General features: G+C 71.6%; 102 protein-coding genes and 1 riboswitch (1 of these 103 cut by a window edge). Of the genes, 45 read left to right on the top strand and 57 right to left on the bottom strand.

The genetic code is table 11. The annotated features are described in order from the left end of the window. Together ACFYW9_RS25385 and ACFYW9_RS25380 are read right to left on the bottom strand one after the other, a co-directional pair. On the bottom strand, positions 1-901 hold the 5' portion of the coding sequence (locus tag ACFYW9_RS25385) for a cation acetate symporter (RefSeq protein WP_389154582.1). The gene continues 737 nt to the left of window position 1, outside the view; 901 of the gene's 1,638 nt are visible here — the first part of the coding sequence; it begins with the start codon at positions 899-901; its stop codon lies off the left edge, out of view. After that, positions 898-1,254: a DUF485 domain-containing protein gene (locus ACFYW9_RS25380; protein WP_351872545.1), complete on the bottom strand. Its 357-nt coding sequence runs from the start codon at positions 1,252-1,254 to the stop codon at positions 898-900. The genes ACFYW9_RS25385 and ACFYW9_RS25380 overlap by 4 nt, the downstream gene beginning before the upstream one ends. Before the next feature lie 375 nt (positions 1,255-1,629). Here ACFYW9_RS25380 and ACFYW9_RS25375 point away from each other — a divergent pair, with 375 nt between their 5' ends. Both ACFYW9_RS25375 and ACFYW9_RS25370 read left to right on the top strand, forming a co-directional pair. After that, a complete protein-coding gene (locus ACFYW9_RS25375; RefSeq protein ID WP_389154579.1) occupies positions 1,630-3,156 on the top strand; it encodes a S8 family serine peptidase in 1,527 nt (508 codons plus the stop codon). A gap of 108 nt (positions 3,157-3,264) precedes the next feature. Then, the gene (locus ACFYW9_RS25370) at positions 3,265-4,686 is read left to right on the top strand and encodes a CoA transferase (RefSeq protein ID WP_389154576.1); all 1,422 of its coding nucleotides are present in this window, start codon (positions 3,265-3,267) and stop codon (positions 4,684-4,686) included. Positions 4,687-4,737: 51 nt separating this feature from the next. Here the strand turns inward: ACFYW9_RS25370 and ACFYW9_RS25365 are convergent, their stop codons facing one another. The 7 genes from ACFYW9_RS25365 to ACFYW9_RS25335 form a co-directional block, all read right to left on the bottom strand. Beyond that, positions 4,738-5,781 carry a zinc-dependent alcohol dehydrogenase family protein gene (locus ACFYW9_RS25365; RefSeq protein WP_329298906.1) on the bottom strand — a complete coding sequence of 348 codons (1,044 nt, stop codon included), beginning with the start codon at positions 5,779-5,781 and terminating at the stop codon, positions 4,738-4,740. Positions 5,782-5,822: 41 nt separating this feature from the next. Continuing rightward, positions 5,823-6,494, bottom strand: a complete 672-nt coding sequence (locus tag ACFYW9_RS25360; protein WP_389154572.1) for a lysoplasmalogenase — start codon at positions 6,492-6,494, stop codon at positions 5,823-5,825. Continuing rightward, on the bottom strand, positions 6,491-7,381 hold the full coding sequence (locus ACFYW9_RS25355; protein WP_389154569.1) for a sterol desaturase family protein: 891 nt from the start codon (positions 7,379-7,381) through the stop codon (positions 6,491-6,493). The genes ACFYW9_RS25360 and ACFYW9_RS25355 overlap by 4 nt, the downstream gene beginning before the upstream one ends. Before the next feature lie 107 nt (positions 7,382-7,488). Further along, a complete protein-coding gene (locus ACFYW9_RS25350; protein ID WP_389154656.1) occupies positions 7,489-8,748 on the bottom strand; it encodes an amidohydrolase family protein in 1,260 nt (419 codons plus the stop codon). A gap of 23 nt (positions 8,749-8,771) precedes the next feature. Continuing rightward, positions 8,772-10,055 carry an amidohydrolase family protein gene (locus tag ACFYW9_RS25345; RefSeq protein ID WP_389154566.1) on the bottom strand — a complete coding sequence of 428 codons (1,284 nt, stop codon included), beginning with the start codon at positions 10,053-10,055 and terminating at the stop codon, positions 8,772-8,774. Positions 10,056-10,064: 9 nt separating this feature from the next. Beyond that, complete coding sequence (locus tag ACFYW9_RS25340; protein ID WP_389154563.1) at positions 10,065-10,949, bottom strand: SDR family NAD(P)-dependent oxidoreductase; 885 nt, start codon at positions 10,947-10,949, stop codon at positions 10,065-10,067. Next, positions 10,949-11,746, bottom strand: coding sequence for an acetoacetate decarboxylase family protein (locus ACFYW9_RS25335; protein WP_389154560.1), 798 nt, complete (start codon positions 11,744-11,746; stop codon positions 10,949-10,951). The genes ACFYW9_RS25340 and ACFYW9_RS25335 overlap by 1 nt, the downstream gene beginning before the upstream one ends. Positions 11,747-12,204: 458 nt before the next feature. Between ACFYW9_RS25335 and ACFYW9_RS25330 the strand changes: the two genes are divergently transcribed. Together ACFYW9_RS25330 and ACFYW9_RS25325 are read left to right on the top strand one after the other, a co-directional pair. After that, positions 12,205-13,203, top strand: coding sequence for a DEDDh family exonuclease (locus ACFYW9_RS25330; RefSeq protein WP_389154557.1), 999 nt, complete (start codon positions 12,205-12,207; stop codon positions 13,201-13,203). A gap of 237 nt (positions 13,204-13,440) precedes the next feature. Further along, positions 13,441-14,919, top strand: a complete 1,479-nt coding sequence (locus ACFYW9_RS25325) for a recombinase family protein (protein ID WP_389154554.1) — start codon at positions 13,441-13,443, stop codon at positions 14,917-14,919. 60 nt (positions 14,920-14,979) lie between these two features. Here ACFYW9_RS25325 and ACFYW9_RS25320 read toward each other — a convergent pair whose 3' ends face one another. The 5 genes from ACFYW9_RS25320 to ACFYW9_RS25300 all read right to left on the bottom strand — a co-directional run bounded on the left by ACFYW9_RS25320 (position 14,980) and on the right by ACFYW9_RS25300 (position 19,734). Then, positions 14,980-15,237, bottom strand: a complete 258-nt coding sequence (locus ACFYW9_RS25320; protein ID WP_389154547.1) for a hypothetical protein — start codon at positions 15,235-15,237, stop codon at positions 14,980-14,982. A gap of 495 nt (positions 15,238-15,732) precedes the next feature. After that, a complete protein-coding gene (locus ACFYW9_RS25315) occupies positions 15,733-16,077 on the bottom strand; it encodes a hypothetical protein (protein WP_389154544.1) in 345 nt (114 codons plus the stop codon). Between the two features lie 328 nt (positions 16,078-16,405). Then, a complete protein-coding gene (locus ACFYW9_RS25310; RefSeq protein ID WP_389154541.1) occupies positions 16,406-17,188 on the bottom strand; it encodes a hypothetical protein in 783 nt (260 codons plus the stop codon). Between the two features lie 702 nt (positions 17,189-17,890). Beyond that, the gene (locus tag ACFYW9_RS25305) at positions 17,891-19,294 is read right to left on the bottom strand and encodes a phage/plasmid primase, P4 family (protein WP_389154538.1); all 1,404 of its coding nucleotides are present in this window, start codon (positions 19,292-19,294) and stop codon (positions 17,891-17,893) included. 5 nt (positions 19,295-19,299) lie between these two features. Then, a complete protein-coding gene (locus ACFYW9_RS25300; protein WP_389154534.1) occupies positions 19,300-19,734 on the bottom strand; it encodes a hypothetical protein in 435 nt (144 codons plus the stop codon). A 1,190-nt stretch (positions 19,735-20,924) separates the two neighbouring features. Here ACFYW9_RS25300 and ACFYW9_RS25295 point away from each other — a divergent pair. Beyond that, positions 20,925-21,134 (top strand): hypothetical protein, encoded by a 210-nt coding sequence (locus tag ACFYW9_RS25295; protein ID WP_389154660.1) that lies wholly within the window; start codon positions 20,925-20,927, stop codon positions 21,132-21,134. A gap of 112 nt (positions 21,135-21,246) precedes the next feature. On the opposite strand, the gene ACFYW9_RS25290 is transcribed toward ACFYW9_RS25295, so the two are convergent. After that, positions 21,247-22,029, bottom strand: a complete 783-nt coding sequence (locus ACFYW9_RS25290) for a hypothetical protein (RefSeq protein ID WP_389154531.1) — start codon at positions 22,027-22,029, stop codon at positions 21,247-21,249. Positions 22,030-23,115: 1,086 nt separating this feature from the next. Here ACFYW9_RS25290 and ACFYW9_RS25285 point away from each other — a divergent pair. From ACFYW9_RS25285 to ACFYW9_RS25275, 3 genes are all read left to right on the top strand, one after another. Continuing rightward, positions 23,116-23,307, top strand: a complete 192-nt coding sequence (locus tag ACFYW9_RS25285; RefSeq protein WP_389154528.1) for a hypothetical protein — start codon at positions 23,116-23,118, stop codon at positions 23,305-23,307. 89 nt (positions 23,308-23,396) lie between these two features. Continuing rightward, on the top strand, positions 23,397-24,188 hold the full coding sequence (locus tag ACFYW9_RS25280) for an SURF1 family protein (protein ID WP_351872589.1): 792 nt from the start codon (positions 23,397-23,399) through the stop codon (positions 24,186-24,188). Positions 24,189-24,371: 183 nt separating this feature from the next. Continuing rightward, positions 24,372-25,127, top strand: coding sequence for an SDR family oxidoreductase (locus ACFYW9_RS25275; RefSeq protein ID WP_389154524.1), 756 nt, complete (start codon positions 24,372-24,374; stop codon positions 25,125-25,127). Positions 25,128-25,383: 256 nt separating this feature from the next. Here ACFYW9_RS25275 and amaP read toward each other — a convergent pair whose 3' ends face one another. From amaP to ACFYW9_RS25250, 5 genes are all read right to left on the bottom strand, one after another. Continuing rightward, entirely contained in the window at positions 25,384-25,962 is a 579-nt protein-coding gene (amaP, locus tag ACFYW9_RS25270) for an alkaline shock response membrane anchor protein AmaP (protein WP_389154521.1), read from the bottom strand. A 5-nt stretch (positions 25,963-25,967) separates the two neighbouring features. Then, positions 25,968-26,663 (bottom strand): DUF6286 domain-containing protein, encoded by a 696-nt coding sequence (locus tag ACFYW9_RS25265; protein WP_389154518.1) that lies wholly within the window; start codon positions 26,661-26,663, stop codon positions 25,968-25,970. After that, on the bottom strand, positions 26,660-27,082 hold the full coding sequence (locus tag ACFYW9_RS25260) for an Asp23/Gls24 family envelope stress response protein (RefSeq protein WP_389154515.1): 423 nt from the start codon (positions 27,080-27,082) through the stop codon (positions 26,660-26,662). The genes ACFYW9_RS25265 and ACFYW9_RS25260 overlap by 4 nt, the downstream gene beginning before the upstream one ends. A 3-nt stretch (positions 27,083-27,085) precedes the next feature. Then, entirely contained in the window at positions 27,086-27,268 is a 183-nt protein-coding gene (locus ACFYW9_RS25255; protein WP_389154512.1) for a hypothetical protein, read from the bottom strand. An 86-nt stretch (positions 27,269-27,354) separates the two neighbouring features. Further along, entirely contained in the window at positions 27,355-27,840 is a 486-nt protein-coding gene (locus ACFYW9_RS25250; RefSeq protein WP_389154509.1) for an Asp23/Gls24 family envelope stress response protein, read from the bottom strand. A gap of 87 nt (positions 27,841-27,927) precedes the next feature. Between ACFYW9_RS25250 and ACFYW9_RS25245 the strand changes: the two genes are divergently transcribed. After that, on the top strand, positions 27,928-28,848 hold the full coding sequence (locus tag ACFYW9_RS25245; RefSeq protein ID WP_389154506.1) for a nucleopolyhedrovirus P10 family protein: 921 nt from the start codon (positions 27,928-27,930) through the stop codon (positions 28,846-28,848). Between the two features lie 323 nt (positions 28,849-29,171). On the opposite strand, the gene ACFYW9_RS25240 is transcribed toward ACFYW9_RS25245, so the two are convergent. From ACFYW9_RS25240 to ACFYW9_RS25230, 3 genes are all read right to left on the bottom strand, one after another. Then, positions 29,172-29,975: an enoyl-CoA hydratase/isomerase family protein gene (locus ACFYW9_RS25240; RefSeq protein ID WP_389154503.1), complete on the bottom strand. Its 804-nt coding sequence runs from the start codon at positions 29,973-29,975 to the stop codon at positions 29,172-29,174. A gap of 145 nt (positions 29,976-30,120) precedes the next feature. Then, complete coding sequence (locus tag ACFYW9_RS25235; RefSeq protein WP_006123601.1) at positions 30,121-30,342, bottom strand: helix-turn-helix domain-containing protein; 222 nt, start codon at positions 30,340-30,342, stop codon at positions 30,121-30,123. A 373-nt stretch (positions 30,343-30,715) separates the two neighbouring features. Next, positions 30,716-32,314 carry an ABC-F family ATP-binding cassette domain-containing protein gene (locus tag ACFYW9_RS25230; RefSeq protein WP_351872507.1) on the bottom strand — a complete coding sequence of 533 codons (1,599 nt, stop codon included), beginning with the start codon at positions 32,312-32,314 and terminating at the stop codon, positions 30,716-30,718. A gap of 268 nt (positions 32,315-32,582) precedes the next feature. On the opposite strand from ACFYW9_RS25230, the gene ACFYW9_RS25225 reads away from it, so the two are divergent. Together ACFYW9_RS25225 and ACFYW9_RS25220 are read left to right on the top strand one after the other, a co-directional pair. Next, entirely contained in the window at positions 32,583-33,473 is an 891-nt protein-coding gene (locus ACFYW9_RS25225; RefSeq protein WP_389154499.1) for a neutral zinc metallopeptidase, read from the top strand. A gap of 131 nt (positions 33,474-33,604) precedes the next feature. Then, entirely contained in the window at positions 33,605-34,018 is a 414-nt protein-coding gene (locus tag ACFYW9_RS25220) for a VOC family protein (protein ID WP_351872501.1), read from the top strand. Positions 34,019-34,075: 57 nt separating this feature from the next. Here ACFYW9_RS25220 and ACFYW9_RS25215 read toward each other — a convergent pair whose 3' ends face one another. The 3 genes from ACFYW9_RS25215 to ACFYW9_RS25205 form a co-directional block, all read right to left on the bottom strand. Further along, on the bottom strand, positions 34,076-35,485 hold the full coding sequence (locus tag ACFYW9_RS25215; protein WP_351872499.1) for a hypothetical protein: 1,410 nt from the start codon (positions 35,483-35,485) through the stop codon (positions 34,076-34,078). A 400-nt stretch (positions 35,486-35,885) separates the two neighbouring features. Further along, positions 35,886-37,013, bottom strand: a complete 1,128-nt coding sequence (locus tag ACFYW9_RS25210; protein ID WP_351872496.1) for an alpha/beta fold hydrolase — start codon at positions 37,011-37,013, stop codon at positions 35,886-35,888. Positions 37,014-37,141: 128 nt separating this feature from the next. Further along, the gene (locus ACFYW9_RS25205; RefSeq protein WP_389154494.1) at positions 37,142-37,882 is read right to left on the bottom strand and encodes a class II aldolase/adducin family protein; all 741 of its coding nucleotides are present in this window, start codon (positions 37,880-37,882) and stop codon (positions 37,142-37,144) included. 494 nt (positions 37,883-38,376) lie between these two features. Here ACFYW9_RS25205 and ACFYW9_RS25200 point away from each other — a divergent pair, with 494 nt between their 5' ends. From ACFYW9_RS25200 to cobI, 9 genes are all read left to right on the top strand, one after another. Further along, positions 38,377-39,618, top strand: a complete 1,242-nt coding sequence (locus ACFYW9_RS25200; RefSeq protein WP_389154491.1) for an anion permease — start codon at positions 38,377-38,379, stop codon at positions 39,616-39,618. Between the two features lie 20 nt (positions 39,619-39,638). After that, complete coding sequence (locus tag ACFYW9_RS25195; protein WP_326788553.1) at positions 39,639-39,857, top strand: hypothetical protein; 219 nt, start codon at positions 39,639-39,641, stop codon at positions 39,855-39,857. Positions 39,858-40,015: 158 nt separating this feature from the next. Then, positions 40,016-40,159: riboswitch (cobalamin riboswitch) on the top strand. Between the two features lie 105 nt (positions 40,160-40,264). Further along, complete coding sequence (locus ACFYW9_RS25190) at positions 40,265-41,236, top strand: cobalamin biosynthesis protein (RefSeq protein WP_389154486.1); 972 nt, start codon at positions 40,265-40,267, stop codon at positions 41,234-41,236. Next, positions 41,233-42,846: a cobyric acid synthase gene (locus ACFYW9_RS25185; protein ID WP_389154483.1), complete on the top strand. Its 1,614-nt coding sequence runs from the start codon at positions 41,233-41,235 to the stop codon at positions 42,844-42,846. Before ACFYW9_RS25190 ends, ACFYW9_RS25185 begins: the two co-directional genes overlap by 4 nt. Then, the gene (cobN, locus tag ACFYW9_RS25180) at positions 42,843-46,496 is read left to right on the top strand and encodes a cobaltochelatase subunit CobN (RefSeq protein WP_389154480.1); all 3,654 of its coding nucleotides are present in this window, start codon (positions 42,843-42,845) and stop codon (positions 46,494-46,496) included. Before ACFYW9_RS25185 ends, cobN begins: the two co-directional genes overlap by 4 nt. After that, positions 46,493-48,523: a putative cobaltochelatase gene (locus ACFYW9_RS25175; RefSeq protein WP_389154477.1), complete on the top strand. Its 2,031-nt coding sequence runs from the start codon at positions 46,493-46,495 to the stop codon at positions 48,521-48,523. The genes cobN and ACFYW9_RS25175 overlap by 4 nt, the downstream gene beginning before the upstream one ends. Continuing rightward, on the top strand, positions 48,523-49,122 hold the full coding sequence (gene cobO, locus ACFYW9_RS25170) for a cob(I)yrinic acid a,c-diamide adenosyltransferase (RefSeq protein ID WP_351872477.1): 600 nt from the start codon (positions 48,523-48,525) through the stop codon (positions 49,120-49,122). The genes ACFYW9_RS25175 and cobO overlap by 1 nt, the downstream gene beginning before the upstream one ends. Then, entirely contained in the window at positions 49,122-50,507 is a 1,386-nt protein-coding gene (locus tag ACFYW9_RS25165) for a cobyrinate a,c-diamide synthase (protein WP_389154472.1), read from the top strand. Before cobO ends, ACFYW9_RS25165 begins: the two co-directional genes overlap by 1 nt. Next, positions 50,504-51,253, top strand: coding sequence for a precorrin-2 C(20)-methyltransferase (gene cobI / locus ACFYW9_RS25160; protein ID WP_389154469.1), 750 nt, complete (start codon positions 50,504-50,506; stop codon positions 51,251-51,253). The genes ACFYW9_RS25165 and cobI overlap by 4 nt, the downstream gene beginning before the upstream one ends. A gap of 89 nt (positions 51,254-51,342) precedes the next feature. Here cobI and ACFYW9_RS25155 read toward each other — a convergent pair whose 3' ends face one another. Then, the gene (locus ACFYW9_RS25155; RefSeq protein ID WP_328668366.1) at positions 51,343-52,071 is read right to left on the bottom strand and encodes a ZIP family metal transporter; all 729 of its coding nucleotides are present in this window, start codon (positions 52,069-52,071) and stop codon (positions 51,343-51,345) included. Between the two features lie 109 nt (positions 52,072-52,180). On the opposite strand from ACFYW9_RS25155, the gene cobM reads away from it, so the two are divergent. From cobM to cobC, 6 genes are all read left to right on the top strand, one after another. Next, the gene (cobM, locus tag ACFYW9_RS25150) at positions 52,181-53,026 is read left to right on the top strand and encodes a precorrin-4 C(11)-methyltransferase (protein ID WP_328453888.1); all 846 of its coding nucleotides are present in this window, start codon (positions 52,181-52,183) and stop codon (positions 53,024-53,026) included. Positions 53,027-53,103: 77 nt separating this feature from the next. Then, the gene (gene cbiE, locus ACFYW9_RS25145; protein WP_389154653.1) at positions 53,104-54,372 is read left to right on the top strand and encodes a precorrin-6y C5,15-methyltransferase (decarboxylating) subunit CbiE; all 1,269 of its coding nucleotides are present in this window, start codon (positions 53,104-53,106) and stop codon (positions 54,370-54,372) included. Further along, positions 54,369-56,075, top strand: a complete 1,707-nt coding sequence (gene cobJ, locus ACFYW9_RS25140) for a precorrin-3B C(17)-methyltransferase (RefSeq protein WP_389154464.1) — start codon at positions 54,369-54,371, stop codon at positions 56,073-56,075. Before cbiE ends, cobJ begins: the two co-directional genes overlap by 4 nt. Next, positions 56,072-56,311 carry a hypothetical protein gene (locus tag ACFYW9_RS25135; protein ID WP_389154461.1) on the top strand — a complete coding sequence of 80 codons (240 nt, stop codon included), beginning with the start codon at positions 56,072-56,074 and terminating at the stop codon, positions 56,309-56,311. The genes cobJ and ACFYW9_RS25135 overlap by 4 nt, the downstream gene beginning before the upstream one ends. After that, the gene (locus ACFYW9_RS25130; protein WP_389154458.1) at positions 56,308-57,243 is read left to right on the top strand and encodes a sirohydrochlorin chelatase; all 936 of its coding nucleotides are present in this window, start codon (positions 56,308-56,310) and stop codon (positions 57,241-57,243) included. The genes ACFYW9_RS25135 and ACFYW9_RS25130 overlap by 4 nt, the downstream gene beginning before the upstream one ends. Further along, positions 57,233-58,417 carry an Rv2231c family pyridoxal phosphate-dependent protein CobC gene (gene cobC, locus ACFYW9_RS25125; RefSeq protein ID WP_389154455.1) on the top strand — a complete coding sequence of 395 codons (1,185 nt, stop codon included), beginning with the start codon at positions 57,233-57,235 and terminating at the stop codon, positions 58,415-58,417. The genes ACFYW9_RS25130 and cobC overlap by 11 nt, the downstream gene beginning before the upstream one ends. Positions 58,418-58,665: 248 nt before the next feature. Here the strand turns inward: cobC and ACFYW9_RS25120 are convergent, their stop codons facing one another. From ACFYW9_RS25120 to ACFYW9_RS25100, 5 genes are all read right to left on the bottom strand, one after another. Continuing rightward, positions 58,666-59,589, bottom strand: a complete 924-nt coding sequence (locus ACFYW9_RS25120; RefSeq protein WP_389154452.1) for an SCO1860 family LAETG-anchored protein — start codon at positions 59,587-59,589, stop codon at positions 58,666-58,668. Positions 59,590-59,866: 277 nt separating this feature from the next. Next, positions 59,867-60,958 (bottom strand): amidohydrolase family protein, encoded by a 1,092-nt coding sequence (locus ACFYW9_RS25115; RefSeq protein ID WP_389154449.1) that lies wholly within the window; start codon positions 60,956-60,958, stop codon positions 59,867-59,869. A gap of 96 nt (positions 60,959-61,054) precedes the next feature. Then, the gene (locus ACFYW9_RS25110) at positions 61,055-61,843 is read right to left on the bottom strand and encodes an amino acid ABC transporter ATP-binding protein (protein WP_389154445.1); all 789 of its coding nucleotides are present in this window, start codon (positions 61,841-61,843) and stop codon (positions 61,055-61,057) included. Further along, the gene (locus ACFYW9_RS25105) at positions 61,840-62,673 is read right to left on the bottom strand and encodes an amino acid ABC transporter permease (protein ID WP_351872450.1); all 834 of its coding nucleotides are present in this window, start codon (positions 62,671-62,673) and stop codon (positions 61,840-61,842) included. Before ACFYW9_RS25105 ends, ACFYW9_RS25110 begins: the two co-directional genes overlap by 4 nt. After that, complete coding sequence (locus ACFYW9_RS25100) at positions 62,670-63,521, bottom strand: transporter substrate-binding domain-containing protein (protein WP_351872448.1); 852 nt, start codon at positions 63,519-63,521, stop codon at positions 62,670-62,672. Before ACFYW9_RS25100 ends, ACFYW9_RS25105 begins: the two co-directional genes overlap by 4 nt. 176 nt (positions 63,522-63,697) lie before the next feature. Between ACFYW9_RS25100 and ACFYW9_RS25095 the strand changes: the two genes are divergently transcribed. From ACFYW9_RS25095 to thpD, 5 genes are all read left to right on the top strand, one after another. Further along, a complete protein-coding gene (locus ACFYW9_RS25095; protein WP_351872583.1) occupies positions 63,698-64,798 on the top strand; it encodes an aminotransferase class V-fold PLP-dependent enzyme in 1,101 nt (366 codons plus the stop codon). Positions 64,799-65,217: 419 nt separating this feature from the next. Beyond that, positions 65,218-65,769, top strand: coding sequence for a diaminobutyrate acetyltransferase (ectA, locus tag ACFYW9_RS25090; protein WP_389154440.1), 552 nt, complete (start codon positions 65,218-65,220; stop codon positions 65,767-65,769). 47 nt (positions 65,770-65,816) lie between these two features. Beyond that, on the top strand, positions 65,817-67,088 hold the full coding sequence (ectB, locus tag ACFYW9_RS25085) for a diaminobutyrate--2-oxoglutarate transaminase (RefSeq protein ID WP_351872445.1): 1,272 nt from the start codon (positions 65,817-65,819) through the stop codon (positions 67,086-67,088). Between the two features lie 66 nt (positions 67,089-67,154). Next, positions 67,155-67,559: an ectoine synthase gene (locus ACFYW9_RS25080; RefSeq protein WP_351872443.1), complete on the top strand. Its 405-nt coding sequence runs from the start codon at positions 67,155-67,157 to the stop codon at positions 67,557-67,559. Between the two features lie 7 nt (positions 67,560-67,566). Then, complete coding sequence (thpD, locus tag ACFYW9_RS25075) at positions 67,567-68,454, top strand: ectoine hydroxylase (RefSeq protein WP_389154435.1); 888 nt, start codon at positions 67,567-67,569, stop codon at positions 68,452-68,454. 71 nt (positions 68,455-68,525) lie between these two features. On the opposite strand, the gene ACFYW9_RS25070 is transcribed toward thpD, so the two are convergent. The 4 genes from ACFYW9_RS25070 to ACFYW9_RS25055 form a co-directional block, all read right to left on the bottom strand. Beyond that, positions 68,526-69,578: an aminotransferase class V-fold PLP-dependent enzyme gene (locus tag ACFYW9_RS25070; protein ID WP_351874412.1), complete on the bottom strand. Its 1,053-nt coding sequence runs from the start codon at positions 69,576-69,578 to the stop codon at positions 68,526-68,528. A 124-nt stretch (positions 69,579-69,702) separates the two neighbouring features. Continuing rightward, positions 69,703-70,422, bottom strand: coding sequence for a DsbA family oxidoreductase (locus ACFYW9_RS25065; protein ID WP_389154432.1), 720 nt, complete (start codon positions 70,420-70,422; stop codon positions 69,703-69,705). A 79-nt stretch (positions 70,423-70,501) separates the two neighbouring features. Then, the gene (locus ACFYW9_RS25060; RefSeq protein WP_389154429.1) at positions 70,502-71,041 is read right to left on the bottom strand and encodes a GNAT family N-acetyltransferase; all 540 of its coding nucleotides are present in this window, start codon (positions 71,039-71,041) and stop codon (positions 70,502-70,504) included. Continuing rightward, complete coding sequence (locus ACFYW9_RS25055; protein ID WP_351874421.1) at positions 71,038-72,054, bottom strand: helix-turn-helix domain-containing protein; 1,017 nt, start codon at positions 72,052-72,054, stop codon at positions 71,038-71,040. The genes ACFYW9_RS25060 and ACFYW9_RS25055 overlap by 4 nt, the downstream gene beginning before the upstream one ends. 49 nt (positions 72,055-72,103) lie before the next feature. On the opposite strand from ACFYW9_RS25055, the gene ACFYW9_RS25050 reads away from it, so the two are divergent. Further along, positions 72,104-73,504: an MFS transporter gene (locus ACFYW9_RS25050; protein WP_389154424.1), complete on the top strand. Its 1,401-nt coding sequence runs from the start codon at positions 72,104-72,106 to the stop codon at positions 73,502-73,504. On the opposite strand, the gene ACFYW9_RS25045 is transcribed toward ACFYW9_RS25050, so the two are convergent. Together ACFYW9_RS25045 and ACFYW9_RS25040 are read right to left on the bottom strand one after the other, a co-directional pair. Continuing rightward, positions 73,464-74,072: a DUF1349 domain-containing protein gene (locus tag ACFYW9_RS25045; protein ID WP_329298955.1), complete on the bottom strand. Its 609-nt coding sequence runs from the start codon at positions 74,070-74,072 to the stop codon at positions 73,464-73,466. The two genes, ACFYW9_RS25050 and ACFYW9_RS25045, sit on opposite strands and share 41 nt — an antisense overlap. A gap of 62 nt (positions 74,073-74,134) precedes the next feature. Further along, positions 74,135-75,664, bottom strand: a complete 1,530-nt coding sequence (locus ACFYW9_RS25040) for an aldehyde dehydrogenase (NADP(+)) (protein WP_389154420.1) — start codon at positions 75,662-75,664, stop codon at positions 74,135-74,137. Positions 75,665-75,796: 132 nt separating this feature from the next. Here ACFYW9_RS25040 and ACFYW9_RS25035 point away from each other — a divergent pair, with 132 nt between their 5' ends. Together ACFYW9_RS25035 and ACFYW9_RS25030 are read left to right on the top strand one after the other, a co-directional pair. Then, entirely contained in the window at positions 75,797-76,570 is a 774-nt protein-coding gene (locus ACFYW9_RS25035) for an IclR family transcriptional regulator (RefSeq protein WP_151470389.1), read from the top strand. 96 nt (positions 76,571-76,666) lie between these two features. Then, positions 76,667-78,118: a peptidoglycan D,D-transpeptidase FtsI family protein gene (locus ACFYW9_RS25030; RefSeq protein ID WP_389154416.1), complete on the top strand. Its 1,452-nt coding sequence runs from the start codon at positions 76,667-76,669 to the stop codon at positions 78,116-78,118. 320 nt (positions 78,119-78,438) lie between these two features. Here the strand turns inward: ACFYW9_RS25030 and ACFYW9_RS25025 are convergent, their stop codons facing one another. Further along, complete coding sequence (locus tag ACFYW9_RS25025) at positions 78,439-79,890, bottom strand: NCS2 family permease (protein ID WP_351874435.1); 1,452 nt, start codon at positions 79,888-79,890, stop codon at positions 78,439-78,441. Between the two features lie 255 nt (positions 79,891-80,145). Between ACFYW9_RS25025 and ACFYW9_RS25020 the strand changes: the two genes are divergently transcribed. Together ACFYW9_RS25020 and ACFYW9_RS25015 are read left to right on the top strand one after the other, a co-directional pair. Beyond that, positions 80,146-80,712 (top strand): SigE family RNA polymerase sigma factor, encoded by a 567-nt coding sequence (locus tag ACFYW9_RS25020; RefSeq protein WP_389154412.1) that lies wholly within the window; start codon positions 80,146-80,148, stop codon positions 80,710-80,712. Between the two features lie 14 nt (positions 80,713-80,726). Continuing rightward, positions 80,727-81,575: a hypothetical protein gene (locus tag ACFYW9_RS25015; protein ID WP_389154409.1), complete on the top strand. Its 849-nt coding sequence runs from the start codon at positions 80,727-80,729 to the stop codon at positions 81,573-81,575. A 110-nt stretch (positions 81,576-81,685) separates the two neighbouring features. On the opposite strand, the gene ACFYW9_RS25010 is transcribed toward ACFYW9_RS25015, so the two are convergent. The 16 genes from ACFYW9_RS25010 to ACFYW9_RS24935 all read right to left on the bottom strand — a co-directional run bounded on the left by ACFYW9_RS25010 (position 81,686) and on the right by ACFYW9_RS24935 (position 99,869). Continuing rightward, positions 81,686-82,480 carry an HAD family acid phosphatase gene (locus ACFYW9_RS25010; protein WP_351874442.1) on the bottom strand — a complete coding sequence of 265 codons (795 nt, stop codon included), beginning with the start codon at positions 82,478-82,480 and terminating at the stop codon, positions 81,686-81,688. Between the two features lie 123 nt (positions 82,481-82,603). Continuing rightward, positions 82,604-83,713: a right-handed parallel beta-helix repeat-containing protein gene (locus tag ACFYW9_RS25005; protein ID WP_389154406.1), complete on the bottom strand. Its 1,110-nt coding sequence runs from the start codon at positions 83,711-83,713 to the stop codon at positions 82,604-82,606. Positions 83,714-83,757: 44 nt separating this feature from the next. Then, positions 83,758-84,777, bottom strand: coding sequence for a pectinesterase family protein (locus tag ACFYW9_RS25000; protein ID WP_389154403.1), 1,020 nt, complete (start codon positions 84,775-84,777; stop codon positions 83,758-83,760). Between the two features lies 1 nt (position 84,778). Then, positions 84,779-85,921 (bottom strand): pectinesterase family protein, encoded by a 1,143-nt coding sequence (locus tag ACFYW9_RS24995; protein ID WP_389154400.1) that lies wholly within the window; start codon positions 85,919-85,921, stop codon positions 84,779-84,781. A 2-nt stretch (positions 85,922-85,923) separates the two neighbouring features. After that, complete coding sequence (locus tag ACFYW9_RS24990; RefSeq protein ID WP_389154397.1) at positions 85,924-87,258, bottom strand: polysaccharide lyase family 1 protein; 1,335 nt, start codon at positions 87,256-87,258, stop codon at positions 85,924-85,926. A gap of 63 nt (positions 87,259-87,321) precedes the next feature. Beyond that, on the bottom strand, positions 87,322-88,116 hold the full coding sequence (locus ACFYW9_RS24985; protein WP_389154394.1) for a rhamnogalacturonan acetylesterase: 795 nt from the start codon (positions 88,114-88,116) through the stop codon (positions 87,322-87,324). 257 nt (positions 88,117-88,373) lie between these two features. Further along, positions 88,374-89,771, bottom strand: a complete 1,398-nt coding sequence (locus ACFYW9_RS24980) for a sugar ABC transporter substrate-binding protein (protein WP_351874459.1) — start codon at positions 89,769-89,771, stop codon at positions 88,374-88,376. Positions 89,772-89,957: 186 nt separating this feature from the next. After that, positions 89,958-91,523 carry a family 43 glycosylhydrolase gene (locus ACFYW9_RS24975; RefSeq protein ID WP_389154389.1) on the bottom strand — a complete coding sequence of 522 codons (1,566 nt, stop codon included), beginning with the start codon at positions 91,521-91,523 and terminating at the stop codon, positions 89,958-89,960. Further along, entirely contained in the window at positions 91,523-92,365 is an 843-nt protein-coding gene (locus ACFYW9_RS24970) for a PmoA family protein (protein ID WP_389154386.1), read from the bottom strand. The genes ACFYW9_RS24975 and ACFYW9_RS24970 overlap by 1 nt, the downstream gene beginning before the upstream one ends. Continuing rightward, complete coding sequence (locus tag ACFYW9_RS24965) at positions 92,362-93,630, bottom strand: Gfo/Idh/MocA family protein (protein WP_389154383.1); 1,269 nt, start codon at positions 93,628-93,630, stop codon at positions 92,362-92,364. Before ACFYW9_RS24965 ends, ACFYW9_RS24970 begins: the two co-directional genes overlap by 4 nt. Continuing rightward, entirely contained in the window at positions 93,627-94,529 is a 903-nt protein-coding gene (locus ACFYW9_RS24960) for a carbohydrate ABC transporter permease (RefSeq protein ID WP_389154380.1), read from the bottom strand. Before ACFYW9_RS24960 ends, ACFYW9_RS24965 begins: the two co-directional genes overlap by 4 nt. After that, positions 94,526-95,461 (bottom strand): carbohydrate ABC transporter permease, encoded by a 936-nt coding sequence (locus tag ACFYW9_RS24955; RefSeq protein ID WP_389154377.1) that lies wholly within the window; start codon positions 95,459-95,461, stop codon positions 94,526-94,528. The genes ACFYW9_RS24960 and ACFYW9_RS24955 overlap by 4 nt, the downstream gene beginning before the upstream one ends. A 97-nt stretch (positions 95,462-95,558) precedes the next feature. Beyond that, positions 95,559-97,289, bottom strand: coding sequence for an L-arabinonate dehydratase (gene araD, locus ACFYW9_RS24950; RefSeq protein WP_389154374.1), 1,731 nt, complete (start codon positions 97,287-97,289; stop codon positions 95,559-95,561). Then, positions 97,277-98,185 carry a dihydrodipicolinate synthase family protein gene (locus ACFYW9_RS24945; protein ID WP_389154371.1) on the bottom strand — a complete coding sequence of 303 codons (909 nt, stop codon included), beginning with the start codon at positions 98,183-98,185 and terminating at the stop codon, positions 97,277-97,279. Before ACFYW9_RS24945 ends, araD begins: the two co-directional genes overlap by 13 nt. Then, on the bottom strand, positions 98,182-98,838 hold the full coding sequence (locus tag ACFYW9_RS24940; RefSeq protein WP_351874479.1) for a GntR family transcriptional regulator: 657 nt from the start codon (positions 98,836-98,838) through the stop codon (positions 98,182-98,184). The genes ACFYW9_RS24945 and ACFYW9_RS24940 overlap by 4 nt, the downstream gene beginning before the upstream one ends. Positions 98,839-99,281: 443 nt before the next feature. Next, entirely contained in the window at positions 99,282-99,869 is a 588-nt protein-coding gene (locus ACFYW9_RS24935) for a TIGR03086 family metal-binding protein (RefSeq protein ID WP_389154366.1), read from the bottom strand. 581 nt (positions 99,870-100,450) lie between these two features. On the opposite strand from ACFYW9_RS24935, the gene ACFYW9_RS24930 reads away from it, so the two are divergent. Next, entirely contained in the window at positions 100,451-101,626 is a 1,176-nt protein-coding gene (locus ACFYW9_RS24930) for a serine hydrolase domain-containing protein (RefSeq protein ID WP_389154363.1), read from the top strand. Positions 101,627-101,906: 280 nt separating this feature from the next. After that, on the top strand, positions 101,907-102,581 hold the full coding sequence (locus tag ACFYW9_RS24925; RefSeq protein WP_351874488.1) for a DUF4097 family beta strand repeat-containing protein: 675 nt from the start codon (positions 101,907-101,909) through the stop codon (positions 102,579-102,581). Positions 102,582-102,682: 101 nt separating this feature from the next. On the opposite strand, the gene ACFYW9_RS24920 is transcribed toward ACFYW9_RS24925, so the two are convergent. Together ACFYW9_RS24920 and ACFYW9_RS24915 are read right to left on the bottom strand one after the other, a co-directional pair. Beyond that, positions 102,683-103,864, bottom strand: a complete 1,182-nt coding sequence (locus ACFYW9_RS24920) for a hypothetical protein (protein ID WP_389154359.1) — start codon at positions 103,862-103,864, stop codon at positions 102,683-102,685. Then, a complete protein-coding gene (locus ACFYW9_RS24915; RefSeq protein ID WP_389154356.1) occupies positions 103,861-104,802 on the bottom strand; it encodes a 5-dehydro-4-deoxyglucarate dehydratase in 942 nt (313 codons plus the stop codon). Before ACFYW9_RS24915 ends, ACFYW9_RS24920 begins: the two co-directional genes overlap by 4 nt. Before the next feature lie 285 nt (positions 104,803-105,087). Between ACFYW9_RS24915 and ACFYW9_RS24910 the strand changes: the two genes are divergently transcribed. The 7 genes from ACFYW9_RS24910 to ACFYW9_RS24880 all read left to right on the top strand — a co-directional run bounded on the left by ACFYW9_RS24910 (position 105,088) and on the right by ACFYW9_RS24880 (position 112,859). Further along, positions 105,088-105,897 carry an NAD-dependent epimerase/dehydratase family protein gene (locus tag ACFYW9_RS24910; RefSeq protein WP_389154353.1) on the top strand — a complete coding sequence of 270 codons (810 nt, stop codon included), beginning with the start codon at positions 105,088-105,090 and terminating at the stop codon, positions 105,895-105,897. 333 nt (positions 105,898-106,230) lie between these two features. Continuing rightward, a complete protein-coding gene (locus ACFYW9_RS24905; RefSeq protein WP_389154349.1) occupies positions 106,231-107,001 on the top strand; it encodes a DeoR/GlpR family DNA-binding transcription regulator in 771 nt (256 codons plus the stop codon). Between the two features lie 109 nt (positions 107,002-107,110). Continuing rightward, on the top strand, positions 107,111-108,481 hold the full coding sequence (locus tag ACFYW9_RS24900) for an ABC transporter substrate-binding protein (protein ID WP_389154346.1): 1,371 nt from the start codon (positions 107,111-107,113) through the stop codon (positions 108,479-108,481). Beyond that, on the top strand, positions 108,478-109,413 hold the full coding sequence (locus tag ACFYW9_RS24895; RefSeq protein WP_389154343.1) for a carbohydrate ABC transporter permease: 936 nt from the start codon (positions 108,478-108,480) through the stop codon (positions 109,411-109,413). Before ACFYW9_RS24900 ends, ACFYW9_RS24895 begins: the two co-directional genes overlap by 4 nt. Continuing rightward, a complete protein-coding gene (locus tag ACFYW9_RS24890; protein ID WP_389154340.1) occupies positions 109,413-110,264 on the top strand; it encodes a carbohydrate ABC transporter permease in 852 nt (283 codons plus the stop codon). The genes ACFYW9_RS24895 and ACFYW9_RS24890 overlap by 1 nt, the downstream gene beginning before the upstream one ends. After that, positions 110,261-111,271 carry a zinc-dependent alcohol dehydrogenase family protein gene (locus tag ACFYW9_RS24885; protein WP_389154337.1) on the top strand — a complete coding sequence of 337 codons (1,011 nt, stop codon included), beginning with the start codon at positions 110,261-110,263 and terminating at the stop codon, positions 111,269-111,271. The genes ACFYW9_RS24890 and ACFYW9_RS24885 overlap by 4 nt, the downstream gene beginning before the upstream one ends. A 388-nt stretch (positions 111,272-111,659) precedes the next feature. Then, entirely contained in the window at positions 111,660-112,859 is a 1,200-nt protein-coding gene (locus ACFYW9_RS24880; protein ID WP_389154648.1) for a TerD family protein, read from the top strand. The last annotated feature ends 212 nt before the right edge of the window (positions 112,860-113,071 follow it).

Raw genomic sequence — 113,071 nt, 5'->3', positions numbered from 1 at the left:
CGATCGCCCAGTTGACCGACTTCCGCGCGGTCTTGGCGGTGGGCACGGTGTAGAAACGGATCAGGATGTGCGGCAGGCCCGCGGTGCCGAGGACCAGCGCCATGCCCAGCGAGATGAAGTCCAGCTTCGTGGTGGAGGTGGCGCCGTACTTGAGCCCCGGTTCCAGGAAGGGTGTGCCCTTGCCGCTGTTCTCGGCGGCGCTGCCGAGCAGGTCGGAGATGTTGAAGTGGAACTTCAGCAGGACCAGGAAGGTGAGCAGGAGGGCGCCTGCGATGAGCAGGACCGCCTTGACCATCTGCACCCAGGTGGTGCCCTTCATGCCGCCGATGGTGACGTACACGATCATCAGGACGCCGACGAGCGCGACGATGCCGATCTTGCCGCCGTCGCTGGTGATGCCGAGGAGCAGGGAGACGAGGACGCCCGCGCCCGCCATCTGGGCCAGCAGGTAGAAGATCGACACGACGATGGTGGAGGTGCCGGCGGCGGTGCGGACCGGGCGCTGGCGCATGCGGTAGGCGAGGACGTCGCCCATCGTGTAGCGGCCGGAGTTGCGCAGGGGTTCGGCGACCAGGAGCAGGGCGACGAGCCAGGCGACCAGGAAGCCGATGGAGTAGAGGAAGCCGTCGTAGCCGAAGAGGGCGATCGCGCCGGCGATGCCGAGGAAGGACGCGGCGGACATGTAGTCGCCGGAGACGGCGAGTCCGTTCTGGAAACCGGTGAACTGGCGTCCGCCCGCGTAGAAGTCGGCGGCGTCCTTGGTCTGGCGGCCGGCCCAGACGGTGATGACGAGGGTCGCGGCGACGAACACCGCGAACAGGGTGATGATCAGCGGGCGGTGCTCGCTCGCCTCGCCCGCGGCCAGCACGGTCGTGTGCGCGGTGGTCTGTACGGGGCTCATGCGCCGCCCTCCATCCGGGACTTGATGGCGTCGGCCTTGGGGTCCAGTTGAGCGGCCGCGTGCCGGGAGTACCACCAGGCGATCAGGAACGTGGTGAGGAACTGGGCGAGTCCGAGCACCAGGGCGACGTTGACGTTGCCGAACAGCTTGGTGCCCATGAAGTCGCCCGCGTAGTTCGAGAGCAGCACGTACAGCAGGTACCAGAGGATGAATCCGACGGTCAGCGGGAAGGCGAAGGAGCGGTGGGAGCTGCGGAGTTCACCGAATTCGGCGCTCTCCTGCATCTCGACGAACTGTTCTGTGGACGGGAGCTGGGCTCCGGCCCGCGCGGGTGGTGGTGCGTCGGTGGCCACGGTGTCTCCTCGCGTTGCGGGTGCGGTTACGACGGTGGGCGGGGGCAGGTCGGGGCCCTCGGACGGGGACCGTTCGGGCAGGGACATGGGACTTCGACCTCACATCGGCATGCGTCACGTGACGGACCGCTGTCGGACTCGTCCTTTCCGTGATCGGAGCGGGGGGCTCGATCGTCCACGGGCTCCCTGCCCAAGGTCACGGCGCCACGCGTGGACCGGTTCAACTCGCCCCGCTTCTTTCCGAAGTCGTCGCCGCAAGTCATTGCTGGCCCGGTCGGCGGGGGGATAGCTTCGGCCTGCACTGTTCCGTCATGTACCTGCCCGAGCACCATCCGTGTTCGGGCAGCTCCGTTCTCCGGATGATGTGGAGATCCCATGGCTCATCTGCGTTCCCGACACCGTCTCGCACTCGCCGTGCCGGTCGTCCTGTCGCTCACCGCCTCGCTCGGCTTCCTGCCGGGCGTCGCGACGGCCACACCTCTCACCACGCCCGCCGTGACGACCGCGGACGGCCCGAACCTCTCGTACGTGGTCAACACGACGACGGACCACCGCACGATCGCGTCGGTGAAGAAGGCGATCGCGGCGGCCGGCGGCAGTGTCGTGATCGCGTACGAGCAGATCGGCGTGATCGTCGTCCACTCCGCGAACCCGGACTTCGGCACGCAGATCCGGACCGTGCGCGGAGTGCAGTCGGCCGGTGCCACCCGCACCTCGCCGCTGAAGGCCGCGGGCACGACGGACGAGGGCGCGGCGCAGGTGCTGTCCGCCGCCGAGGCCGCCAAGGTCACGAAGAGCGCCGACGCGGGCCAGGAGCCCCTCGAGGCCGACCAGTGGGACCTGCGCGCGATAGGCGCCGACAAGGCCGCCGCGATCAACCCGGGCAGCAAGAAGGTGACCGTCGCGGTGATCGACGTCGGCGTCGACGACACGCACCCCGACATCGCGCCGAACTTCTCCGCCTCGCAGTCCGCGAACTGCGTGGGCGGCAAGCCGGACACGACGTACGGTTCCTGGCGCCCGGCGGACGCCGACCACTATCACGGCACGCATGTCGCGGGAGAGATCGCGGCGGCCCGCAACGGCGTGGGCGTCGCGGGTGTCGCGCCGGGCGTGAAGGTCTCCGGCATCACCGTCGCCGAGCCCGACTCCACCCAGCTGTTCTTCCCGGAGAGCGTCGTGTGCGCCTTCGTGTTCGCCGCCGACCACGGCGTCGAGATCACCAACAACAGCTACTACGTGGACCCGTGGCTGTACAACTGCCTCGACGACCCCGACCAGAAGGCCATCGTCGACGCCGTCAACCGCGCCCAGCTGTACGCGCAGAGGAAGGGCACGCTGAACGTCGCCGCGGCGGGCAACTCCAACGACGACCTCGACTCGGACGCGCTCACCGACGCGTCCAGCCCCGACGACTCGACCGCCACGACACGCACGGTCGACCCGCACAAGTGCTTCGACATCCCGACCCAGTTGCCCGGTGTCGTCACCGTCGCCTCGACCGGCTTCAAGGGCGCCAAGTCGTACTTCTCCAGCTACGGCGACGGCGTCATCGACGTCGCGGCACCCGGCGGCGACCGCTACCAGATCCCGGACACGCCGTCGCAGAACGGCCGCATCCTGTCCACGATGCCGAACAACCAGTACGCCTACCTCCAGGGCACCTCGATGGCGACTCCGCACGTCGCCGGCGTGGCCGCGCTCCTGAAGTCCAAGTACCCCTGGGCCACGCCCGCTCAGCTCCAGCTCCTCCTCAAGGTCCAGGCGGACAACCCGGGTTGCCCGGCCGAGCCGTACGACGGGAACGGCGACGGCGTCGTCGACGCGACCTGCGTGGGCGGCAAGCACGTGAACGGCTTCTACGGAGCCGGGATCGTCAACGCCCTGCGGGCCGTCAAGTAGCGCCCGCCGAAACCCTTCGTGGCCCCGGCGCCGCCCTGTGCGGCGGCCGGGGCCACGCCGTCGGGGCCGCCTCCCGTGTTGATCGCGTCCACACCGCATAGTGCCGGTATGACGCATGCACCGATGGCCGCTGTGTGGGAAGAGCTGGGCGGAGATCCGGCACTGCTCCCCGGGGTTTCGACCGTGGTGCGGGCGGGGGCGCTGGAAGCCGCCCTGCCCGTACGTGAGTTGGCGCGCGCCTGCGTGGGCGCCTGCGCGCTGGCGGCCGCCGAGCTGGGGGCCCGGCGGGCCGGGCTCGCGCGGGTGCCGCGGGTGAGCGTGGACGACGGCGCCGTCGCCACGGCCTTCGTCAGCGAGCGGCATCTGCGGATCGACGGGCGCGTTCCCGTGAACTTCGCCCCGCTGTCCCGGTTCTGGCGGACGGCGGACGGCTGGGTGCGGACGCACGCGAACTATCCGCATCACCGGGCCAGGCTGCTGGACGCGCTGGGCGCGCCGGACGACGCGAGCGCCGAGGACGTGGCCGCGCTGCTCGCCGAGCGGTCCGCGCGGGAGATCGAGGAGAGCGTGTACGACGCCGGCGGGCTCGCCGTCGCGCTGCGCACGCCCAAGGAGTGGGCGGCGCACGATCAGGGCCTCGCCCTGGCCCGGCGGCCGCTGATCGAGCGAGGCGGGACGGCCGGACGGGACGACGGGACGGCCGCACGGCAGCGTGTCCTCGCCCCGCTGTCCGGCGGCGGCCCGCTGCTGCCCGCCGCCGGGGTGCGCGTCCTGGATCTGACCCGGGTCATCGCGGGCCCGGTCGCCACCCGCACGCTGGCCCTGCTGGGCGCCGACGTGCTGCGGGTGGACGCGCCGCGGCTGCCCGAGGACCCGGACGCGCACGCGGACACGGGCTTCGGAAAGCGCTCGACGCTGCTGGACCTGGCGGCCGACCGCCGCGCCCTCGATGAGCTGCTGGCGTCGGCGGACGTGGTCGTCACCGGGTACCGGCCCGGCGCGCTGGACCGCTTCGGCCTCTCCCCCGAGGCGCTGGCCGAGCGCGACCCGGGCCTGGTGGTGGCTCAGGTGTCGGCGTGGGGGGCGTACGGGCCCTGGGGCGGCCGGCGGGGATTCGACAGCCTGGTGCAGGTGGCCACCGGGATCGCGGTGACCGAGGGGTCGCCGGAGCGGCCGGGCGCGCTGCCTGCGCAGGCCCTCGACCACGGCACCGGGTATCTGCTGGCGGCGGCCGTCCTGCGCGCGCTGACCGAGCGGGCGGAGCGGGGCCACGGGTGCGTCGTACGACTGGCGCTGGCGCGCACGGCGATGTGGCTGACGGACGGGATCGGGCGGGAGGAGGGGCCCGGCGCGCCGGCGGACCTCTCGGTGGCGGAACCGTACGACCGTCCCGACGCCTGGCTGTCGGAGCGGGCCGGCCCCGTCGGCCTCCTCGGACACGCCCTGCCCCCGGTCTCCTTCGCGGGCGGGCCCACCGACTGGTCACGTCCCCCGGGCCGCTGGGGGACGGACCCGGCCCGCTGGACCTGAGGGACCGCGGCGCCGGGCGGAGCATCCGCCCGGCGCACGTTCCCGTGCGGGTCAGGCCGTGACGAGAACCTTCAGGGCGGTCCGTTCGTCCATCGCCTTGTAGCCCTCGGGCACGCGGTCCAGGCCGACGGTCATGTCGAAGACCGGCGAGGGGTCGACGGTGCCGTCGAGGACGTCGGGCAGCAGTTCGGGGATGTACGCGCGCACCGGGGCGACCCCGCCGCGCAGGGCGATGTTCCGGTCGAACATGACGCCCAGGTCGAGGCCCGTACCGCTGCCGTGGGGCACTCCGACGAAGCCGATGGCGCCGCCGTCGCGGGTGATGTTCACCGCCGTGCTCATGGACTGCTCGGTGCCGACCGCCTCGACGACGCACATCGCGCCCTGGCCCCGGGTCAGCTCGCGGACGGCCGCGACGGCCGCTTCGCCGCGCTCGGCGACGACGTCCGTGGCGCCGAAGCGGCGCGCGATGTCGGTACGGACCTGGTGACGGCCGAGCGCGATGATCCGCTCCGCGCCGAGCCGCTTGGCGGCGAGGACGGCGCACAGTCCGACGGCCCCGTCACCCACGACGGCGACGGTCGAGCCCTTGCGGACACCGGCGCCGAGGGCCGCGTGGTGACCGGTGCCGAGGACGTCGGAGAGCGTCAGCAGCGCGGTCAGCAGGTGGTCGTCGGAGGCCGCTTCCTTGGGGAGCTGTACGAGGGTGCCGTCGGCGAAGGGGACGCGCACGGCCTCGCCCTGGCCGCCGTCGTAGCCGACGGAACCCCAGAAGCCGCCGTGCACGCACGAGGTGGTGAGTCCGTCCCGGCAGTAGTCGCACACGCCGTCGGACCACATGAACGGGGCGACGACGAGGTCGCCGCGCCGGACGCCGGTGACCTCGGAGCCCGTCTCCTCGACGACGCCGAGGAACTCGTGCCCGATCCGCTGGCCCGGCTGCCGGGCCGCCTCGCCGCGGTACGCCCACAGGTCGCTGCCGCAGATGCAGGAACGCAGCACCCGCACGATCGCGTCGGTGGGCAGCTGCACCATGGGCTCCGGCACCTCCTCCACACGCATGTCGTACGGGGCGTGGATGGTGGTGGCGCGCATGGCGAGGATCCTTCTCGTTGCGGAGCGTGGGTGAGATGCGCTCAGGGGGTGGTTGAGCGCATCTCACCGTACGCCGCCACGCGCGCGGGACGCGCGGCGAGGGGGCCCAGCACGCCTCGGACCAGCAGGAACTGGGCCGCGATGTACGTGAGCATGATCCAGAAGGCCGCCTTCGGAAGCTGCGGCCAGTCGGCGACACCGGTGGCGATCAGGGTGTCCGAGAGCATGAAGAGGGCGCCGCCGAGCGCCGCGGGCGGCCCGAGGCGCGTGGCCCCGTACGCCATCGCGGTCAGCAGCAGGCTGTACCCGGCGACGGGGACGCGCAGGCCGGCCGGCAGACCGGGCCACAGCAGGACGACGAGGGCGACGAGAACGGTGGCGTACGCGCCGACGAGCCGCAGGTCCCGCACGCGTGCCGTCCGGCGGAAGAGCACGAGGTAGCACACGTGCCCCGCCGCGAAGGAGGCCATGCCGGCCAGGAAGGCGGGGTCGGCGTCGGACATGAGCGCCAGGTCGCCGCACCAGCCGAGGAGCAGGGCCGCGAGGAGCAGCCGGGGCGCGCCGCGCACACCGGCGTACGCGGCGAGCAGCGGCATCAGGAGCGGCTTGGCGATCCGGTGCCCGGGGTCGAATCCGGCGAGCAGCGAGAGGAGGTCGACGGCCGCCGCCAGCGCGAAGCAGACGAGCAGGACGCGTGCGGTACGGGGGCTCACGCGACGGGTTCCGCAGCCGGGGCCTGGACGGGGGCCTGGGCCGGGGCGGTGGCCGGCGGCGCGGGCTGCCAGCCGGGGCCGCCGAGGAGCCGTCCGGCGCGCTCGCGCCAGTTCGCCGCCGCCCGCACGTCGCGGGCGATGGCGGTGTACTCGTGGGTGGCCACGCGCAGCGGGTTGTACGTGGAGATGTTCTTGGTGAGCCCGTAGACGGGCCGTTCGGTCTCCGCGACGAACGATCCGAAGAGCCGGTCCCAGACGATGAGGATGCCGCCGAAGTTGCGGTCCAGGTAGCCGCCCTGGGAGGCGTGGTGGACGCGGTGGTGGGAGGGCGTGTTGAGGGCGAACTCGAACCAGCGGGGCATCTTGTCGATGCGCTCGGTGTGGATCCAGAACTGGTAGACCAGACTCACCGACGAGCAGAACGCGAGCGCGGCCGGGTGCACCCCGAGCGCGATCATCGGGAGGTAGAAGGGCCACGACGTCCAGCCCGTCCAGGGCTGGCGCAGGGCGGTGGTGAGGTTGAACTTCCGGCTGGAGTGGTGCACGACGTGGCAGGCCCACAGGAGGCGGATCACGTGGTGGCCGCGGTGGGACCAGTAGTAGAAGAAGTCCTGCGCGAGCAGCATCAGCGGGATCGTCCACCACAGGACGGGCACCCGCAGCGGCGTCAGCGCGTAGACCGCGCTGTAGACGGCGACGATCGGGAACTTCCACAGGAAGTCGAAGAAGAGACTGCCGAGTCCCATGCCGAGGCTCGTCGCGGCGTCCTTCGTCTCGTACCCCGCGGCGTCCTCGTCCGGATGGATCCGGACGCTGATCATCTCGATCACGGCGAGGAGGACGAAGGCGGGTATCGACCAGAGCACGACATCGGGCAGGTTCGGCATGGGTGAACCGTAGATGCGCTGGTCGGCCGCGTACAGAGGCTGTTACCAACAAGTATTACCGGCGGTACGCGCTTACTTCTCGGCCATCTCCGCCAAGAGCCACGGGTTCACCACACGCGCACCGAGCCTCCTCTCGCGAACACCGGGCTCGTCGCGTCGGCGGGCGGGGTGTCCAGCGGTTCGGCGATCTCGGCCACCGTGGGACCGGCCTTGGCGGCGATCTCGTCGAGGTACGCCAGGTCGAAGCCGTAGACGCGGGCCGCGTTGCCGCCGACCATGGCGGCGATCTCGGTGCGCGGCAGGCCCGCGTAGGCGATGCGCAGGCCCTCGCGGGTGTAGGGATGGGTGCCTTCGTCGTGCGGGTAGTCGCTGCCCCACATGATCTTGTCGAGGCCGATGCGGTCGCGCAGCGGCACCTCGTGGGGGCGCATGAAGCTGGCGCCGACGAAGCAGTTCTCGCGCCAGACCTCGGAGGGGCGCTCGCCCATCGTCGCGGCCAGCCCCGCGCCGAACTTCGACTCGGCCGTCGACGCCCTGCCCGCCGCCGCGACCAGCCGCCCGTGGTAGTAGTCCAGCATGTCGAGCACTCCGGGGATCCAGCCCGATCCCTGCTCGGTCAGCACCAGTCTCAGGCCGGGGTGCCGGCGGAACGCGCCGCCGAACACCAGGTGCCACAGCGCCCGGTGCGAGAACCAGGTCGTCTCCACCATGAAGACCGCGCGGGCCGCCGGTTCGTCCCCGAGCGGCGGCGAGGCGGAGCCCGCGTGGTGGTTCACCGGGACACCCAGCTCGGCGCAGGCGGCCCAGATCGGGTCGTACGCCACCGAGTACAGCTCCGGCAGACCCGAACCCGGGGGTGTACCGGGCAGCAGCAGCCCGCCCCTCAGGCCCGCGCCCGCCGAGCGGTGGATCTCCTCGACCGCCGCGTCGACGTCGTTCAGGAGGATCTGGAAGACGCCCGCGCGCCGGCCGGGCGCCGCCGCGCAGAAGTCGGCGAGCCAGCGGTTGTGGGCCCGCAGCCCCGCCCAGCGCCGCTCGAACTCCGTCGCCGTCGGGGCCGGTGCCATGAGGGAGGCCGACGGGAAGAACGGCGGGATGGTGTTCGGGAAGACCACCTCCGCGACGATGCCGTCCTCCTCCAGCTCCGCGAGGCGCCGCCCGGAGTTCCAGTTCCGGTCGGCGGTGTCGGCGAGCAGGTCCTCGTACGGGTTGACGTAGTCGGCCGCCCAGGCGTCGAAGTCGTCGTGGTACCGGCGCTCCAGGTACGGCTTGTAGTCGAGGAGGTCGGCGCCCGCGTGGCAGTCGGCGGAGATGACCGTGTAGCGCTCCTCGGCACCGGCGCGGTCTCCGGCGCTCGCGCGGTCCACGGCGGTCACTCGCTCCCCGGCGCTCACGGGCTCACTCCCAGTACGGGGAAGTCGTGGTCCGTCAGCCAGTGGCGGCCCACCTCGCGCGAGCGCGCCCAGGACGCCTCGACCGCCGACTGGTCCTCGTCCTGGCCCAGTTCGGCCGGGGTCGGGCCGATCCGCCGGGCGATCGGGGCCAGTCCGGCGGTGTCGAAGCCGAACACCTCGGCCGCCGAGAGGCCGAGCATGCGGCGGGTCTCCGCCACGGGGATGTCGTGGAAGGTCCTGGCCAGCCACGCCCGGGTGTCGGGCCAGGTGCCCTCGGGGTGCGGGAAGTCGCTGCCCCACAGGATGTTGTCGACGCCGATCTCGTAGCGCTGGGCGAGTTCGCGGCGCTTGGTGTTGGTGGCGCAGACGAAGACCTGCCGGTCCAGGTACTCGTGCGGGGGCCGCTTCAGCTCCGCGAAGGGCGACAGCTTCTTGCCGCCGTGCGCGCCGAGGTAGAGACGGTCCATGAACCACAGCAGGTTGGGCAGCCACCAGCAGCCCGACTCGGCGACGCCGAACCGGAGCCCGGGGTGCCGCTCGAAGGCTCCCGACCAGAGCAGGAACCACAGGGGGCGGGCGGGCCACCAGGTCACCTCGGAGACGTAGATCCCCAGGTGGTCGCCGTACTCGTGGCGCGGCGCCGCGCCGGAGTGGGTGAGCACGGGCATCGCGCACTCGGCGGCCGCCGCCCACACGGGGTCGTAACGGCGGTCGTGGTAGGGCTCCTTGTCGACCCACATGGAGGGGATCATCAGGGCGCCGAGGCCCGACTCCTTGGCGCGGTACACCTCGGCGACGACTTCGCCCGTCTCCCCGGTGACCGGCAGCAGGGCGACCCCGCAGTGCCGTTCGGGGTGTTCGGAGACGAAGTCGGCGAGCCAGCGGTTGTGCGCCTGCGCGCCCGCCATGCCGAGTTCGGGGTCCTGGTCCCCGGAGAGGCCGAGGCCCACGCCGAAGGGGGCCGCGGTGCGGCTGTCCACGGCGTCCGCGTCGGGGAAGACGACCTCGGCCGCCACCCCGTCGCCGTCCAGTTCCTTCAGGCGCTGGGCGGTGTCCCAACCGCCGCGCAGGCCTTCCTCGTTGTCCTGGAACCACTTGTCGGCGAACGCCTCGTTGCGGATGCCGAGGCGGTTCATCTCCTCACGGCGCCGGCCCTGGCCCGCGAGGAACTCGTCGAAGTCCCGGTGGAACCGGGAGTCCAGATAGGGCCGGTACTCCTCGGTGGGGAGTCCGGCGTGGCAGTCGGAGGAGATGATCAGATACGGGTCCTGCTCGGTCACCGCGCCCCCTCAGTCGAGGATGAAACTTTCCAGGTACGACGGATTCGCCCGGTCGAGCATCGACCGCGACCGCGCCCGGATCTGCCGGTCGCTGTGCTCGCTCTCGGGCAGCAGCCAGAAGCGGCTCTCGCGGATCCCCTCCGCGACGAGGTCGGCGACCTCCTCGACAGGGGTGAACCGCACCTCGTGGCCCGCCTCGTTCATCGCGGCCTCCCACTGGGCGAGGCTGCGGTACGGGGTCCTGCGGGGCCGCTCCTTCGCGTACCGCGCGGGCCGGTTGCGGTGCGACTCCCACAGACCCGTACGGAGCATGTGCGGCCCGGGGAACAGCACGGAGGCGCCCACGCGCGCGTGCTCCGCCCTCAGATGCGCGTACAGCGACTCGGTCATCGTCACCACGGCCGCCTTGGTGACGGCGTACACGGAGGCGGTGGGCAGCGGGGCGATCCCGCCGTCGCCGGACGAGGTGTTGACGACGTGGCCGGGCTCGCCCCCGGCGAGCATCCGGGGCACGAACGCCTGGACGCCGTGGAAGACGCCCCACACGTTGACGGCGAAGGCCCACTTCCAGTCGTTCGGGTCGTGCTCCCACATCCGGCCCTCGGCGCCGGAGCCGACACCGGCGTTGTTGCACAGCACGTGCACCGCGCCGAACGTGGCGTACACGTCCTCGGCGAGCTCGAGGACCTCGGAGCGCTCCGCGACGTCCACCACCCGCGCCCGGACGTCGGCGCCGTCCTCGCGCAGCTCCCCGGCGGCCTTCTCCAGCGCGCCCTCCTCGACGTCGGCGAGGACCACCTTCAGTCCGTCCGCCGCGAACCGCCGGGCCATGGCGAGCCCGATGCCGCTCGCCGCGCCGGTGACCACGGCGACCTGCCCCGCGCGCAGTTCCATCAGACGCTCCCCTCGGGCGGCCCGTCGAGGATCTGCCGCGGATCGTCGTAGCGCTGGTGGATGTACGGCAACAGGGCCCGCGCGCTGACGCGTTCGGCGACCCTGCCCCTCTGGTCGGTGGTCTTCTCGCCGATGGTGATCTCCAGCAGCCTGCGTACGGGCAGATCGGCGACCGGGTCGTACATCGACTCGCGCAGGACGACGTCCCCGGTGACGCGCTCCAGCCTGCGGACCTTCTCGTTGCGCACGCAGTGCACGAGGACCGGGTCGGCGTCGAAGCCCGAACCGTCCACCGCGGGAAGGAACTTGAAGTAGAAGTCGGTCTTCTGGGAGGGCTCGGGCAGCGGCAGGGCCCCGCTGACCGCGCCGCGCACCTCGACGAAGGCGATGCCGTGCCGGGCGAGCACGCCGCGCACGACGAGACCGTCGCGCTCCACCGTCACCTCGCCGAGCTTCTTGGGCTCCCCGAAGACCTCACGGCCACCGGTCAGGGCCCGCTCGTGGGTCATCGGCATGACGAGCGGATACCAGCCCTCGACGTCGTCGTGCGCGGCCGCCACGGCGAACGAGCCCGCGCCCAGCGGATATCCGGGCAGATCGACCTTGCTGACGCCGACCCGCACCAGGGGCCTCGCGGTGGGCTTCAGCGGCGGGGGCAGGACCGCCGCGACCGCGTCCGGGTCGCTCTCCCAGACGGCCACCACACCGGTGGACCAGATGTCGGGGAGCTTGGAGCTCGCGGCGCGCGAGGCGGCGATCTCCGCCTCGGTCCGTGCGCCGTACCTCACTCGTGCCATGTCCGTACCGCCCTTCGTAGGCGCTACCTGCTGGGGCGCGCAGCACGCTTGCACCGCACGGACGAAAGGTCCATAGCCATGCGCGGACCGGCCGCGCGGGTACCGGACCCGACCGGACCGACCGGCTTCACGAGCCCCAGGAACATTCGGTGGCCCCGCGGACCGCCGGGCCGCTGGACCGGGGGTGCGCCCCGACGGCTCCGCCGCGCGCCGCGCTCGCCGTCCCCGAGAGGCATGCGCCGCTCGCCCTGGTGCACGGGGGTGTCGCCCCACCCGAGGTGAGCGGATCCGTGTGCCGGCTGCCGCCCGGCCCGGTCGACGGCCGCGGTCCGGCCGCCCTGACGGCGGGGGACCTGGTGGCCGCGCCGGGCCGAGCGCGTCAACGCCGGGCCCGCGGGGGCGCCGGTTCCGGGAAGACGGGACGGGACTGTCAGTCACGGCCCGTATCCTCATTGACCATGCTCGAAGACCTCACGACCGCAGCGTCCCCTGCCTCCTGGCCGGCCGCGTATCCGCAGGGATACGCGGTCGTCGACGTGGAAACCACAGGACTGGCCCGCGACGACCGGATAATCTCCGCCGCCGTCTACCGGCTGGACGCGCGCGGCGAGGTCGAGGACCACTGGTACACGATGGTCAATCCGGAGCGGGACCCGGGCCCGGTGTGGATCCACGGCCTGACGAGCGAGATGCTCGAAGGCGCGCCGCTCTTCAGGGACGTCGCCGAGGAGTTCGCCGCCCGGCTCGACGGCCGTGTGCTGGTCGCGCACAACGCGGTCTTCGACTGGTCGATGATCGCGCGGGAGTACGCGCGCGCGGACCGTGAGGCGCCGGTGCGCCAGCGCCTGTGCACCATCGCGCTCTCCAAGGAACTGGGCCTGCCGCTGCCCAACCACAAGCTGGAGTCGCTGGCCGCGCACTTCGGTGTCGTCCAGCAGCGGGCGCACCACGCGCTGGACGACGCGCGCGTGCTGGCCGAGGCGTTCCGGCCGAGCCTGCGGGCCGCCGCGCACGGCGGGGTACGGCTGCCGCTCCTCGAATGCCTGCCGCTCAAGGAGTGGTCCGACAGTGCCGCGACTCCGCGGACCGGACGGCAGTCCGGGGGCTACGCGTCCGGCGGTTACCCGTCGGGGAGCTGGCGCCCCTCCCGCAAGCGCCCCGCGTGCCCCCATCCGAACCCCGGACGCTACACGGCGGACAAACCGCTCAAGCAGGGCATGCGGATCGCGTTCTCCGGGGACACGTCCGTCGATCGCGAGCTGCTGGAGGACCGGGCCGTCGAGGCCGGACTGCATGTCGCGACGAGCCTGTCCCGGCTCACCAGCCTGCTGGTGACCAACGACCCGGACTCCGGCACCTCGAAAGTGGTCAAAGCGAGACAGTTCGGGACGCCGGTGGTCGACGAGGCCGCGTTCGGGCAGCTCCTGCGTGACGTCGAACCCGCGTCGGAAGGGTGACGGGCGTACGGGTGATTGACGGGCGACTCGCCCCGCGCCCGCTCGCCCGCGCCGCCCCGGCACCCCACCCTGTGGCGCATGGCGAGATGCGAAGTATGCGGCAATGACTACGGAATGACCTTCGAAGTGCACGCCCAGGGCGCTGTACCGCCCTTTGACTCAGTTGGCTACTCGCCCTAGGGTGCGCACCATCGGGAGATCTCTCCCTGCCAGCACACCAAGCAGGAGGGAGCCCCCGTGGAGGCCAAGCCAGTAGGTGGCTACAGCCGCATCTCCGATGTGGACCTAGCCGAGATCCGCCGGGCAGTGAAGAGCGGGGTGCTCAGCCCCGAGGAAGCGGCCGAGGAGGAGCGGAAGGGGGTCATCCGCCAACGTGAGGATATCTCCACCCTTGCCGGGAGTGCCCCGATCAAGTGGTACGAGGACAACAACCTCAGCGCCTTCAAGCGCAACGTAGTGCGCCCCGACTTTGAGAAGATGATCAAGGATCTGAAGGCAGGCCGGATCTCCGGCATCCTCGCCTACGACATCGACCGCGTGTATCGACAACCGCGCGACCTCGAACGAGTCATCGACATCTACCAGCAGTCAAAAGAGCCGCTCGTCTTCAAGACGCTGTCTGGGCAGAACTTCGACCTCACCACCTCGGACGGCCGCTTCTCCGCCCGCCTGTTCGTGAACATCGCCAACAAGTCTTCCGAGGACACGAAGCGCCGAGTCATACGCGCGAACATGGCCAAGGCCAAGAATGGCAAGACGCACGCCACAGGGCCCGTGTTCGGTTGGCTGGACGACGACACGAGCGTGATCAACCCTGAGACGGCGCCGATCCGCAGGAAAGCCGTAGAGAAGTACATCTCTGGGGACCGTGTCGCCACAGTCATGAAATGGCTTGCGGAAGACATGCAAGTGGTCAATCCCGCCACGGGCAAGCACTTCACTTGGGGCGGAACTAAGGCCATGATCCTTGCTCCCCGCAACTGGGGAATCCGCACCTACAACGAAGAGCTCATATACGACGATGACAACGAGATCGTTATGGGTGACTGGCAGCCTCTGTTCCCGACCCTTGACACTTGGCATCGACTGCAAGGCATCAAGGGCAGGGATGCCCGCTCCGTCGCTGGTGAGTCGAACGTCACCTACCTGCTGACTGCCATCGCAAGGTGCGGCCGGTGCGGCGCAGGCCTCAAGGGGCACCCCAAATGGGTAAAAGGCCAGAGGACAGCGGGATACAACTACAACTGCAACAAGCAGCGACCCGAACACTGCGGCGCGCTCTCCATCGACGGCCCCAAGCTGGAAGAGCTGATCCGGGACTACGTACACGCCCGCGTACTCAAGTCCAGCAAGGCAAAGAGCGTGCCCGAGGCTTCCGAGCCCTGGCAGGGCGAAGCACAGCTAGCGGACCTGAACGAGCAGCTAGCAGAGCTGCAAGCCCTGTGGGACGCCAAAGAGGTGCGTGCGGCCTCGTACGTCAAGACGCTTGACGATCTGAACGCACGAAGGAACGAACTCCTTGCAGACCGCGCCTTCCACACTGTGCCGGCGGGCGAGCGAGCCATCACGGAAGAGCTGCTGTCCAACGGTTGGAAGGGCCTGTCAATCGAGCGACAGCGGATCATCATCCGGATGGTGACTCCGGCCGTTGTCATCCACCCTGCCAAGAGCCGAGGTGGACGCTTCGACGCTGGACGCGTTGAGCCCGTTAGGTGAGGCGCACACGCAGAGAAGGCCCCTCCCGATCAGGAGGGGCCTTCTTGTTTCTAGCATTTCTCAAGCGGAGCTAGGGGCGCTGCCCACCCTGTCGATGATTCCAGCCTTCCCCTCGGCACGAGAGCAGTGCGCCCCGCAGTACCAATGTCCATCCACTTCTACACCCTGCCCAATGATCTGCACTCGACAGTGTTCACAGATCGGGGCCATGCGATGAATCGCGCAGGCGAACGAGTCGAATACGTGGCGTGCACCGTCCTTGGTCAGCACGGTGAACGCGAGAGCGTAGTCGTTTCCACATACTTCACAACGGGCCATACGCCGCATCGTCGGGCGCGGGCCAGCGTCTCGCAAGCTGACAGCACTTTCCCGACCGGGGCTGTACCTGGTCGGCGTAGCGGGTCACTTCAGCTCCATCAATTCCAAGATCTCGTCTGTCTCATCCTCGGTCAGAGGCGGAGCCTCGCTTACCCACTTCTCCAACCACTCTTCCTTCGTCAAGGCTTCCTCCCCCCAGTGGTCAGCGCCTGTGCCGTTCCGCTGGCTGCATGGACCAGCGCCGCCCCATGGCCTGTATGCGTTGCTCGACGTTGGCGAACGCAGTCAGGTGGGGGCAGTCGGGTGTACGGCAGGCTGCGTGCTCAGCGCGAATACGGTTCAGCGCTGCATCATCAGTGCCCGTGGTCATGTCCAGCAGGGCCGTGTGTGCCATGTCGTCGGCAAGCTCGCTCCCAAAGTCCCTGCGCTCCTGTGCAGGCTCCGGTGCATCTTCCTGCGCAACACGCTGGGCCATTGCTCGACGTCGCTCCTGGCTCACGCTGGCCAACTTTCCAGGGCGTAGCCGGCGGCACTCAGCGAGCCGGGAGTCAGTAGCAGCGTCTCGGAAATCCGGCGAACCTCGGTGAGCTGAGCGGCGTTCACATTTGTCCCCAGCGACTCAAGCTCGACCAGCAGGGCGACCATTCCGCGCGAGCCGTCATCCCACAGATTGGCACTCGGCCCGCGCCACAATTCGAGCCAGCGGCGTAGCTGATCATCGGTCCAGGATTCCGCGCGGGCAGGCGGTTGGGGCACGGGCAGACTGCACTCAGAGGGGAGGACGGTACGCTGTTGACCGGGGCGCGAGCGGCCACGGCGCAGGTTCTCGGAATCGGCCACGGTGAGTGACCTCCATTCGATTGCGTTGTGTTACGGAAAACGGGTTTTTGAACACGGCGCGAATTTTCGCCCGAGCGCACCAGACAGCGCCCTCCCCCGCGATCAGACCCCCCAGGGGGGTAAAGGTCCCATCCCCACCCCCACCTACCCGATTCGGACATCAAGGACTGTTCACTTGGTGTTACTGCCTTCGGCCGGCGCATGCGCATGCCTGTCATGGCTGCTGTGCACGTCGATGGGCGTGACCAGGCCAGCGGCTTAGCCACTGCTCAGCGCACTCGCCACGGGGGCCCTGAGGTAGCGCTCAGGACCCCCAACCGACTTGCCCCTACTTGCCGTTCAGCGTGTGCCGGGTATAGCTCGCCGCAGCCACACGGGCCCTACGCAGCTCCACCAGGGCCATGGACGTACGCCCGGCGGCGCTTCGCTTGGGGTCTCCACTCTCGGCCGCAGCCTTGACCACCTCCGCGCGAACGCTGGTCATGATCGCGTCCCGCAGCTCGCTCTCGACGCCGTTACCATCGAGCCAGTCACGCAGGTACGAGGAGTCGGCGACCAGGGCCCCTACGGCGTCACCGCGCTGCGCAATGCTCTTGAGCGTGTTCGCGAGCCCGCGAGGGTTGTCGAGAAAGCGCTGCGTGAGTAGGGCCAGATCAGCGCGAGCGGGCATGGCAGCATCCGGCGAGATGCGCGGGCGGGCAGCGTCGTACAGGTCAGCCTCGGCCACGGTCAGCCGCAGATCTGCACTGGAGAAAGCCTCAGCCACCTTCTCGGAAGCCTCGCGGATAGCTGCGCTGGCCATCTCCGAGCGACCCTCAGGGTAGATGGACCGGTCGGCCCGGATTCCCTCCGCCTTGGCGCGAGCATTGGCAGAAACGCCGATGGAGGACGTGATAGCGCTCGCCGCTTCACTGATGAGCCGGCGAACATCCTGCGGGACATCCGCGGAAAGGCCAGCGGCCGAATGGTAAGCGGCCTCATAGCGGCGGGCATCGTCCGCGAGCGAGGCAACGGCAACCTTCGCCGCATCGGGCGCAGGCGTACGGACAGTGAACGTGAGCGGGTCAGCCTCGGTACCGGTACCGGTGAACTGCGTGGTGTTCTCAGTCATGGTGTATCTCCTTCACGATGGTTTTGAGCATTTCGGACATGGCCCGGTAGTGCGCGCGATCACCAGCGTCACGGCGAAGGCGGCATTCGGCACCAGGCCGGTGCATGAAGTGGCTGCGCTTGTTACCGCTGACCCTCAGCGAGACAGGGCCGCTGCACTCCACGCAGGTGTAACCGGCGCGATCAGTCGCCGCATCCGCAGCAATTGACCCCTCGTTAGACAGAGCGAACAGCATTGGACCCCTGACGCTGGGCATGACGCACGTTTATTGCGCTGGCGAGATCTGCCTGCGCCTGCGTCAGTGAGGCAACGCTCCGAACCAGGTGCGTCAGGTGAATGACTGCCTCCATGTCGAGACCGTCGGTATCGGCCTCAATGGACTTAGCGAGTGCAGTTACAACTCCCTCCAGACTGACCCGGGTTCGGGCACTATTGGGAATCTGCGGGTGCCTCTGCGGCATGTCGGCAGGTGTCATGGCGTGGTCCTTATCGAGTGATGTGCTGGTTGCGAGGATGGGCGCAACACATCGCAACGCAAAGTGCGGTTGCATCTGAACTTCCCTATGCCACCTGGGTGGGAATTCAGAAGTTACTGATCTATCCGCACTATGTGTTGCTTGTGTTGTTTTCCCAGGTCAGAGGCAGTGCGTTTCCAGTGCGCATGGCAGTGCGGAAGTGCACTTCCCCCTCATCCGCTGTGACTCACGCGCCCCTGAACAGCTCTGGGGTGGCTGAGTCGTTACGGGAAGCACTCAGGCGGATCCCGTGGAAGCCACGCGCGCCGTTGGTGTTGAACGGCTGCATGCCCCTGCAACGCTCCTTGAGAGCAGCCGTCAGGGATCGTTGGGTGCGGAACGCGTCCATGCCCTCAGCCGTCGCCCACGTCTGGTAGGCGGACCACAGCTCAGCGCCCGTGATGCGCCCCTGGGGGTCCTCGGCGAGCACTCCGGGGAAGAACCCGGCGAGAGTGTCTGACTCGTCTCTGTACGCCTCCACAGCGGCGCTGACACTGGCCGGATCGGTGAGACCGTCCGCGTACCAGGTGACTGCGCCCCGGACCAACCAGGCGAGGATGCCGGGCAGTTCGGCGCTGAGTTTGTCGTCCAGGGCGAGATCCTTACGGGAGCCCTCGAATTTCTGCGTGAACGGGATGAGTTTCACCCTGCGCCATGTCCCGTGATCTTGCTCGCGGACGCTGGGTTTGTAGTTGGTGGCCAGCAGGATGAGCGCCTGAGGCTTGAACGCGTAGGGCTTCCGGTACTTGGGGTTGACCGTGATTTCCTCGCCGCCGGTCGCGTTCTTAATTGCGGCGCTGTCGAGTACGGCCGATCTGTTCGTCTCGCTGGCCAGTGCTAGCCGGGCGCCGACCAACATTTCTGCCTCAGGTCCACCGCGCGCCTTACCGGAAACCGTGAAGGTGTCGAACGGGACCGTTGCAGCGTGTTGCCCCATGATCTTGTGCATCGAGTTAAGGAAAACGCTTTTGCCGTTAGATCCGGAACCCCACAGCACAGCGAAACACTGCTCAGCGTTCGAGCCGGTGATGCCGTAGCCGAGCAGGCTTTGCAGATAGGTAGGCATGGTCGGGTCGTCGGCGAACACTTCGGCGAGGAACTGTTCCCAGCGTGGGCATGCCGCTTCAGGGTCGTAGGGCACGGTCACGGCGCGTGTGATCCGCTGGGCCGGCTCGCCCTCGAACAGCTCGCCCGTCCGCAGGTCGATGACCCCGTTGGGCGCCGCGAGTAGGTGTTCCTGGGAATCCCACGGTCCGCCGTAGCGCACCTCTGGCAGACCCTGGAGCATGGCAACGACGTTGTCCCGGCGCTGCTTTGAACCGAGGTACTGCGAACGGCGCTGATCTTTCTCTGCCTTGCGTAGCTCGCGGAGCATGGTTTGTACGCTCGCTATGACGCTGTCGCCCTCGCTGTCGTATGCCCAGTGATGTTCGCCGAACGTGGCCCATCCCAGCGAACGGCTGTAAGCGAGGTTCCCGCCGAAGCGGTTGTCCAGCGCGTGAACGGCCAGATCGTCGTCTGACATGGTGCCGAGGTTTTCGGCGCTGGACTCACCCTGTAGCGCTTGGATAGCGGCCAGTAGCTCGCTCACGTCCGTCACAGGGGCACACCGGCCTTTCGGAGCACCGTTGCGATGCCGTCAATCTCGTCTCTCAGGGTCTGCTTTACCTTCTTCTCGCGCGCCGTCCAGGGGCTCATGCGCTCCCACTCGGCCCGTAGTCGTCGGTGCTTGTTCCGCAGGACGTATAGCTGTCCGTAGACGCGCTCGCGGTCCCAGTCGATTCCTTCGGCCGGATCGCACAGCACGTAGCCGGGGGTGTCCTTGGCGTCCCGCGGATCGACCTTCCGGCGCCGTGGGCTCACGTAGTCCGTGCAGTGCGCTGCCCGGCTTCCCAGCGGTGCGCCGTGACTGTGTTCCATGAGGCAGTACGGGCAGGTGATCACGCGGGATTCGCCGGCCTTACGACCGTTGGGATAGAAGTCTTCAACCAGGTATGCCGCTACGCGCGGCTGGTGTGTGTCTAGGTCCATGCAGTCTTCCTCCTGGCGGGGAGTGGTCCTACCGTGCCGTGTACGACCGGATGGTCTGGATACTCAGGCCGGTTGCGCCTCGGATTTCCTCCTGAGTCATGCGCGCTTTTGCCGTGGGCATCATGCTGCGCAACTCACGGTCAACGGCGCCTAGTTCTTCGCGCAGGCGCTTACGTCGGGCACCAACGGCCCTTACCCGCTGTGGGATCTCATCCATGGGGGCTCACTTCCTATCGGTGATTGCGGCAGGTAAAAGGGCAAAGGAATGGCCCAGGTCGCGATGACCTGGGCCCTGCCCTTACCCCCCGCCAGGGGAAATCCGTGTGCCGCGCATCAGCGGCTGTACCTGTAGCCAGGGGGCTCCCGGTGGCCCGCTGAGAACGCTTGTCGCCTACTCGGTGATGTATCGGGTCACCGGTCTCAGCGCCGCTCGCTGCCCTCGTATGCAGCCTGAAGTTCGTCGGTCACCTGCCCGGTGTCCGGCCCCGGCGCTGCCCCGGCAAGGAATCTCTATGGAGTCGAGAGCCTTTGAAGGTTTCCGCAGCTCAACGGCGCTTTTGCTACACAGCGTGAACGTGATGGAGGCCACTCCATAGACGAACGTCGAAGCGACCTGGCCGCTCTGACGCTGTACGTAGGTGGCCGGCAACCTGCCCGGTGCGCCGTCCCTCGAAGTCATCGAGCGAGTCGAAGGCCCGGTACACGGACGCGAACCTCAAGCACGCCACACGGGCGGGTGTCTACGGGGGTCCGAGTATGGCCAGCCGGTATGCGGAATCGAACGCGCGTTTGGCGCAACCTTTCGGAAAGGCCACCGCTGTGCAGCAGGGAGACCATCGAGAGGGGCTGACGTGACCAGCGGCCCGTGAAGCTGAAGATCTAGCGCAGGTCACGGGCCGCGCCAGTCGGTTGCAGGACGTGTTGCCCGGCTTCCTTGTACCAGTCGAGGATCGACGCGCATGAAGGAGACAGCGGGGTGCCTGCAGAACGCGTGTGCTCGAAGATCCGGGCCGGTGCATGTACTCGCCGCGAAGCAGATGGAGATGTCCGCCGCAGTTCCGTGTGCCAGTGGTTGACGCCCGCGCATGAAGCAGACGGTGATGAACGAAGCCGCCCGAGCACAGCGGGCAGGTCGGGCTCGAGGCCACGGCCCAGGCTGCATGCCACGTTGTCCATCCCGGTGATGACCGTTGAACCAGACGATCCGGGAGGGTGTGAATGCGCTCGCCGCACAGCCCCATCCGCGCATGAAGGAGACAGCGGAAGTACTTGATGGTGACGATGTTGACCGCGCTCACCGACCAGAAGCCGGGGAACTCGACGCCGCGCCAGTTGGTCATGACGACGTCACGGCGCTCGATGCGCAGTCCCTTGCTGGCCATGCGACATGGTCTCGATGATCGAGGCCGCCGACGCCTACCCCTCGTTCAAGATCAAAACATCTGGCACACTCGCCCCTGTAAGGTCCCTGCACTTCCCAAGACGGTGCAGGGGCCTTACGTCGTTCCCTGGTCAGGCAGCGCCTACGTGGCGGTAGTACGTGGCTGAGGAGATCCCGAGAGACTCACAGATCATCGAGACGGTCACCCTCTCCCGGGTCCGGGAGAGATCCTCTCGCGCCTTCTCGATCATGCGCCTGTTCGCGGTGAGAGCCTTCCTGCGAGGGGCGCCCTCTTCGGCCTTCTCGGCTGCGTTCAGGTCCCTCTCCAGTTCGGTGACAGCCCTCTCAGCGTCAGAGGCCGCAGCCGCTGCACCATCCGTGAGCCGGGACAGTTCGACCGCCACCCGAGTGGAGTGAGAGAGCAGGTTGCCTGCCTCAGAGGCGACCAGGGCCGTTGTCAGGTAGTCAGCGAATCCGCGGGACTCCTCCAGCTCATCAGAGACGCTCTTGCCCTGAGAGGGACTCTCTGCCATGTGCACCAGGTGAGCGATCACCAGCGGCGGAACGCAGGAGACAGCCACCACCAGTTTCGCTGACGTCCCCATGTAGTCCTGCTCGATCAGGTGGGAGATCGATTGAGCAGACATGGCCAGAACCAGGGCGAAAGCTCCGCCGATGAGAGCTGTTCTCTCACCAGGGAGATGCATCTGCCGGCGGTACCAGGAGATCGCACCAGCAGCGAGGGCATACACGCTGAGACACACCGGCATGGCGGGTGCATAGCGCTCGGTCCACCCCGCAGTTCTCGCCAACGCCATCTCACCGGGGATCGAGAGGTACAGCGCTGCGACGACAGCCAGCGGGATAGCGACGTACAGGACGGCGGAGATATACCAGGGCACAGCTCTAGACATGGGTGTCCCTTCAAAGGGGTTGCGAGGGGTCAGCCGGCTAGCGGCAGGAACGGCAGATACCGCCGGGGTGGCCGAGAGGGAAGATCACTTCACACTCAGGGCACTTGGCCCTCTCAACGGCCCTGGTGGGCGCCCGGAAGGACTCAGGGGACGCCGCAGGCTCCGGCCGGTGATTGCGGAGGCGGTATGTCACCAGGGCCGCAGCGGAAGCCACCCCGCGCGCTGGGAGAGCGGCAGTCAGCACCTGAGTGAGTTGCTTCTCCTGGATGCCCTCTGCCAGCCACTCAGCGGCCAGAGGGGCCAGTCGTCGCGCTTCTCGCGACGTGAGCATGAGCCGGCGGTTGTGAATGATGAGCCTCTCCAAGAGCGTCACTGCTCGCTCTGTGAGCGGGTTCGTCTTCTGGAGAGTGGACTCATCCCCCTCCCCCTCAGATCCGGCGCGGCCTATCGGCTCCGCAGGCGAGGTAGGGAGGTCATTGCTACCAACGTCTTTTCCCTTGGGATGATCGCCGACAACCCGATCAGTCGGGACACCGACCGTCGGCATGTGGTCAGTCGGGGAGTCGCTGACAGAGGTGAGGGTGACCCAACGGCCGGTCTCAGGGTCCTGGACGCGAGCACGCTTGAGGTATCCCGCTGTCTCCAGCTCGGTCATGGCGTTCGAGACAGACCTGCGGCCGTTGGGAACCAACGCCGTGATGCGCTCGACCGTGGACCGGTTCGCGTCCGGAAGCGACAGCAGATAGGTAAGCAGTCCCCGAGCCTCAAGGGACAGACTGTGGTTCTGTGCGGCCCCGTTGGGGACCTGGACGTAGGCACGGGTGTGCCGGGTACGCTTGACGTGCACCTAGAGATAACCCCTCTAGTTGGGACCTCGGCTCGCACAGTGTTGGCGCACTGCGCATCTGGCCGGGGTCTCTTGCGTGTTGGGTAGGGTCGTGCTCAGTCGTTGTCGTCGTCGCCTGCGGTGGTGAGGGCGTCGTAGATGCCCTCTAGAACGTCGTCAGACAGCGTCGGGGCTTGTGACAGCCAGTGTTCGAGCCACTCACTACGTGTCATTTGTGCAGGTCACCGCCTCTTCAGAAGGTGTCAATTTCTTCGAAGAGGAGAGTGCACGTATTCGACTGCTTCTCCTGCGCCATCCACCGGATGGCCCCGATCTGCGAACACTGTCGCGTGCAGGTGATCGGCCAGGGGGTGGAGGTCGAGGGCCACTGGTACTGCGGCGCGCACTGTGCCCGCGCGGAGGGGAAGGCGGGGATCGTCGACAAGGTCTGAGCACAGGCCCGTCCCCGGGCGGGGCAGCGCACGGCCCTCGGCGGGACCCTCCCGTCGGGGGCCGAATCATGCCGAGTACCGTCAATGGGGTGTACCGCTTCCTGTTGACCCGCCAGTGGGTGATCCTCACTCTCGTGGCCCTCGTGCTCATCCCGACGATGATCAAGCTGGGCTTCTGGCAGCTCCACCGGCACGAGCACAAGGTCGCGCTGAACACGGTGATCTCCGACTCGCTCGCCGCGAAGCCGGTGCCCGTGGAGACCGTCACCGAGCCGGGCCGGCAGATCCGGGACGACGACCTGTACCGCCGGGTGACCGCGAAGGGGCACTTCGACACCGCGCACGAAGAGGTCGTCCGCCGCCGCACCAACGCCGACGGCGCGGTCGGCTACCACGTCCTGACCCCGTTCGTCCTGGCCGACGGCCGCGTCCTCATGGTCAACCGGGGCTGGGTCCCGGCGGACGGCGCGCAGACCGCCTTCCCGAAGATCCCGGCCCCCGCCCCGGGCGAGATCACCGTCACCGGCCGGCTGATGGCCGACCAGACGACCGCCGACAGCGGCATCAAGAACGTGCGGGGCCTGCCCGACCGTCAGGTCATGCTGATCAGCAGCGGGCAGGAAGCGCGGCGGCTCGGCAAGCAGGTCCTCGGCGGCTACGTCGAGCAGACCGCGCCGGCGCCCGAGGGCGGCTCCCCCGAGCTGATCCCGGACCCCGAGCACAGCGACATCGGCCCGCACATGGCGTACGCGATCCAGTGGTGGCTCTTCTCCGCGGGCGTCCCCTTCGGCTGGGTGGTCCTCGTCCGCCGTGAGCGCCGCGACCGGGCGGAGGCCGCCGCCGCGCGGACCGCTCCGGAGGCGGAACCGGCGGGCGTGTAGCGCGGCGACGGTAGCCCCCGGGCGACGAGGGCACCTTCGTCGTCTGCTCGTTCCGGCTCTCGGCAACTTCCCGCAGGCATTCAGCCACCTCGGTCCGGTGGTCTCCGCCCTCGGCCTGTTGGGCGTCGACGGGACGGGGGAAGCACCAGGGACCGGAGCACCGGGATAGGGAAGGATGAGGCCATGGATCTTGGACTGAAGGATCGTGTGTACGTCGTCACGGGAGCCACCCGGGGCCTGGGCAACGCCGCCGCGCGTGAACTCGTGGCCGACGGCGCCAGGGTGGTCGTCACCGGACGCGACGAGAAGAGCGCGGCCGACGCCGCCGCCGCGCTCGGCCCGAACGCGGCGGGCGTCGCGGCCGACAACGGGGCCGCCGAGACCCCGGCCCGGCTGATCGCCGGCGCCCGTGAGCACTTCGGCGGCTTCGACGGCATCCTGATCAGCGTCGGCGGACCGCCGCCCGGGTTCGCCGCGGACAACACCGACGAACAGTGGATGGTGGCGTTCGAGTCGGTCTTCCTCGGTGCGGTACGGCTGGCCCGCGCGGCGGCCGAGGAACTCGGCGAGGGCGGGGTCATCGGCTTCGTGCTCTCCGGCTCGGTGCACGAGCCCATCCCCGGGCTCACCATCTCCAACGGTCTGCGTCCGGGCCTGGCCGGTTTCGCCAAGTCCCTCGCGAACGAGCTGGGCCCGCGCGGCATCCGCGTCGTCGGGCTGCTGCCGTCCCGCATCGACACGGACCGCGTCCGCCAGCTCGACGGTCTGTCCGCCGACCCCGAGGCCACCCGCGCGGCCAACGAGTCCCGCATCCCGTTGCGCCGCTACGGCGCCCCGGAGGAGTTCGGCCGTACGGCCGCGTTCCTGCTCTCCCCCGCCGCGTCGTACCTCACGGGCATCATGCTTCCGGTGGACGGCGGGATGCGGGGCGGGTTCTAGGCCGGCACGGCGACCGGCGACCGACTACCGGCGACCGGTGGTCCCGTCGGCCGGTCCGTGCGGCAGCCCGTCGCCGGTCGACCGTCCGGTCGTCCGCCGGTCGACCGTCCGGTCGTCCGCCGGTCGACAGGTCTGCTCGTCCGCCGGTCACCCGGACGGCCCGGCCGCACGCCGGGCAGCCTGTCCCGCCCGTCGGGGTTCTGCCCCGACGGATGGCCGCCCGGGCCCTCGCCGAGCGGGCGGGGCCGGTGCCCGGTCAGGTCACGCGCTCGGCACGGTGCTTGACCCCGCGCAGCCGAACCTCCGCCGGAAGGGCGGCGAGACCGGCCGAGTCCCGTGCGTGCGCGAGCGCCTCCACGGTCAGCAGCCGCAGCGCGTGCCCCGGGTCCACATGCGGTTCCAGCAGGAGCCGCACACGCGCCTCGGGCAGGCTGCGCCGGCCGGTCAGGTGGACGTCGGCACGGTCGACGCCGCCCAGCCGGGCCGATTCGGCGGCCAGGACACCCTCCAGAGCCCGTCCGCGCAGCAGCGCGCCCGCGCCGTCGCCGGTGTCGACGAGCACGTCGGCCAGCCGCCGGCGCCGCACGACGGCGACCAGCCACCACAGGGCGAGCAGCAGGAGCACCGCGAGCGCGGCGATGACGACGGGCCACCACCAGCCCTGCTCCCGCCACCTGGTCCGTTCGGCGGTACTGAGCAGCACGTCGTGCCGCCCGTCGTGGATCCACCACGACGGCGGCCGTACGCCGAGTCCGACGGCGAGCACGGAGCCGCCGAGGACGATCAGCACGAGCCCGACGAAGCCGATCAGTACACGGTTGACGATCCGCAGCACGGATCTCACCCCTTCCGTCCGGGACGCGCGACATGCACCGCCAGGGCGGGCGAACGGGACAGTCCCAGACCCTTGATGCCGTCGGCGAGGGTGATGTCGAGGTCGGCGCGCACGTCGTCGAGCTCCCGGAAGTGCGACAGCGCGCGGACGTCGACCTTCCGGCGCTTCACCCGCACGCGCACCGACTGCACACCGGCGACCTCCATGGCCCGGTCGCGGAGCGCCGTCGCGGCGGCGCCCCGGTGCAGCCCGGCGCGGACGTCGGCGTGGGTGCGCCGCATCGGCAGCACGTCCCGCAGTCCCGGTGTGGCCGCGAGGACGATCAGCCAGAGTCCCAACGCGGCGGCGATTCCCGCGCCGACGAGGACAGCGGTGTCGTCGAGCGGCCGTTCGGCGAGCTGTTCGGCCAGCCAGGTCCGCCAGCGCAGCGCGGACCGTCCGGCGCGCACGGCCACGACGTCGTACAGGAAGGCGCCCGCCGCGACGAGGAGCACGAGCGCGAGAATGCCCGCGGGGACACGGCGCGCGGACCAGAACCGGCCCTGCCGGCCGTCCTCGTCGTCGACGGTGGACAGCGGTTCGTAGGCCGCGGCGGAGGCGGACTGCCCGAGTGCGCCCGCGCCGTCCCCCTTCTCCGGGTGCTCCGGCTTCTCCAGTACGGGCATCTTCCGGGTGTTCTCGGAGCCCTGGGGCTCGCTCATTGCGTCCTCCCCTGTGCCGCGCCGGGCCCGGGTGTCAGGTGCAGTCGCTCCACGTGGACGGACACCTCGGGCACTTCCATCCCCGCCAACGCCTCTACCCGCTCGGCGACATGACGACGCACCTCGCCGCACTGGGCACCGATGTCGGCGGGGTAGCCGAGTTCGAGGCTGAGCCTGACCCGGGCGCTGTGCGTCGGGGTGCCGTCCGTCCCCCCGGAACCCGACGCCTGGCGCCGCACGACGACCGTCGCGTGCGGGGGCACGGCGTCGGCGGGCGGCGGGGGCAGCGCCTCGCGCGCCGCCCGCGACGCGATCTTCGCGACGACCCGGTCGGCGATCCGGGTGGCGCCCCGCTCGGGTGGCGGGACGGTCGTGAGGCCCGGCCTGGTCTCACCGGGCCGGTCGGCCTGACCTGGCACGCGTCACCGCCGCCGGTCACGGGCGCGGAAGAAGTCGCCGATGTCCAGGTCCCCCTCCAGGAGCCGTCCGACGACGAACCCGACGGCCCCCAGGGCGGCCACCAGGAGGAAGGCGCCGAAGCCTCCGAAATATCCGGCGAAGGCCAGCGCCATTCCGGCGATCATGCCGATCACGGCCAAGCTCATGGTGCGCTCCTCAGCAGTCGGTGGCCGCGGTGATCACTCATGGTGCGGTGCCGGGTGTCCCGGAGTTCTGGTAACCCGCCCTGGGGTCACTGGAGCCGTGACTCCGGCTCCTCGTCCTCTTCCTCGGGAAGCTTCACATCACTCACCGCGATGTTGACTTCCACCACGTCGAGCCCTGTCATGCGCTCGACGGCGGCGATGACGTTCTCGCGCACGGCTCGGGCCACTTCGGTGATCGACACGCCGTAGTCGACGACGATCTCCAGGTCGAGCGCCGTCTGCACCTCGCCGACCTCGGCCTTCACGCCCCGCGTCACCGATTTGGTGGAACCGCCCGGCACCCGGTCGCGTACCGCTCCGAAGGTCCGGCTCAACCCGCTGCCCATCGTGTGGACACCGACTACGTCACGGGCGGCGAGCCCGGCGATCTTCTCCACGACCCCGTCGGCGATCGTGGTCCGTCCCCGCGAGGCGGGATCCCCGCCGCCGCGCCTGGTGGGCTTACGGGTCTGCTGGCCCTCCTTCTCGGTGTCGGGGCTGTCCGTCCGGTTCCGCTCGGTCATGTCGGTCATCGCCGTACGTCCCTTTCGGTCGTCCTCCTCTGCTCACATTAGGTCGGGTCGCGCGGTCGCGCGCCGTGGATGGGGCACGCTGGAGCAATGACGGCGGACCGGTGGACGCAAGTGGTACGGCATCAGCTCAGGCTCGGCAGGTTCCTGCCGCTGGGTCTCGCGCTCGACGGCGCGTGGATCACGGAGGAGGCGGCCGGGTCCGTGCTGCGGCGGGAGGCCGCGGCCGTCGAGGGGGTACGGCTCGGGGCGTTGCGGATCGCTCTCGCCGACCCGGACCGGGCCGGAACACCGGCCGTGCCTCCCCCGCCCGGTGCGCTGCCGCCCGGTCCGCTGCGCGTCACCGCGGAGTTCCGCGCCTCGGTGGATCCCACGTCCCCGGGCGCCGAGCCCCTTCCGGCCGTCGCGGCCCGGCTGCGCCTGACCGTGGTGTCCGCCGCGACACGGCTCCTGGGGCTCGACGTCACGGAGGTGGACCTGCGGGTGACGGGCCTCGTGGACGAGGCGGACGAGGCGGACGAGGCGCCCACGGAACACCCGGCGGGCGGTGACCGAGGCGCGGCCGTGGCGGTCCCGGCCGACGGCGTGCAGGAGCGGGCCGCGGCACCGGCCGACGGCCTGCGGGAGCACCCCGGCGGTGCGCCGGCCGCCGGGTCGCGGGACGGGGTCGGTGCCGGTACTGGTGCCGGGGCGGCCGACGACGTGCGGACGGCGTCCGTGCCGAAGGACCCCGAGGAGGTGCGGATCGCGGCGGCCGCCCTGGCCGTCCCGGGCGTCACCCGTCTGACGGACGTCCTGGGCCGACCGGTCCACGTGGGGAGCGCGCCCGCCGCCGAAGCGGCCCTGCCGCGCCGCCATGTCCGCGTCGAGCTGGGGGTCTCCGGGGACGAGCGGGCGGTGGACGTGGCACGCGCGGTCAGAGCCGCGATCGCTCAGGCCGCCCAGGACACCCCGTCCGTAGCGGTCCTGGTGACCGCCGTGAGCCGGGCCACCCCCTCCCGGAAAACATGACCCCCACGGGGCCGACCACCGTGAGCCGGGGCACCGCTTCCCGGAAAGCGTGACCGCCACGGGGCGACCACCGTAGGCCGGGGCGCCCCTTCCCAGAAGGCGTGACCGCCACAGGGCGACGGCCCTAGGCCGGGACACCCCTTCTCGGAAAGCGTGACCGCCACGGGCCGACCACCGTAGGCCGGGGCGCCCCTTCCCGGAAAGCGTGACCGCCGCGAGCGGGAGCGCCCGGCCCGAGGGACGTGACCCCGTGACCCCGTGCGGCGGCCGGCCCGGCCTCACCGGGGCCACCACAGCGGGGTGTCCGGTCAGCGGCCGGAGGCCTAGTCGCCCGTGCCCGCGAGGTCGCGGAGCCTGCGGGCCTGGGACGCGCGCTCGGCGGAGCGCTGCTCCTCGTACGACCGTTCCTGGGCCCCGCGCAGCAGCGCCTTCGTCTCGATCACGGCGTCCCGCGGCGCGGCCAGCAGCGCCGCGGCCAGGTCGCCGACCGCGGCGTCGAGCTGCTCGCCGGGCACGGCGAGGTTGGCGAGCCCGGTGCGCTCGGCCTCCTCGGCCAGGACGAAGCGGCCCGTGGCGCAGATCTCGAGCGCGCGGGCGTAGCCCACGAGGCCGACCAGCGGGTGCGTGCCCGTGAGGTCGGGCACCAGGCCGAGGCTGGTCTCGCGCATGGCGAACTGCACGTCGTCGGCGACGACGCGCAGGTCACAGGCGAGGGCGAGCTGGAACCCCGCACCGATGGCATGTCCCTGGACCGCGGCGATGGACACGATGTCACTGCGCCGCCACCAGGTGAACGCCTCCTGGTACTCGGCGATGGTCGCGTCGAGCTCGGCGTCGGAACCGCGCGCGAGGTCGATGAACGACGGTTCCCCGTCGAAACCCTCGGGCGTGAACGCCTGCCGGTCGAGCCCCGCGGAGAAGGACTGGCCCTCGGCACGCAGGACGACCACCCGGACGGAGCCCGGCAGTGACCGCCCGGCCTGCGTCAAGGCCCGCCAGAGAGCAGGACTCTGGGCATTGCGCTTGGCCGGATTGGTCAGCGTCACCGTGGCGGTCGCGCCGTCGACGGTGAGCCGTACGCCGTCCTTGTCGAGTACCGGGTCGAGATCCTTGTCGAGCGAAGCCATGGGGTGCCTCCGATGGGTGCGGTCGGATCAGACGCGCACCTCGCGAAGACACGAGGAACGCACCTAAGTGACTGCACAGTAACCACCCGGTCGGTCACCCGACCGACCGGGTGGTCACCACCGAAGCCGATGGGGACGCCCGGCCTCAGGCCGAGGCGGCCTTCTTGCCCCGCGTCGCACCGCCACGCCCTCGGAGCGTGACGCCCGACTCGCTGAGCATCCGGTGCACGAAGCCATACGAGCGGCCGGTCTCTTCGGCCAGCGCTCGGATGCTCGCACCGGAGTCGTACTTCTTCTTCAGGTCTGCCGCGAGCTTGTCGCGCGCGGCGCCGGTAACCCGGCTGCCCTTCTTCAGAGTCTCGGCCACCCGGTCCTCCTCATGGGAAGTGCGCTCTGGACTCTCATGATCACCCCTTTCGGGCGTCATGGCCACCCATTCGGCAAGGTCCGTAAGACAAGGTTTTGACGACAGGAGCCCGTCCCCACGAGTGGAATCAGTGATTCCGGGCGGTGCGGCCCGTACAGCCGAACGGGTTCCTCCGAGAAGTACCTGGTCAGCGACGCAAGACGGCCGAGCCCTTGGGAACAAAGGACTCGGCCGTGAAATCGGTGTACGACACACCCCGGTACGAGGAGATCTCACACAGATGGTGGATCACGGATCGGCCGAATGATCCATACGCGGTGGATCAGTCAATCGATCAAGCGGTGCGCGCCCCCTCCAGGAGGCCGCGCGGGACTCAGGCGAGGGCCACCAGGTCGGCGTAGTCGGCGCCCCACAGGTCCTCGACACCGTCCGGCAGCAGGATGATCCGCTCCGGCTGGAGCGCCTCGACGGCGCCCTCGTCGTGGGTGACGAGGACGACGGCGCCCTTGTAGGTGCGCAGCGCGCCGAGGATCTCCTCGCGGCTGGCCGGGTCGAGGTTGTTCGTCGGCTCGTCGAGGAGCAGGACGTTCGCGGACGAGACGACGAGGGTCGCGAGCGCGAGCCGGGTCTTCTCGCCGCCGGAGAGCACCCCGGCCGGCTTGTCGACGTCGTCGCCGGAGAAGAGGAACGAGCCGAGCGTCTTGCGGACCTCGACCAGGTCCAGGTCGGGGGCGGCGGAGCGCATGTTCTCCAGGACCGTGCGCTCGGGGTCGAGGGTCTCGTGCTCCTGGGCGTAGTAGCCGAGCTTGAGGCCGTGGCCCTCGATGACCTCTCCGGTGTCGGGCTTCTCGGCGCCGCCGAGCAGGCGCAGAAGGGTCGTCTTGCCGGCGCCGTTCAGGCCGAGGATGACGACGCGGGAGCCCTTGTCGATGGCCAGGTCGACGTCGGTGAAGATCTCCAGGGAGCCGTACGACTTCGACAGGCCCTCCGCCATGAGCGGGGTCTTGCCGCAGGGCGAGGGCTCGGGGAAGCGCAGCTTGGCGACCTTGTCGGAGACACGGACGGCGTCCAGGCCGGCGAGCAGCCGGTCCGCGCGCTTGGCCATGTTCTGGGCGGCGACCGTCTTGGTGGCCTTGGCGCGCATCTTGTCGGCCTGCGCGTTCAGTGCCGCGGCCTTCTTCTCGGCGTTCTGGCGCTCGCGCTTGCGGCGCTTCTCGTCGGCCTCGCGCTGCTGCTGGTAGAGCTTCCAGCCCATGTTGTAGACGTCGATCTGGGCGCGGTTGGCGTCCAGGTAGAACACCTTGTTGACGACCGTCTCGACGAGGTCGACATCGTGGGAGATCACGATGAAGCCGCCGCGGTAGGTCTTCAGGTAGTCGCGCAGCCAGACGATCGAGTCGGCGTCGAGGTGGTTCGTCGGCTCGTCGAGCAGCAGGGTGTCGGCGTCCGAGAAGAGGATGCGCGCCAGCTCGATACGGCGGCGCTGACCACCGGAGAGCGTGTGCAGGGGCTGGCCGAGCACCCGGTCGGGCAGGTTGAGCGCGGCGGCGATGGTGGCGGCCTCGGCCTCGGCGGAGTACCCGCCCTTGGTGAGGAACTCCGTCTCCTGGCGCTCGTACTGCCGCATGGCCTTCTCGCGGGTGGCGCCCGAACCGTTGGCGATGCGCTGTTCGTTCTCGCGCATCTTGCGGATCAGCACGTCCAGGCCACGGGCCGACAGGACGCGGTCGCGGGCGAGGACGTCGAGGTCGCCGGTGCGCGGGTCCTGCGGAAGGTAACCGACCTCGCCGGAGCGGGCGACGGTTCCGGCGGCGGGCTGGCCCTCGCCCGCGAGGACCTTGGTGAGGGTCGTCTTGCCCGCGCCGTTGCGGCCGACCAGGCCGATGCGGTCACCCTTCGTGATGCGGAAGGTCGCGGACTCGATGAGGATGCGGGCGCCGGCGCGCAGCTCGATACCGGAGGCGGAGATCACGGACAGACTCCAGAGCGATGGGGAGTGGCGGGGTGGGCGGCTGAGGCGTTCCCGCCGTCTAATGCGCGAGGAGAATGGCCATGGGCCAAGTCTAACGGGGCCGTGCAACCACTTTTCCGGTGCGCACTGTGATGCTCGCCCCCTTCCGGGACGCTCCGGGCGCCTGGATCGGCCGGGGCCGGGCGTCGCCCGTTCGGACCGCGGGCCGGGGCCGGGGGTCCGGGAGCGTACGAGGATGGCGCCACGGAGCGACGAAAGTGGTGTGCTCATGCGGTTCGACGACGACGCCGGCCTGGACACCTCCGAGGTCCAGGACGTACGCGGCAGTCACATCCCCGGCGGCAGGGCGACCGTCGGCGGCGGGCTCGCCGGTCTGATCGCCCTGGTCCTCGGACTGCTCTTCGGGGTGGGCCCCGACCGGCTCGGGCTCACCTCCGGCGGCGAAGAGCCCGGAGCCACCGGCTCCTCCCTCGCCCAGGTGCAGCGGACCTGTCTGAAGGGGCGGGACGCCAACGCCCGGGAGGACTGCCGGATCGTGGCGGTGGTCAACAGCGTCCAGGCCTACTGGACGTGGGAGTTCGCGCGCAGGGGCGGCACCTACACCCCCGCCCCGACGGTGGTCTTCAGCGGTCGGGTGAACACCGGGTGCGGTACCGCCACGTCGTCCGTCGGGCCCTTCTACTGTCCCGCGGACCGCAAGGTCCGTCTGGACCTCGGCTTCTTCGACGATCTCCGGACGAAGTTCGGCTCCGGCGGCGGACCGTTCGCGCAGGCGTACGTGGTGGCGCACGAGTACGGGCATCACGTGCAGAGCCTGACGGGAACGCCGGCCCGGTCGCGGGACGGCGTGACCGGCGCGGACAGCGACTCGGTGAGGGTGGAGCTCCAGGCCGACTGCTACGCGGGGGTGTGGGCGCGGAACGCGACCACCACGCCGTCCTCGTCGACGGGCAGACCGTTGCCGACCACGCTGACGGACACCGACATCCGCGACGGCCTGGACGCGGCGGCGGCCGTCGGTGACGACCGGATCCAGGAGAGGTACCAGGGCCGGGTGACCCCGGAGACCTGGACGCACGGGTCGGCCAAGCAGCGGCAGCAGTGGTTCTACCAGGGCTTCACCAGCGGCGACATGGCGCAGTGCGACACGTTCCGGTGAACGGGGCGGCACGCGGTCCGGTACCCCGGGGGGTGGGCCCGGTTCCGGGCCGCGGGGCGTTGTCAGTGGCCGGTGCCAGACTGGGCGGCGGATCGGAATCCGGCAGTTCGTGACGAGACGGAGTGATCGGTATGGCTGGTACGAGCGGCGGGCGCCCGAGCATCTACCCCTCGATGCTGTACGCCGACGCGAAGGCGGCGATCAGGCAGCTCACGGAGGCCTTCGGCTTCGCCGAGCTGGCGGTCTACGAGGGTGAGGACGGCTCGGTGACGCACGCCGAGCTGGTGCAGGGCAACGGCGCGGTGATGCTCGGCTCCAAGGGCCGCGGCGGACGCTTCGACGAGGCGATGAAGAGCGCGGGCCCGTGCGGGGTGTACATCGTCGTGGACGACGTCGACGCACACCACCAGCGGGCCGTGGACCACGGCGCCGAGATCCTGATGGCCCCGACCGACCAGGACTACGGCTCGCGGGACTACATGGCCCGCGACATCGAGGGCAACATCTGGAGCTTCGGCACCTACGCCCCGGAGATAGGCGCGTAGGACGGCGCGCGGGACCGCTCCGGATCCGGCCCGCGGCCGGTTCCGGGCCGGCCCCGGTCAGCTCCCCCCGGTGTGCACCTGGAAGGCGGCCCTGCGTACGGCCTTGGCGAGCGCCGGGTCCGGGTGGGCGGCGGCGAGCGCGACCAGCACCTGCACCGTGCGCGGGTGCCCGACGGCCCGTACCTCGTCGAGGAGGGCGGGCACGGTGGGCTGCACCGCGGACTCCAGGTGGCGGACCAGGAGCGGGGCCTCACCGTGGTCGGCGACGGCCGCCGCGGTGTCGACCCACAGCCAGGTGGACTCGGCGCGGGTGAGGACCTCGTGGGCGTCCTCGGGGTCGTAGCCGTCGTGCTCGGCGAGCCACAGCAGGGCGTAGGGGCGCAGCGGGGTCTCCTCGACCACGGCGCGCACGTCCGGCTCGGCGGGGGCGCCGACGACGCGCAGTGCCTCGAAGGCGAGGCCGCGGGTGAGGGCGTCCTCGCCGCGGGCCGCGGCGATGAGTTCGGTGACGGCGCCGCCGACCGGGCGGGCGGCGAGCCACGCACGGTACTCGGCGCGGGCGGCGTTGGGGCGGAGCTGGGCGCAGCCGCGGAGCATGTCCTCGGCGGACTGCTCGATGTTGCCGGCGGGGCTCTGCGCGGCGACGCAGATCTGCTCCAGCTTGACCCAGACCGCCCAGCTGCCGAGCGCGGTGAGGGTGGCCTGTCCTTCGCCGTAGGTCAGCGCGCCGACGGAGGCGAGGGCCTGGAGGGCCCATTCGAGGAGCGGGGCGAGGGGGGCGTCCGGGACCTCGGCGGGCTCCGGGGCGGGCTCGGTCCCCGGCTCGGGGCCGTAGGAGATCTCGCAGCGCTCGGTGCGCAGTTCCGTGACGCGCTGCCCGAGAAGGTCGAGGAGCTGGTCCACGGGGACGGGCCCGGCGGAGAGCTGGAGGAAGGAGAGCACCTGGGGCATCGCGGAGACGACCTCGGCGACGGCCGCGGGCTCGCGGTCCAGCGGCTCGGGGTACGCGAGGGACCAGGCGTCGAAGAGGGCGACCCAGCCGCGCAGGACGGCGCTGTCGTCGCGGCTCCAGGCGCGCAGCCGCCAGCCCGGGCGGGCGTCGTCGCCGTGCACCTCGATGAGGCCGGCCAGGCGTGCGGTGTCCCAGTCGGCGCGGACCTTGACCGGGGTCAGTCCGAGATCCGTCGCGGCGCGTTCGGCGGTGGCGTCGGAGAGGGTGCCCTTGCCGTCGGGGCTGGCGGTGTCGCGCCCCGGGCGCAGGGCGGCGTCGGCCCAGCGCGCCACGCGGGCCGCGTCGGACAGGCCGGTGCGCGCCATGCGGGCGAGTTCCGCGGGCGGCGGTGTGCCTTCCGGCGGCCGCGGTGCGGGGCGGCGGGTGCGGCGCTGGGTCACCGCTCGGGGAGCGGTCGCGAGGGACCGGGGGCTGACGAGTCGGAGCCTGGAGTCGCGCGGGTTACGGGACGTCACGGGTGCAGTCTTGCGGTTGACAGTCCGAAAACCCAAACGGAATGCCGTCGCAGGCCACGGGGCGACGGGAGCGGGGCCCTCTCGGGGTGCCCGGCAGGCGGGCAGGAGCGCCGCGCGGAGTTGCCCGGAGCCGAACCGGAAGCACACCGTCGCGCCCACCGCGCCGCCCCGCCCGGAGCCCGGCCCGAGCCCGGGCCGAGGCCGACCCGAGCCCGACCCGAGGCCGGGCTTTCCCACCGGACGGCCCGGGACGGAAGCCCCCGGCCCGCCCGCCCGACGGTCCTCCCGGGGCCAAGGGCCCGGCCCACCCGGGGCCGGGGCCCAGCCCGCCGGGACCGAGGCCCGGCCTCCCCCGCCGGACCGGCCGGGGGCCGGGACCGGGGGCGCCGGGCGCTGTGGCTCACATCAGGGGGGTGAGGAAGCGGCGCAGGGCTTCCTCGTAGCTCGCCGGGTCGGCGTTCCACATGGCGCCGTGCGGGGCGTTCGGGACGGTGTGCAGGGTGACCAGGTCGGGCCTGCTCGCGGCGAGGCGCCGGGAGGTGCCCCAGGGGGCGATGCGGTCGTCCGGGCCGTGCACGAGCAGGGTCGGCACCTTGACCTGGTCGGGGTGCGCGGCGTGCGCGATGCGGTCTCCGCGTACGCCGGTGCGCCCCTGTGCGGCGCGCACCGCGAGCGGCAGCAGGAACCGCGGGGTGTGGCGGGCGCCGGCGAGAGCGCGCAGCGTCGTCTCCCAGTCGAGGACGGGGGAGTCGAGGACGAGCCCGGAGATCCGCTCGCGCAGCGCGGAGTGGGCGGCCGCGCGCAGGGCCATCGTGGCGCCCGTGGACCAGCCGTACAGGACGACCCGCTCGGCACCGAACCGCACGGCGTAGCGGATGGCCGCGTCGAGGTCGCGCCACTCGGTCTCGCCGAGGTGGTTCAGGCCGTCGGGCGGGCGGGGTGCGCCGAGGTCGCCCCGGTAGGCGAGGTCGAGGACGGGGAAGTGCCGGCTGTTCAGGAACCCCATCAGGTTCATGGGGTGTTCCCGGGTGGCGCCCAGGCCGTGGACGGTGATGATCCAGGTGTCGCGGACCGCGGGCACGAACCAGGCGGGCAGGGCGCCGAGTTCACCGGGCACGTCGACGTCGGCGTGTTCGAGTCCGAGGGCGGCCCCGGGGTCGCCGACGTACAGGTTCGGGGTGAGCCACACCTTGTCGCCGGGCTCCAGGGACCCGTGCGTGACGCGTTCCAGGCTGCGTACGACGGTGTCGGCGGTGTGGGGCACGGAGTTCTGGAGGGGGCCGACGACCGCGTGGGAGCCGTCGCCCGCGAGGCCGTAGGTTCCCGGACGCCGGGACGCGAGGGCCCGGGTCAGAGTGATCCCGCCCGACGTCGTGGCGTGCACGGTGAGCCGGGGCTCGGTGGGCAGGGGCTTGCCCGGCCTCGTCTTCAGCGCGGCATCACTGGCGAACCGGCCCGCCGCCACGGAGGCCGCGCCCGCGGCTATGGCTACGGTGACGGCCGCTGCCGTGGCTCTTAGGGTGCGCACCCGACCAGTTTCCCGGGGGACCCGGCCATCGGCCAGCGGGAGCGCCTCCAGGGGTGACGGCCGACGCTCGCCGGACCCCCGCGCCGGTGCTCGCCGGGCCCCTCACCGGGCGGCGCCGCGGCGGCGCCTCACTCCTGCTGGCCGTACCCCCGCAGCCGCTCCCCCGCCTCCGCGAGCTGGTCCGGTGAGAGCAGGGCGGGAGCGAGCCCGGGGACCGAGGAGGACAGGAGCCAGACGCGGCACATCCATTCCAGCTGGGCCGTGCGGTCGTACGCCTGGTCCAGCGAGTCCCCGTACGCGATGGTGCCGTGGTTCCGCAGGAGGCAGGCGGTGCGGCCGGCCAGGGCCCGGAGGGTGCTCTCGGCCAGTTCCGGTGTGCCGTAGGCCGCGTAGGGGGCGACGCGGACCGGGCCGCCCAGGGCCGCCGCCATGTAGTGGACCAGCGGGAGTTCGGGGACGAGGAGCGAGACGGCCGTCGCGTGCGGCGCGTGGGTGTGGACGACGGCCCGTGCCCCGGTCGCGCGGTAGACCGCGAGATGCATCGGCAGTTCGCTGGTCGGGCGCAGCGATCCGAGCACCTGCCGGCCGTCGAGGCCGACGCCGACGATGCCGTCCCGCGTCAGCCGGTCGTAGGGCACGCCCGTGGGGGTGACCAGGACGGTGTCTCCGACGCGGACGGAGACGTTGCCGGAGGTGCCGACGACCAGCCCGTCGGCGACCGTGCGCCGGGCCGTGGAGACCAGTTCGTCCCAGGCCCGCCGGAGGGTGTCCCGCGCGTCCGGCCCGTCTCGCTCGTCGCGTTCGCGGGCCTCGCCCGTCGTCCGTGCGTGCTCGTGCCCGACCCGTGCGTCCCGGTGCGGCTCAGTCATGACGCGATCCTGCCAGGCACCGCGTTCCACGCACCCCGCGCGAGCGGGCTTCGGGGCGGCGGCGGGCCGCCAACAGCACACGGTTGCATGTGACTTGCATCACATCACACCGAGGGGACGCCCGCGGCGCCCCGGTCGGACATTTGCCGCGGATCACACCCCGTGGTCGGGTCGCTACGGCCCGGTCGGCACCCGGACCCCGTCCCCGGAGCGGCCCTTTCGGGTTTCCGGGCGCCGTGACCACGGCTACAGCCTGCGAGTGACGGGGATCTCACCCCTCAAACCCGTCCCGACCAGGACGGTCGACCATGAGCCCCGACCCCAACCGGAGTACGGAATTCCGCATCCGTTCGAACCCGGCGAGCCGCCCGTCGGCATAAGCGGAATGACGATCCACTGTTCAGGACACCACCAAGTCCGACTCAGTTCATCTTCCGTTCACCCAGGTTGCCTACGTTCCCCCTGCCACTGACGTCCAACAGAAGCCTGGGTAAATGGAACACATCACGCTCCTCCTCGGAATCGTGATCGTCACCGCTCTCGTGTTCGATTTCACGAACGGTTTCCACGACACCGCCAACGCGATGGCCACCACCATCTCGACCGGCGCACTCAAGCCCAAGGTCGCGGTGGCCATGTCCGCCGCCCTCAACCTTGTCGGCGCCTTCCTCTCGGTGGAGGTCGCCAACACGATCTCCAAAGGCCTCGTCGACGAATCCGGCATCCAGCCAGAAGTGATCTTCGCCGCCCTCGTCGGCGCGATCCTCTGGAACCTGGTGACGTGGCTCGTCGGACTCCCGTCCAGCTCCTCGCACGCCCTCATGGGCGGCCTGGTCGGCGCCACCATCGCCTCCGCCGGTACCGGCGCCGTGCACGGGGACGTCCTGGTCGGCAAGGTGCTCCTGCCCGCCGTCGCCGCCCCGGTCGTCGCCGGCCTGGCCGCGATGTTCGCCACCCGGCTGTCGTACAAGCTCAGTGGCAACGCCGACACCAAGGCCACCAAGAAGGGTTACCGCGTCGGCCAGATAGCCTCCGCGGGCCTGGTCTCGCTGGCCCACGGCACCAACGACGCGCAGAAGACGATGGGCATCATCACCCTGGCCCTGGTCGCCGGTGGCGCCGTCGCTCCCGACTCCGACCCGCCGGTCTGGGTCATCCTCTCCGCCGGTCTGGCCATCGCGCTCGGCACCTACCTGGGCGGCTGGCGCATCATCCGCACGATGGGCAAGGGCCTGACCGACCTCCAGCCGCAGCAGGGCTTCGCCGCCCAGACCAGCGCGGCGACGGTCATCCTGGCCTCCTCGCACATCGGTTTCTCCCTCTCCACCACGCACTCGGTCTCCGGCTCCGTGATGGGCGCCGGCCTCGGCCGCAAGGGCGGTGTGGTCCGCTGGTCCACCGCCAAGCGGATGGTCGTCGCCTGGGTCCTCACGCTGCCCGCCGCCGCCCTGGTCGGCGCCGGTGCCGAGTGGGTGACCGGTTTCGGTACCTGGGGCACCGCGCTCGTCGCCGTGTTCCTGGTCGGCTCCAGCTTCGCGATCTGGCGCCGCTCGCGCCGCGAGGTGATCGACCACACCAACGTGAACGACACCGAGGAGCCCTCCGGTGTGGTGACGCAGGCCATCGCCGCCGTCACCCCGCCCCCGGCCGGCACCGTGGCCGAAGGCCTCACGGCCACCATCCCGGCTCCGGCCGAGCCCGCGGTGAACCCGCCGGCGCCGTCCCGAGTGGCCTGAGAACCGAAGGAAGAAACAGCATGAGCATCGACTGGTCAGCCCTCGGGTCCGTCTTCGGGGTCAGCCTCGGAGTGACCGTGGCCCTCGTCGCCCTCTTCACCCTCGGCGTCGCCGGCCTCTCCAAGAAGGAGTCCGCCCAGGGCGGATCCGCGGTCGCGGCGGCCACCGGCGCGTACGTCTGCTTCGCGGCCTGCGCCGCGGCGGTGGCGTACGGCATCTCCCTGATCATCACCAAGTAGCCCGGCGGACGCCGCCCGGAACCGGGCCGCGCCGAGCGGTACCGCGCGTGGGGTGCGGGACGGATCACCGTCCCGCACCCCACGCGTATGCCGTCCCGCCCCCACGCGTATGTGGGCCTGCGCACACTGTCCCTCCGCAGGTCAACAGTCAGTTGACGGCCGTTCTCACCCCGTGGTGGACTGCCGGAGCCAAGTACGGCGGCATGAGAGGAAGCCGGTGCGAATCCGGCGCGGTCCCGCCACTGTCATCGGGGAGGAAACTCCCCGGGAGCCAGGAACTCTCACCGCCGGTCTCGTCGAACCAGGGCGTGGACACCCTGAGTGAGGACATATCGCCATGCGCGGCTGCCCGTTGCCCGTTTCGCTGAGTACGAGGGTTCCACTCCACCCCACGGCCGGCTGACCCCGTGCGTGCCGATCGCGTCTTCGCGTACGGCGCCGCCGCCGGCCTCCTCGGCGACCTGCTGCTCGGCGATCCCCGCCGGGGGCATCCGGTCGCCGCGTTCGGGCGGGCCGCCGCGGCCGTGGAGCGGACACTGTGGCGGGACCACCGCGGGTGGGGCGCCCTGCACACCGCCGTCTGCGTCGGCGGTGCCACCGGACTCGCCGCACTCGCGGGCCGTTGCGTAAGCGGCTCACGTACCGCCTCCGTCGCCCTGACCGCCGCCGCCACCTGGGCAGTCGTCGGAGGAACCTCCCTCGGCCGCGAGGCGCGGGCGGTCGGCGGCGCCCTCGCGGCCGGTGACCTCGAAGCGGCCCGGGAGCGGCTGCCGCACCTGTGCGGACGCGATCCGCAGGCGCTGGACGCCGACGGCGTCGCGCGCGCCGTCGTCGAGTCCGTCGCCGAGAACACCTCCGACGCCGTCGTGGGCGCTCTGGTCTGGGGCGCCGTCGGCGGTGTGCCGGGACTCGTCGCCTTCCGCGCCGTGAACACGCTCGACGCGATGGTCGGACACAAGTCCCCCCGCCACCGGCGCTACGGCTGGGCCTCCGCCCGGCTCGACGACCTCGCCGGCTGGCCCGGAGCCCGGCTGACCGCCGTCCTCGCGGCCGTGGCCGGATCCGACCCGCGCGGTGCCGTACGCGCCTGGCGCGCGGACGCCCGCAGGCATCCGAGCCCCAACGCCGGGCCCGTGGAGGCCTCGTTCGCGGGCGCGCTCGGCGTACGGCTCGGCGGCACCCTCTCGTACGGCGGACGGGTCGAGCACCGGCCCGTGCTCAACGGCGCGGGGCGCGCCGTCCACGTCCACGACATCGAACGGGCCGTACGGCTGTCCCGGCGCGTCGGCTGGCTCGCGCTCGGCGTGAGCGCCGCCGGACGGGTTCTGCTCACCGGAACCGGACGGGTTCCGGCCACCAGGAAGGGGCGCACCGCATGAGCGGCGGACTGCTGATCGCCGGGACCACCTCGGACGCCGGCAAGAGTGTCGTGACCGCCGGGATCTGCCGGTGGCTGGCCCGCCAGGGCGTCAAGGTCGCGCCCTTCAAGGCACAGAACATGTCCCTGAACTCGTTCGTGACGCGCGAGGGCGCCGAGATCGGGCGGGCGCAGGCCATGCAGGCGCAGGCCGCCCGGGTGGAGCCGACCGCGCTGATGAATCCCGTGCTCCTCAAGCCGGGCGGCGACCGCACCAGTCAGGTCGTCCTGATGGGCAGGCCGGTGGGCGAGATGAGCGCGCGCGGGTTCTTCGGAACGGCCGGGCCCGCGGAGCGGCCGCCGTCGGCCGAAGCGTCCGCCGCCTCCGCCGCCTCCGCCGGGGACAGGCTGCGCGGGGGGCGCCAGGAAGCACTCCTGGCGACCGTCCTCGACTGTCTGGACCGGTTGCGGGGCACGTATGACGCGGTGATCTGTGAGGGAGCCGGCAGCCCGGCCGAGATCAATCTGCGGCGCACCGACATCGTCAACATGGGGGTGGCGCGGAACGCGGGGCTTCCCGTGCTCGTCGTCGGCGACATCGACCGGGGCGGGGTGTTCGCCTCGTTCTTCGGGACGGTCGCGCTGCTGTCGCCCGAGGACCAGGCGCTCGTCGCCGGTTTCCTCGTCAACAAGTTCCGGGGCGACGTCAGTCTGCTGGAGCCCGGTCTCGACATGCTGCACGGCCTGACCGGGCGGCGCTCCTACGGCGTCCTGCCCTTCCGGCACGGACTCGGCATCGACGAGGAGGACGGCCTGCGCGTCTCGCTGCGCGGGGCCGTCCGCGAGTCGGCGGTCTCCTCCCCCGTCGGCGAGGACATCCTGCGGGTCGCCGTCTGCGCGGTCCCGCTGATGTCCAACTTCACCGACGTGGACGCGCTGGCCGCCGAACCGGGTGTCGTCGTGCGGTTCGTGGACCGGGCCGAGGAACTGGCCGACGCGGACCTGGTCGTCGTCCCCGGGACCCGGGGCACCGTGAAGGCGCTCCGGTGGCTGCGCGAGCGCGGCCTCGCGGACGCGATCGCGCGCCGGGCCGCCGAGGGGCGGCCGGTCCTCGGCGTCTGCGGCGGCTACCAGCTCCTCGGAGAGCACATCGAGGACGACGTCGAATCCCGCGCCGGTCATGTCGAGGGTCTCGGACTCCTCCCCGTACGCGTGCGGTTCGCGCGGGAGAAGACCCTGGCGCGGCCGGTCGGGGAGGCCCTCGGCGAGCGTGTCGAGGGGTACGAGATCCATCACGGTGTCGCCGAGGTGACCGGTGGCGAGGCGTTCTTCTCCGACGACCGGGGGCACAGCCTGGACGGGTGCCGGGCCGGCGCCGTCTGGGGCACGCACTGGCACGGCTCGCTGGAGTCGGACGGTTTCCGGCGGGCCTTCCTGCGCGAGGTGGCCGCCGCCGCGGGCCGCCGCTTCGTACCGGCTCCCGGCACGTCGTTCGCGGCGCTGCGCGAGGAGCAGCTCGACCTGCTCGGCGACCTGATCGAGGAACACGCGGACACGGACGCGCTGTGGCGGCTCATCGAGTCCGGCGCGCCGCAAGGACTGCCCTTCATTCCACCGGGAGCACCCGTATGAGCACAGTGCTGTTGTTGTCGACCGCCGACACGGATCTGCTGGCGGCCCGCGCCAGTGGCGCCGGTTACCGGATCGGCAATCCGACCCGGGTGGACGTCACGGGCGAACTCCCCGCGCTCGCCCGGGGCGCGGACCTGGCCGTCGTGCGGCTGCTCGGCGGCAAGCGGGCCTGGGAGGACGGGCTGGCCTTCCTGAAGGCGTCCGGGATCCCGACCGTGCTGCTGGGCGGCGAGTCCGTCCCGGACGCCGAGCTGATGGCCGAGTCGTCGGTGCCCGCGGGCGTGGTCGCGGAGGCGCTGCGCTATCTCGTCGAGGGCGGTCCGGCCAACCTCGCCGAGCTGGCCCGCTTCCTCTCGGACACCGTGCTGCTCACGGGCGAGGGCTTCGAGGAGCCGCACAGGACGGCCGGGTTCGGCGTCCACGGCGAGCGCGCCTTCACCGAGGGCCGGCCGACGGTCGGCGTGCTGTTCTACCGGGCGCACGAGCTGTCCGGGAACACCGCCTTCGTGGACACGCTGTGCGACGCGATCGAGACACGCGGCGCCAACGCCCTTCCCGTGTACTGCGGTTCGCTGCGCGGAGCCGACCCGGGGCTGTACGAGATCCTCGGCCGGGCCGACGCGCTCGTGGCCACCGTCCTCGCGGCGGGCGGCACCCACGCCTCCGAGGCGTCCGCGGGCGGCGACGAGGAGGCCTGGGACATCGGGGCGCTCGCCGACCTCGACATCCCCGTCCTCCAGGGTCTCTGCCTGACCTCGTCGAAGAGCGCCTGGGACGCCTCGGACGCGGCCCTGTCCCCCATGGACGCGGCGATGCAGGTCGCGATCCCGGAGTTCGACGGCCGTCTCATCACGGTGCCGTTCTCGTTCAAGGAGCAGGGTCCGGACGACGTCCCGGTGTACGTCGCCGACCCCGAGCGGGCCGCGCGGGTCGCCGGGATCGCCCTGCGGCACGCCCTGCTGAAGCACAAGCCGAACGCGGAGAAGAAGCTCGGGATCGTCTTCACCGCCTATCCGACCAAGCACTCGCGGGTCGGCAACGCGGTCGGTCTCGACACGCCCGCCTCCGCCGTACGGGTCCTCGACGCGCTCCGCGACGCGGGCTACGCCCTCACCGGATACCCCGACAACGGCGACGAGCTGATCCACCGGCTGATCGCGGCCGGCGGCCACGACGTCGAGTGGCTGACCGAGGAGCAGCTCGCCGCCGCCCCCGCGCGGGTGCCGCTCGCGGACTACCGGGCCTGGTTCGAGACGCTCGACCCCGCGCTGCGCGAGGGCATGCTGGAGGCCTGGGGCGAGCCGCCGGGCTCCCTCTACGTCGACGGCGACGACATCGTCCTCGCCTGCCTGGAGTTCGGGAACGTCGTCGTGATGATCCAGCCTCCGCGCGGCTTCGGCGAGAACCCGATCGCGATCTACCACGACCCCGACATGCCGCCCTCGCACCACTACATGGCGGCCTACCGCTGGCTGGAGAACAGTTTCGGCGCGGACGCGGTCGTGCACATGGGCAAGCACGGCACGATGGAGTGGCTGCCGGGCAAGGGGCTCGGGCTCAGCGGCGGCTGCGCGCCCGACGCCGTCCTCGGCGAACTCCCCCTGGTCTACCCGTTCATCGTCAACGACCCCGGCGAGGGCACCCAGGCCAAGCGCCGCGGGCACGCCACCGTGGTCGACCATCTCGTACCGCCGATGGCGCGCGCCGACACCTACGGCGACCTCGCGAAGCTGGAGCAACTCCTCGACGAGTACGCCCTCGTGTCCGACCTGGACCCGACGAAGGCCCCCGCGGTCCGCGCGCAGATCTGGACGCTGGTCAAGGCGGCCGAGCTCCATCACGACCTGCACGTCGACGAGCAGCCGGACGACGGCGACTTCGACGAGTTCGTGATGCACATCGACGGCTATCTGTGCGAGATCAAGGACGTGCAGATCCGCGACGGCCTGCACATCCTGGGCGGCGGTCCGGAGGCCGAGCCGCGGGTGAACCTCGTGCTCGCCGTGCTGCGCGCCTCGCAGGTGTGGGGCGGCACGGCGAACGCGCTGCCCGGTCTGCGCGCCTGCCTCGCCGGGTACTTCGGCCTGGTGGAGAAGGAGTTGCTGGCCGAACCGGGTGCTCCGGTGAAGGTGCCGGCCGAGCTGAGCGACCTCGTGGAGGGCCCGGCCCGTACGGCGGCCGACGCGATCGACCTCCTGGAGCAGTTGTGCCGCCGGGCGGCGCTGGGCATGGAGGAGCGGGGCTGGGACACGGCCGCCGTGCCCGCGCTCGTGCGCGAGGTGCTGGGCACCGAACTCCCCGACGCCGTAGCGGTGCTGGAGTTCGCCTGCCGCGAGGTGGTGCCACGGCTCGCCCGGACGACGGACGAGATCGGGCACATCCTCAAGGCGTTGAACGGCGGTTACGTCCCGGCGGGCCCCTCGGGCTCACCGACCCGCGGGCTCGTCAACGTCCTGCCGACCGGCCGCAACTTCTACTCGGTCGACCCCAAGGCCATTCCGTCCCGGCTGAGTTGGGAGGTCGGCCAGTCGCTCGCGGACTCGCTCGTGCAGCGCTACCTCCAGGACACCGGCGCCTACCCGACGTCCGTCGGACTGACGGTGTGGGGCACGTCCGCCATGCGCACGCAGGGCGACGACATCGCGGAGATCCTCGCGCTGCTCGGCTGCCGTCCGGTGTGGGACGACGCCTCGCGCCGGGTCACCGGCTTCGAGATCGTGCCGCTGGACGAGCTCGGCCGCCCGCGCATCGACGTCACGGTCCGCATCTCCGGCTTCTTCCGGGACGCCTTCCCGCACGTCGTCGGCCTGCTCGACGACGCGGTGCGCGCGGTCGCCGAGCTGGACGAGCCCGCCGACCGGAACTTCGTGCGCAGGCACGCCGACGAGGACACCGCCGAGCACGGCGACCGGCGGCGCGCGACCGCCCGTATCTTCGGCTCCAAGCCGGGCGCGTACGGCGCGGGTCTGCTGCCGCTGATCGACGCCCGCAACTGGCGCTCCGACGCCGACCTCGCCGAGGTGTACGCCGTCTGGGGCGGCTACGCCTACGGGCGCGGGCTCGACGGGCGGGCCGCGCGCGGGGACATGGAGACCGCGTTCCGGCGCATCGCGGTGGCGGCGAAGAACGTCGACACCCGCGAGCACGACCTCGTCGACGCCGACGACTACTTCCAGTACCACGGCGGCATGGTCGCGATGGTCCGCCACCTCACCGGGTCCTCCCCCGAGGCGTACGTCGGTGACTCGGCCGTCCCCGACCAGGTGAAGACCCGCACGCTGGGCGAGGAGACGCACCGGGTCTTCCGGGCCCGGGTGGTCAACCCGCGCTGGATGGCCGCGATGCGCCGGCACGGCTACAAGGGCGCCTTCGAGATGGCGGCGACCGTCGACTACCTCTTCGGCTACGACGCCACGGCCGGGGTCGTGGACGACTGGATGTACGAGAAGCTCAGCGCGGAGTACGTCTTCGACGCGGAGAACCGGGACTTCATGAAGAAGTCCAACCCGTGGGCCCTGCGCGGGATCACGGAGCGGCTGCTGGAGGCCGCGGACCGGGGGCTGTGGGCGGAGCCGGACGCGGACACGCTGGAGCGGCTGCGCGCCACCTATCTGGAGCTCGAAGGCGACTTGGAGGGCGACGACCAGTGAGTACCCCGTTCCCGTTCACGGCTGTGGTCGGCCAGGACGACCTGCGGCTCGCGCTGCTGCTGAACGCCGTGTCGCCCGCCGTGGGCGGTGTGCTGGTGCGCGGCGAGAAGGGCACCGCCAAGTCGACGGCGGTGCGCGCCCTCTCGGCGCTGCTGCCGGAGGTCGCCGTCGTACCCGGGTGCCGTTTCTCGTGCGACCCGGCCGCTCCCGACCCGGCGTGCCCGGACGGGCCGCACGAGGCGGCGGCCGGCGCGCAACGCCCGGCCCGTATGGTCGAGCTGCCCGTCGGCGCGTCCGAGGACCGGCTGGTGGGCGCCCTGGACATCGAGCGGGCGCTCGCGGAGGGCGTGAAGGCCTTCGAGCCGGGCCTGCTGGCCGACGCGCACCGCGGGATTCTCTACGTCGACGAAGTGAACCTGCTGCACGACCACTTGGTCGACCTGCTGCTGGACGCCGCCGCGATGGGCGCCTCGTACGTCGAGCGCGAGGGTGTCTCCGTACGGCATGCCGCGCGGTTCCTGCTCGTCGGGACGATGAACCCCGAAGAGGGCGAGCTGCGGCCGCAGTTGCTCGACCGGTTCGGGCTGACCGTCGAGGTGGCCGCCTCACGGGAACCCGGTCGGCGGGTCGAGGTCGTGCGGCGCAGGCTCGCCCACGACGACGACCCGGCCGGCTTCGCCGCGCGCTGGGCCGACGAGGAGGCCGCCGTGCGGGCCCGGATCGTGGCGGCCCGCGCGCTGCTGCCCTCCGTGCGCCTCGGCGACGGGCCGCTGCGGCAGATCGCGGCGACCTGCGCGGCCTTCGAGGTGGACGGCATGCGCGCCGACATCGTGATGGCCCGGACCGCGACCGCGCTCGCCGCGTGGGCGGGACGCACCGAGGTGATCGCCGAGGACGTGCGGCAGGCGGCGCTGCTCGCGCTGCCGCACCGGCGGCGGCGCAACCCGTTCGACGCGCCCGGACTCGACGAGGACAAGCTCGACGAGACGCTGGAGGAGTTCGCGGGCTCGGACGACACCTCCGGCGAGGGCCCCTCCGACGACGACCCGGACCCTGATCCGGACGGGCCCGGCGGGGGCGGGCAGCCGCCCCAGGACGGGCCGGACGACGGCTCCCCCGCCGGTGACGTCCCCGCGCAGGGCGAACCGTCGGACGACGGGCAGGCCCCGGCCGGGCCGGGCGCCGGCGAGCAGTCCCCCGTACGGGCCGCCGAGCCGTTCCGCACGAAGGTGCTCAGCGTGCCCGGACTCGGCGAGGGCGCGGCCGGGCGGCGTTCGCGCGCGCGGACCGAGCACGGCCGCACGACCGGGTCGCGACGGCCCCGCGGGGCGCTCACCAAGCTGCACCTGGCGGCGACCGTGCAGGCCGCCGCCCCGCACCAGCTGGCGCGCGGCCGGTCGGGCCGCGGTCTGGTCGTACGGCGGGACGATCTGCGCCAGGCGACGCGCGAGGGCCGTGAGGGCAACCTCGTGCTGTTCGTGGTGGACGCCTCCGGGTCGATGGCGGCGCGGCAGCGGATGGGCGCGGTCAAGGGCGCCGTGCTGTCGCTGCTGCTCGACGCCTACCAGCGGCGGGACAAGGTGGGTCTGGTGACCTTTCGCGGTTCGGCCGCCGAGGTCGCGCTGCCGCCCACCTCCTCGGTGGACGCCGCCGCGTCCCGGCTGGAGTCGCTGCCGACGGGCGGCCGGACGCCGCTCGCGGCCGGGCTGCTGCGGGCGCACGAGGTGCTGCGCGTCGAGCGGCTGCGGGACTCCGCGCGGCGGCCGCTGGTCGTCGTGGTGACCGACGGACGGGCCACGGGCGGGCCGGAGCCGGTCGCGACGGCCGGGCGCGCGGCACGGCTGTTCGCGGCGAACGGGGTCGCGTCGGTGGTCGTCGACTGCGAGACGGGGCCGGTACGGCTCGGGCTCGCGGGGCGGCTCGCGGAAGAGCTGGGCGGCACGCCGGTGACCCTGGACGAGCTGCGGGCCGATTCCATCGCCGGTCTGGTCAGGGACGCGCAGGGGACTTCGAGGAGGGCCGCGTAATGCCGCAGGGGCAGCCGAGTGTCGTACCGGACGACGGCCTGACGACCCGCCAGCGCCGTAACCGGCCGCTGGTCGTCGTGCACACGGGGATCGGCAAGGGCAAGTCGACGGCCGCGTTCGGGCTCGCGCTGCGCGCCTGGAACCAGGGGTGGCCCATCGGGGTGTTCCAGTTCGTCAAGTCGGCGAAGTGGAAGGTCGGCGAGGAGAACGCGCTGCGCGTCCTCGGCGCCTCCGGCGAGGGCGGGACCGTCGACTGGCACAAGATGGGCGAGGGCTGGTCCTGGGTCCAGCGCGACGCGCAGATGGACAACGAGGAGAAGGCCCGCGAGGGCTGGGAGCAGGTCAAGCGGGACCTCGCCGCCGAGACGTACAAGCTGTACGTGCTCGACGAGTTCGCGTACCCGATGCACTGGGGCTGGATCGACACCGACGAGGTCGTCGCGGTGCTGCGGGACCGTCCCGGCACCCAGCACGTGGTGATCACCGGGCGCAACGCACCGGAGAAGCTGGTCGGGTTCGCCGATCTGGTGACCGACATGTCCAAGGTCAAGCATCCGATGGACGCGGGCCAGAAGGGCCAGAGGGGCATCGAGTGGTGATGTCCTCGTCCGTGCCCCGGCTGGTCGTGGCCGCGCCCTCCTCGGGCAGCGGCAAGACCACCGTCGCCACGGGGCTGATGGCGGCCTTCGCCGGGCGGGGGCTCGCCGTGTCCCCGCACAAGGTGGGGCCCGACTACATCGACCCCGGGTACCACGCGCTCGCCACCGGGCGCGTGGGGCGCAATCTCGACGCGTACCTGTGCGGCGCGGAGCTGATCGGGCCGCTGTTCGCGCACGGGGCACGCGGGTGCGATCTCGCGGTCGTCGAGGGCGTGATGGGGCTGTACGACGGGGCCGCGGGCGAGGGGGAACTCGCGTCCACGGCGCATGTGGCGAAGCTGCTGCGGGCACCGGTGGTGCTGGTCGTCGACGCGTCCTCGCAGTCGCGGTCCGTGGCCGCGCTGGTGCACGGGTTCGCCTCCTGGGACCCCGAGGTGCGGGTCGCCGGGGTGATCCTCAACAAGGTGGGGTCCGAGCGGCACGAGGCCATGCTCCGGGAGGCGCTGGACGCCTCCGGGGTGCCGGTGCTCGGGGTGCTGCGGCGGGCGCCGCAGGTGGACACGCCGTCGCGGCACCTCGGTCTTGTACCGGTGGCCGAGCGGCGGGCGGAGGCGGTCTCGGCCGTCGCGGCGATGGCCGCGCAGGTCTCCGAGGGGTGTGATCTGGACGCGCTCATGGCGCTGGCCCGGAGTGCCGGCGCGTTGCCGGGGGCGGCGTGGGACGCGGCCGAGGCCGTCGCCCCGCCCGCCCACGAGCACCCGGCTCGCCCGGCCCAGGAGCGGACGCCCGTCGTGGCGGTCGCCGGCGGGGAGGCGTTCACCTTCTCCTACGCCGAGCACGCCGAGCTGCTCACCGCCGCCGGGGCCGAGGTCGTGACCTTCGATCCGCTCCGGGACCGGCGACTGCCCGAAGGGACGCGCGGGTTGGTCATCGGCGGCGGGTTCCCCGAGGTGTACGCGCCCCAGCTGTCCGCCAACGAGCCGCTGCGCAAGGCCGTGGCCGAGCTGGCGTCGGCCGGTGCGCCGGTCGCGGCCGAGTGCGCCGGACTGCTGTATCTGGCCCGGGAACTCGACGGGCAGCCCATGTGCGGGGTCATCGACGCGAAGGCCCGGATGCACGAGCGGCTCACCCTCGGCTACCGGGACGCGGTGGCGGTCGGCGACAGCGTGCTCGCCGTGGCCGGCACCCGGATGCGCGGGCACGAGTTCCACCGGACCGTCGTGGAGCCCGGCGCCGGGGCGTCTCCCGCCTGGGGAGTGCGCGCCCCCGAGCGGCGCGTCGAAGGTTTCGTGCAGCACGGCGTGCACGCGAGTTATCTGCACACGCACTGGGCGTCCGAGCCCGGTGTGGCCCGTCGGTTCGTCGAGAGGTGCCTGACGTCATGAGCAGCAAGCTGATCGGGGTCGGGGTCGGCCCCGGCGACCCGGAGCTGGTGACCGTCAAGGGGGTCAACGCCCTGCGCGCCGCGGACGTCGTCGTCGTCCCCGTCATGGCCGCACCGGACGGGAAGGACGGCGGCGAGCGGGGGCGGGCCGAGGCGACCGTCCTGCACTACGTGCCCGAGGAGAAGGTCGTCCGGGTCGTGTTCGCGCTCAACGAGCGGAGCGACCGGGCCCGGCGCGAAGCGGCCTGGGACGCCGCCGGCGCACGGGTCGCCGGCCTTCTCGGCCGGCACGCCACGGTCGCCTTCGCCACCATCGGCGACCCCAACGTGTACTCGACCTTCACCTATCTCGCCCACACCATCGGGGAGCTGGTTCCGGGCACGGTCGTGGAGACCGTGCCCGGCATCACCGCGATGCAGGACCTCGCCGCGCGGTCGGGGGCCGTTCTCACCGAGGGGACCGAGCCGCTCACGCTCGTCCCGGTGACCGCGGGGGCGGCCGTGCTCAAGGACGCGCTGAACGGGCCCGGCACGGTGGTCGCGTACAAGTTCGGGCGGCAGGCCGCCGAGGTGGCCGAGGCGCTGCGGGACAGCGGGCGGATCGACGACGCCGTCTGGGGGGCGGCGCTCGGCCTCGAGGACGAGTCGATCCGTCCGGCCGCCGAGCTCGACGGGGAGCCGCTCCCGTACCTCTCGACGCTCATCGCGCCCGCGCGCCGCGACGGGACACGCGGCGGAAAGCTGTGACCCGCGCCCACCCGGCGGCACCCGCGCCGCGCTCGGCGGAGCGCGCCCACCCGGCGGCGTTCGCGCCGGACCCGGCGGACCGCGCGGGCTCAGCCCGCGAGGCCCACCACCAGCCAGATGAAGGCCACGCCCGCCACCGTGCACAGCAGGGTCGAACGGGCGGGGTGCTCGTGGTGTGCCTCCGGGAGGATCTCGGCGGCGGCGAGGTAGAGGAGTACGCCGCCGAAGAGTCCGAGGTAGCCGCCGAGCAGCGGCTCGGGGATGGTGAAGAAGAGCGTCGAGGCGGCGCCGATCATGGGGGCCGCCGCGTCCGCGTACAGCATGAGCAGGGCCTTGCGCCGGGCGTTCCCGTACAGGCTCGCGATCGTGTACGTGTTGAAGCCGTCCGCGAAGTCGTGGGCGATCACCGCGAGGGACACCGCGAGTCCCATGCCCCCGCCGACCTGGAAGGCGGCGCCGATCGCGACGCCGTCCATCGCGCTGTGGCCGACCATGGCACCGGCCGCCGTGAGGCCCACCTCGGGCGCGCGTCCGCCGTGCTCCTCGCCGCCGTGCGCGGCCTGGCGGTGGGCGAGGAGACGTTCGACCAGATGGGCCAGCAGGAAGCCGCCCACGAACAGGAGCAGCGCCGCCGGTACGCCGAACACCTCGGTGCCCGCCGCGGCCAGCGCCTCCGGCAGCAGGTCGAGGCCGACCACCCCGAGCATCAGGCCGCCGGCCAGGCCGAGCACCAGATGGCGGCGGTCGGTCACCCGCTGCGCCGTCCAGCCGCCGACCAGCGTCATCAGGAACGCGCCGAGCGCGACGAGGACCGCCATAGGCCCTTGCTATCCGATGCACCCCCCTTCGCGCACCCGGGGCGACGGCCCCGCGCCCGCAGAAGCCTTCGCAGCACCCCTGATTTTTCGTAGGAGAGGACCGATTCCCATGGCCGATGCCCCCACCGGCAAAGTGACCTTCGTCGGTGCCGGCCCCGGCGCCGCCGACCTGCTGACGTTCCGCGCCGCGCGCGCCATCGCCGAGGCCGACATCGTGATCTGGGCGGCCAGCCTGGTGCAGGCCGAGGTCCTCGGCCACGCGCGCGAGGACGCCGAGATCCTCGACTCGGCGACGATGTCGCTGGAGGACGTCGTCGCCGTCTACGAGCGGGCCCGCGCCGAGGGCCTGCGGGTGGCGCGGATCCACTCCGGCGACCCGGCCCTGTGGGGCGGTACGCAGGAGCAGGTCGACCGGTGCGCCGAGCTCGGCATCGGGACCGAGATCGTTCCGGGTGTCTCGTCCTTCTCCGCGGTGGCCGCGATCGCGCAGCGCGAGCTGACGATCCCCGAGGTCGCCCAGTCCGTGATCCTCACCCGGCTCGGCGGCGGCAAGACGCCGATGCCGCCCGGGGAGGACGTACGGGAGTTCGCGAAGCACGGCACGACGATGGCGCTGTTCCTGTCCGCCGCGCGCAGCGGACAGCTCGTGCGCGAGCTGCTGGAGGGCGGCTATCCGACGACGACACCGGTCGTGGTCGCCTACCAGGCGACCTGGCCGGAGGAACTGATCGTGAAGTGCACGATCGGCACGCTGGAGGAGACCGTCAAGGAGCACAAGCTCTGGAAGCACACCCTCTTCCTGGTCGGCCCGGCCCTCGACGCGAGCGGCACCCGCTCGCACCTCTACCACCCCGGTCACTTCCACGGCTTCCGCAAGGCCGACCCGCAGGCGCGGGCCGAGCTGCGCGCCGCGCGCCGCGGTGGTGCGGGCGGTGCGCAGGGCCCCGCGTCATGAGCGTGGACGTCACGGGCGCGGCGGGGCGGCCGGCCGGCGCGGCGGGAGGGTCCGCCGGTCCGGTGGACCGCTCCGGCGTGATCACCGTCGTCGGTACGGGCACGGGGGCACCGCTGCCCCCGGACGCCGGGGCTCTGCTCGCCGGGGCCGGGCTGGTCGTGGGTGCCCGGCGGCATCTGGCGGCGGCCCGGCTGCCGGCGCGGGCGGAGCAGGTGGTGCTCGGGCCGCTGGCACCGGCCCTGGACCGCATCGAGCGGTACTCGGACGACGGGGCGCGCGGGGGCCCGGTCGTGGTGCTCGCGTCGGGCGACCCCGGGTTCTTCGGGATCGTGCGGGCGCTCGCGGAGCGGTTCGGGACCGGGCGTCTCGACGTCCGCCCCGGTGTCTCCTCGGTGGCGACCGCGTTCGCCCGGCTCGGGCTGCCCTGGGACGACGCGGTGGTGGTCAGCGCGCACGGGCGTGATCCGCGGACGGCCGTCCAGGTCTGCCGGTCGCGGCCCAAGGTGGCCGTGCTGACCGCTCCCGGGTCCGGGCCGGCCGAGCTGGGCGCCGCCCTCGCCGACGCGGGCGCGGAGCGCGTCCTGGTGGTGGCGAGCGCCCTCGGCGACCCGGAGCACGAGCGCGTCGAGCGGGTCACGCCCGCCGAGGCCGCCGCCCGCGACTGGGGTCCGGCGGTCAGTGTCGTGCTGTGCCTGGACGCGTCGCGGTCCCTGGCTCCCGTGCGGACCGTCGCCGGTCCGGCGGCCGGTCCCGGCCGATGGGCCCTGGACGAGAGCGAGTTCGCCCACCGCGACTCGATGATCAGCAAGTTCGAGGTGCGGGCGCTGGCGCTGGCCAGGATCGGGCCGCGGCTCGGCGACCTGGTCTGGGACATCGGCGCGGGCTCGGGGTCCGTCGCCGTGGAGTGCGCGCGGTTCGGCGCCGCGGTGACCGCGGTCGAGAAGACCCCGGACGGCTGCGACCGGGTCCGTGCCAACGCGGCGGCGCACGGTGTGGACGTGCGGGTCGTGCAGGGGGCCGCGCCCGGCGTGCTGTCCGGCCTGGACGGTTCCCACGATCCGGACGCGGTCTTCATCGGCGGCGGCGGGCGTGAACTGCCCGAGATCGTCGCGGTGTGCGCGCGCCGGGCCCGGCGGGCCGTCGTGATCGCGATGGCCTCGCTCGACCGGGTGCCGGCCGCCCGGGACGCGCTCACCGCCGCCGGATTCAGCTGCGACGGCGTGCTGTTGCAGTCCTCGCGGCTGGCCCCGCTGCCGGGCGGGGTCTCCCGGCTCGCGGCGGCCAATCCCGTCTTCGTGCTGTGGGGCGTCCGGCCTCCGGCCCGTACCGAAGGAGTCTCCCAGTGATCGGCCTGATTTCCGCCACGGCGGCGGGCGCGGCGGCCCGTGACCGGCTCGCCGCGGCATGGTCCACGCGTACCCGGGTGTACGACGGGCCCGTGGCGGACGCCGTGCGGCGGGCCTTCGCGGAGTGCGACCAGGTGGTGTGCTTCCTCGCCACGGGCGCGGTCGTACGGCTCGTCGCGCCGCTGCTCTCGGACAAGGGGTCGGACCCCGGGGTGGTGTGCGTCGACGAGGCGGGACGGTTCGCCGTGTCGCTGGTCGGCGGCCACGCGGGCGGGGCGAACGAACTCGCGCGTGAGGTGGGCGAGTTGCTCGGCGCCGAGCCGGTGGTGACGACGGCGACCGACGCCGTGGGCGTGCCCGGTCTCGACACCCTCGGCCTCCCGGTGGAAGGGGATCTCGCCGGGGTCTCGCGGGCCATGCTGGACGGCGAACCGGTGGTGCTGGAGCGGGAGTCGCCCTGGCCGCTGCCCGCGCTGCCGCCGAACGTGGGCAGTCCGGCGGCGCCGGGAGCCGCGGTCGTCCGGGTGAGCGACCGGGTCCGGGAGACGGCCGCGGGCGAGGTCGTCCTGCGTCCGCCGTCCCTTATCGTCGGCGTCGGCGCCTCCCGGGGCGCGCCCGTGGAGGAGGTCCTCGGGCTCGTCGAGGACGCCCTGCGCGAGGCCGGCCTGTCCGTGCGGTCGGTGGCCGGACTCGCCACCGTGGACGCCAAGTCCGAGGAGCCCGGCATCGTCGGGGCCGCCGAACGGCTCGAGGTCCCGCTCCTCACGTACACCGCCGAGGAGCTGGCGGCGGTGACGGTCCCGAACCCCTCCGACGCGCCCCTCGCCGCGGTGGGAACCCCGTCCGTGGCGGAGGCCGCCGCGCTGCTGGGCGGGGGTGAACTCCTCGTGCCCAAGCGGAAGTCGGTACGGGCGGACGGGCAGCCCGCGATGGCGACCTGCGCGGTGGTGCGCCGCCCGGCGCGCGGGCGGCTCGCGGTCGTCGGCCTCGGCCCCGGGGCCCGCGATCTGCTCACCCCGCGGGCGACGGCGGAGCTGCGGCGGGCCGCGGTGCTCGTCGGGCTCGACCAGTACGTCGACCAGATCCGCGACCTGCTGCGGCCCGGCACCCTGGTCCTGGAGTCGGGGCTCGGCGCCGAGGAGGAGCGGGCGCGCACGGCGGTGGCCGAGGCGCGCCGCGGACAGGCCGTCGCGCTGATCGGCAGCGGCGACGCGGGCGTGTACGCGATGGCGTCGCCCGCGCTGGCCGAGGCGTCCGACGACATCGACGTCGTCGGGGTGCCCGGGGTGACGGCGGCGCTCGCGGCCGGGGCGATCCTCGGCGCGCCGCTCGGCCACGACCATGTGTCGATCAGCCTGTCCGACCTGCACACGCCGTGGGAGGTCATCGAGCGCCGGGTGCGCGCGGCGGCCGAGGCCGACATCGTCGTGACCTTCTACAACCCGCGCAGCCGGGGCCGGGACTGGCAGCTTCCCCAGGCGCTCGCGATCCTCGCGGAGCACCGGGCGGCGGCGACGCCGGTGGGTGTGGTGCGCAACGCCTCCCGCCCGGACGAGTCGAGCCGGGTCACGACGCTGGGGTCCCTGGATCCGGGAATCGTGGACATGATGACCGTGGTGACGGTCGGCAACACCGCGACCCGCGAGATCGCCGGGCGCATGGTGACACCGCGTGGCTACCGCTGGCAGAAGGAGGCCGAGTGAGCCGAGTGAACCAGTCCCTGCCCGGACTCCGGGCCGCGCCCGGCGCCGGGCGGGAGCCCGTCGGCGTCCCGCCGCACCCCTCCGTTCCGCGGGCCGACCCGGCCACGAGGAAGACCGCTCGGGCCGACCCGGCCCTCCAGAAGACGGCTCGGACCGACCGGGCCTCGACAACCGCTGAGGCCCACCAGGCCCCGACAACCGCCGCGGCCGACTCTGCCGCCGAGGAGACATCGTGACCACCCCGCCCCCCGCGCTGCTCGTCGCCGGACACGGCACCCGCGACGAGGCCGGAGCCGAGGCCTTCCGTTCCTTCGTACGGGAACTGGGCCGCCGCCATCCCGAACTGCCCGTCGCCGGCGGGTTCATCGAGCTGTCGCCGCCACCGCTCGGCGAAGCCGTCGGCGAACTCGTCGGACAGGGCGTACGGCGTTTCGCCGCCGTGCCGCTGATGCTGGTGTCGGCCGGGCACGCCAAGGGCGACATCCCCGCGGCGCTGGCCCGTGAGAAGGAGCGGCACCCCGGGATCTCGTACGCGTACGGTCGTCCGCTGGGCCCGCATCCGTCGCTGCTCGCCGTGCTGGAGCGACGGCTGGACGAGGCCCTCGGTGACACCGCGGCGACCCCCGAGGAGCGGGCCGGTGTGACCGTGCTGCTCGTGGGCCGCGGCTCCACCGACCCGGACGCCAACGCCGAGGTGCACAAGGCCGCCAGGCTGCTGTGGGAGGGCCGCGGGTACGCGGGTGTCGAGACGGCGTTCGTGTCCCTGGCGGCGCCGGACGTGCCCTCCGGCCTCGACCGCTGCGTGAAGCTGGGCGCGCGCAGGATCGTGGTCCTGCCCTACTTCCTGTTCACCGGCATCCTCCCGGACCGGGTACGGCGGCAGACGGAGGACTGGGCCGCCGCTCACCCCCGGGTCGAGGTGGGTTCCGCCGACGTCATCGGTCCCGAGCCCGAGCTCCTCGACCTGGTCATGGAGCGCTACCGGGAGGCCGTCGCGGGCGACCTGCGGATGAACTGCGACTCGTGCGTGTACCGGATCGCGCTGCCCGGCTTCGAGGACAAGGTGGGGCTCCCCCAGCAGCCCCACTTCCACCCGGACGACGACGGGCACCACGACGGACACGGGCACCACCATCACGGGGGACACGCGCATTCCCATGCCCACTGAAGAGGCCGCCGAGGGCGGGCACGACCTGCGGCACCACGGGGACGCCGAGGTGCGCGACGACGGTTCCGGGCTGACCGATCTGGCCGTGAACGTCCGGGCCGACACCCCGCCCGCGTGGCTGCTTGACCGGATCGCCGCGTCGCTGCCGTCCCTCGCGGCCTACCCCGACGGGCGGGCCGCGCGGGCGGCGGTGGCGGCGCGGCACGGGCTGCCGGTGGAGCGGGTGCTGCTCACGGCGGGCGCGGCCGAGGCCTTCGTGCTGCTCGCGCGCGCCCTGGGGGTGCGCCGGCCGGTCGTGGTGCATCCGCAGTTCACGGAGCCCGAGGCCGCCCTGCGGGACGCCGGCCACACGGTGGGCCGGGTCCTGCTGCGGGAGGAGGACGGCTTCCGGCTCGATGCGGCCGCCGTCCCCGAGGACGCCGATCTCGTCGTGATCGGCAATCCGACCAATCCGACCTCGGTGCTGCACCCGGCCGGGACCGTCGCCGGACTGGCCCGTCCCGGGCGGGTGCTGGTGGTCGACGAGGCGTTCATGGACGCGGTGCCGGGCGAACGCGAGACCCTGGCCGGGCGGACCGACGTCCCCGGTCTCGTCGTGCTGCGCAGTCTCACGAAGACGTGGGGCCTGGCGGGGCTGCGGATCGGCTACGTACTCGCCGGTCCCGACACGATCGCCCGGCTGGAGCGCGCCCAGCCGCTGTGGCCGGTCTCCACGCCCGCGCTCGCGGCCGCGGAGGCGTGCGTGTCCTCGCAGGCGCTCGCGGAGGCGGCGCACGCGGCACGGCGGATCGCCAAGGACCGGGACCATCTGGTCGCGGGGCTGCGGGAGTTCGCCTGCACCGACGGGCTGCGGGTGGTGGAGCCGGCGGAGGGCTCCTTCGTCCTGGTCCGGCTGCCGCGGGCCGCCGGGGTGCGCCGGGTTCTTCGCGGTCTCGGGTTCGCGGTACGGCGCGGGGACACGTTCCCCGGGCTCGGGGACGAGTGGCTGCGCATCGCGGTGCGGGACCGGGCGACGGTCAACCGGTTCCTTCAGGCCCTGGACCGGGCGATGACCGTCTGCGGGGGCGGCGGCGGGGGCGGAACGGGGATCGTTCCGCCCCGGCAGCCCCCGCCGCACGGGCCGCCCCCGCCCGGCCCCCGTCCGGAGCCGCCGCGGACCCCCTCCACGGCCTGACCGGCCCGTTCCCCGGGCCCCGGACGTGCCGCGCCCGTTCGGCCGCTCCGGCACCCGGGGAGCAAGGGTTCAGGCGCTCGCCGGGGCGGGGCCGCCGTGGGTCCCATCGGTGCCGGGGGCAGGGCGACCCTCACCCCGGGCCGTGGCGCCCGCCGACCGCGGCACACCCGGTACGGCGGCCTTCGCCCCCGGGCCGCACCAGGGGCGAGCCGACCGCCGGCCCCGGCGGCACCGGGGCACAGCGGCCGTCAGCTACGGCGGCGACGGGAGACGGCGACCGCTCCACTGCCCGCGGCGAGCAGGGCCACCGCGCCACCGGCCAGGTACGGCGTCATCGAACTGCCGCCGGTCTCGGCGAGTCCGCCCTCCTCGCGGGCGCCCTGCGGGCTCGGCTCGGCCGCCGGCTCGGCGGACGCCGGGGGACTGGCCGGCGCGGCCTCCCGAGCAGGCGCGTCCGGTGACTCGCAGGTGGCCTTCGCCAGGGTCACCGTGCCCTCGACCTCGGCCACGTTCAGCTTCAACGGGTTGACGGACACGTTCAGTTCGAGCGCCGACGCGGCGGCCGTCCGCGAGGTGGTCCCGGTCCTGGAGAGGTCGAGCCGCACCTCACCGACCCCCGGCACCTTCACGTGCGTCGGGCCGCCCGTCGTCAGGGTGACCTTCTTGCCGAGAACCTTGACCGATCCCAGCAGGTTGGCGGTGGCGACGGGCTTCTTCCCGGCCTCGCAGGTCGCCTTCGAGGTCACGTCCTGGACCTCGATGAGCGACAGCAGCGGCAGCCCGGGGACATGGACGGCGGCGTGCGCGAGGCGGGTGGAGCCCTCGGCCTTCTCCGCGGAGACGGTGGCCTCGGCGGTGGCGACGTCCGCGCGCAGCACGCTGAACGGACGTCCGTGGTCGACGCCGTCCAACTCCGCGGTGAGCGCGGTCTTCTCGGCGCTCCGCGGTGCCCGCACCTCGTTCAGGGAGACCTCGAGCGGGACGTTCACTGTCTTGCTGAGGAGGGACACGTCGAGTCCGGTGCGGAGCACGACGGCGCTCGCGCGGCCGTGGTGGTCACTCGCGTGCGCGGAGCCCGCGCCGGCCAGCCCGGCGGGACCCGCGGCGAGGACGGTGGCGGCCGCGGTGACCGCGAGACGGCGTGCGGGCATGCGGTGGTTGATGCTGTTCAAGGGTGGGACCCCCCTAGGAGAAAGCCTGGGACCCGGAAAGAATTACGCACTGAGAGTGAACAGTCAGGCACCTGACGTGAGTTCACTCCATCGTGGGTTCCCCGCGCACGTCTTCGAATCCCTGGGCACGGTTGTTCCCCCCTGTCACTCGCTCACCGTACGAGGACGAACGCGCTGGTTGACGTCGCGGCGGGTGCCGGGGCGGCGTGCCCGAGCGCCCGAGGGTGTTCAACGAGCACGCCGCCCCGGCCGTCACGCTCCGTCAACCACGCCCGCCTCAGCCGACGATCCGCCCGTTCAGGACCACCCGCCGCGGATCCGCCAGGACCCGTACGTCGTCGCGCGGGTCCCCTTCGTAGACCACGAGGTCCGCCGGCGCCCCCTCGTCGAGACCGGGCCGCCCGAGCCAGCTCCGGGCACCCCAGGCGGTGGCCGAGAGCGCCTCGACGGGCGGGATGCCGGCGGTGACGAGCTCGGCGACCTCGGCGGCGACGAGGCCGTGCGCGAGGGAGCCGCCCGCGTCGGTGCCCACGTAGACGGGGATTCCGGCGTCGTACGCGGCCCGCACGGTGTCGTAGCGGCGCTCGTGGAGGCGTCGCATGTGCGCGGACCACTGGGGGTACCTGGCCTCGCCGCCGTCCGCGAGCCGCGGGAAGGTGGCGATGTTCACGAGGGTCGGGACGATGGCGACACCGCGCTCGGCGAAGAGCGGGACGGTGTCCTCGGTGAGGCCGGTGGCGTGCTCGACGCAGTCGATGCCCGCCTCGACCAGGTCGCGGAGCGAATCCTCGGCGAAGCAGTGCGCGGTGACCCGGGCGCCGAGCCGGTGCGCCTCGGCGATCGCCGCCTCGACGGCCTCGCGGGGCCAGCAGGCGCTCAGGTCGCCGGTGCCGCGGTCGATCCAGTCCCCGACGAGCTTGACCCAGCCGTCGCCGCGCCGGGCCTCCTGGGCGACGTACGCGACGAGGTCCTCGGGCTCGATCTCGTGGGCGTAGTTGCGGATGTAGCGGCGGGTGCGGGCGATGTGCCGGCCCGCGCGGATGATCTTCGGGAGGTCGTCGCGGCCGTCGATCCAGCGGGTGTCGGAGGGCGAGCCGGCGTCCCGGATCAGGAGGGTGCCGGCGTCGCGGTCGGTCAGCGCCTGCTTCTCGGAGACGTCCGCGGGGACCGGCCCGTGGGCGTCGAGCCCGACGTGGCAGTGCGCGTCGACCAGGCCGGGCAGCGCCCAGCCCTCGACGACGCGGACGTCACGGGCGCCGCCGGGGCGCTCGTACGAGATCCGGCCGCCGACGACCCACAGCTCGTCGCGGACGTCGTCGGGCCCGACGAGGACCCGCCCCTTCACGTGCAGTACCGGGTGATCGCTCATGTCACGCACCTTAGTGAGGCGGCCCGACCTCCCCGCTCCCCCGGTCCGCTCCCGGCCGGTACCCGCCTGGTCCCGTCCGGTCCCGCCCGGCCGGCCCTACTCCGGGTCCGCCGTGTCCGGTCTCTCCTCCTCGACGTCCGCCATCGCCGGGTCGAGCAGCCGGGACAGGAAGTGCCGCGTCCGCTCGTGGGCCGGATCGCCGATGACCTGCGCCGGGACACCGTCCTCGACGATCACGCCGCCGTCCATGAAGACGACCCGGTCGGCGACCTCGCGCGCGAAGGTCATCTCGTGGGTGACGACCATCATCGTCATGCCCTCGTCGGCGAGCATCCGCATGACGGCGAGGACGTCGCCGACGAGCTCGGGGTCGAGCGCCGAGGTCGGCTCGTCGAAGAGCATCACGTCGGGTCCCATGGCGAGCGCGCGGGCGATCGCGACGCGCTGCTGCTGGCCGCCGGAGAGCGAGGCCGGATAGGCGTCCGCCTTCTCCGCGAGACCCACCCGGGCGAGGTTCTCGGCGGCGGTCCGGGCCGCCTCCGCCTTGTCCCGGCCGAGCACCCGGCGCTGCGGCAGCGTGAGGTTCCCGGTCACCGACAGATGGGGGAAGAGGTTGAACTGCTGGAAGACCATGCCGATACGGCGGCGTACGGCGTCGATGTCGACGTCGGGGTCCGTGACCTCCGTACCGCCCACGAACACCTGACCCTTGGTGGGTTCCTCCAGGAGGTTCACACAGCGCAGCAGGGTCGACTTGCCGGAGCCGGACGGGCCGATGACGCAGACGACCTCGCCCCGGGCGACCTCCAGGTCGATGCCGCGCAGGACCTCGTTGTCGCCGAAGGACTTGTGCAGGTCCTTCACCTGGATCTCGGGTGTGCTCACTTGGACACCTCCCCCGACTTCGCTTCGAGACGCCGTACGACGAAGCCGAGCGGGATCGTGACGAGCAGGTAGCACAGGCCCGCGACCAGGATCGGCGTGGAGTTGGCGGTCGTGCTGGCCAGGTCGCGGCCGTACTTGGACAGTTCGCGCTCCTCCAGGGTGACACCGAGGAACAGCACCAGCGAGGAGTCCTTGAAAAGGGTCACGAGTTCGTTGGTGAGCGGCGGGAGGATGATCCGGAACGCCTGCGGGACGATGATCGAGACCATGGCCCGCGCGTGCGAGAAGCCCAGCGAACGGGCCGCCTCCATCTGCCCCTTGGGTACGGCCTGGATGCCCGCGCGGAACGTCTCGGCCATGTACGCGGCCCCCACCAGACCGAGCGCGATGGCGACCTTGCCGTACGTTCCGCCCGGGATCTCCGTGCCCGGGAACGCGAGCGGCACCGCGACGCCCACGAAAATGAAGATCACCAGGGCGGGCAGCCCGCGGAAGACCTCGATGTAGATTCCGGCGAACCAGCGGTAGGGGCCCACCGAGGACAGGCGCATCAGGGCGATGACGACGCCCAGCACGAGACCGACGACGAAGCCGAAGGTCGTGTAGAGGACGGTGTTCTTCAGCGCCAGCGTGATGACTTCCGGGAACATCTGCTTGACCAGGTCCCACTGGAAGAACTGGTTCTGCAGACGGCCCCAGTCCGCCGTGACCGCGAAGGCGATCACGACGGCGGCGAAGACGACGTACTGCGCGCCGCGCGAGAGCGAGCGCTTCCGGCTCCGGCTCAGGCCGGACCTACGGGGCTGGACGGGTGCGCCGGCATCACTCATGAGGCGGACGGGGAGGCGGAGGCCGCGGCCGCGTCGTACGGGCCGATCCACTTCTCGTAGAGCTTCTTGTACGTGCCGTCGGCCTTCGCGTCCGCCAGCGCCTTGTTGATGGCGGCGACGAGCTTGGTGTTGCCCTTCTTCACCGTGAAGCCGTACTGCTCACCGGTGTTGATGTTGTCGGCGACCTCGAAGGCGTCGGCGTTGGCCTTGTCCTTGAGCCAGCCCTGGACGACCGGGTAGTCGATGATGACGGCCTGCACCTGACCGCTGCGCAGCCCGCTGAGGACGGCGTCGGAGGACTCGAAGGAGACCGGGTCGAAGCCCTGCTGCTTCGCGTAGTCCTCGCCGGTGGTCTGCGCCTGGGCACCGAGCTTCTTGCCCTTGGCCTTGACGTCGGCGAGGGAGGTGATCCCGCTGTCCTTGCCGACCAGGACGGCCTGGGTGGCGTCGAAGTACGGGTCGGAGAAGTCGACGTTCTTCTTGCGCTCCTCGGTGATCGTCATACCGGCGGCGGCCAGGTCGCACTGGTCGGAGTTGAGGAACGCGCCCGTCTTGAAGTTCTCGAAGGGCGTGTCGACGATGGCCTGCTTCACGCCCAGGTCGGCGGCGACGAGGTCGATCAGCGACACGTCGAAGCCCTGCACCTTGCCGTCGATCTCCGACTGGAAGGGCGGGTACGGCAGGTGGGTGCAGGTGGTGAGCTGACCGCTCTTGACCAGCGGGACCCCGCTCGCGGTCGTGGTCTTGCCGCCTCCGCTGTCCGAGGAGCAGCCGGCCACGAGCAGCAGCCCGGCCGTGGCGGTGGTGGCGGCCAGAACACGGGTCCGGCGTCCGGGGACGGAGTACACGGGGACCTCCAGTGGGGGGAACAGAGGGTTCCGATTATAAGGAAAGGTTTGGGTCACTCAAATCAATCCGATGGCCACTGGGCCGTCTGGCCTCAGAATTCGCCGGTCCGGGTACGCGGGGGGCCGCCGGTTACGCTCTGGTCGTCGACCCCATCGTGAGCGAAGAGAGCACCGCCGTGACCCACCCCTTCCTTGACCTGGCGCCGCTGAGCGCCGCCCGCTTCGCGTCGATCGAGGACCGTGTGGCCCGGCTGCTCGGCACCGCGCAGGACGTCGTGATCATGCAGGGCGAGGCGCTGCTCCCCCTGGAAGGAGCCATCCGGGGCACGGCCGGTCCGGGCACCACCGCGCTGAACGTCATCACCGGCCCCTACGGCCAGACGTTCGGCGACTGGCTGCGGGACTGCGGGGCCACCGTGATCGATCTGGCCGTGCCGTTCCACACCGCGGTCACCGCCGGACAGATCCGCGAGGCCTTCGCCGAGCACCCGTCGATCGACTTCGTGTCGCTCGTGCACGCCGAGGCCGCCACCGGGAACACCAACCCGGTGGCGGAGATCGGCGAGGTCGTACGCGAGCACGGCGCCCTCTTCTATCTGGACGCCGTCGCGTCGATCGGCGCCGAGCCGGTGCTGCCGGACGCCTGGGGCGTGGACCTGTGCGTGATCGGGGCGCAGAAGGCGATGGGCGGTCCCGCCGGGGTGTCGGCGGTGTCGGTGAGCGAGCGGGCGTGGGCGCGGATGGCCGCGAACCCCGCCGCGCCGCGCCGTTCCTACCTCTCCCTGCTGGACTGGAAGGAGCGGTGGGTCGACGGCGGCCGCACGGCGTTGCTGCACGCGCCGGCCCAGCTGGAGATGCTGGCGCTCGAGGCCTGTGTCGAGCGGATCGAGAGCGAGGGCCTCGACGCGGTGACGGCCCGTCACGCCTCGGCCGCCGCGGCCACCCGGGCGGGAGCGGTGGCCCTCGGCGGCGGCCTGGCCCCGTACGTGGACGCCGCCCGTGACGCGGCGCCCGTCGCCACCACCCTGCGCGTGCCCGAGGACGTCGACGCGTCCGCGGTGGTCGCGAAGGCACTGGCCGCGGATCCCGCGCTGCCGCTCGCCGCGGGCGGCGGCGCTCTCGCGCGGTCGATGATCCGCGTGAACCACTACGGCCCCGCCGCCACCCGGGGTGCCGTCCACGCAGGTCTCGCGGGGCTCGGCGCGGCGCTGGCCGAGTCCGGTTTCCCGGTGGACCTGGAGGGAGCGCGCCGGGCCGTGGCACTGGCCTGGGGCTGATCCGGAGGAGACCGGCGGGGGCGTCCGCGCCTCCGCCGGGTCACCGGACGGGAACGCGCGCGTGTCGCACCCACCATGGCGCGGGAATTCCAAATCCACTCCCCCGTTTATCCTGCTGTCAATTCGGACTCGAATTTCTTCGGTGCGGCTTCCCGCATTCTCCTGCCCGCTCCCTCCGTGCCTAAACGCAAAGATTTCGCGAACACGAGCAGGTGCGATTCGGGGAGGTCTGCTGCACATTTCATTCCTGTGACGCACTCCACAACGCGTCCGTTTCCTGTTGAATTTTCCGGGCGAAGCCACCCATAAAGGCACTCTCTTCGGTGATCTTTCACGGGCGCGTGATAACACATGGACGCGTCGCGCGTAACCCCGCCCGACGATGCAATCTGAACTTTCCGTCGGTAAATTCAACCCGCATGACCGTCGCCCAAGCAGACGCCCAAGCAGACCTGTCAGCGGAATTCCTGGAAATGCCGGAGGGCCTTCGGATCGACCGTCCGGAGGTGGCCGACGGGGCCGCCCTCTGGCGTATCGCCAAGGACTCCCGGACCCTCGACCTGAACTCCTCCTACAGCTACCTGCTGTGGTGCCGTGACTTCGCCGGCACCTCGGCGGTGGCGCGCGACGCCGAGGGGCGTCCCGTCGGTTTCGTCACCGCGTACATGCGCCCCGAGCGCCCCGAGACCCTCCTCGTGTGGCAGGTGGCCGTCGACGCGGCGCACCGCGGCCACGGGCTGGCCGCGCGGCTGCTCGACGGGCTGACCGCGCGGGTGGCCGCCGAACGCGGGCTGTCCGTCCTCGAGACCACCATCACGCCGGGCAACACCGCCTCCGAGCGCCTGTTCACGTCGTACGCGAGGCGTCGTGGCGCGGCCGTCGAGCGCGAGGTGCTGTTCGGAACGGGCCAGTTCCCCGACGGGCCGCACGACCCCGAAGTGCTGTACCGCATCGGCCCGTTCTCCGTCTGAACCGCCTCCTTCCTCCCCTCCCCCCCCACTTCGAGGAGCGAATCGCCTTGACCATCACCCAGCCGGACCTGAGTGTTTTCGAGACCCTGGAGTCGGAGGTGCGCAGCTACTGCCGCAACTGGCCCACCGTCTTCGACCGGGCCCGGGGCAGCCGCATGTACGACGAGGACGGGCACGAGTACCTCGACTTCTTCGCCGGCGCCGGGTCGCTGAACTACGGGCACAACAACCCCGTGCTCAAACGGGCCCTGATCGACTACCTGGAGCGCGACGGCGTCACCCACGGGCTCGACATGTCGACAACCGCCAAACGCGGCTTCCTGGAGGCCTTCCAGAACCTGGTGCTGCGGCCGCGCGACCTGCCGTACAAGGTGATGTTCCCCGGCCCGACCGGCACCAACGCGGTCGAGTCGGCGCTGAAGCTCGCGCGGAAGGTGAAGGGGCGCGAGGCGATCGTGTCGTTCACCAACGCCTTCCACGGGATGTCGCTCGGCTCGCTCGCCGTGACCGGCAACGCCTTCAAGCGGGCGGGCGCCGGCGTCCCGCTGGTGCACGGCACCCCGATGCCGTTCGACAACTACTTCGACGGGCAGGTCCCGGACTTCCTGTGGTTCGAACGGCTCCTGGAGGACCAGGGATCCGGGCTCAACCAGCCCGCCGCGGTGATCGTCGAGACCGTGCAGGGCGAGGGCGGCATCAACGTCGCCCGGCCCGAATGGCTGCGCGCCCTCGCCGACCTGTGCCGGCGCCGCGACATGCTGCTGATCGTCGACGACATCCAGATGGGCTGCGGGCGGACCGGAGCGTTCTTCTCCTTCGAGGAGGCGGGCATCGTGCCCGACATCGTGACCGTGTCCAAGTCCATCAGCGGGTACGGGCTGCCGATGTCGCTGTGCCTGTTCAAGCCCGAGCTGGACATCTGGGAGCCGGGCGAGCACAACGGCACCTTCCGCGGCAACAACCCGGCGTTCGTCACGGCCGCCGCCGCCCTGGAGGCCTACTGGGCCGACGGGTCCGCCATGGAGAAGCAGACCCGCGCCCGCGGCGAGCAGATCGAACGGGCCCTGATCTCCGTCACCGAGGAGAACCTCGCCGACGTCAAGGAGTACCGGGGCCGCGGGCTCGTCTGGGGCCTCGAGTTCAAGGACAAGGCCCGCGCCGCACGCGTCGCCCGGCGCGCCTTCGAACTCGGGCTGCTCATCGAGACGTCGGGACCGGAGAGCGAGGTCGTGAAACTGCTGCCCGCCCTCACCATCACGCCCGACGAACTCGACGAGGGCCTGCGCACCCTCGAACGCGCCGTCCGCGAGACCGCCTGACCGGACGGCCGCACCCCGCAAGAAGCACGACCAGCACGACCAGCACGAGAGAGGTATCGCACCAGCGTGATAGTCCGTTCGTTCAAGGATGTCGAAGGCACCGACCGGCACGTGAAAGCGGCGACCGGCACGTGGGAGAGCAAGCGCATCGTCCTCGCCAAGGAGAAGGTCGGCTTCTCCCTGCACGAGACGATCCTGTACGCGGGCACGGAGACGTCGATGTGGTACGCGAACCACATCGAGGCCGTGCTGTGTATCGAGGGCGAGGCCGAACTCACCGATCACGAGACCGGCGAGAAGCACTGGATCGCGCCGGGGACGATGTACCTGCTGAACGGCCACGAGCGCCACACCCTGCGCCCGAAGACCGACTTCCGGTGCGTCTGCGTCTTCAACCCGCCCGTCACCGGACGGGAGGACCACGACGAGAACGGCGTCTACCCCCTGCTCACCGAACCCGAGGAGGTGTGACACACCGATGACCACCCTCACCGATCCGTACCCCAGCCGCGCCGCCACCGAAGTGGCCGTGCCCCGCCAGGACCCGGTCCTCTGGGGCGCGCCGGACGAACCCGGCCCGATCTCGGTCCCCGACCTCCACTCCTACGAGCGCGACGGCTTCCTCTCCGTCGAGCGGCTCATCGGCGAGGACGAGGTCGCCGTCTACCACCGGGAGCTGGAGCGGCTCGTCGCCGACCCGGCGGTCCGGGCCGACGAGCGCTCGATCGTCGAGCCGAGAACGCAGGAGATCCGGTCCGTCTTCGAGGTGCACCGGATCAGCGAGGTCTTCGCCCGTCTCGTGCGCGACGAACGCGTCGTCGGCCGGGCACGGCAGATCCTCGGCTCGGACGTGTACGTCCACCAGTCGCGGATCAACGTCAAGCCGGGCTTCGGGGCCAGTGGCTTCTACTGGCACTCGGACTTCGAGACCTGGCACGCCGAGGACGGTCTGCCGAACATGCGGACCGTGTCCGTCTCGATCGCGCTGACCGAGAACCACGACACCAACGGCGGCCTCATGATCATGCCGGGGTCGCACCGGACGTTCCTCGGGTGCGCGGGGGCCACACCGAAGGACAACTACAAGAAGTCGCTCCAGATGCAGGACGCCGGAACTCCCTCCGACGAGGCGCTCACCGGCCTCGCGAGCCGGCACGGCATCAAGCTCTTCACGGGCAGGGCCGGTTCGGCGACCTGGTTCGACTGCAACTGCATGCACGGCTCGGGGGACAACATCACCCCGTTCCCGCGCAGCAACGTCTTCATCGTGTTCAACAGCGTGGACAACGCCGCGGTGGAGCCGTTCGCGGCACCGGTGCGCAGGCCGGAGTTCATCGGGGCGCGGGACTTCACGCCGGTGCGGTGACCCCTCCGGCGGGTGTGAGCGGGAGACCGGCGGCCCCGGGGAGCACGTGCTCCCCGGGGCCGTCCGTCGTGTCAGCCGGACAGCACGTCCAGGAGGCGGTCGACGTCGGCGGGCGTGTTGTAGAGGTGGAACGACGCCCGCAGATTGCCGGAGCGGTTGGACACCTCGATGCCGGCCCGGCTCAACTCGCCCTGCCGGTGGCCCATTCCGGGCACGGAGACAATGGCGGAGCCGGGCGCGGGCAGCGCCTCGTGGTCCAGCGCGGCCAGCCCCGCGCGGAACCGTCCGGCGAGGGCCAGGTCGTGCTCGTGCACGGCGTCCACGCCGAGTTCCTCGATCAGGGCGAGGGAGTGGCGCACCCCGGCATGGGTGAACAGGGCGGGGCTGACGTCGAACCGGCGGGCGGAGTGGGCGAGTTCCTGCACCGGGCCGTAACAGGAGTCCCAGGGCCGCTCCGCGGCGACCCAGCCCGCGTACAGCGGGATGAGCCCGCCGAAGTCCTCGGGCACCACGAGGAAGGCCGCGCCGTGCGGTCCCAGCAGCCACTTGAAGGTGGTGCACACGGTGAAGTCGTAGCCGTCCGCGTCGATCGGCAGCCAGCCCGCCGCCTGGGAGAAGTCGACGTAGGTGCGTGCTCCGTGGGCGCGGGCCGCCTCGCGCAGCGCGGGCAGGTCGGCGATCCGGCCGTCGGCGGACTGGGCGGCGCTGACCGCGACGAGCGCCGTGCCGGGCCGTACGGACTCGGCGAGCCGCTCCAGCGGTACGGCGCGCACCTTGAGGTCACCGCGGACGTGGAACGGGTTCAGCACGGAGGTGAAGTCGTCCTCGGCGGTGAGGACTTCGGACCCCGGGGCCAGCCCGGAGGCGACCAGCGCGGTCTGGGCCGCGACGGACGGGCCGGCCGCGACCCGGGCGGCCGGGACACCGGCCAGCCGGGCGAAGGAGGCGCGGGCCAGCTCGACGTCCTCGAAGAGGGAGTCGATCGGCCTGCCCGCGGCCCGCAGGGCCACCGCCTCGTGCAGGGCCGCGACGGTACGGGCGGGGAGCAGGCCGGTGCTCGCGGTGTTCAGAAACGTGTTCTTCGGGGCGAACTCGGCACGGACGAGGGTCTCGAAGGTCTCCATGAAACCACTGTGGGCCCGGACGATGCCCAAGTCCATTGCGGACTTTTACGTGGTTTCCCCAAGCGGCGCTTATGAATGGGCCCCGACCTGCGTCTTCCGGCGCCGGGGCCCTCTCCCGCGCTTCTCAGTCCTGCGGAACGGCGCAGCCGTCCGGGCCACAGGCCTCGGCGTCGGCGCCCTCGTCCTGGAGCAGCGTGAGCCGCGGGCGCTCGCCCCAGGCCTGGGCCAGCGCCTGGGCGAAGACCTCGGCGGGCTGCGCGCCGGAGACGCCGTACGTGCGGTCGAGCACGAAGAAGGGGACGCCGTTCGCGCCCAGCTCGGCGGCCTCGCGCTCGTCGGCGCGGACGTCGTCGGCGTAGGCGGCCGGGTCGGCGAGCACCCGGCGGGTCTCGTCGTCGTCGAGCCCGGCGGCGACGGCCAGCTCCACGAGCCGCTCGTCGTCGCCGAAGACGGTCCGCTCCTCGGCGAAGTTGGCCTTGTAGAACAGGCCGATCAGCTCGTCCTGGCGGCCCCGCGCCTTGGCGAGGTGCAGCAGGCGGTGCATGTCGAAGGTGTTGCCGTGGTCGCGGTCCCGGGTGCGGTACGCGAGTCCCTCGGCGGTGGCCTGCGTGCCGAGGTTCTCCTCGCCCGCCTGCGCCTGGGCCTCGCTCATGCCGTACTTCTTGGTGAGCATCGTGATCACGGGCTGGATGTCGCCCTTGGCGCGGCCGGGGTCCAGCTCGAACGAACGGTGCACGACCTCGACCTCGTCACGGTGCGGGAAGGCGTCGAGCGCCTTCTCGAAACGGGCCTTTCCGACATAGCACCACGGGCAGGCGATGTCGGACCAGATCTCGACGCGCATTCTTCGGCTCTCTCCAGGTCGTGCGGATACGGGACATCCTCCAGGGACGTCGTTTAGGTGAACGTTCAAGCGGCTCGGGTCATTCCCCGGCCGCGTCCGCCCACCCGGCCGCGTCCGCCCGCCCGGCCACGGCGTACCGCAGACACAGGTGGTGATCACCCTCCTCGGGCGAGTTCTCCGGATCGGGGACCCAGCCCAGGCGGGCGTAGAAGGCCTGCGCGCGCAGGTTGTCGGTGTGCACGTCGAGGGTCGCCGTGCGCATCCCGTCCGCCTGCCACTCCTCCACGCAGGCCGCGTGCAGCGCCCTTCCGATTCCGGCCCGCCAGCGGTCGGGGTCGACGTGGAACTGGAAGAGCTTGACCGTGTCGGCGGGCGCGCCCTCGTCCGTACGGAACGAGGCGATGCCGACGATCCTGCCCCGCGCGACGGCGCACAGCACATGTGCGTCGGGGCGCGCGATGGAGCCGCGCCAGGCCTCGGCCCAGTCGACGTCGCCCTGCGGGACGCCGTCCGGGTAGTACGTCGAACGGGCCCGGAAGTGCAGATCGGCGATGGTCTCGGCTTCGACGGGCAGGGCGGTGCGGATCACCAGCGCGCCGGTCACACGTCCACTGATCATGCAACGGAGGACGTCACGGCTCCGGCCACGGTTCCGTGCCGGCTGAACTGGGTCCGGTACGCGCTCGGGGTGAGACCGGTCCGGCGGACCACGTGGGCGCGCAGCGAGTCGGCCGTGCCGAGTCCGCAGGCCGCGGCCACCTGGTCCATCGGCAGGGTCGTGGTCTCCAGGAGTTCCTTCGCGCGTTCGACGCGCTGGTGCAGCAGCCACTGAAGGGGGCTGACCCCGCTCTCGGCATGGAACCGGCGGGTGAGGGTGCGCACACTGACACCGGCGTGCCGGGCCAGGTCGGTGAGGGTGAGCGGCTTGTCGAGGTTGCGCATGGCCCAGCCGCGGGTGTCGGCACAGGCGTTGCCGCGCTCGGGGGGCAGCGGGGTCTGGGTGAACTGGGTCTGGCCGCCCGGCCGTACGGGGGCGACCAGGGCGAGGCGTGCGACCTCGTTGGCGACGGCGGCGCCGTAGTCGGTGCGGATGATGTGCAGACACAGGTCGATGCCGGCGGCGTAGCCGGACGACGTCAGGAACGGCCCGTCCTGCACGTACAGCACGTCTCCGCGCAGCTCCACCTGCGGATAGCGCCGACGCATCACCCCGGCGTGGGCCCAGTACGTGGTGGCCCTGCGGCCCTGGAGCAGGCCCGCCTCGGCGAGCTGGAAGGCGCCGGTGCAGATGGACGCGATGCGCCTGCCCGCAGCGGCCGCCTCGCGGAGCGCCGCCACGATCCGCGGGTCGGGCTCGAACGGCGCCCCGGTGCCCGCGACGACCACCGTGTCCGCCTCCCGCACGGCCTCCAGACCGTGCGGGACGTGCAGGTCGAGTCCACCGGTCGTGGGCACGGGTCCCGGCTCGGCCGTGCAGACGACCACCTCGTAACCCGGCCGGCCGTCCACCACGACCTTGCCGAACAGCATCTCCGGCATCGCGAGGTTGAACAGCGCGACGGGGGAAGGGGCGATGACGGTGACGCGGTGCGGGGCGAGCCGCTCGGGCATGGCCAGAACCTCCGGAAGCATGGCATTCAGGCCACTACTGTACGGCGCCGCGGGTCCGGAGCATGGGGACATGCCAACGAACCAGATGTCCAGGGCCTCCGAACCCGCCCCCGGCCAGGTGGAGTCGGGGTCGGAGCCGGGGCCGGGGAAGCCCTCCTCCGCACTCACCCTCACCGCCTCGTTGCTCGGCTTCGCGCTGACCTGTCTCGACGCGTCCGTGGTGAACGTGGCCCTGCCCACGATCGGCTCCTCCTTCGGCGCCGGGATGTCCGGCCTCCAGTGGGTGGTGGACGCCTACACCCTGGCCTTCGCCGCGCTGATGCTGTCCACCGGCGCCTTCTCGGACCGGGCCGGGGCGAGCCGGGCGTACGCGCTGGGCACCGTGGTGTTCACTCTCGCCTCCGCGGCCTGCGGACTGGCCCCGAACCTGCCGGCCCTCGTCGGTGCCCGGGTGGTGCAGGGCGTGGCGGCGGCGGTCGTGCTCCCTGCCTCGCTGGCGCTGGTGCGGCAGGCGTACGCGGAACCGGCGCGGCGGGCACGCGCGGTGGCCGCCTGGGCGGCGGGCGGTTCGCTGGCGGTGGCGCTCGGGCCGGTGGCCGGAGGCGCGCTGATCGCGGCCTGGAACTGGCGGGGCATCTTCTTCGTCAATCTGCCGGTGGGAGCGGTGATCCTGCTGCTGCTCCTCCGGGCCCCGCGCTCGCGGCCCCGCCCGGCTCCGCTGGACCTGCCCGGCCAGCTGACGGCGGTGGTGGCCCTCACGGCGCTGACCTTCGCGGTGATCGAGGGCGGGACGGCGGGCCGGGTCGCGCTGCTGACGGCCGTGGCCGCGGGCGCCGCGTTCCTGCGGATCGAGGCGCGCCAGGCGCACCCCGTGGTGCCGCTCGGCCTGTTCCGCAACCGGACCGTGGCCACCACGGTCGCCGTGGGCTCGGCGGTCAGCGTGGCCTTCTACAGCATGGTGTTCGTCTTCTCGCTCTTCTTCCAGCAGGTCCAGCATCACTCCGCCCTGTACGCCGGGTTGCTGTTCCTGCCGATGACGAGCCTGATCGCGGTGACGAACGTGGTGGCCGGCAAGATCGCGGGACGCTACGGGCCGCGGCTGCCGATGCTGGTGGGACAGCCGGTGGCCGCCGCCGGGCTGCTCGCCCTCCTCTGTGTCGACGGCCGCACGTCCCCGGTGCTGGTGGCTGTCCTGCTGGTCCCGCTGGCGCTGGGGTGCGCCCTGACGGTGCCGCCGCTCACCGCCGCGATGATGGACGCCGTGCCCGCCGAGCGGGCGGGGCTGGCGGCCGGTGTGCTCAACGCGGCCCGGCAGGTGTCCGGGGGCCTGGGCATCGCGGTGTTCGGGGCGCTGGTCGCGAACGGTTTCGAGACCGGGATGCGGCTGAGCCTGGCCGTCAGCGCGGCCCTGCTCACCGTGACGTTCGCCCTCAGCTTCCGTCTCTCAGGTCGCTCGGCCAGTCAGGCCTGAACTCGATGCCGTCGTAGGTCACCACACAGCCCTCGCCCATCGGCGACTGGGTCATGAAGCCCACCAGCGCGGCCCCGGTCTCCTTCTCGCCGTCCAGGGTGAACAGACGGACGAAGGTCCAGCGCTCGCCGTCGCGGGAGGCGTGGAAGGCGAAGGCGCGGCCCGTGCGGCTGACCCGCAGCCAGACGGAACTGCCGTCCACGGTGAAGGAGTTGGCATCGTCGGAGTGTCCCCGGGTGACCACCGTGCAGACGGTGGGCACGTCCGGGGAGTACTCCAGGCACAGCTTCGCCCAGGCCCGCTCCCCGACATGGACGTACAGCACGCCCGCGTCGAAGGCCGCCCCGAAGCCCACCGTCACGCGGGCGATCAGCTGGAAGTCCCCCTCCGGCGAGCCGAGCAGCCTCGGCGCGTCGGAAGCCGGGTCGAGTCCTTCCCCGGTGGGCGGCACGAAGCGGTCCTGCCGGGGCCCGGCCCAGCCGGTGAGGACACCGTCCTCGTACGACCAGTTCCCGTCGGGGCCGTAGGTACGCAGGGAGAAGGGGAGTTCGGGGAGTGTGACGTCCATGGTCGGAAGTCTCTCAGGTTCTGTGCCGGCCCTTCCGGGAAAAGGCCCGGCACAGATCCGGCCTAGCGCTCCAGGCGCCCGTCGTACCGTCGGGGCAGCCCCAGCGGGTTGTCGTCGCGCAGCTCGGGCGGCAGCAGCGCCTCGGGCACGCCCTGGTAGGCGACCGGCCGCATCCAGCGCTCGATGGCGGTGCCGCCGACCGAGGTGGACGTCGAGGTCGTCGCGGGGTACGGCCCTCCGTGGTGCTGGGCCGGGGCGACGGCGACGCCTGTCGGCCAGCCGTTCACCAGGACCCGGCCCGCGAGGGGGGTGAGTTCGGCGAGGATCTCCGCACCGCGCCCCTCGCCCGCGGCCTCCTCCGCGGAGAGCTGCACCGTGGCCGTGAGGTTGCCGGGGAGCCGGGAGAGCACCGCGCCCGCCTCGGACTCGTCCTCGTAGCGCGCCACGACCGTGAGCGGCCCGAAGCACTCCTCGAGCAGCAGATCGTGCTCGCCCTCGGCCGCGAGCCTGCTCGCGGGCACGGTCAGGAAGCCGGGGCTCACCGTGTGCGCACCAGCCGCACCAGGCGTCACCGGGGCCTGGACGTCCGGGAGCCCGGCGCGCTCGGCGACCCCGGCGATGAAGTTGTCGCGCATGCGGTGGTCGAGCAGGACCCCGGCGGCGGTGTCGCTCACCGCGTCGGTCAGGGACTTCAGCAGACGGTCGCCCGCCGCGCCGGCCGGAGCCAGCACCAGGCCCGGCTTCACACAGAACTGGCCGACCCCCAGGGTCATCGAGCCGGCGAGTCCCGTGCCGATCTCCTCGGCGCGCTCGGCGGCCGCGGCCTCGGTGACGACCACGGGGTTCAGGGAGCCCAGCTCGCCGTGGAACGGAATCGGCACCGGCCGCGCGGAAGCCGCGTCGAACAGCGCGCGCCCGCCGCGGACGGAACCGGTGAACCCGGCCGCCGTGACCAGCGGGTGCCGGACCAGTTCGACGCCGGCCTCGAAGCCGTGGACGAGGCCGACGACGCCCTCGGGGATGTCGTGCCGGCCGGCCGCCCGGCGCAGGACGGCCGCGACCAGCTCGGAGAGCGCCGGGTGGTCGGGGTGGGCCTTGACGACGACCGGGCAGCCCGCGGCCAGCGCGCTGGCCGTGTCACCGCCGGCCACCGAGAAGGCGAAGGGGAAGTTCGAGGCCGAGTACACGGCGACGACGCCCAGCGGCACCTTGTAGCGGCGCAGGTCCGGGATCGGCGGGGTGGCCGTGGCGTCCGGGTGGTCGATCACGACGTCGAGGAACGCGCCCTCGTCGACGATTCCGGCGAATGCGCGCAACTGGTAGCAGGTGCGGGCGAGTTCACCGGTGAGCCGGACCGGACCGAGCGCGGTCTCCGCGTCGGCGGCCTCGACGAGCAGGTCCTTGGCCCCTTCGAGCAGGTCGGCGGCGGTGCGCAGGAACGCGGCGCGTACGGTGCGGTCGGCGAGAGCGGAACGCGCGGCGTGCGCGGCACGGACGGAGTCGTCCACCTCCTGGGCCGTGGCCTCCACCGCGACCTGCTCCCGCTGCTTCCCGGTACGGGGGTCGACACTCCAGACTGGTGCTGCTGCCACCGCGGGTCCCTTCAGATGTGATGCCACAGTTCTTGTGTCACTCACCAGGGGTGTTCGATATGCTGAACGCTGTCTCTGATGGTGAATCTCCTGTCGGAGACTATTTCCCGTCCAACGAAGGGGTCAAGGGCGATGTCGGCAGGCGAGACAGGTGGCGGGGCGCAGGTCAAGTCCGCGGTGCGGACCGTTGAATTGCTGGAGTACTTCGCCGGCCGGCCCGGAATGCACTCCCTCGCCGCGGTCCAGGAGGCCGTCGGATATCCCAAGTCCAGCCTGTACATGTTGCTTCGCACGCTCGTCGAACTCGGCTGGGTCGAGACGGACGCGACGGGCACGCGGTACGGCATCGGCGTACGGGCCCTGCTGGTCGGCACCTCGTACATCGACGGCGACGAGGTGGTCGCCGCGGCCCGCCCGACCCTCGACCGCCTCTCCGACGACACCACCGAGACGATCCACCTCGCGCGTCTGGACGGCACGAACGTCGTCTATCTGGCCACCCGGCAGTCGCAGCACTATCTGCGCCCCTTCACCCGGGTCGGCCGCAGGCTCCCCGCCCACTCCACCTCGCTCGGCAAGGCACTGCTGGCCACGTACGGTGACGAGCAGGTCCGCAAGATGCTGCCGGAGACGCTCCCGGCGCTGACCGAGCACACGATCACCGACCGGGAGAAGCTCATCGAGGAGCTGCACCAGGTACGGGAGCAGGGCTTCGCGGTGGACCGCGAGGAGAACACGCTGGGGCTGCGCTGCTTCGGTGTGGCGATCCCGTACCGCACGCCCGCCCGTGACGCGATCAGCTGCTCGGTGCCCGTGGCCCGGCTCACCCCCGCGCACGAGCAGATGGTCAAGGACGCCCTCTTCGACGCCCGCGACCGGCTCACCCTGGCCACCCGCAGGCTCTGACGGCAAGGCGGCCGCCCGGTGGCCTCATGAAGGATCGATGAGAAAACCGGGCGGACGGGAACGATTCACCCCTGATCGCTCGTCCTTCTGTGCGGAATGAACAAGACGATCAGGCGTGCCGCCGTCTTCTCACTGCTGCTCGTGCTCTCTCTGCTGATCAGGGCGACCTGGGTGCAGTTCTACGACGGCCAGGCACTCGCGGACGACAAGGACAACCGACGGAACGCGATCGCGCTGTACGCGAACCCGCTCGGGAACATCATCGTGGCCGGCGACGCGATCACCGGCTCCGCGGAGACGACAGGGAGCGACCTCGAGTACAAGCGGACGTACAAGAACGGCAGCCTGTACGCGGCGGTCACCGGCTACAGCTCGCAGGTCTACGGCGCGACCCAGCTGGAGGGCATCTACCAGAAGCTGCTGGACGGCTCGGACATCCAGCTGAAGAACCCGCTGGACACGCTCACCAACAGGCGCGCCGACCCCGGTGACGTGGTCACGACGATCGACCCGGCCGTCCAGAAGGCCGCCTACAACGCGCTCGGGAACAACAAGGGCGCGGCCGTCGCGATCGACCCGAAGACCGGCAAGATCCTCGCGGCCGTCTCGACACCCTCGTACGACCCGACGTCGATCAGCGCGGGCAACAACAGCGTCTGGAAGAAGCTGACGACCGACCCCGACAAGCCGCTGGTCAACCGCGCGCTGCGGCAGCCGCTGCCGCCGGGCTCGACCTTCAAGCTGGTCGTGGCCGCCGCCGCGCTGGAGAACGGGCTCTACTCCGACGTGGACGCCAGGACAACCAGCCCGGACCCGTACACCCTGCCGGGCACGACGACCGTCCTGAAGAACGAGAACGCGTCCGCTCCCTGCGAGAACGCCTCGATCCGGGTCGCGCTCCAGTACTCCTGCAACAACGTCTTCGCGAAGATGGCGGTCGACCTCGGCCAGGGCGAGGTCAGGGCCATGGCGGAGAAGTTCGGCTTCAACGACACGCAGCAGGACGTGCCGGTGCGGGCGTACGCCAGCGTGTACCCCACGGGCATGGACAGGTCGTCCACGGCGCTGACCGGCATCGGGCAGTTCGACGTCACGGCCACGCCGCTCCAGATGGCGATGGTGTCCGCCGCGATCGCCAACGACGGCAAGCTGGTCTCGCCGCACATGGTGTCGCAGACCAGCGACTCCGACGGCAACGTGCTGAAGAACTACGACGACAGCGCGGACACCGAGGAGATCGTCAGCTCGGAGACCGCCCGGCAGCTCCGGTCCGCGATGCAGACGGTCGTCGAGGACGGCACGGGCACCAACGCCCTGATCCCCGGCGCGACCGTGGGCGGCAAGACCGGCACGGCCCAGCACGGCGAGAAGAACAGCAAGACGCCGTACGCCTGGTTCACGTCGTACGCGAAGGCCGACTCGAACGGCAAGGAGGTCGCCGTCGCGGTCATGGTCGAGCAGTCGGACGCGGCGCGCTCGGAGGTCAGCGGCAACGGGCTGGCGGCGCCGGTCGCCAAGGCGATGATGCGGGCGGCGCTGAAGAACTGAGGCGCGCCCGGCCCCGCACGTGAGGCGGCCCCGCACCCCATCGGGTGCGGGGCCGCCGCGCGCAAGGACTCCGCCGGACGGACCGTAGCCACGGACACCGGCTCCGTCGGACGGACCGTCGCCTCAGGAACCGGCTCCACCGACTGGCCGGTCGCTTCAGCCACCGGCTCCCACCAACTGGCCGATCGCTTCAGCCACCGGCTCCCACCGGCTGGCCGCTCGCCTCAGTCACCGGCTCCACCAACTGGCCGGTCGCTTCAGCCACCGGCTCCCACCGGCTGGCCGGTCGCCTCAGACACCGGCTCCCTCGCACGGGCCGGTCACTTCACGCCGAGCACCTGCTCCACCGGCTCGATCGCGAAGTACACCAGGAACAGCGCCGAGACGGCCCACAGCAGCCAGTTGACCTCCTTCGCCTTGCCCAGGACCGCCTTGATGACGACGTAGGCCAGGAAGCCGGCCCCGATGCCGTCGGTGATGGAGTACGTGAACGGCATCACGGCGATGGTCAGGAACGCCGGGATCGCGATCTCGTACCGGTCCCAGTCGATGTGCTTGACGTGGGTCATCATCAGGAACCCGACCGCGATCAGCGCGGGCGCGGCGGCCTGGAGCGGGACGATGGTCAGCAGCGGGGTGAGGAAGAGCGCGAGGCCGAACAGGCCGCCGGTGATCAGGTTGGCGAAGCCGGTGCGGGCGCCCTCGCCGACGCCGGCCGCGGACTCGATGTAGGCGGTGTTGGAGGAGGCGGAGCCCACACCGCCCGCGACGGCGGCGGCGCCGTCGATGAACAGGACCCGGCCGATGCCCGGGACCTGGCCCTGCTCGTCGAGCAGCCCGGCCTCGGCGCTGATCCCGACGATGGTCCCCATGGCGTCGAAGAAGTCCGACAGGACCAGCGTGAAGACCAGCAGGACGGCGGTGAGGACACCGGCCTCGGCGAAGCCGCCGAACAGGCTGAAGTGGCCGACGAGTCCGAAGTCCGGGCTGGCGACGATCTCGTCCGGGACCTTGGGCGTGGTCAGGCCCCAGCTCTTGATGTCGGCGACGGCGTCGATGACGATCGCCACGACCGTCATGGTGACGATGCTGATGAGGATCGCGCCCTTCACCTTGCGGGCGAGCAGCGCGATGGTCAGCAGGACGCCGAGACAGAAGACGAGGACGGGCCAGCCGGTGAGGCGGCCCACGGCACCGAGCTGCACCGGGACGGTGGTGTGGGCGACGTCCGGTATACGGCTGACGAAGCCGGCGTCCACGAAGCCGATGAAGGCGATGAACAGACCGATGCCGACGCCGATGGCCTGCTTGAGCTGCTGCGGGATCGCGTTCATGATCGCTTCCCGGAGGCCGGTGAGCACCAGGACGCAGATCAGGACGCCTTCGAGGACGACCAGGCCCATGGCGTCGTCCCAGCTCATCAGCGGCGCGAGCTGGAAGGCCACGACGGCGTTGAGGCCGAGGCCCGCCGCGATGGCGAGCGGGAGGTTGCCCCCGATCCCCATGATGACGGTCATGACACACGCCACCAGCGCGGTGGCGGTGACCAGTTGACCGGTGTCCAGTGTGTGCCCGAACTTGTCCTTGGCGCTGCCGAGGATGATGGGATTCAGGACGAGGATGTAGGCCATGGTGAAGAAGGTGGCGAACCCGCCGCGTATCTCCCGGCCGACGGTGGAGCCTCTGGCGGATATCTTGAAGAAGGCGTCGATCCCGCCTGCCGCCGGTGGGGCGGTACTTGGCCGGTTGTCGACCTTCTGCGCTTCGGACATGGCGATGCTCCTCGTTGCCTGCGTGCCTGGTGTGCGGATGCTGGCTGGATTGTTCCCCCGATCAACGGGTTTCAGGTTTTCCCCGTGTTACGGAATCGGGTTCGGCCCGCCATACGCCGTTCGAAGGCCCGTACGACCGGCTGGTACGCTCACCCATCCCGCTCCGCCTGAACTCCCGTGCTCCACACCGGAATCACGGATCCGTACCCACCGCAACCGCACCGGCGCCGCAGCCGAAGCGAGGGGAGGCACCCCGTGGGCACGCTCGTCGACGACGCCGCCTCGGTGGAGTTCCACGCCTTCTTCGAGCGGCACTACGCCGAACTGTCCCGGCTGGCCCACCTGTTGACGGGTGAGCCGGACGCGGCCGACGATCTGGCCGCCGACGCGCTGCTCGCGCTGTGGCACCGCTGGGACCGGGTGCGGGCGGCGGACCGTCCGACGGCGTACGCGCGCGGAGTGGTCGCCAACCTCGCCCGCACCCGGATCCGCGCCGCCGTGCGGGAGCGCCGGCGGATCACGCTCGTCTGGTCGCAGCGCGAGGACAGGGCCGAGAACCCCGACGTACCGGGGACGGTCGATGTCCGGCAGGCCCTGTGCCGGCTGCCGTTCCGCAAGCGCGCCTGCGTCGTGCTGCGGCACGCCTTCGACCTATCGGAGAAGGACACCGCGCTCGCCCTCGGCGTCTCCGTGGGTACGGTGAAGAGCCAGACGTCCAAGGGCATGGCGGAGCTGAAGCGGCTGCTCGGCACGGACGAGGCGTCGGTACGGATGCACGCGGGGGCGCTGCCCACGGGTGGGACCGGGGGGCGGGACCGGTGAGGGAGTCGCGGGAGGTGCACGACGAGCTGCGCGCCCGGCTGCGCGAGGCAGTCGGAGCCCACGAGCCGGACCGCGCGCGCATCCTGGACCGGGTGGAGCGCGGCATGGCGGGCTCCGGCGAGCGGCGGCCCCCACGGCGCGGCGCGCGCCCGCCGCTGCTCGGCTGGGCCCGTGTCCTCGGTGCCGCGGCCGCGGTCGCGGGCCTCCTGGTGGTGGGCGGTTACGCGGTCGCCCCGGCGGTGCGGGACGACGGACCGGCACGGCGGACCGTGGCCGTCCCCCCGGCGCCCGACCCGTCGCCGGACCCGGCGGGCCGGGCGTCGGCCACCCCCGGGGCCGGACCTCGTTCCGGGACGCCGGAGGTGTCGGACCCGCCGCGTCCGTCCTCCTCCCGGACCCCCACGACGGACGGCCCCACGGCCCCGGACCGGGCGCCCCGCGGGGACACCGCGGACGGCCCGTTGCGGTCGGACGGCTCGGTCGACCCGCACAGCGACGACTACTGGGCGCAGAGCGATGTCAGCCTGCGGACCACGGAGCGACTCACCTCGCTCTCGGTCACGTTGGAGGTCAGGCAGACCGGCGGGGTGAGCGAGACGGGGTCCTGGCTCTCGCTGCCCGAGAGCGACTTCACGACGACGGTCGCCGAGCGGGACGGCTTCCTCGTCTACACCTGGACGCTCAGGCCGGGCCGCACGGTCCGGCCGGGCGCGTGGATCTTCGCCGGCCAGTACGGCCACGACCGTGGCGGCCGGGACGCGAAGGACGACGGTTACACCGTGACGGCGACCGCGAAGGGCGGCGAACGGGCCTCCGTGGCCGGGGACTTCACGGCCCGGGACACCGACGGCGGCGATCCCTAGGACCTGTCGTCCGGATCATGCGGCGGGACGCGGGGACGCGTTCGCCTCCCGGCGACGACGAACGCCCCCGCCGGTGACGACCGGCGGGGGCGTTCGACGATGGGGGCGTGTCAGCTCACGAAGTACGTGGGGTTCGGGAGCTTGTAGGTCTTGTCGGCGTAGCCGCCGTCGAGGTCCGAGTACTGGTCGCCGAAGTTGGCGACGATGTCGTACCCGAGGGACTCGATGTGCTTGCGGGTGCCGGCCTTGTACTGCACGGTCGTGCAGTTCCAGGCGGTGGCGGTGGCGCAGTCGCTCAGATACGCGGGCGGGTTGGCCGCGTCCTTGAGGAACATGTGCGCGGCGTCGAGGTTGACGTCGACGCCGACCTTCTTGAGGTTGTCGACCGCGGAGACGCGCTGCGACTCCTTCAGGCCGGAGTTGTAGAACACCTCGACGCCCTTGGACGCGGCGTACTTGACGAGGTCGGGGCTGCCGAAGACGGCCGGACGGTCCGCCCGGGCGACGTACGCGGCCCAGGAGGCCGAGTTGTAGGTGTAGTTGGTCTTCTTCTCGTAGTCGAGGGAGAGCAGCAGCGTGTCGTCGATGTCGAAGACGACCGCGGGCTTCCCGTGGCGGTGGTGGGCCTTGCGGGCCGCCTGGTCGATGTACCGCTTGGCGGAGGCGTCGAGGCGGGCCAGGTCCTTGGCGTACGGGCTGTCGGGGGACGCCTGGTAGACCCCGTCGGCGTCGGCCGTGGTGCCGTAATAGGTGTCGATGTCCTTGACGAGAACACCGATGTTGTAAGGCTCGTGCGTCGAGTTCGCCGTGGACTGACCGGCGGTGGCGACGCCGGTGCCGTACAGGGCGGCACCGGCGACGACACAGGTTGCGGCGACGGCCGCTATGCGCAGTGACTTATGCATGACAGGGTTTCTACGCGCGTCACGTCGCTGGACGCGAGGCCTTTTGCCGGATCGATACATACTTTTCGGCCGACTTGGGCCTCGCGTCGCACGAATCGGGCCTCACGAACTGCCCGGCGGGAGTCAGTTCATGGTCGCGCCGATGGTCGTGCTGCCCGTCGTGAGGAAGGTGGTCGCGGGCAGTGTCCCGCTGGAGGAGCGGGAGTTGTACGTGCCGGCCGCGTCCGTGGAGATGAACGCCGGGGTGGAGACGCCGGAGTCCCAGTTGTTGCCGGCCGACGTCACCGAGGATCCCTTGGAGACCGCGGTGCCGTTGCTCACGGCGAGGTTCTTGCCGAGCTTGGCGGCGCCGGTGGCGAAGTAGTAGCCGTACTTCCCGTTGGCGTAGGCGGTGGTGCGGTTGATGACGATGGCACCGGTGTTGGAGTTCTCGGTGAAGCCGCTGCCCGCGTCGTCCCACGCCGCGGAGTTGTTGACGACGTGGGCGACGACCTCGCCGTCACCGCCCAGTTTGTAGCCGTTGCCGTCACCCGCGAAGGCCGAGTCCCCCCAGCGGTTCTTGCCGTTGCCGAAGGACCAGGTGTGCTCGACGGTGACCGGTGAGGAGAACGACCAGAAGTCGATTCCGTCGTCCGAGTTGTTGTAGAGGCGGGCCCCGGTGATCAGGTTGCCGCTGCCCGAACCGAACTTCACGGCGACGCCGTCCGCGTTCTCGCCGTGGGTGGCGGCGTCGTAGTTGCCGTACGAGTCGATGTTCCTGACCGTGTTGTTCACGGTGCCGTCGCCGGTCAGGGTGAAGCCGGAGTCGCCGCCGTTGATGGTCTTGACGTTGTTCCAGACGGTGCCGGTGCAGGACTGGCAGACGACCGCGCTGTCCGGGGAGTTCTGGAACGTGAGGTTGGAGACGTTCCAGTAGTCGGCGGTCAGCTTGAAGATCCAGGAGCCCGACGGGAGCGAGGAGCCGTCGATCTTCACGGTCTCCGAGCCGTACGCCGTGAGGGTGACCGGCGAGGAGGACGTGCCGTTGGCCGTGGACTGGAGGGTGGCCGTCGGGGAGTAGGTGCCGCCGCGCACCTGGATGACGGTTCCGGCGGTGGCGCCGGAGATCGCGCTGGTCAGTTCGGCGGTGGTGTCGACGACGACGGTGGCGGCCTGTGCCTGGGTGGGGAGGACGGCGAGGCCTGCGCCGAGCACCAGGGCGGCGCTTAAGGCGAGAGCGGTACGACGAGACATGGAGTGCGGTCCTTTCGTCGTGCTGGGGAGGGGAACGGGGGGAATCACGGGCGCCAGTCGCCGAGATAGGCGGCACGGGTGTGCCGCTCGGCCTCCGCGTCCGTGAGCTGGGGACGGTTCTCCGGGACGGTGATCACCGCGCCGGGTCCGGTGTTGCGGTACTCGCGAAAGCGCATGGACTGCCACGGGTAGGCCGCGCGCATGTCGGTGTAGGGCGCCACCGCGTCGATACCGGGCCCGAGTTCGCAGCCGCGGACCACGAGCGAGGGCCACGCGGTGGTCTCGTACGACGGGACCCAGGGCCGGGCGGTCTTGTACGCCCCGTCCTCGGCGCCCGAGGTGACGCGGCCGCCGACGGCGAGGAAGCCGTGGGGGTTCGCGCGGGCCGTGGACGGCGCGAAGACCATGCCCTCGGGCTTGAAGGAGACGTCCCGGTCGAGGGTGTGGAAGCGGCAGCGCTCGAAGACGGCGGTGGCCCGGCCGAACACGAAGTCGACGTCGCCCTCGATGTGGCAGTCGCGGTAGCAGTGCCGGTCGAAGGCGGCCAGGTCCGTCGTGTCCGCGAACAGCGTGTCCTGGTGGGCCAGCAGCCGCACCCGCTCGAAGTACGAGCGGTCGCCGGTGACGCAGGCCGCGACCGCCTGTGTGCCGGTGATCTCCGGGTGGTCCGCGCGCAGCCAGTCGTTCGCGATCGTCAGACAGCGCACGGTCAGCCCCGGAGCCGCCGAGGTGAAGGTGGCCGAGCCCGCGGTCCCGTAGGTCCCGGAGCCGTCCGGCAGCGGCGTGCCGTTCGCCCGGTCGAAGACGACGACCGCGTCGCGCGGGTCACGGGTGGCACCACGGAGCGTCAGCTCCCGCTTGTCGGCGGGGACGCGGACCACCTCGCGGTACGTTCCCGGGTGGACGACGATCGTCTGCCCGGGACCGTCCACCGCGTCCACGGCGGCCTGGACCGAGTCGCCGGGACGCACGTGCAGGACACGGCGGCCGTGGGCGGCGGCCGTGGCCGTGCCCGCGGCCGTGACCGACGCCGCCAGACCGGCGAGGAGGGTTCGCCTGCGCATCTCAGCACCCCTTCCACGGAGTCCAGTCGCCGAGATACGCCTCGCGGGTCGCCGAACGGGCCTGCTCGTCCGTGAGCTGGGGACGGTTCTCCGGGACGGTGATCACCGCGCCCGGCCCGGTGTTGCGGTACTCGGCGAAGCGCTGGCTCTGCCACGGATAGGCGGCGGACATGTTCGTGTAGGGCGCCACCGCGTCGATGCCGGCGTCCAGACGGGTGTCGCGGACGGTCAGCATCGGGCGGGCGGTGAGGTCCGAACCGGGCACCCAGGGGCGGGCCAGCTTGTAGTACGCGTCCGGCGCGGCGCTGCTGATCCGGCTGCGGGTGACCAGGTATCCGCGCGGGTCGGCGACGGCCGTGGACGGCGCGAGGACGAAGCCGTACGGGGCGCCGGCCAGGTCCGTGCGGTCCAGGGTGCGGAAGTGGCAGTGCTCGAAGACCGCCGTCGCCCGCCCGAAGACGAAGTCCACGTCCCCTTCGACGTAGCAGTCCCGGTAGTACTGCCGGGCGAAGGTGCCGAGCGCGATCGTGTCGGCGTACAGCGTGTCCTGGTGGCCGAGGAAGCGGCACCGGTGGAACGCCGAGCGGTCGCCCTGCACCTTGACCGCCACGGCCTGGGTACCGGTGATCCCGGGGTGGTCGGCGCGCAGCCAGTCGTTGGCGAAGGTGACCGAGCGGGCCGTGAACCCGTCGGCGCGGACCGTGGTCGTCGCGGACCCGGTGGTGCCGTAGGTGCCCGAACCGTCCGGCTTCGGCGTGCCGTTGGCGTTGTCGTACACGACGACGACGTCACGCGGGTCGCCGGAGGCGCCGATCCAGGTCATCTCGGAGCCGGCGGCGCCGGGCAGGCCGGTCGCCGGGTCCACGGCTCCGACCGAGACCGTCTCGCGGTACACGCCGGGCGCGATGACCAGGGTGAATCCGGCGCCGGTCGCGGCGGTCACGGCGGCCTGCACGGTGGTGTGGTCGCCGAGGCCGCCGGGATGGACGTACAGCGTCCTCGCGTCGCGCCGCGCGGACGGCGAGCCGTGGCGTCCGAAGGGCGGGCGCCCGGTGGCGCGGGCGGGGGCCGCGAGCACGGGAGCCAGTGCGGCTCCGGTGCTCGCGGCGACGAACGCCCTTCTGCTGACGGGGTGTCCGGCCATGGTCAGCAGATCTTTCCGGCGCCCGCATGGTGGTCGACGATGCCGGGAACGGCCCTCGGCGGGTCGACCTTCGTCCGCAGGACCGGTGTCCATCCGGCACCGGACTGGAGCGTCTCCGCCGGGATCTCCGCGTTGTGCACGGCGATCAGGTCGGTGCGTACGCCGTTGACGTAGTTGTCGGCCGCGGTCAGCGGCGCCTCCTTCCACTTCTTGAGGATCAGCGCGGCGCTGACCGAGTCCGGCAGCGTGAACGCGTTGTGCTCGGCGACGAGTCGGGACTCCATGCCGATGCCGTAGCTGTAGCCGTAGGTGGAGTCGGCCACGAAGTGGTTGTTGTAGGAGTCCACCTGCCCGAAGCGGACGCGGGGGGCGCGCTCGACGAGGCCGGTGAACAGGTTGTGGTGGAGGGTGACCTTCAGATGGCCCCGGTCCACGGCGGCGGTCGCCGCGCTGTCGCTGTTGCCGATCAGGATGGTCTTGTCGTGGTCGGCGAAGACGTTCCAGGAGGCGGTCACGTAGTCGGCGCCCTTGACGATGTCCAGTTCGCCGTCGTGCTGTTCGTAGATCCGGCCGTAGTACGTCGGCAGCGAGCTGTCCGGGTGGTCGCCGTCGGTGAACGTGTTGTGGTCGAGCCAGACGTGTGTGGCCCCGTAGACCACCGCGCTGTCGTACTCGGAGTTCCAGTTGCCGGTGTCGCCGTCGGTGGGATCCCACTGCGGGAAGCAGTCGAGGGGGCTCTCGAAGGCGAGGTTGCGGACGATGACGTTGTCGACGTCCTTGATCTGCAGGCTCGCGCCCTTGATGCCGGCGTCGCGGCCGATCCCGACGATGGTGGTGTTGGCGGGGACGTACGCCTTCATGGCGGTGTCCTGGTTGGCGGCGGAGGCGGCGCGCAGATCCTCCTGCTCGCCGCTGACCACCTGGTCGTAGCCCCACACCGCGGGGTCGTAGTCGGCGAGGTAGCGGTCGAAGTCGTAGCCGGGCGCGGCGAAGGAGTCGCAGCCGTCGGCGTTGGCGTCGATCGTGCCCTTGACCTTGATGATCTTCGGCGCGCTGCCGTCGGCGGCGAGCGCGGCCCTGAACTCCGCCCAGGTCGTCACCGTGTGGATCCGATCGGCCCTGGCGGCCGAGCCACCGGTGGTGCCGGTCCCGTCGGACGCCCAGCCGTCGCCCGCGGCGAGCGTCTGCCGGGCGGGCTCGCGGGACTGGGACCGGGCCTGGGCGGGGGTGCCGGTGACGGCGAGCACGAGGGCGGTGCAGCCCATCAGCGCGGCCGTTCTCCGCGTGGCGGCCACGCTCCATGTTGTGGCATGTGCATGCCATTTCCGAGTGTTCATCGTGCGGCTCTCTTTCCTTCGGCTCAAGGACTCAAGGACTCAAGGACTCAGGGACTCAGGGACTCAGGCGGGCGGCCAGGTGATCCAGGACTCCGGTATCTCCGCGTCGAGACGGCGTACGTCCCGGGGCGCGAGAACCCGGCGGTGCAGCAGTCCGGCCGCGACGAGACGGGCCACGGCGATGGCACCCGGCGGGTTGAAGTGCGTGTTGTCCTGCTCGGTCGCGGTCCAGTTGAAGTACTTCTTCGTCTCCTCGACGCCGAGCCGCTGCCACAGCGCGATGGACAGGGCCTGGATGTCGAGGAGCGCCACGTGCTCGTCCGCGGCGAGCGCCCGCATCGACGCCGGGTAGTCGCCGTGCGTCGGCACCGCGTTGCCGTCCGCGTCGAACTTCCTGCGCTCCACCGGGGTGGCGAGCAGCGGCCGGGCGCCCCGGGCCCGCGCCCCGGCGACGTACTGCCGCAGGCAGTCCTGGAACGTCGTCCACGGCTCGGTGTAGCGCGTCGGGTCGGCGCTCTTCTCGTCGTTGTGCCCGAACTGGACGAGCAGGAGGTCGCCGGGCCGGATCACGTCGAGGATCGCGGCGAGGCGCCCCTCGTCGATGAAGCTCTTCGAACTCCGGCCGTTCACCGCGTGGTCGGCGACCACGACGTCCTCGCGGAGGAAGAACGGGAGGGCCATGCCCCACCCGGTCTCGGGTGCGGCGTCGGCGTACTTCTGGGCGGCGGTGGAGTCGCCGGCGATGTGGAGGGTGCGCGGCCGGCGGTGCGGGGCGGCGAGCGCGGGGCCCGCCGCGGCGGCGGCGAGCGGCAATGCGGCCACGGCCGCCGAGGTGACCTGTCTGCGCGTGAGGGACACGGGTGTGCGCCTTTCGACAGAGGGTTCGGCTGAGCTTTCCACGGGAGGTCCCGCCCGACGTTCCGGCAGAGGACCAGACGGAGGTTCCGGCTGACGACCAGGTGGAGGTTCCGACAGAGGGCCAGACGGAGGTTCCGGCTGACGACCAGGCGGAAATTCCGGCTGAGGTTCCGACGGAGGTGCGGAGACAGCCGCCGGACCCCCGGGCCGGCCGCGGCGCGACGCGCGCCACGGCCGGGCCCTGCGGGCGGACCGGGTCAGTGGTGGGCCTTCCAGTCGGCCTGCGCCTTGTTGAGCTGGTCGGCCAGCGTGTCCAGGAAGTCCTTCACGCTCATCTTGCCGAGCAGCACCTTCTGGAAGTTCGGCTCGTTGTCGGCCTTGGAGATGGTGTTCCAGTCGGGCAGGTAGTACGGCAGCTGCACGATCTTGGTGCCGGCTCCGTTCAGCGCCTCGGCGGCGAGCTTGGTCGGCTCGGCCTGCTGGATCCAGGCGTCCTTCGCCGCGTCGGTGTTCGCCGGAACCTGACCGGCCGACTCGTTGAACTTGGAGTTCTCCGCCGCCGAGACCGCGAACTCGATGAACTTCCAGGCGGCCGCCTTGTTCTTGCCGGACTTGAACAGGCTCAGCCCGTCGACCGGGTTGGAGATCTGCACCCGCGTGCCGTCGTCCAGCGTGGGATTCGGGATGCCGCGGAACTTGCCGGCGCCCAGCGCCTTCAGGTGGTCCTGGTAGGAGCCGAGGTTGTGGCTCAGCATGCCGATGGTGCCGCTGTCCCACTGCGCGACCATCTTGGTGAAGTCGTTGTTGACGTCGGCGGACGGGGTGGACTTCTTGTAGAGGGCGACGTACTTCTCCAGGGCCGCCACGTTCTTCGGGTCGTTGACGGTGGTCTTGTCGCCGTTCCAGAACGAGGTGATGCCGGTCTGGCCGTACGCCGCGTCCAGCGCCGGGGCGATGGAGCCCTCTCCGCCGCGGATGGTGAAGCCGAACTTGTTCCTGCCCGTGTCCGTGAGCTTCGCGGCCGCGTCGTAGAACTTCGACCAGGAGGCCGGCTCGTCCAGGCCCGCCGCCTTGAACAGGTCGGTGCGGTACCAGAGCGTGCCGTTGTTGGCGGAGGTCGGCACCTGGTACAGCGTGTCTCCGCCGCCCGCGGCCCGGCTGACGTCGAGCAGGTTCTGGCTCAGCTTTCCGTTCAGCGCGCTCTTCTCGATCCGGCTGTCCAGCGGCTCCAGCGCCCCCTGGACGGCGACCTCGGCGAGCATCGCGGTGCCCACGCCTCCGACGTCCGGCAGGCCGCCGCCCTGGATGGCGGTGTCGTACTTGGACTGGGCGCTGGCCGCCGGGATGCCGACGTAGTTGACCTTGATGTCCGGGTACTTCTTCTCGAAGTCGGCGATGATCTGCTTCCAGATGTCGGTGCGGACACCGCCGTTGTTGTCCCAGAAGGTGATCTCGCCCTTGCCCGAACCCTCGGTCCCCTTGTCCCCCGCGCTGCCGCTGCCGTCGTCACCACAGGCGGTGACGGTCAGCGCGAGCACGGATCCGAGGGCGACGGCCACGGCGGCACGCCGGGCTCCCCGCGGGCCGGTCTTCGGCGTACCGGCCCGCGGGGAACCGGTCTCCAGTGGGCTGCTCTCGAGTGGGCTTCTCTTCATCGCTCGGCTCTCTTCTCCTGGTTCCAACGGGTTGGTGGGCTCGGTGCGGTGTCCTCGGAGATCGGCGCCCGGCTGCTTCCGGAAGGGACGCGCCCTTCCCTCCCCATCCGGCAAGCGCTTGCTACGGAGGTGCTTCATTGCGGCTCCCAAGGCGGACGAACGACGGACGACGGCTGACGAGGACCCTCAGGGGGTCGGGGTGACACGGAAACGCGTGAACGTGGCGGCCCCCGCGTGGCCCGCGCCGGACGGCGCGAGCGCGAACAGGCCGAGCAGGGCGCCGACCCAGCGCCAGGGCGTGGCGGCGAAGACCTGCCCCGAGGGCTGCCGGCCGCCGCCGACGTCGTAGGAGAAACGGCAGCGGGCCCCCGCGCCGATCTCGATCCACAGCCGGGCCCGGCCCTCGGGCGCCGGGCGTGCCGGAGCGGCGTCACGCTCGCCCTCGCACCGCCCCGAGCGCACGGCGGGTGCCCCGACGGCGGCGGTCTCGGCGAACCGGTGCACGAGCAGCGCCGATCCGTCCGGCCCGCGCTGGAGGCCGATCCAGCCGAACGCGTCCCCGAGCACCGCGATCCCGGCCCGCGCCCCGGGCTCCTCGCTGTCGAGGCACAGGTCGACCTGGACGGTGGCGGCCGCGCCCGGCATCCGCTGGGTGAGGACATGGGGCAGTCGGCGCAGGTCGTGGGCGTCCGCCGTACGGACACAGGTCAGCCGGAGTCCGTCGCCGGAGTGCTGGGTGGCCCAGCCGTCCTGGGGGTTGGCGGTCCACTGCCACTGGCGCCCGAAACGGCCGCCCGGGAAGTCGTCGTCGGTGGCGGGTGCGGACGGCGGCTGGGACGGCAGGTCGGGCTTGCGGTGTACGGCCACGGGGGTGCCCCGGTCGCCGAGCACCGGCCAGCCGTCCTCGCCCCAGCGCATCGGCTGGAGGTGGACCACCCGCCCGTAGGGCCCGCGCTGCTGGAAGTGCGCGAACCAGTCCTCGCCCGCCGCCGTGCGCACCCAGCCGCCCTGGTGCGGGCCGTTGACCCGGGTGTCCCCCTGTTCCAGCACCACCCGCTCCTCGTAGGGCCCGAAGAAGCCGCGGGAACGGAAGGCACCCTGCCAGCCGGTCCCGACTCCCCCGGCGGGCGCGAAGATCCAGAACCAGCCGTCGTGACGGTGGACCTTGGGCCCTTCGAGGGTGAACCAGCCGGGAATCAGGTCGGCGTCGACGATCACCTTGCCCTCGTCGAGCAGCCCGGTGCCGTCGGGGCGCATCCGGTGCCCGGTCAGCCGGTTCCTCACTCCCGAACGGGACCTGGCCCAGGCGTGCACGAGATACGCCTCGCCGCTCTCCTCGTCCCACAGCGGGCAGGGGTCGATGAGCCCTCTGCCCTCCTTCACCAGGTGCGGTCGCGTCCAAGGGCCTCTGATCTGCGGGGCGTTGACCTGGAAGATGCCGTGGTCGGGGTCGCCCCAGAAGATCCAGAACCGGTCGTCGTGGTGACGCAACGCGGGGGCCCACACTCCGCAGTCGGGCCTGGGGTTCCTGAACTCGTGCGCGGGCTCCAGGCGTTGGAGAGCGTGTCCGACGAGGGTCCAGTTCACCAGATCCCGGGAGTGCAGCAGCGGCAGGCCGGGGGCGCGGCCGAAGCTGGAGGCGGTGAGGTAGAAGTCGTCGCCGACGCGCAGCAGATCGGGGTCGGACCAGTCGGCGTCGAGGACGGGGTTGCGGTAGGTGCCGTCACCGAGGTCGGCGGAGGGCAGGGCCATCAGGGGCTCACCGCCTTGCGGACCAGCGCGGCGGCCCCGCTCCGGTCGAGGGTGCCGTCGGCGACGACGGTGACGACCCGGCGTACGAGCGTCTCCCCCGCCTCGACGGCCAGCCGCTCGTCATGGGCCAGGGAGGAGCCGACGCCCGGGTACTCGGCGGTGCGGACGAACCACGGGTCACGGCGGGTCGCGCCGGTCGCCCCGGCGAGGACGAGCGTCCAGCCGGAGCCCGCGAGGGCGAGCCAGTCGGCGGGGCGCGCGTGCACGGCCTCCTCGCCCTCGGCGTCGGCGGTGAACACGTGCGGGGCGTCCTGTTCCTTGCGGGCCCGCCAGAAGAAGCCTCCGTAGGCCGCGCCCGGCCGTCCGTTGGTGGCGGGGCTGCCGATCGACAGACCACGCGCGGTGACGTTCGTGAGGGAGAAGGTGAAGTCCAGCGCCCAGGCGGTGTCGGTGAGGGCGACGGCCGCGACCGTACGGCGTTCCCGCAGCAGTTCGGTGCCCGCGGCCGTCCAGCGCAGCTCCTCCACGAAGCCGTCCGGGTCGCGCAGTTGGAAGCCGGCGTGCCGCTGGGCGCCGTGGTTGTCGAGCTCGGTCGGTCCCTGGTCGCGGACGTAGGTGCGCCCGCCCCAGAAGTTGTGCCCCTCGACGTCGGGTACGGCCACACCGACGCCGAGGTGGTGGGTGTGGTCGGCCGGGCTGAGCTCGGTGACGGCGGTGCCGGCCAGGGTGGTGACGGGGTGCAGGTACGGGCGCGGGGAGAGCCGGGCGGGGAGTGCGGGCCGGGTGACGTAGCGGGCGACGGGGCGGCCACCGATCCGCAAGACCATCGATTCGTCGTTCATGGGGTGCTCACCTCTTTCGGAAGCGCCCAGGAGGCGCCCAGCTCGGAGTAGAGGGCGAGGGTGTCGGCGGCGGCCGCGACGAATCCGTCGACGCCGGGCACGACACGACGCTGTTCGCCGGGGACCGTCTCCCAGGCGTCCGGGGGCAGCGCGACCGGGTCGGGGGCCTGCCGGATCGCCTCGACGACCTTCATGAAGGCGCCCGTCGACTCGGGCGGGACCAGCAGTGGGGCGCCGCCCGTCAGATGCCCGGCCAGGTTCTCCAGCAGGTCGGTACGGCCGTACTCGATCTCCTCGGGGCCGTGTCCGGACCGCTGCACGAGCACCCGGTCCTGCTTGTACCAGAAGGTGATCCGGCCGCCCGTGCCGTGCACCAGGACGTACGGTTCGCCGGGGCGTTCGGCGCAGAGCGTGGCGGCGACGGTGATCCGGCCACCGGTGGTCGTCACCCGCACGCACGAGGTGTCGTCGGACTCGATGTCGTTGGCGCGCAGCAGTTCGGTCCGGATGCCGGTGACGTCCTCGGCGCGGGTCGAGCCGTCCAGGGCGAGGGCCGTGGCGACGGCGTGGGCCAGCGGGTTCGTCAGGACCCCGTCGACGACGTCGACGCCGTCGAGGCGGCGCCTGCCCGCCCAGGGCGCGCGCCGGAAGTACGCCTCGTCGCGGACCCAGGCGCCCGCCCCGCCGATTCCGGTCACCCGGCCGATGGCGCCCTCGGTGATCAGTTCCCTGATCGCCGGCACGGCGTGCGAGCCGAGCGACTGGAAGCCGATCTGGCAGACCACTCCGGCCGCCGCCACTCCGTCGGCCATCCGCCGGAACTCGGCGTAGGACGGCGCGGGCGGCTTCTCCAGGAGCAGGTGGACGCCCTTGCCCGCGGCGGTCAGCGCGAGGTCGGTGTGGGTGGGGATGGGGGTGCAGATCACCGCGACGGCGGCGCCGGTGGAGTCGAGGAGGGCACCGAAGTCGGCGGACTGCTCGACGCGTCGCCCGCCCAGCTCCTCCTCGGTGAGCGGGGTCAGCTCGCAGACCCCGGCGAGGCGCACCAGGCCCTTGTCCTGGAGCCGGCGGATGTTGTCCAGGTGCCAGCGGCCGTGGCCCCGGGCGCCCGCGAGGACGACGGGCAGCGGGAGCCGGGCCGTCGTGCCCGCCCGGGCGGAACCGGCCGGCCGCGGGAGCCCGGGGGCCGTCGTCGCCCGGCCGCCGGGCGCGGACGGCCGGCTGCCGGGGTGCGGGCCGCCGCTCCGGCGCGAGGTGGCGGTCATCCCTTCACCGCCCCGGCGCTGAATCCGGTGATCAGCCATTTCTGGATGAAGGCGAAGACGACGACCACGGGGACGGCGGCCACGATGCCGCCCGCCGCGAGCGCGCCGAGGTCGACGCTGTCGGAGCTCAGCAGGGTGTTGAGGCCGACCGGGATGGTCTGCTTGCTCTGGTCGCTGAGGAACATCAGAGCGAACAGGAAGTGGTTCCAGGCGTGGACGAAGGCGAAGGAGCCGACGGCGATCAGCCCGGGCCGCAGCAGCGGGAGGACGACGATCCGGAAGGCGTCGAAGCGGTTGCAGCCGTCGACCCAGGCGGCCTCCTCCAGGGTGTACGGCACGTTCCTGATGAACCCGCTGATGAGGATCATCGACAGCGGAAGCTGGAAGACCGTCTCGGCGATGACGACGCTGACCAGCGAGTTGATCATCCGGAGCTCGGCGAAGATCTGGAAGAGCGGGACCAGGAGCAGGGCGCCCGGCACGAACTGGGAGCAGAGCAGCGCGAGCATGAAGCCGCGTTTGATCCTGAAGTCGAAGCGGGCGAGCGCGTAGCCGCCGGCGAGGGCGACGAGCGTGGTCATCACCAGGGTGGCGACGGCGATGATCACGCTGTTCTGGAAGTAGGTCCCGAAGCTGCGCTCGGTCCACACCTTGTCGAAGTGGTCCAGCGTCATGGGCCAGGGCACGAGGGAGGTGGATCCGGCGGGGCGCAGCGCGAAGAGCAGGATCCAGTAGAAGGGGACCAGGGTGAAGAGGAGGTAGCCGCCCAGGGGGACGTAGATCTGCCAGCGCGGGGCCTCGTCCCAGGCGCGGCGTTTCCTCGCCGTGCGCGGGCGGGGTTCCTCGACGGGCGGGGCGATTGCGGCCGGGGCGATGGTCCCGGCGTCCTTGGTGATCACTTGTCCCCGCCTCCGAACTTGCTCAGCCGCAGATAGACGATCGAGCAGAACAGCAGAATCACGAACGCGACCGTGGTGAGGGCCGAGGCGTAACCGAAGTTGTGCGCGTCGACGCTGGTGTTGGCGATGTAGAGCGGGAGGGTCGTCGTCTCGCCCGCGGGGCCGCCGCCGGTGAGGGTGTAGAGCAGGTCGACGTTGTTGAACTCCCACACCGCGCGCAGCAGGGTGGAGAGGATGATCGCGTCCTTGAGGTGCGGCAGCGTGATGTGCAGGAACTGCCGGACGCGGCCGGCTCCGTCGACCTCGGCGGCCTCGTACAGGTCCTTGGAGACGGACTGGAGGTCGGCGAGGATCAGGATCGCGAAGAAGGGCACTCCGCGCCACAGGTCCGCGACCACGGCCGCCGGGAAGACGGTCGAGGTGTCCGAGAGCCAGCTCGTCCCGTACGAGCCCATGCCCGCGTCGGCGAGGTAACGGGTGATGCCCGTCTGGGAGTTGTAGAGCAGCACCCAGATCGCGGAGGTCAGCACCCCGGAGACGGCCCAGGGCGAGAAGACCAGGGCGCGTCCGGCGGCCCGGCCGACGAAGGTCTGGTTGACGATCAGCGCGAGCGCCAGGCCGAACAGCAGCTGGAGGCCCACCTCGACGACGACCCACTTCGCGCTGAAGGCCAGGGTGTCCCAGAACTGGGGGTCCTCGGTGAAGGCGTGCGTGAAGTTGCCGAGGCCCGCGTAGCCGTTGCGCCACGGTTTGGTCGGGTTGTAGTTCTGCAGGCTGTAGTAGAAGACGCTGATGACGGGGTAGGCGATGAAGCCCAGCATCAGCAGCGCCGCCGGGGCGATCAGCAGATAGGGAAGCCTGCGCGGGGTCGCTGAGGCACGGCGCCGCCGGGGTGGCGCGGGCGGTTTCGCCACGGCTGCGGCTTGGGCCATGACTGTTCTCCGTTCGCAGTGGGGCAGGTACAGCGGGTACAGGAAGCGCTTGCTACGACCTCATGGGTCGGTCACGTCCACGTGCGGTGGTGGGGCCTCAGCCCGCGTACGGGTCCGGCACCTTGCCCGGGCGGGCCAGGAACGCGAAGTCGCAGCCGGTGTCGGCCTGGGTGATCTGGTCGTTGTAGAGCGCGCCGTAGCCTCGCTCGTACCGGACGGGCGGCGGGGTCCACTCGGCCCGCCTGCGCTCCAGCTCCGCGTCGTCCACGTGGAGCCGGAGTGACCGTGCCTCGACGTCGAGGGTGATCGGGTCCCCGCTCCGTACGAGGGCGAGCGGGCCGCCGACGTACGACTCGGGCGCCACGTGCAGCACGCACGCGCCGTAACTCGTGCCGCTCATCCGGGCGTCGGAGATCCGCACCATGTCCCGGACGCCCTGTTTCAGCAGGTGGTCGGGGATGGGCAGCATCCCGTACTCGGGCATGCCCGGACCGCCCTTGGGGCCGGAGCCCCGCAGCACGAGGACGCTGTCCGCGGTGATGCCGAGCGACGGATCGTCGATGGTCCGCTGCATGGTGCGGTAGTCGTCGAAGACGACCGCGGGACCGGTGTGCCTGAGCAGGTGCGGCTCGGCGGAGATGTGCTTGATGACGGCGCCGTCGGGGCAGAGGTTGCCGCGCAGGACGGCCACCCCGCCCTCGGCCGCGACCGGGTTCTCCCGGGGGCGGATGACGTCGTCGTTGTGCACCCGGGCGGTCGCCAGCTGCTCGCGCATGCTGTCGTGGGACACCGTGGGCCGGTCCAGGTGCAGCAGGTCGGTGATCCGGGAGAGGAACCCGGGCAGGCCGCCGGCGAAGTGGAAGTCCTCCATGAGGTACTTCTGTCCGCCGGGCCGCACGTCGGCGAGGACGGGCACGGTCCGGGCGATCCGGTCGAAGTCGTCCAGGGTCAGGGTGACCCCGGCCCGTCCGGCCATGGCGATCAGGTGGATCACGGCGTTGGTGGAGCCGCCGAGGCCGAGGACGGTCGTCACCGCGTCCTCGAAGGCCTCGGCCGTGAGGATGTCGGACAACACGCGGTCCTTGTGGACGAGTTCGACGATCCTGAGCCCGGCCGCGGCCGCCATCCGGTCGTGTCCCGAGTCGACGGCGGGGATGCTCGACGCGCCGGGAACGGTGACGCCGAGCGCCTCCGCGGCCGCTGTCAGCGTGGACGCGGTGCCCATCGTCATGCAGTGCCCCGGCGACCGGGCGAGCCCGCTCTCCAGCTCGGTCATCTCGCAGTCCCCGATGAGGCCCGCGCGCCTGTCGTCCCAGTACTTCCACATGTCGGTGCCGGACCCGAGGACCTCGTCGCGCCAGTGGCCCGGGAGCATCGGCCCGGCGGGCACGAAGACGGTCGGCAGGTCGACCGAGGCGGCGCCCATGAGCAGCGCGGGCGTGGTCTTGTCGCAGCCGCCCATCAGCACGGCCCCGTCCACCGGATACGACCGCAGCAGTTCCTCGGTCTCCATCGCGAGGAGGTTGCGGTAGAGCATCGGGGTCGGCTTCTGGAACGTCTCGCTCAGCGTGGACACCGGGAATTCGAGCGGGAATCCGCCGGCCTGCCACACGCCCCGCTTGACGGCCTGCGCGCGGTCGCGCAGGTGCACATGGCACGGGTTGATGTCGGACCAGGTGTTGAGGATCGCGACGACCGGCTTGCCCAGGTGTTCCTCGGGGAGGTAGCCGAGCTGCCGGGTCCTGGCCCGGTGGCTGAACGAGCGGAGCCCGTCGGTGCCGTACCACTGATGGCTTCTGAGCTCCTCGGGCCGTTTCACAGGGACCATCCGGCGGCTATGGCGGCGACCTCGGAACGCTCGCTCGCGGGCAGCGGTCTGCTCGGCGGGCGCACGTCACGGCGGCACAGGCCGAGCGAGGACAGGGCTTCCTTGACGACGGTGACGTTGTTCGCGGAGGCGTCGGCGGCGCGCAGTTCCTCGAAGCGCCGGATCCGCTCCCAGACCTTCATCGCGGCCGGGTAGTCGCCGGACCGGAGCGCCTCGATCATGTTCAGCGAGACGGCCGGGGCCACGTTCACCAGGCCCGAGGTGAACCCGGTGGCGCCGGCCGAGAAGTACGAGGGGGCGTACGGCTCGGCGAGTCCGGCCACCCACACGAACCGTTCGAGACCGGCGTCCCGCGCGAAGGACGCGAAGCGCGCCGCGTCGGGGACGGCGTACTTCACGCCGATGACGTTCGGGCAGGCGTCCGCGAGTTCGGCCAGCCGCGAACCCGCGAGCAGCGGATTGCGGATGTACGGCACGACGCCCAGCTCCGGCACGGACTCGGCGATCGCCCGGTGGTAGTCGACCCAGCCGCCCTCCGAGACGTACGGGTGCACGGGCTGATGGACCATCACCATCGGTGCGCCGAGGGCACGGGCGTGCCGTGCGGAGGCGACGGCGGTGGGCAGGTCGTGCCCGACGCCGACGAGGACGACCGCGCGGTCACCGGCCTCCTCGACGGTCAACTCGGTTATGGTGCGGCGCTCTTCGGGGGTGAGGGCGTAGAACTCGCCGGTGTTGCCGTTGGGGGTGAGGGTGCGGACGCCGCCGTCGATCAGCCGGCGCAGCAGGGCCCGGTGGGTGTCACGGTCGATCGTGCCGTCCTCGGCGAAAGGCGTCACCGGGATCGCCACGACCTCGGCGAGTGCGGCCCGTTGGGTCTCGAACGTCGCTGTCATTCCTGTCCGCCCTCTTCCTGGCCCTGCGGGAAGGCCCGTCGCACGAACGAGGCGATGTGCGCGTGCAGTGCCACGGCCGCGCCGTCGGCGTCACCGTCGAGGGCGAGACGCAGGATCTCCCGGTGCTCGTTCGCCTCCCGTTCCCAGGAGGGATCGGACGCCCAGGCGACCGCCGAGACGAGGGCCGCCTGGTCGCGCACCTCGTCGAGCATCCGGCCGAGCAGCGGATTCCCGCAGGGCGTGTACAGGGCCCGGTGGAACTCCCGGTTGGCCAGGGAGCGTTCGGCGGTGTCGGCGGCGGCGTCGGCACGGGTGAGCGCGTCGCGGGCGGCGTCGAGGGAGGCTCCCCGGCGCACCACCCGGCGCAGAGCCTCGGGTTCGAGGAGCAGCCGCACGTCGTACACCTCGCGCGCCATGTCCGCGTCCACCATGCGCACCGTGACGCCCTTGTACTGGTTCATCACGACGAGTCCGGTGCCGGCCAGGGTCTTGAGCGCCTCGCGCACCGGGGTCTTCGACACCCCGAACTGCGCGGCGAGGTCGGTCTCGACCAGGGCCTGCCCCGGTGTCAACTGCCCGGTGAGGATGCGGTGTTTGATCCCCTCCAGCACGAACTGCGTGCGGGACGGGATCGGGGTGGGCACAGAGGTCATGCGCGCCTCTCTGGTCTCACGTCTCGGATCACGGGAGCCGGGCACCGGTCGCGGACGCCGGTCCCCGGTCTCGCATATCGCGTCTCATATATGACGTACGAAGTACGACGCGTTGAAGGTAGGAGCGTGACCGTGTTTCGTCAACGCTTCCGGCAGAGGAAGTTCAGGAGACATGTGCGGCGCGGGCGCCGGAAGGCCCGGACTTCCTCCCCCGGGTCGAGGCCCGTCGGATGTTCGCTCTCGCGATGGCATCCGGGAGCACACGTACGGGCCGCCCGCTCGGCGGGCGGCCCGTGACGCGTCAGGAGGGCGGTGTTTCAGCGGGGAGGAGTGGATGGTGCCCCACGGGGGCGCGGGGCTTCGGGCCGCATCCGGGCCTCACGGACCGTGTGCTTCCGTGAAGTGGTGACGGCCGACGACTGCTTGCTTCGATGGCCCCTCCGTTACGGCTTCCAGCCCGGGTCACGGCCGCTGAGGCCGATCACGCGGTCGAGGAGCGGGGCGTCGTCGGGTACCGGGACGACGGGGCCGAAGATGCCTCCGACGCGGGTCGGGTCGCCGGCCACGCCGGCGAGGAACTGCCGCGCCACCTGAAGGGCGGTGGTGTCGGGTGCGTACTCCTGGCCGGTGGCCCGCGCGAGGTCCCAGCCGTGCACCACCAGTTCGTCGGCGGCGACGGCCGCCGCGACCTCGGCCGGGAGCGTCACCCCGCCCGCCCGGGTCGTGCCGGTCCAGGCGGCCGGATCCCGCCAGGCGTCGGCGAGTTCGTCGAGCGCCTTCGGCAGGGCCTCACGCCAGCCCGGTTCGATGTCGGGCACGGCTGCGGTCGGGCTGGTGTCGGTCGTCGGACCCAGGTCCTTGCGCCCGGCGTCGCGGAAGGCGACGGCCAGTCCGGTCAGATGCCCGAGCAGGTTGCGCACCGCGTACTTCGGACAGGGGGTCACCCCGTCGAGCTGTGCGTCCGTGACACCCGCCGCGAGGCGCGCCACGACGAGGGCCTGCGGGCCGAAGTCGAAGGTCTGGCCGGTCATCCGATTCTCCTCAGAACGCGTATCCATTGCCGTATCCGTTGTCGTATCCGATGCGGGGACACCGTGGGCGAGCCCGCGGGGCACTCCCGTGGGGCCCGCGGCCGAGCCCGTCGGTGCACTCCCGCGAGGGCCCGCGGGACCGGCGCCTCGGGGCACTCCTGTGAGCGGAGAGCCCCGGGCAAGCCCGTAGGGCCGTCCCCGTGGGGTAGACCCCGCCCGCACCGGAAAGTCATCGGTACCCCGGCCGGGGATTCCCGCACCGGAGCCGTCGACCCCCGGCCGGGTTCCCGCACCGGACTCATCGGCCCCTGGACGGGGATTCCGGTGCGGGAGCCGTCGCCCCCCGGCCGGGGATTCCCGTACCGGAGCCATCGACCCCGGACCGGGGTTCCCGCACCGGAGTCGTCGCCCCCGGCCCGAGGTCCCGTACCGGCCGGCCGGACGGCCCAACACCGGGCCGCCCGCTCCTCCGTATGCAGCAGCGGCGCAGGCGAGCCGATCACCCTGGACCGAAGCTGGGCGTGCCCCGGCCCCCGCCCGACCCGGGAGGGGGCGCGCCCGGCCCCGACTCGGGAGAACCCATGCCTCTGCCTCGCCGCCTCCGGCCGCGTCCGTCCCTCGGCGTCCTGCTGGCCGCCGCCTGTCTGACCGGTGCCGTGTCCGGACCGGCCGACGCCGGTTCCGGCTCCGCGGACCGTGACCACGACCGCGCTCTGCGGAAGCAGCTCGAAGAGCTGGTGCACAGCCCCGGCGGCCCGCCCGGTGTCATCGCCGTCCTGCGCCGCGAGGGCGAGTCCCGCATCGTGCGCGCCGGAGTCGCCGACCTCGACAGCGGACGTCCGATCCGGGCGGACGACCACACGCGGATCGCGAGTACGGCGAAGGCCTTCAGCGGCGCCGTGGCACTGCGCCTGGTGGACCGGCGCGCGCTGTCCCTCGACGACACCATCGGCCGCCGGCTCCCGTCACTGCCCCGGCAGTGGCGCTCCGTGACGCTGCGCCAGCTCCTGAACCACACCAGCGGGCTGCCCGACTACACGCGGTCCCCCGAGTTCCTCGAGATCCTCACCGCCGATCCGCGCCACCACTTCGACTCGCGCCGGCTGCTCGACTACGTGGCCGACGAACCGCTGCTGTTCCGGCCGGGCTCGAAGTACCAGTACTCGAACTCGGACAACATCGCGGTCGCGCTGATGGCCGAGGCGGTCACGGGCCGGCCCTACGAGCAGTTGCTGCGGGACCTCGTCTACCGGCCGCTCGGCCTGCGCGACACGAGCCTCCCCCAGGGCTACGAGATGCCCGAGCCGTACATGCACGGTTACGACGTCACGCCGCCGAATCCCCCCGAGGACGTCAGCGAGGCGCTCAGCGCGTCGGGCGTGTGGGCGTCGGGCGGGATCATCTCCACCCCGGCGGACCTGACCCGCTTCATCCGCGGGTACGCGGGCGGGGCCCTGATCTCCAAGGCCACCCTGCGCGAGCAGCGCCGATGGATCGACGGGGCCTCGGAGCCCGCGGGCCCCGGTGCGAACAAGGCGGGAGCGGCGATCTTCCGTTACTCCACCCGCTGCGGAGTGGTCCTCGGCCACACCGGCAACTTCCCCGGCTACACCCAGTTGATCGCCGCCACACCGGACGGGCGGCGGTCACTGACCTTCTCGCTCACCACCCAGGTGAACAAGACGAACAAGCCCGAGCTGCTGGAGCGGCTGCGCGCGGTCGAGGAGAGTTTCGTCTGTGCGCTGCTGAAGGACTGACGGAGTCCCCCGTGGGCGCCCGGACCGCGCCGGGCGCCCACCGAACGCCGAACGCCGGACGCCGGACGCCGCCCACGGAGCGTTCACCTTCATCCCATTGCAATACGCGGAACGAGAGGCGTTGCATTGAAATCAGAATCATTGCAATGAAATCTCGGCATCTACCTGCAGTAACAACAGCATTGCGCAACAAGCATGTTGCCCGATCCTCGAATGCAACGTAGCGTTTCCAATGTCAGAAACACAGGGAACGCACTCGAAGCAGACCATGGAGAGCATCATGCAGAAGTTCGACACCCCCGCCCCCGTCTCGGCCGTCCTCGACATCCCCGCGGGACGCATCCGGTTCATCGCCGCCGACCGCGCCGACACCACGGTCGAGGTCCGGCCTGCGGACGCCTCCAAGGGCCGCGACGTGAAGGCGGCGGAACAGACCGAGGTCTCCTACGCCGACGGCGTCCTGCGCGTCGAGATCCCCGAGGCGAGGAACCGGAGCATCGGCTCTTCCGGGTCCGTCGAGGTGACCGTGCAGCTTCCGGCCGGCTCCCGCGTCGAGGCGAAGGCGGCCGCCGCCGAGTTCCGCGGCGTGGGACGCCTCGGCGAGGTCACCTTCGAGGGCGGTCACCGCTCGGTCGAGCTCGACGAGGCCGACAGCGTCCGCCTGACCGGCCTCGACGCCGACATCACCGTCGGCCGCCTGAACGGCCCCGCCGAGATCAGCACCCAGAAGGGCGACCTGAAGATCACCGAGGCCGCCCGCGGAACGCTCACGCTGAGCACCCAGAAGGGGAACATCACCGTCGGCGCCGCTCCCGGCGTCTCCGCGGCCCTGGACGCCGGCACCACCTTCGGCCGGGTCAGCAACACGCTCAAGAACGCCGACGCGACTCCCGGCCTGACCATCCACGCGACCACCGCCCACGGCGACATCACCGCCCGCACGGTGACGGACTGAGGTCACGGCCCGCTCCGCCCTCCCCGCCCCCTTCACCCCGTCCGGGGCGCAGGGGGCGGAGTGGGTGCGGCCCCCACGAGAGCGCGGAGAACGAGACCCCTCTAGTCGTCCAGCCCCGCCAGCGCCTCCCGCACCGCCTCCAGATCGGCGTCCGAGGCCAACCCCGCGTGATAGAGGCGCAGTTCCGTCGCGCCGAGCTCGGCCGCGCGGGCCGCGTCGGCCGCCAAGCCGTCCGGCCGGCCCCCCATCCCGGACACCACGGTGAAGTTGGCGGCCAGGACCCTTCCCCGCGCGCCCGCCCGCACCGCCTCCGCGAACGGCGTCAGCAGTCCCGCTCCCCCGGTGCACGGCACGACCACGCCGTCGGCCACGGACAGGATGTGCCCGGGGTCCACCCCGGCGTTGGCCCCGCAGTGGAAGGAGACGGGGTCGGCGTGCAGCAGCACCTGGAACCCGGCCGGCGCGGCGGAACGGACCGCCGCGACCGTCTCCTCCTGGAGCGAGCGGGCCACCTGGTCGCGCCACACACGGGTGGCCGCCGCCGTCCCCGCCCCGAGCAGCTTCTCCACTCCGGCCCAGCCCCCGCCGGACGGCTCCCCCCGCCACACCGGCTCCAGCGCCCCGCGCACGAAGGACGCCAGCTCCTCGGCGTCCAGGCCCTGTCGGCCGTACCCGTCCGCGCACGCGGCGCAGAAGCAGAGGGACATCAGATACTGCCCGGCGTCCCCGAGCGGCACCCCGCCGGTCTTGTCGTGGGCGTGCAGATGGGCGAGCCCGTACCAGCCGAGCGACTCCAGCTCCGTGCCCGCCGCACCGGGCCGGACCGCCGCCTCCGCCGCGAGGCCGGCCAGGTAGGCGCGGGTGGCGGGCTGGGCGACGCAGGGGGCCCAGGGATAGCGGTCCCCATAGGCGTTGACGACCGAGGTGGCCGGATGTTCCTCCCCCATACGGGAGTTGTGCGCGAGCACGACCCAGGTGTGGACGTCGAGCCCCGCCCCGGCGAGCGCTGCGGCGGCCTCCCCGTACGCGTCACCGGGCGCCCAGTCGCCGGCCGGGTACGGGCGAAGGGCCCGGCCTCGCCATCGTGCCTCGTCCACCGGGTGGAGCACGGCGGCGTGCGAGGCCGTGACGATCCGGTGCCGGGGATGGCGGGGCGTCAGCGCACGCGTGGAGTGGTAGGCGGAGGCGAGGGTCACCTGGCGGACGCCGAGAGCGGCCGTTCTGGCGGCGGCTTCCGGGTCCCCGTTGACGTCCCAGGGATACAGGAACGCGGACGTCCTCACATGTCCTCCTCGATGAGCGCGTACCCGCGGTCGATGAGCTGCGCGAGCTGCTTGACATGGTCCTCGGCCGGTTCGTGCAGCGGGGGCCGGACCTCGCCGACGTCCAGTCCGCGCAGCCGGACCCCCGCCTTGACGAGGGCGACCGCGTAGCCGCGTCCCCGCGCCCGCAGGTCGACGAAGGGCAGGTAGAAGCCGTCCAGCAGCCGGTTCACCGTCGTGTCGTCCCCGGCGTTCAGGGCCCGGTGGAAGGCCAGCGCGATCTCGGGGGCGAAGCAGAAGACCGCCGAGGAGTAGAGCGTGATGCCCAGTCCCCGGTAGGCGAGCCCGGTCAGTTCGGCCGTGGGCAGGCCGTTGAAGTAGAGGAAGTCACCCGGTGTCCCGCTCCGCACGGCACTGACGATGCGCTGCATCAGGTCCAGGTCGCCGAGCCCGTCCTTGAAACCGATGATCCCCTCGGTGCGGGCGAGTTCGACCACGCTCGCGGGGGTGAAGACGGCGTTGTCGCGCTGGTAGACGATGACGTCCAGGGAGGTGGCGGCGGCGATCTCCCGGTAGTGCCGGAGCAGCCCTTCCTGCCCGGCCTTCACGAGATACGGCGGCATGGCGAGCAGTCCGTCGGCCCCGGCGGCCTCCGCGAGGCGCGCGTAGCGCACGGCGAGGGCGGTCCCGTACCCGGCGCCCGCGATCACCGGGACGCGCCCCCCGGTCGCCTCCACCGCGGCCCGTACGCACGTCTCGAACTCCTCGGGCACGAGCGCGTGGAACTCGCCGGTGCCGCAGCACGCGAAGACCGCCGCCGCGCCGGCCTCGACGCCACGCCGCACATGCTCCCGGTAGACGCCGGGATCGACGGCGCCGTCGGGGCCGTACGCGGTGACGGGGAAGAAGAGCGGCCCGCTGGGGATGCTCAGCCGAGCGGCAAGAGGGGCTGACGTCACGGACTCTCCCTAAAAAAGGTGCCCACCGAGTGCATGTTTCTGATCCACGTCCATATCTCTGAACTCGCCCACGCTAAGCCGCCACCTCGGGGCCGGTCAAGCACGCAAACCCGCAAGACGAAGGCGGATTTCACCCCTCCGCGCGACACTTGACGCGGCACGTCACCCCTCTTAGCGTGTCCATGGATATGAATGCCATACACGCATACGGCTGACGAGTAGAGCCCCCGCCGACCGTCCCGGCACCCGGCCCCGGCACACCGTCCCGCACGGAGGAGATCCCTCATGCCCGCTCCCCGCACCGTTCTGCTCACCGGCGCCGCCGGCGGACTCGGCACCCTGATGCGGGGGCTGCTGCCGGAGTACGGCTACGAACTGCGCCTGCTCGACATGCTCCCGGTCGAGGGCGAACCGGAGGCGATCACGGCGGACCTGGCCGACCGGGCGGCGCTGCGCGAGGCGGTGCGGGGCGTCGACGCGGTCATCCACCTCGCGGGCATCTCCCTGGAAGCCTCCTTCGACAAGATCCTCAAGGCGAACATCGAGGGGACCTACAACCTGTACGAGGCGGCGCGTGAGGAGGGCGTACGCCGTGTCGTCTCCGCCTCCTCCAACCACGCGGTGGGCTTCACCCCCCGCCCGCAGGGCGACGACCCCCTGATCCCGGTCGGCACCCCGCGCCGCCCCGACACCTTCTACGGGCTCTCCAAGTCGTTCGGCGAGGACCTGGCCCAGTTCTACTGGGACAAGCACGGCCTGGAGACCGTCTCGGTGCGCATCGGATCCTGCTTCGCGGAGCCGTCCAGTGTGCGCATGCTCTCGGTGTGGATGAGCCCCGAGGACGGCGCCCGCCTCTTCCACGCGGCCCTGACCGCGAAGGACGTGGGACACACGGTCGTCTACGGCTCGTCCGCCAACACCCGCCTGTGGTGGGACCTTTCGACGGCACGGGCCCTCGGCTACGAACCGCGCGACGACTCCGAGCCGTACGCCGAGAAGCTCATCGCCGAACAGGGGGAGCTCGACCCCGACAACCCGGACCACGCCCACCTGGGCGGGCACTTCACGACACACCCGCCGATCTGGCCGTACTGACGCGGCCCAGGCGGTGTGTGCCGGGCGGACAACGGAGCCGCCCGGCACAGGGGGCGGGCGGACGGCGGAAGCCCCCGGGGCAGGGGCGGGCGGGCACCGAACGGGCCCGCCCGCTCCCGTGTCCGGGCACGGCCCCTGCCCGATTCTCCTTCCCCACCCGCTCCGCCCCAGGTCCGCCGCGGGCGGCCACGGCGCCGAACGGGCACAGCCGGGCAGCATCGGGCCCGTAACAGGCCTGTTCAGTGGCGGACACCCGCTGTAGAACTTCCCTCAAGGACCCACCGGGTCCGAACGGGCAGTGCGCGACGGAGCGCGAGGAAGCGGGTGACGGCGATGACGGCCATGACGGCGGAAGAACGGCAGCGCGAGATCGTCCGGGCCGCGCGCCGCACCGGCTCGGTCGACGTCACCGAACTCGCCGGCGAACTGGGCGTCGCCAAGGAGACCGTACGGCGGGATCTGCGCACCCTGGAGGACCACGGGCTGGTGCGCCGCACCCACGGTGGCGCCTACCCCGTGGAGAGCGCGGGTTTCGAGACGACGCTCGCCTTCCGCACGACGAGCCATGTGCCCGAGAAGCGCCGGATCGCCGCGGCGGCGGCCGAGCTGGCCCGGGACGCCGAGACCGTCTTCGTCGACGAGGGGTTCACCCCGCAGCTCATCGCCGAAGCACTGCCCAGGGACCGGCCGTTGACGGTCGTGACCGCGTCCCTCGCCACGGCCGGGGCGCTCGCCGAGGCCGACAGCACGAGCGTCCTGCTGCTCGGCGGCCGGGTCCGCCCCGGCACCCTCGCGACCGTCGACCACTGGACGACGAAGATGCTCGCCGGCTTCGTCATCGACCTGGCGTTCATCGGCGCCAACGGCATCTCCCGCGAACACGGCCTCACCACCCCCGACCCGGCGGTCAGCGAGGTCAAGGCACAGGCGATCAGGGCTTCGCGGCGCACGGTCTTCGCCGGCGTGCACACCAAGTTCGGCGCGGTCAGCTTCTGCCGGTTCGCCGGCATCGGCGCCCTGGAGACGATCGTCACGAGCACCCTGCTCCCCGCCTCCGAGGCGCACCGCTACTCGCTGCTGGGCCCCCAGGTCATCCGCGTCTGACTCCCGGCCCACTCCCCCAGCCACCCCGTGTGAACACCCGACTCACCCCTCCGGGGCACCCCCATGCCCCGCGCCGCCCCCTGTCTCCCCATTCCTCCAGGAGTGATCCATGCGAACCCCGAGCCGACGGAGGCCGCGCGCGCTGCTCGCCGCGGCCGCCGCAGGGACGCTGCTCACCCCGCTCCTCTCCGGCTGCTGGACCGGAGCGGGCGGGACGGGCTCCGGCGGGAACTCCGTCAACGTCCTGATGGTCAACAACCCGCAGATGGTCGAGCTGCAGAAGCTCACCAGGGCCCACTTCACCCGGGAGACCGGCATCGAGGTGAACTTCACCGTCCTGCCGGAGAACGACGTCCGCGACAAGATCAGCCAGGACTTCGCCAACCAGGCGGGCCAGTACGACGTCGCCACGCTGTCCAACTACGAGATACCGATCTACGCCCGCAACGGCTGGCTGCACGAGATGGACTCGTACGTGCGCGAGGACAGCGCGTACGACGAGCGGGACATCCTGAAACCCATGCGGCAGTCGCTGACCGCCGCCGACGGAAAGCTCTACGGACAGCCGTTCTACGGCGAGTCGTCGTTCCTGATGTACCGCAAGGACGTGTTCGCCGCGAAGGGCTTGAGGATGCCCGCGCACCCCACCTGGCAGCAGGTCGCCGCCCTCGCGGCGAAGGCGGACGGCGCCGAGTCCGGCATGAAGGGCATCTGCCTGCGCGGACTGCCCGGCTGGGGCGAGGTCATGGCCCCGCTCACCACCGTGGTCAACACCTTCGGCGGCACCTGGTTCGACAAGGACTGGAAAGCGCGCCTGGACTCCCCCGAGTTCGAGAAGGCCACCAGGTTCTACGTGAACCTCGTACGCGAGCACGGCGAGTCCGGCGCCGCCCAGTCCGGCTTCGCCGAGTGCCTCAACAACATGACCCAGGGCAAGACCGCCATGTGGTACGACGCCACCTCCGCCGCGGGACTGCTGGAGGCCAAGGACTCCCCGGTCAGGGGCAAGCTCGGCTACGCCCCGGCCCCCGTCGAGAAGACCGGGTCGTCCGGCTGGCTCTACACCTGGGCCTGGGGACTCCAGAAGGCCTCGCACAACCCGGACAAGGCCTGGAAGTTCATCTCCTGGGCCTCCGGCAAGGGATACGAGCAGCTGGTCGGGGACACCGCCGGCTGGTCGAACGTCCCCGCGGGCAAGCGCGCCTCGACGTACACGAACGCCGCCTACGTCGAAGAGGCCGCGGCCTTCCAGGACATGACCCGCGCGGCCATCGAGGGCGCCCGCCCTCGTGACCCCGGCGTCCAGCCGCGCCCCGCGCCCGGCATCCAGTTCGTCGGCATCCCCGAGTTCACCGACCTCGGCACCAAGGTCTCGCAGGAGATCAGCGCGGCCATCGCCGGACGCCAGTCCGTCGGCTCGGCGCTGGACAAGTCCCAGAAACTCGCCGAGAAGATCTCCAAGGAGTACCAGGGCCGATGACCGCCACGACAACGGCCCGCGTGGCCGCCCCACCCGTACGCACCCACGGACGACCGTCGGCCCGGCTGCGCGCCTGGGCCCGGCGCGGACCGCTGCTCCCGGCCCTGATCTTCATGATCGCGGTGACCCAACTGCCCTTCGTGGCCACGCTGGTGATCTCGTTCTTCGACTGGAACGCCCTCTACCCGAAGGCCCGCCGCTTCACCGGCTTCGGCAACTACACGGACGTGCTGACCGACGCCGACCTGCGGCACTCCGTCGGGACGACGATCCTGCTGACCGTCACCGTCGTCCTGGTCGGCCTCGTCCTGGGGCTGGTCCTGGCCCTGCTCCTCGACCGCAGGTTCCGGGGGCGCGGCATCGTCCGCACCCTGCTGATCGCACCGTTCCTGGTGGTCCCGGTCGCCGCCGCCCTGCTGTGGAAACACGTGCTCTTCAACCCCGAATACGGCCTGCTGAACGGCCTGTTGCACTACGCCGGCGGCCCGCAGCCCGACTGGATCTCGGACACCCCGCTGCTCGCGGTCGAGGCGTCCCTGGTCTGGCAGTGGACACCGTTCATGATGCTGATCCTGCTCGCCGGCCTGCAGAGCCGCGACCAGCAGCAGATCGAGGCGGCGCGCGTGGACGGCGCGAACGACTGGCAGGTCTTCCGTCACCTCACCCTCCCCCACCTGCGCCGCTACCTCGAACTGGGCGCCCTGCTGGGCTCGATCCACATCGTCCAGAACTTCGACGCGGTCTTCACGCTCACCTCCGGGGGCCTGGGCACCGCCAACCTGCCCTACACCGTGTACCAGAGCTTCTACCAGGCCCACGAGAACGGCCTCGCCTCCGCCGCGGGCGTCCTGGTGGTCATCGGCTCCATCGTCATCGCGACCTTCGCCCTGCGCGTGGTGTCGTCCCTGTTCCGCGAGGAGGGATCCCGCTGATGAGCGCCACCGCGACACCCGCACGTCCCCGCCGCACCAGGGGCGCCGGTCCGGGCCTGGCGGCCTGGGCACTCGGCGTCGTGTTCTTCCTGCCGATCGCCTGGATGGCCCTGACGTCCTTCCACTCCGAACCGGACGCGGCGAAGAACCCGCCCGCCTTCGGCGCGGCCCTGACCCTCGACGGCTACCGGGAGTTCTTCGGCACCGGCGGCGGCGCGAGCCCCTGGCCCGCGCTGATCAACTCCACCGTGGCGTCGGTGGCTTCCACCCTCCTCGTCCTGCTGCTGGCCCTCCCGGCGGCGTACGCGCTCTCGGTCCGCCCGGTGAAGAAGTGGACGGACGTCCTGTTCTTCTTCCTGTCGACGAAGATGCTGCCGGTCGTGGCGGGCCTCCTGCCGGTCTACCTCTTCGCCAGGAACGCCGGCCTGCTCGACAACATCTGGCTGCTGGTCGTCCTCTACACCTCGATGAACCTGCCGATCGCGGTGTGGATGATGCAGTCGTTCCTCGCCGAGGTGCCGGTCGCGGTGATCGAGGCCGCGCAGATCGACGGCGCCCGGCTGCCGACGGTCCTGACCCGCGTCGTCGCCCCCATAGCCCTCCCCGGCATCGCGGCGACCGCCCTGATCTGCTTCATCTTCAGCTGGAACGAACTGCTCTTCGCCCGGGTGCTCACGGGTGTGGTCGCCGAGACCGCCCCCGTCTTCCTGACCGGATTCATCACCAGCCAGGGACTGTTCCTGGCGAAGGTGTGCGCCGCGTCGCTCGTCGTCTCCCTGCCGGTGCTCGCCGCGGGGTTCGCCGCCCAGGACAAGCTGGTCCAGGGCCTGTCGCTGGGAGCCGTGAAATGAAGGCCGCAGTCATCGAGTCCGTGGGCCGCGCCGTCGTCGCCGAGGTCCCGGACCCGGCGCCGGGCCCCCGCGAGGTCGTGGTCGAGGTCGCCGCCTGCGGCCTGTGCGGCACCGATCTGCACATCCTCCAGGGCGAGTTCGCGCCGAAGCTGCCGATCGTGCCGGGCCACGAGTTCGCGGGCGAGGTGGTCGGCGTCGGCACCCGGGTCACGGAGCTCGCGGTCGGCGACCGGGTGGCCGTCGACCCGTCCCTGTACTGCCACGAGTGCCGTTACTGCCGTACGGGCCACAACAACCTCTGCGAGCGGTGGGCCGCGATCGGCGTGACCACCGCGGGCGGCGCCGCCCAGTACGCGACCGCCCCCGTCGCCAACTGCGTGAAGCTCCCCGAGCACGTCGCCACCCAGGACGCGGCCCTGATCGAACCGCTCTCCTGCGCCGTCCGCGGCTACGACGTCCTGCGGTCCCGGCTCGGCGCCCACGTCCTGGTCTACGGCTCCGGAACGATGGGCCTGATGATGCTGGAGCTCGCCAAGCGCACCGGCGCGGCGAGCGTGGACGTCGTCGACGTGAACCCCGACCGGCTGGCCACCGCCCGGCTGCTCGGCGTCTCCGCGTCCGCGTCGAACGCCGACGAGCTGGACCGCCCCCAGGGCTGGGACGTGGTCGTCGACGCGACCGGAAACGCGGCGGCGATCCAGGACGGCCTGGACCGGGTGGCGAAGGCGGGCACCTTCCTCCAGTTCGGCGTGGCCGACTACGCCACCCGGGTCACCATCGACCCGTACCGCGTCTACAACCAGGAGATCACCATCACCGGCTCGATGGCCGTCCTGCACAGCTTCGAACGCGCCGCGGAACTCTTCGCCGCGGGCGTCCTGGACCCGTCGGTCCTCATCAGCGACCGCCTTCCCCTGACGAGCTACCCCGAGGCACTGGAACGGTTCGCGTCGGGCGTGGGACGCAAGATCGTCGTCGTGCCTGAGCAGTGCCCCGGGAAGTGGTGAAGCAGCGCCCTGGGACATCACGTGGCCGGAGCCCTCCGACCACTCCGCTTCCGACGCGCGGAGCCCGCGCGGACACCGCTGACCGTTCGGGCCGAGGCATCCCTTCCCCCGCCGCCATGCGACCAGGACCGACAAAGCCCCGCGTCACCCATCAGAGGGACAGCAGATCCATCTCTGCGCTCGACCGTCTCACCGAAGGAGTGATGCGGTACCGCACGGGCGTCGTCCGCGACCGGGGCTCCACCCAGACCTCCGAGGACTTCCCTCACACGCCCACCAGGAGCGAGCCCGAGTGCCGGGGGGGCGAAGGAGGACATGGCCCCGCAACTCACTCCTTGGGTAAGGGAACGGTAAAGCGCCTCCGCTCGTTACCCCAGGCATGACAGCTATGACCCCCGGCTCGAACATCCCTCTCCCCGTCTCCCGCGTGACGGTGGACGTCACCGCCCCGGTGCGGCTCGACGTGTCGAGCCTGCTGCTCACCGCCGACGGCAAGGTGCGCTCCGACGAGGACTTCATCTTCTACAACCAGCCCACCGGCCCCGGCGTGACCTACCGCTCCGGCGGCGGCACGGCGCCGGACGCGATCACGGTCGACACCACCGCGGTCCCCCCGGGCATCGAGAAGATCGTCGTCACCGCGAGCCCCGACGCCGCGGGCCAGTCGTTCCAGGGCATCGAACCCACCGCGACGATCCGCAACGCGGACGACAACACGGTCCTGGCCACCTTCACCCCTCCCCAGCTGGGCACCGAGACGGCCCTCGTGATCGTCGAGGTCTACCTCCGCAACGGCGCCTGGAAGGCCCGCGCGGTCGGCCAGGGCTACGCGAACGGCCTGGCGGGCATCGCCACCGACTTCGGCGTGAGCGTGGAGGAACCCGCCCCGGCCGCGCAGCCCGCCCCCGCGGCGCAGCCGCCGGCCCCGGCCGCGGACCCCCGCCTCGCCGCTCCCCGGCCCTCGGCCGCTCCCCCGGTCCCGCCCATGCCCCCCGCGCCTCCGGCCACCGGCAAGATCAACCTCGACAAGGGCCGGGTCAGCCTCCAGAAGAACCAGACGGTGTCCCTGGTCAAGGGCGGCGCCCCGCTCCTCTCCAAGGTCCAGATGGGCCTCGGCTGGGAGCCCGCCTTCCGCGGCAAGGACATCGACCTGGACGCCTCGGTCATCGCGTACGGCCCGCAGCGCAACCACATCGACAGCTGCTACTTCGGCAAGCTCTCGATCGTGAACGGCGCGATCAAGCACTCCGGCGACAACCTCACGGGCGAGGGCGGCGGGGACGACGAGGTGATCACCGTCGACCTCGGCCGTCTCCCCCAAGAGGTCACCGGCCTGGTCTTCACGGTCAACTCCTTCTCCGGCCAGAAGTTCACCGAGGTGGCCAAGGCCTACTGCCGCCTCATCGACGCCGCCAGCGGCGAGGAGCTCGTCCGCTTCGACCTCACCAACGCCGAGGCCCAGACGGGCGTCATGATGGCCAAGCTGATCAAGCAGTTCTCCGGCGAGTGGGACATGACGGCCATGGGCAACTTCGTCAAGTCCCGCACGGTCCGCGGCATGGTGAAGCCGGCAGCAGAGTCCCTCTGACACCCGGGCCGCACCACCCGAAGCCGGGCCGGAAGCCACCCGAACCCACAGCCCGGCCACGACGCACCCGCAGCCGGGAACGCGCGGGAGGGGCCGTGCCGGTACATCGATGCCCGTCGCCTGAGACCGCCGCCACCACGAATCACCCGCACCCGGCGACGCGCGGGAGGGGCCGTGCCGGTACATCGATGCCCGTCGCCTGAGACCGCCGC

This window comes from Streptomyces sp. NPDC002698 (assembly GCF_042888945.1).
GTDB lineage: Bacteria > Actinomycetota > Actinomycetes > Streptomycetales > Streptomycetaceae > Streptomyces.
The sequence above is the reverse complement of the archived record's forward strand: the minus strand, read 5'-3'. Positions and strand labels throughout refer to the sequence as shown.

Bases quoted from the DNA above. Each gene is read 5' to 3' on its own strand.
- ACFYW9_RS25300 (WP_389154534.1), bottom strand. From the start codon at position 19,734: ATGGACCTAGACACACACCAGCCGCGCGTAGCGGCATACCTGGTTGAA.
- ACFYW9_RS24895 (WP_389154343.1), top strand. From the start codon at position 108,478: ATGACCGCCACGACAACGGCCCGCGTGGCCGCCCCACCCGTACGCACC.
- ACFYW9_RS24885 (WP_389154337.1), top strand. From the start codon at position 110,261: ATGAAGGCCGCAGTCATCGAGTCCGTGGGCCGCGCCGTCGTCGCCGAG.
- ACFYW9_RS25310 (WP_389154541.1), bottom strand. From the start codon at position 17,188: ATGACTGAGAACACCACGCAGTTCACCGGTACCGGTACCGAGGCTGAC.
- ACFYW9_RS25320 (WP_389154547.1), bottom strand. From the start codon at position 15,237: ATGGCCCGTTGTGAAGTATGTGGAAACGACTACGCTCTCGCGTTCACC.
- ACFYW9_RS25265 (WP_389154518.1), bottom strand. From the start codon at position 26,663: ATGAGCGAGCCCCAGGGCTCCGAGAACACCCGGAAGATGCCCGTACTG.
- ACFYW9_RS24925 (WP_351874488.1), top strand. From the start codon at position 101,907: ATGCAGAAGTTCGACACCCCCGCCCCCGTCTCGGCCGTCCTCGACATC.
- ACFYW9_RS24905 (WP_389154349.1), top strand. From the start codon at position 106,231: ATGACGGCCATGACGGCGGAAGAACGGCAGCGCGAGATCGTCCGGGCC.
- ACFYW9_RS25240 (WP_389154503.1), bottom strand. From the start codon at position 29,975: ATGGCTTCGCTCGACAAGGATCTCGACCCGGTACTCGACAAGGACGGC.
- ACFYW9_RS24980 (WP_351874459.1), bottom strand. From the start codon at position 89,771: ATGAAGAGAAGCCCACTCGAGAGCAGCCCACTGGAGACCGGTTCCCCG.
- araD (WP_389154374.1), bottom strand. From the start codon at position 97,289: ATGGTCCCTGTGAAACGGCCCGAGGAGCTCAGAAGCCATCAGTGGTAC.
- ACFYW9_RS24970 (WP_389154386.1), bottom strand. From the start codon at position 92,365: ATGAACGACGAATCGATGGTCTTGCGGATCGGTGGCCGCCCCGTCGCC.
- ACFYW9_RS24890 (WP_389154340.1), top strand. From the start codon at position 109,413: ATGAGCGCCACCGCGACACCCGCACGTCCCCGCCGCACCAGGGGCGCC.
- ACFYW9_RS25050 (WP_389154424.1), top strand. From the start codon at position 72,104: ATGCCAACGAACCAGATGTCCAGGGCCTCCGAACCCGCCCCCGGCCAG.
- ACFYW9_RS24910 (WP_389154353.1), top strand. From the start codon at position 105,088: ATGCCCGCTCCCCGCACCGTTCTGCTCACCGGCGCCGCCGGCGGACTC.
- ACFYW9_RS24900 (WP_389154346.1), top strand. From the start codon at position 107,111: ATGCGAACCCCGAGCCGACGGAGGCCGCGCGCGCTGCTCGCCGCGGCC.
- ACFYW9_RS25335 (WP_389154560.1), bottom strand. From the start codon at position 11,746: ATGGCACGAGTGAGGTACGGCGCACGGACCGAGGCGGAGATCGCCGCC.
- ACFYW9_RS25035 (WP_151470389.1), top strand. From the start codon at position 75,797: ATGTCGGCAGGCGAGACAGGTGGCGGGGCGCAGGTCAAGTCCGCGGTG.
- ACFYW9_RS25060 (WP_389154429.1), bottom strand. From the start codon at position 71,041: ATGATCAGTGGACGTGTGACCGGCGCGCTGGTGATCCGCACCGCCCTG.
- ACFYW9_RS25155 (WP_328668366.1), bottom strand. From the start codon at position 52,071: ATGGCGGTCCTCGTCGCGCTCGGCGCGTTCCTGATGACGCTGGTCGGC.
- ACFYW9_RS25185 (WP_389154483.1), top strand. From the start codon at position 41,233: ATGAGCGGCGGACTGCTGATCGCCGGGACCACCTCGGACGCCGGCAAG.
- ACFYW9_RS25105 (WP_351872450.1), bottom strand. From the start codon at position 62,673: ATGAGTGATGCCGGCGCACCCGTCCAGCCCCGTAGGTCCGGCCTGAGC.
- ACFYW9_RS25055 (WP_351874421.1), bottom strand. From the start codon at position 72,054: ATGCTTCCGGAGGTTCTGGCCATGCCCGAGCGGCTCGCCCCGCACCGC.
- ACFYW9_RS25250 (WP_389154509.1), bottom strand. From the start codon at position 27,840: ATGACCGACATGACCGAGCGGAACCGGACGGACAGCCCCGACACCGAG.
- ACFYW9_RS25010 (WP_351874442.1), bottom strand. From the start codon at position 82,480: ATGCATAAGTCACTGCGCATAGCGGCCGTCGCCGCAACCTGTGTCGTC.
- ACFYW9_RS25165 (WP_389154472.1), top strand. From the start codon at position 49,122: ATGTCCTCGTCCGTGCCCCGGCTGGTCGTGGCCGCGCCCTCCTCGGGC.
- ACFYW9_RS25070 (WP_351874412.1), bottom strand. From the start codon at position 69,578: ATGGAGACCTTCGAGACCCTCGTCCGTGCCGAGTTCGCCCCGAAGAAC.
- ACFYW9_RS25375 (WP_389154579.1), top strand. From the start codon at position 1,630: ATGGCTCATCTGCGTTCCCGACACCGTCTCGCACTCGCCGTGCCGGTC.
- ACFYW9_RS24880 (WP_389154648.1), top strand. From the start codon at position 111,660: ATGACCCCCGGCTCGAACATCCCTCTCCCCGTCTCCCGCGTGACGGTG.
- ACFYW9_RS25030 (WP_389154416.1), top strand. From the start codon at position 76,667: ATGAACAAGACGATCAGGCGTGCCGCCGTCTTCTCACTGCTGCTCGTG.
- ACFYW9_RS25355 (WP_389154569.1), bottom strand. From the start codon at position 7,381: ATGCCGAACCTGCCCGATGTCGTGCTCTGGTCGATACCCGCCTTCGTC.
- ACFYW9_RS25340 (WP_389154563.1), bottom strand. From the start codon at position 10,949: ATGGAACTGCGCGCGGGGCAGGTCGCCGTGGTCACCGGCGCGGCGAGC.
- ACFYW9_RS25000 (WP_389154403.1), bottom strand. From the start codon at position 84,777: ATGCGCAGGCGAACCCTCCTCGCCGGTCTGGCGGCGTCGGTCACGGCC.
- ACFYW9_RS24935 (WP_389154366.1), bottom strand. From the start codon at position 99,869: ATGACCGGCCAGACCTTCGACTTCGGCCCGCAGGCCCTCGTCGTGGCG.
- ACFYW9_RS24975 (WP_389154389.1), bottom strand. From the start codon at position 91,523: ATGGCCCTGCCCTCCGCCGACCTCGGTGACGGCACCTACCGCAACCCC.
- cobN (WP_389154480.1), top strand. From the start codon at position 42,843: ATGAGCACAGTGCTGTTGTTGTCGACCGCCGACACGGATCTGCTGGCG.
- thpD (WP_389154435.1), top strand. From the start codon at position 67,567: ATGACCACCCTCACCGATCCGTACCCCAGCCGCGCCGCCACCGAAGTG.
- ACFYW9_RS25255 (WP_389154512.1), bottom strand. From the start codon at position 27,268: ATGAGCTTGGCCGTGATCGGCATGATCGCCGGAATGGCGCTGGCCTTC.
- ACFYW9_RS25245 (WP_389154506.1), top strand. From the start codon at position 27,928: ATGACGGCGGACCGGTGGACGCAAGTGGTACGGCATCAGCTCAGGCTC.
- ACFYW9_RS25195 (WP_326788553.1), top strand. From the start codon at position 39,639: ATGAGCATCGACTGGTCAGCCCTCGGGTCCGTCTTCGGGGTCAGCCTC.
- cobM (WP_328453888.1), top strand. From the start codon at position 52,181: ATGGCCGATGCCCCCACCGGCAAAGTGACCTTCGTCGGTGCCGGCCCC.
- ACFYW9_RS25370 (WP_389154576.1), top strand. From the start codon at position 3,265: ATGACGCATGCACCGATGGCCGCTGTGTGGGAAGAGCTGGGCGGAGAT.
- ectA (WP_389154440.1), top strand. From the start codon at position 65,218: ATGACCGTCGCCCAAGCAGACGCCCAAGCAGACCTGTCAGCGGAATTC.
- ACFYW9_RS24955 (WP_389154377.1), bottom strand. From the start codon at position 95,461: ATGGCCCAAGCCGCAGCCGTGGCGAAACCGCCCGCGCCACCCCGGCGG.
- cobC (WP_389154455.1), top strand. From the start codon at position 57,233: ATGCCCACTGAAGAGGCCGCCGAGGGCGGGCACGACCTGCGGCACCAC.
- ACFYW9_RS25205 (WP_389154494.1), bottom strand. From the start codon at position 37,882: ATGACTGAGCCGCACCGGGACGCACGGGTCGGGCACGAGCACGCACGG.
- ACFYW9_RS25115 (WP_389154449.1), bottom strand. From the start codon at position 60,958: ATGAGCGATCACCCGGTACTGCACGTGAAGGGGCGGGTCCTCGTCGGG.
- ACFYW9_RS25275 (WP_389154524.1), top strand. From the start codon at position 24,372: ATGGATCTTGGACTGAAGGATCGTGTGTACGTCGTCACGGGAGCCACC.
- ACFYW9_RS25065 (WP_389154432.1), bottom strand. From the start codon at position 70,422: ATGCGCGTCGAGATCTGGTCCGACATCGCCTGCCCGTGGTGCTATGTC.
- ACFYW9_RS25330 (WP_389154557.1), top strand. From the start codon at position 12,205: ATGCTCGAAGACCTCACGACCGCAGCGTCCCCTGCCTCCTGGCCGGCC.
- ACFYW9_RS24995 (WP_389154400.1), bottom strand. From the start codon at position 85,921: ATGGCCGGACACCCCGTCAGCAGAAGGGCGTTCGTCGCCGCGAGCACC.
- ACFYW9_RS25365 (WP_329298906.1), bottom strand. From the start codon at position 5,781: ATGCGCGCCACCACCATCCACGCCCCGTACGACATGCGTGTGGAGGAG.
- ACFYW9_RS24965 (WP_389154383.1), bottom strand. From the start codon at position 93,630: ATGACCGCCACCTCGCGCCGGAGCGGCGGCCCGCACCCCGGCAGCCGG.
- ACFYW9_RS25200 (WP_389154491.1), top strand. From the start codon at position 38,377: ATGGAACACATCACGCTCCTCCTCGGAATCGTGATCGTCACCGCTCTC.
- ACFYW9_RS25225 (WP_389154499.1), top strand. From the start codon at position 32,583: ATGCGGTTCGACGACGACGCCGGCCTGGACACCTCCGAGGTCCAGGAC.
- ACFYW9_RS24940 (WP_351874479.1), bottom strand. From the start codon at position 98,838: ATGACCTCTGTGCCCACCCCGATCCCGTCCCGCACGCAGTTCGTGCTG.
- ACFYW9_RS25220 (WP_351872501.1), top strand. From the start codon at position 33,605: ATGGCTGGTACGAGCGGCGGGCGCCCGAGCATCTACCCCTCGATGCTG.
- cobO (WP_351872477.1), top strand. From the start codon at position 48,523: ATGCCGCAGGGGCAGCCGAGTGTCGTACCGGACGACGGCCTGACGACC.
- ACFYW9_RS24990 (WP_389154397.1), bottom strand. From the start codon at position 87,258: ATGAACACTCGGAAATGGCATGCACATGCCACAACATGGAGCGTGGCC.
- ACFYW9_RS25290 (WP_389154531.1), bottom strand. From the start codon at position 22,029: ATGTCTAGAGCTGTGCCCTGGTATATCTCCGCCGTCCTGTACGTCGCT.
- ACFYW9_RS25025 (WP_351874435.1), bottom strand. From the start codon at position 79,890: ATGTCCGAAGCGCAGAAGGTCGACAACCGGCCAAGTACCGCCCCACCG.
- ACFYW9_RS25005 (WP_389154406.1), bottom strand. From the start codon at position 83,713: ATGTCTCGTCGTACCGCTCTCGCCTTAAGCGCCGCCCTGGTGCTCGGC.
- ACFYW9_RS25045 (WP_329298955.1), bottom strand. From the start codon at position 74,072: ATGGACGTCACACTCCCCGAACTCCCCTTCTCCCTGCGTACCTACGGC.
- ACFYW9_RS24945 (WP_389154371.1), bottom strand. From the start codon at position 98,185: ATGACAGCGACGTTCGAGACCCAACGGGCCGCACTCGCCGAGGTCGTG.
- ACFYW9_RS24930 (WP_389154363.1), top strand. From the start codon at position 100,451: ATGCCTCTGCCTCGCCGCCTCCGGCCGCGTCCGTCCCTCGGCGTCCTG.
- cobI (WP_389154469.1), top strand. From the start codon at position 50,504: ATGAGCAGCAAGCTGATCGGGGTCGGGGTCGGCCCCGGCGACCCGGAG.